The sequence below is a fragment of the Streptomyces yokosukanensis genome, assembly GCF_001514035.1.
GTDB lineage: Bacteria > Actinomycetota > Actinomycetes > Streptomycetales > Streptomycetaceae > Streptomyces > Streptomyces yokosukanensis.
The window spans coordinates 625438-737604 of sequence record NZ_KQ948207.1; the positions used below are offsets into that span (position 1 = coordinate 625438).

Consider the following 112167-nt stretch of genomic DNA (forward strand, 5'->3'; position numbering starts at 1 on the left):
GGAGTTCATCGACCGTCGCGTCGTCCTAGAAGCCAAGCGCCTCCTGGCCCACAGCGACCGGACCGCGGCGCGCATCGCCGTCCACCTCGGCTTCTCCAGCGCGACCCACTTCAGCAAGTACTTCCACCAGCGCACCGGACAGACCCCGATCGCCTTCCGCACCACGGTCCGCGGGTACCCCACGAAGTGAAACCCGGCAGCCATCCGTGACCGCCCCGAAGTGTTCGTCGGCCAGGATGTCGTTGCAGGGGGCGAGGCCGACGTCGCCGTGGTCGGCGTCGAGGGGAGGCCAGCAGACAGAGGTGGTCGCCTTCATTGCGGTACTTTCTCGCGGTACTTCCTCGCCAGCGTGCCGAGGCTCGGTCTCGTCCTGTACGCCTCCCGGCGGCTTGGAAGCTCCAACTCCCCATTCCCGACGGCAGTGGCGCCCCCTGGCGTCAAGGTGACACACACATGAGCTTCGCGCCGTGAGATCGCGGCCGTCAGGGGGCTGCCCAACACCTGACGGCCGTGCCCCGATCCGCTCCGACGACCGCGAGGCCGGGCCAGGTGGTGGGCGGCATCTCGGACAGCTTCCCGTTTCAGGTCTCAGATAGCCTCTGAGCAGGAAAGACATCGAAGTCACGCTGGAGTGCCAACCGCCGCCGCCAAGCGCCGACCGCTACCCCAGGATAGGATCGCCCCTCAGGACGTTCCGGTGCCGGGTGAATGCTGCCGGAACTTTTCCGACATGACCATCGGTCATCCGCCCTCTTCTTCTCATGAATCTTGCTTGTACGAGACAGGCCATGCGCGGTGCGGCTACGGGCTGCATTCGTCCGCGTGCCCGGGCGCCTTCTGGTCCCCAGGTAAAGAACGGGCGTACACACAAGGACGGTAATGATGGTGATCAGTCGTCGTCAGTTCTCTGCTCTCGGCGCCGGAGCAGCGGCGGCCACGCTTTCCGGGGCGCCGGCAGCCCGGGCGGCAACCCGTCGCCGCAAACCCGCCGTACGCAATGTCGTACTTGTACATGGTGCCTACGCGGATGGCTCTTCCTGGGCGAAGGTCATCCCTCTGCTGCAAGCAGCCGGAATGAACGTCATCGCAGTGCAGAACCCCCTCACGTCTCTCGCCGACGACGTCGCCGCCACGAACTTCGCGCTGGCTCGGCAGGACGCGCCCACGGTCCTGGTCGCACACTCCTATGGCGGCACCGTCATCTCCCAGGCCGGGCTCGCACCGAACGTCGCTGCGCTCGTCTACGTCGCCGCCCGTGCTCCGGAAGCCGGCGAAGACTTCGCCGCGCTCTCCGCGAAGTTCCCCACCCCTCCGGTCAATTCCGGAATCATCACCTCACATGGCTTCAAGTTTCTGAGCCAGCAGGCGTTCCTCCAGGACTTCGCGAACGGCGTACCCAGGAAGGAGGCGCTCGAACTGTACGCGGTCCAGGGTCCGCTATCGACACCACGCCCACCACGAGCGTCGCCGCCTGGCATCAGAAGCCGACCTGGTACGCCATCTCGAAGAACGACCGCACCATCAATCCCGAGCTTGAGCGCTTCATGGCCAAGCGGATGAAGGCCACGACCATCGAGGTCGACGCAGGCCACCTGTCGCTCGTCACGCACCCGGAAGCGATCGGCAGGCTCGTCCTGCAAGCCGCGGCTCAGAACTGACACCGGTTATCCGGCGAAGCGGCACCCAACGGCGGCCCATCCTTCAACTGGGCAGCGCTGGAGACCGGAACCCTTGTCACCGCCGCCGCGGTGGTCGGCGCGAGTCCCCCCCCCCCGCGACAAGGCCGTCCCGGAACTGCTGCGGGCTCTGTGCCCCGGGGACGTGCGTCAAGTCTGGAAGATCCGGTCCAGGTGGTAGCGCAGGACGGTCGTGGCGGACTGTGCGTCGCGCTGGCCCACCAGGACGCTGGTGCCGAGTCCCGCGGACATGGCCAGCAGGCCGACCGCCTCCGCGTGGACGTCCACGTCGGCCTGGAGCAGCCCGGTGTCTGCCGCTTGGTGCAGCAGTGCGGTGAGCGTGCTCTCTGCGGCATCGGGATCCGTGATGAAGGGTTGGGCCGCGAGAGCCTCGTCGGTCACCGAGAGCACGGCGTACGAGGTGAAGAGCTGGTGGAAGAGGCGGCTTTCCTCGTCGACGGGCAGGGCCGCCGTCAGCAGTGCCTCGATCACCGCCCGCGGCCCGGGGTCGTCACCGGCGGCGCTGACCCGGGCGGTCACTCGTTCCCCGAACTTGCCGGCCAGATGGCGCAGTCCGAAGAGGAGCAGCTTCTCCTTGGATTCGAAGTAGTACTGCACCAGCCGGAGTGAGACTCCCGCCTCGGCCGCCACGTCGCGCATTCCCACCGCGTGCAGCCCGTGCCGTCCAGCGGCCTGGACGAGGGCCTCGGCGATCTCCGTGCGCCGCTGTGCGTGATCCACGCGCTTGGGCATGGTTCGGCTCTCCGCTCTTCGGCTTGTGTCCCAGATTTTTGATGATACAGCCGTACCACGTTTGTGGTACGTTCGTATCACAAAGACCGACTGCCCCCGGAGGTGGCCGTGCCCGAGTCCACAGCAACCCGTTCTCAGCCCGATGTCGGACGCTTCGTCAGTGACATCTGGCGTGAGCGCTACTTCGCGGCCTGCGACGCGCTCTACGCGCTGGGCGCACCCGCGTCCTGGGAGGGGGACGTGGAGACCTCCTTCGGGACCACCCACGTCTATCGCTACGACCCGGAAGACCCGGCCGCCCGCGAGCGGACCCCCGTCGTCCTCGTACACGGAGCCGGTTCCTGCTCCGCGATGTGGTACCCGAACACCCCTGCCCTCGGCGCCGAACGGCCCGTCTACGCCATCGACACCCCAGGCGACCCGGGCCGCAGCGTGCAGCGCGCACCGATCCACGAGCCCGAGCACGCCGCGCAGTGGCTGGACGAGACGCTCGCCGGTCTCGGGCTCGGCCAAGTGCACCTCCTCGGTTCGTCGTACGGCGGCTGGCTCGCTCTGAACCAGGCGCACCGCGCACCGGAACGCCTCGCCTCGGTCACGCTGCTCGACCCCGGAGGCCTGGAGAAGGTGGGGCTGCGCTTCTTCGTGTGGATCTTCGCCAGCCTGTTCGCCACTTTCGCCCCCAAGTCGCTGCGGCCACGTCTCGCGTCCTGGCTGGAACAACCCGTCCTCGTCGTGCCGGAACTGCGCACCATGATCCGGACCGGGGTCCGCGCCTACCGCATCCGCCGACCGGTGCCGCAGCCTCTCACCGAGGCCGAACTGTGCACCATCAGCACGCCGTTGTACCTGGTGCTCGGCAGGCGCAGCCTCCTGCTGCATCCCGACCGGCAGGTCGAACGCGTGCCCCGGCTGATCCCCGGTGCCAGGGCCGAGATCATCTCCCGGACCGGCCATGGCCCGCAGATCGACCACGCGGAGCTGACCAACAGGCGGATGCTGGACTTCATGGACGCCGCCGACCTCAGCCTGCCGACGCCGCGCCAGTGACCTGAGTCGGAGAGACGGACGCCGATGACGACATCGGCTGGACCCGTTCGCGTGCCCCGAACAGGCCTGGGCAGGGCTCGCACTCGCTCCACCACCGTTCTGGCGGACCGCGCCTACTCGTCTCGCGCCATCAGCAGTCACCTGCCGCGGCGTGGGCTCCGTGTGGTCATTCCGCAGCCAGCCGACCAGGTCGGGCACCGCCTGCGGCGGGGCCGTCGAGGCGGACGCCCGCCTGGTTTCGACGCCGAGGAGTACAAGCAGCGGAACACGGTCGAACGCTGCATCGATCGCCTCGAGCAGTGGCGCGGCCTGGCCGCGCGGTGCGACAAACTCGCCGTCGTCTACCAGGCCGCACTCCACCTCGCGGCCATCCTCATCCGGGCACGACGCTGACCAAGAATCTGAATCTAGTCAGTCCTGCGGTCCGCGGCATTGGCCACCATCTTGCGGAGCACCTTGAGTGCGGCCACGTACTCCTCATCGCTGATGCCCTGATGAATCACGGACCGGAGCTCGGTCACCAGCTCGCGCACCCGCGCTCGGGCAGCCTCGCCGAGATCGGTGAGGTGCAGGTGCTGCTCGGCGTCGAGCCCGAGCCAGCCACGATGGAGCAACTGATCGACAACCCGAGCCATCTCGTGTTCGCCATCGGCCAGCGGTGTCAGCTGGGTTACTACCTCCTCTCGGGTGGGCGATGCCGTGCCGCCGTTCACGTGGTTGAGTACCCAGTACTGCGGCTGTGTGACGTCGATTTTGGCCATGGCATCACGCAGATGTCGGGTGACGACCGTGTGAGCCAAGCCGCTCCAGTAGCCGATGGGCTGAGTAGCCAACATGTCGTCGGTTACCGTCGGGTCTGCCGGCGCCTGGTCCGTAATTCCGCCAGTCAACTGTTCCATGATCACGACGCTATGTTCGCCAGTGCATGCGCACCCACTCGGGGCGCCGTATCACGCCACGGCTCAACCCACTGAACTGGCGGGTCGCCGTCACCGAGGAGACAGGCCCTGAATCGGACAGGACCGTGGAGACGATGCCCTTGGAGAGCCGGCGCATCGCGGTGCCAGCTCGTTCAGTGTCTGCCAGGGCGTCGTGGCGGGGCTGCAGCTTCGGGGCTATGGAGCCGGTGTCACCGGCGAGGAGCTCATGGCGCCGCTGCTTGAGGATGCAGCGAGGGCAGGGACCCGGCCAGTTCGCCGTGGGATCGTCGGCCGGGTACCGGGTGCGGGTTGGCTCAGCCGAGGGCGTTCAGCATCGCTTCCTCGACGTGGTCGGCGGCGTTGCGGTGACCGCGGGCGTTGGGGTGCACGAAGGACAGCTGGTCAGGGGGAGTGATGAAGCCCTCCACCCACTTGCCGGCGTCGCAGACGCTGTGGTTCTGGGAGGAGTCGTAGAGGTCGACGAAACTGGCGGCTTCCTGTGTGCCGGTCGACTTCTCGATGGTCTTGTTGAGGGGTTCCAGGACGTCCTTGCGCAGCCAGTCCAGGTCGCCCTGGGTGATCGAGCCGAACTGCGTCAGGTCGTTGTAGCGGCACTTGGAGGTGTCCTTGGGGACGATGGTGGGGTAGCCGACGGCCAGGATCTTCGCGTGCGGGGCGCGCTCGTGGAGCACGGTGAGCATCCGGTCGTATTCCTTGCTCACCTTGGTCAGCCGGGCCGGGATGCCGGCGGCCAGGGCGTCCTTGCACGGGGTGCCCACGCCGCCGCTTCCCTGGCCCAGCTCCGGGCACTTGAGGAGGATGTCGCCGAAGCCGAGGGTGTTGCCGCCCACGCCGACGGTGATCACGTCGGTGCCGGGGCCCACCGCCTCGGACTGGGGCGGCACCGCGGGGAACGGGTAGTCCGGGTCCTCGGAGATGGGCGGCAGGTGACGGCCGATCGGCTCCTGGGCTTCGTCGGTGACGTTCTCGATGGTGGCGGCGCCACAACTGACGTTGGTCAGGTCGAAGAGCGAGCCGAGGTCGCGGTCGATGACCTGGGGGTAGGACTGGTCGGTGCGCTCGCAGCCATCGCGGGGGACTTCGAAGACGTCGCCGGCGGCCGGGATGACCCCGGCGGTGTAGGAGTCACCCAGTGCGACCCACTGGCGGTCCGCCGCGGCGGCGGGTTGAGCCCCGGCGAACTGCGCGGGGACAAGAGCGCCTGCGGCGAGAGCTGCGGCCGAGCCGAGCAGAGCCAGACGAGTGCGGAAGCGTGCCACGAATCCTCCAGGGATACGGTGTTGGCGTCGCTTTGACCATAAAGAGACCATCACTAAACGAACCAGATCCAATACGGACAGTCACCAGCGGACTGCGGGGTGCGTCTCTGTGGGTGACCGGGGCTCGGCGTGTCGACCGCTCACGCCCTACTGGCGACCGCTCTGATGCGGTATTTGCGCAGCGCTGGGGAGGTTCTTGATCGACTGCAGGATCCCGGTCGGACACACGTCCTCTCGGTGGCTGTCCTGTTCTCGATCATGTATGTCTCGGCGATGAAAGCTGGTGGCCGCCCACCGGAACGGCCTCGCCGCGGGCCCGCTTCACAGAACACGGATGTCGGTCATGCCAGTTGCGAAGGCTGGCGCGTCCCCCGCCTGGCCTGCGGTGGCACGTAGGGCCATGGGTCCTGCACGGCCGTCGCTGACGAGGCGGACTTTCGTGCTCAGGCTGCCGACGGCCACGCACTTGGACGCTCCCGCTCCGGGCTCCGGCGGCGTGCTGGTGGGCGCGGCGGACGGTGGAGTCCACCGGCACAGTCCAGCTGATGTCGCCAGCACCGTCGGCCGCCGCCAGGAGCGCGGCGAGAACCCGCTCCCAAGTGCCGTCCACGGCCCACCGGATCAACCGTCTGTGTCGAAGTTGTGGTCACGACCAGGACCGGTCCGCGCTGGTTGAACGTCCCTGCGGCGATGTTCGCCACCGGGCTGTCCCCGGGCGGACGGCAGCACCATCTGGGCCCACCGCCAGGTCACCACCGAGCCGATGCCCTGCGGATGATCCGCAGCGGGCGCTCGCCCCTCGTCGTCATCGATCTCGCGGACGCGTACTCGTTCCGGCACCGGACAGCCTGGTGAGACGGCGCCTGCCAGGACATGGTGACTTCGGTCGGTCAGCCTGCTACCGGACTCTGCGGGACCTATGCTCGCGTGAACCCGTGGCTCCGCTCCACTTTCGCCACATGCAGCGTGTAACTCTCGTACCACTCGGCTTGCCCACGCTTTTGCGCCGCGCGGTGCTCGGCGTTGCTCCGCCACTCTGTGAGGGCGTCGGCGTCGCGGAAGTACCCGACGGTGATGCCCAGCCCGCCAGGAGACTGCGCATGGTCCATCCCCAGGAACCCAGGGACATCCTTCACCAGGTCCTCCATGCGTGCATTGGTTTCGCTGTAGCCGCTCTGGTCCTGTGTTCGCACCGTGGTGAAGACAGCCACGTAGTAAGGGGGTTCAAATGCCTTGACGGGCGCGACAGGCGCTTCCAAGTGATCGCTCATGGCGCCACCGTAAGGCGGGATGCACCCAGCGATCCAGCGGCTTTCCTGAACGAGAATCATGAGGGATCGGGCTCTTGACCGAAGCCGTCCGATATCTCCCCCCGCAGCTCCGGGGAAACGGCTGCGCGCCCACCGGCTCACAGCAAAGGGCTTCGACATCAACGAGCTGTTTCTTACGCCTTCGCCAGGAGCCCTCGCACCTCGGCGCCTGCCGGCCTGTGCAAAACGGCGAGGTGTGCGTGGTGGATGTTGTTGAACGCCTTCACGACGTACGCCGATTCACCGAGGTACTGCTGGAGCCGCTCGCTGCTCGTGGTCGAGCCGTTCTCCAGGGCCTCGACCCTGCCGTCGCGCCGCGGAGAGTAGTTACTGGTGTTCTTGACCGTCTTGCCCGCGAGAGGCTCGCGCGGCACGGAGTCGAACGCCTTGAACGGTACGGTCACGATCACCCAGTCGCCTGCTGCAGACCCGGCCTCTGCCGGGGTCGCCGCCCGCGCCCGGGGACCGAGTTCCTCGACCAGGTCAGCCAGCGTCTGCGGGCCGCGCGAGTTGCTGAGCACGACGTCGAGTCCGCCATTCACGGCCAGCCTCGCGAGAGTGCTGCCGATCCGCCCACTGCCGATGAGTCCTCATGTGGCCACGCCGGGCCAACCAGTAGCGATCCGCGTGTATTCCGTCGGCGCTTCGCGCCGATCGAGAAGATGCGGCAGTGTCCAGAGGGCCTGGCCCGCTCGGTCAATCAAGATGGCCCTCGAATAGGTGGGCCCCGCTGACCGCCAAGCACGCGGTGGCTTGTCGGCCGGCTACGACAGCTGATGTGACGGATCAATAGGCGTCTGCGTCGGAGGAACCAGCGTGATCGGACCTTGTGACGGCTGCTTTGGCGGCTCGCTCGATCGTCGCGCGCTGGGTTGCCCAAAAGGCCGCGTCGCGCTGTGGAGTCGCATATTGGGCTGTTGTGCCTGTCGACTCGTCGAGTTGCTCACGCAGGATGTCGACGTGTCCAGCGTGTCGGCTGGTCTCGGTGAGCATGTGGACCAGGATGTTGAACAGCCTCACGTTGGGACGTGGCCACCAGGGTACGTAGCCGGGGGAGTCGATGGGGAGGGCGGTGATCGTCGCGTCCGAGTGCTCCCATACGCGACGGTAGCGGTCGATGATCTCCTCACGAGTCTCGTGCTCGGTCGCCCACAGGTCGGCGCCGCGTTCCCCGGCGTCGTCCCACCGGGGGAGAGGTTCGGGGAACGGCCGCTCGAAGACTTCGCCGAAGTACCTGGACTCCCACATCGACAGGTGCTTGACCAGGCCGAGAAGGTTCGTGCCCGTCGAGGTCAGGGGGCGGCGGATGTCGTACTCGCCGAGCCCGTCGAGCTTCCAGAGCAGCGCTTCGCGAATCTCTCGCAGATCGCTGTGCAGGTACTCTTTCGCGAAATCATCGATCATAGGGCACGAGGCTTTCATGCGCTGTCGCCGGCGTCCATGGTTCGGGGCGGGGTGCGGTTGTGGTCCCCACCCGGGAGGTGTCCTCTCCGTGTGCGCGGGCTCGGATCGGCAGGATGGCGCCTGGAGACGCGGCGAAGGCCGTGGGCGCGGTGCGGTCCGGAGACGAGGGCAATTTCTTGGAGGTGTCGACACCGGTTCGCTTCCCGCGAGCGCGCGACGGGGGAGAGGCCAGCAGGTGCAGGCCTCCCGACAACATGCCGATACACACCGGGAAATGGGGAACAGAGCCCCCTGCTATGGTGCGCGCATGTCATCGATCAAGCAGTTCCAGGTCACCTTCGATTGCGCCGAACCGGAGCGCGTTGCTCGCTTTTGGAGTGAGGTGTTGGGGTACGTGGTACCGCCGCCGCCGGAGGGGTTCGCCACGTGGGACGATTACAACCGTTCCCTGGCTCCTGAGCAGAGGGATTCCTGGTTCGTATGCATTGATCCCTCAGGCGTGGGTCCGCGACTGTACTTTCAGCGCGTACCGGAAGGCAAGGTCGTCAAGAATCGGGTGCATCTGGATGTGCGGGTCGGAACCGGGCTCGTGGGTGAAGAGCGCCTGGCCACGCTTGAGGCCGAATGCGCACGACTGATCGCACTCGGGGCGGTGCGCGTGCGCCTACTGCTTGCCGATGAAGACAACGAGTCGTGCATGGTGATGCAGGACGTCGAGGGCAACGAGTTCTGTCTCGACTGAGCATCCTCCGAGACGGTGAGGTGGGGCGCCGTCTCCCTCCGGCCTCTTCCTCTTCGTCGGTCAGCCTCCGTGGTCGCAGCATCTAGGCTTGGCCGGTTCCGAGGGCGTTGCGCAGGAACAGCGTGGCCTGGTCGATGGCTCCGCGGGCGGCTTTGGACTGGCTGAGCGAGTTGAGCATCATGAAGTCGTGGACTGTGCCGTCGTAGCGCACCGTGGTCACCGGGACGCCGGCTGCCCGGAGCTTGGCGGCGTACGCCTCACCCTCGTCGCGCAGCACGTCGGCCTCGTCGACGATCAGCAGGGCGGGCGGCAGGTCGGAGAGTTGCTCGACGGTAGCGCGGTTGGGAGAAGCGGTGATCTCCGCGCGCTGGTTCGGGTCGGTCGTGTAGGCGTCCCAGAACCACTCCATCAGCTTGCGGCTCAGGTAGTAGCCGGTGGCGAACTGGTCGTAGGAACCGGTGTTCATGGCAGCGTCCGTGACCGGGTAGTACATCGACTGCTGTACAAACTTGATGTCACCACGTTCCTTGGCCATGAGGGCGAGTGCGGCCGTCATGTTTCCGCCGACCGATTCCCCGGCCACTGCCATGCGCGTCGCGTCCAGTCCCTTGGACGCTCCCTCGCGGACGATCCACTGCGCGGTGGCGTAGCCCTGCTCGATGGCCACGGGGTAGTGGGCCTCGGGCGACGGCGTGTACTCCACGAAGGCCACTGCCGCACGTGCGCCGATCGCCAATTCGCGCACCAGGCGGTCGTGGGTGCCGGCGTTGCCCAGGACCCAACCACCACCGTGCATGTACAACACGACGGGCAGCGTTCCGGTGAGGCCCTGCGGTTTGACGATGCGTACCCGTACATCGCCCACCGCGGCCGGTACGGTGATCCACTCCTCGTCGGCCGGCAGCTTGTCGACCGGGGCGGCCTGAAGGTCGTCGAGGACCTTGCGCGCTGCGATCGGATCCAGCTCGTACAGGAAAGGGTGCTGGGAGGTTGCGTCGGCGAGGTCCTGTGCCTCTGCCTCAAGAACGATTGAGGCGGTCTGAGCAGCCATGGGAATACTCCCTGGGAAGTCCGAGAAGCGCATGGTGACGAGCGCACGAGACCGAAGAGCGCCGCGGTGCGCTCGGGCTGCGGGGCGGCCGATGGGGCCTGCGCCCTGGTTCTGGCCCCCGATGAGGCTAAAGCCAGCATAGTCACGCATTGTCCGCCACTGCATTCCAAGAAGGCGCCCGCTCCCGTCCCGCCCCCGGGGTGCGCGACTGCCTCACCGAACCTCAGGCCGCCGGGAAGTCCGTGCGATGGTGTCAGCCGGTGCCCGCTGCGGGGGCGAACGGTCCGTCCAGGGCAGCCCATTGCAGGAGCAAGATGGTCTTGCCGTCGGTGATGCGTCCGTCCCGGGTCATGGCGAGGGCCTCGGCGAAGGGCAGTTCAAGGACCTCGATGTCCTCGCCGTCCTCCTCGAGTCCGCCGCCGGCTCCGGGGCGGTCGGCCGGGGTGTAGGGGGCGGCGAAGAAGTGAAGGCGTTCGGTGACGGAGCCGGGGCTCATGTAGGCGTCGAGGACGTGGGTGAGCGGACCGAGGGTGACGCCGAGTTCTTCGGCGCTCTCGCGTCGGACGGCGGTGGGCGGATCGTCCGCTTCGAGCAACCCCGCGGCCGCTTCGATGAGCATGCCGTCGGGATGGTCGTTGACGTAGGCCGGGTAGCGGAACTGGCGGCAGAGCAGGACGCAGCCGTGCGCGGTGTCGTAGGGCAGGACGACGGCACCGTTTCCGCGGTCGTAGGTCTCGCGCGTCAGGGTTTGCCAACGTCCGTCGCGGCGGCGGTAGTCGAAGGTGGTGCGCCGCAGGACGTGCCAGCCCTGGGAGGTCAGCTCGACCTCGCGGATCACGACGTCGGGGTTCCGGTCCAGGTTGCGCCCGGCCTGGTCGAGGCCGGTGCGGCCGCGGTGGTCCGGCGTGTCGATGCCGGGGCGGGGTTTCACGGGGTCTCCTGCGGGGTGCGGCGGGGGATCTCGGTCACGTCGTGGTAGACGGGCAGGCCGCGATGGCGGGCCGTGGCGACGTCCTGGTCGGCTCCGGCGGAGTCGCCGGGCAGGCGCAGTACGGCGTCGCAATGGGCGAGCAGGCGGTCGGCGGCCGGGTAGAGCACCTGGTCGGCGAGGGGGTCGGTGGGGCCGGCGCCGACGGAGCGCAGGACGGGCAGGGCGATCCATTCCCCGATCACGGGGAGGTGGCCTGCGGCGAAGACGGGCCAGGCGGCGGCTTCGAGGTGGGTGAGGTTGGCGGCCATGGCCTGCGGGTCGCCGTCTGTGCCGGAGCGGTAAGGCCCGGCGATCAGGATGAGCATGGGCTTGTCGGTCATGGCGCGCTACGATACATGCAGAAACGTGCAAGAACAGGAGAGAATACGGATGCTGGCTGCTGAACGGCGCGATCACCTGCTCGCCCTGCTCGCGAACGAGGGCAAGATCGTCGCCAAGGACGTCGCCGCCGGACTGGGGATTTCCGAGGACAGTGTGCGGCGTGATCTGCGCGATCTCGCCGCCGAGGGACTGTGCCAGCGGGTCTACGGCGGCGCACTGCCCGTTTCGCCGGCGGTGGTGGACTATGCCGCCCGGCAGGCCGTGACCCCGGACGCCAAGCAGAAGGTCGCCTCGGTGGCCGCCGGGTTGGTGCCGCCGGGCGGCGTGTTGATTCTCGACGGTGGAACCACCGCCCTCGCTGTCGCCCGCGCACTCCCGAAGGATCTCGCCTGCACGGTGATCACCCACAGCCCGACGATCGCGGCAGCCCTGCTCGACCATCCGCAGGCGGAGATCTTCCTGCTCGGGGGCCGCATCTTCAAACACTCGGCGGTTGCCTGCGGTGCTGCCGCGGTCGAGGCCGCGCAGAACGTCTCCGCCGACCTCTGCCTGCTCGGCGTCACCGGCGTACACCCCGAGGCGGGACTGACCACTGGAGACGCCGAGGAAGCGGCGATGAAGCGCGCCCTGGCCGCGCGGGCCGCGGAGACCTACGTCCTCGCCTCCTCCGAGAAGATCGGCACGGCTTCGCGGTTCCGCGTCCTGCCCTGGGCCGAGGTCAGCGGACTGATCACCGATGCCGACCCCCACGACGCGGTCATCGAGCAGCTCAAGGCACTGGGCGTGGAGATCTTGGCAGCCGACTGACAGTCACGAATCGACCCGGGCGGGGGATCGTCGACCGGCCCACCGGCCCACCGGTGCGTCATCGTCCGTGGACAGCGAAGTCAGTCGGACGCGAGGCGCTGACCTGCGCGGACCAACTTCGCTGCCGACGCGGCACCGTGGCGCCGGCCCTGCCCGCTGACCAGGTCGCCGTCTCAAGTGGGTGGCACCGTACGGGACCGTCACCACGGCCGCCTTCGAATCGCGGTCCGCCGGTCGCAGCGACCACATGTAGTGACGCCTCGCCGAATTTGAGCCAACTTGACAGCCGCTACGCCCCGATTGCCGACAGAGAGGTTGTCGTGTTCGCGACGAACTCGTTTACTGCGGACAGCAGTTGAGACTCAAGGAGGCGCACCAGTCTCATGATCAAGCGAATAGCCGTCCTGACGGCACTGATCCCGGCCATGCTGAGCACTACGGTCGGCGTCGCTTCGGCGCACTCCGCGCCGCACGCGACCACGGCGGTTGTCACCCTGACCTACGACGCCGGCGATGCCGGTCAGTGGGCGGGACCGATCGAGCAGGCGGTGAGCAACTGGAACGACGCGGTGCACAACGTGCGCCTGGTGCCGACGAGCACCCCCGGTTCGGCCGACTACGTCTACGAGGCGACCAGCGGCTGGCCGCAGACCACGTTGGGGCCGATCTTCCCCGGTGGCAACGGTGACGTGGAGTTGGGCCAGCAAGCGGTCGACGAGGGCTACGACATGACCCGGATCGCGGCGCACGAAACCGGGCACATCCTCGGTCTGCTCGACCACTACAGCGGCCCGTGCTCGGAACTCATGTCCGGCCACGGCCCCGGCACGTCCTGCACGAACGCCAAGCCGGACGCGGCCGAGGCGGCGCAGGTCGACAAGAACTACGCCTCCGGCACACCGGCTCTGCGTCCGCATCGCCACCAGGTGGTGATCGACGTCTGGTCCGACCGGAGGCTCACCGAGCCGCGCTGAGCTTGTCCTTCAAGGTCGGGGGCTCCTGGAGCGGATCGATGTGGTGGGCCGGATCGCAAACGCGTCCGTGAGGGCCCTGCGGAACGCGTGCGCCGCGGGTGACGGTGGTGTGCGTTCGAGCAGGTGGATTCGCCGCGTGACCACGGGATCGGCCAGTGGTCGGACGGCGAGAGCCTGGGAGCCGAGGAGCGGCAGGACTCCTGTCGGTACGGCGCTGACGCCGATGTTCGCCGCGACCAGTCCGGCCACCGTGGGCACCCCCCGGGCAGTGACGAGAGCGCGGGGGCTGGTGCTTGCCGCGTCGAATCCGAAGTCGGTCAGCGCGCGGACGGTGCTTCCGGGCAGCAGGGCGACAAAAGGGTGCTGCGCCAGTTGCGCCCAGGTGATCTCGTCCAGGGCGGCGAGAGGACTGTCCGGAGGCATGACGGCGACCAGCGTGTCGGTGGCCAGCAGTTCGACGTCGGCGAAGTCGGGAACCAGGTGCGCCTGCCGGGCTTCGCACACCGCCAGATCGACGTGTCCGGCCTTGAGCATGTTCAGGCCTTCGTCGGCCGGTACGTCGTAGACGGTGACCGAACGGCCCGGCCTGCCGCGGGTGAACTCTCTGACAGCGGCCGGCAGCACAGTGGCCGCCACGGAGGGCAGTACGGCGACGGCGACCTCGCCGTTCTCGCCCGCCTGGTATCCGTCCCATTGCCGGTGAGCGCGGTCGGCGGCGGCGAGGACGCTTCGGGCGATCTCCAGGTAGGCGCGGCCGGCGTCCGTCAGTTCAACCGTCCGTGTGGTGCGCGTGAACAGCGTGGCGTTCACCACGCGCTCCACGAGGGCCACGGTCCGTGACACCACCGGCTGGCCGATGTGCAGGTCGCGGGCCGCGCCGCTGAACGAGCGGTTGCGGGCCACGGCGTCGAGGACCGCCATCTGGGACAGGGACACCTCCATGTCGTCAGAGCATAGGTCCATGCAGAATCAATGTCTTCTCGTGGACAAATGGTCCACCTAGCGTGGAGGCGTCGCCCCGCCTGAACGCAGACAAATGGCGGCTGTTTTCAGGAAGTTGATGTCATGGGAGTCAGGATGCTCGCGGCAACCCGGATCGGCTGCGGGGCCGGGTTCGCCGGCGACCGCTTCGCCCCGGCATCCGACCTGCTGGACCGTGGTGAGCTGGACTACCTCGTGCTGGAGTGCCTGGCCGAGCGCACGATCGCCGCGGGCACGCTGCGCCGTCTGACGGACCCACAGGGCGGGTACGACCCGCTCCTCGAACGGCGGTTGACCCCGCTGCTGCCCGCGGTGGCAACACACGGCACACGACTGGTCACCAACCTCGGTGCGGCCAACCCCGCGGCCGCCGGCGAAGTGGCGGCCCGGCCCGCCCGGCGACTCGGCCTTGAGCTGACCATCGCCGTGGTGACCGGAGACGAGGTGACGGCGCCCATGGACCCCGGCCGACCGGCGCAGGGGGACGGACGGCCCTGGCCGAACAAGGCCGTTTGGTCGCCGCCCATGCCTACCTGGGCGCGGACGCCGTCCGCGCCGCGCTGGACACCGGTGCCGACGTGGTGATCACCGGTCGCGTCGCCGACCCCTCGCTGTTCGTCGGCTGCGTGGCCCACCATCGCGGGTGGGACCTGCGGGACGCCGACCTGGCCGCCCGCGGCACGCTGGTCGGCCATCTGCTGGAATGCGCGGGTCAGGTCACCGCAGCTCAGCTGGGCTACGAGATCGGTGATCCGTCGGACTGCGTCACTCCCGATGTGGTCACTCCCGATGTGCGGGCCGACTTCACGGGCGTCGTCATCGAGGACCTGGGCGGCGACCGCGTACGTGCCAGCGGAGCACGGGGACGGACGGCTCCCGATGACCTCAAGGTCAGCGGGGGCTTCCAGGCCGCCTACCGGTGTGAGGCCGAGTTCGACTACTGCGGGTCCGGCGCCCGCGGTCGAGCCGCACTCGTGGCGGCAGTCGTGCGTGAGCGCACTCGGGGAGTCTTCCGCCGCCCGGGGGAGGACCTGCTGGGAGTCGATCCGATGGTGCGGCCGGACGGCACCCTGCTGCCGGGTTCGGGCCGGTGCCGATGTCCATGGTCGCGCACGCGGATGAAGCGGACACGGCTGCCCGGCTCGGCGAGGAGGTCACTGCGCCGTACTCCAACGGTCCCGCCGGAGGAGGCGGCGTCCGGGTGACCACCGAACCGGTTCTCGGCATGGTCTCCAGCACGGTGCACCGCAGCGCCGCCGTCCCCTCGATCGACCTGCTGGGGAGCCGCTGATGCATCCGGCGAGTGCACCCGGCCCGACCCTGCGCGATCTGGCCCACGCGCGCGCCGGTGACAAGGGACGCGGCCTGACTCTGACCATCGTGGCCCGCAACGCGGCCGACCACCCGATGTTGCGCGCCAGGCTCACCGCCGCCCTGGCCCTCCCCGTCCCCACTGAAGCACCCATTGAAATCCCCAACGAACCGACCACTCCCGCCCGGCGATGGGAATCACCATGACCGCACCCGACGTACCCGCGACCACGCAGACGCTGCAGGTCCAGGGCAAGACCCGCACGCTGACCGTCGTAGGCCGGACGGGTCGGCAGTCGCGCCCGATCGTCCTGCTGCTGCACGGCTCCCACCAGACGGCTGCCAAGCTACGTGCCTTCACCGCCCATGCCTTCGAGCGCCTCGCCGCCGACGGCGCAGCCGTGCTCGCCTATCTCGACGGCTACAAGCAGCACTGGAACGACGCCCGCATCTCCAATCGGTTCGCCGCGCGCACCGAGGAATACGACGACGTCGCCTTCGTGCGCGACACCATCGACCTGCTGGTGCGTCGCCACGGCGGTGATCCCTCCCGGGTGTACGTCGTCGGATTCTCCAACGGCGGGCAGATGGCGATCCGCCTCGCCCACGAGATCCCCGACCTGCTGGCCGGCGCCGCGGTGATCTCCGCAACCCAGCCGGCCGAAGAGAACTTCGCCCCCACCAACCCCGTACACCACCCGCTGCCGATCATGCTCGTCCACGGCACCAAGGACCCGCTCGTGCCCTACGGGGGCGGCATGGCCGCCATGTGGGGCTTGCGCCCCCGCGGCCTCGGCCTGTCGGCACCTGAGACCGCCCGCTACTACGCTCAGCGCAACCAGATCAGTGCCGAGCCGGTCACCGAACAGCTGGGCCGTACGAAGGGCGGCGGCACCGGGCGCGGAAAGACCTCAGTGACGGCGCTTCACTACCGCCAGCCCGGGCGCCCGGCCGTCTCCCTCTACACGATCGACGGCGGCGGCCACACCATCCCCGGCACGAAGAGGGCACCCTTCCTCATGGGCCGTACCGACCTGACCTTCGACACGGTCGCCGCAGTCGCCGCCTTCTGCTCCCTGCCCGCCGACGCCGCGCCCCCTGACGCCTTCCGAATCAGTTCGTGATGCGTGCTGCGGCCCGGGTGAGGGTGGTCGCGGTGCGTACGGCGCTGTCGACGGCCTCGTCCGGGGTGAGACCGCACAGATCGGTGAGCGTGAAAAGCGCCTCGGCGCTCACGACCACGGCGAGGTCTCGCTTGAGCTGGGCGAACGCTTGCGGATCCGCTGTCCCCAGAGTGCTTTCGAGCGGCTGGAGCGCATGGTCGATCAGGCCGAAGCGGATGCCGGGGCGTGTGCTCGCGTTCTCGGGCCGGGTGATGGTGGCGGCGATCATCGCCCGGACGGCGCCTTGGCGGACGAGGACACCGCGGAGCAGGAACTCGCAGGCGAAGGAGATGCGTTCGACAGGATCGGTGGACTCGGCGACCGGCGCCAGCGCCTGTGCCGGAGGTGGCCAGACGCCGGAGAGCGCCTCGCTCATCAGCGAGGGGAGATCGGGGAAGTACCGGTAGGCGGTGGCCTCGGAGACCAGGGCCGCGCGGGCGATCCGGGGCATGGTCACCTCTGTTCCGGTGCCGATCAGTTCGCGTGCGGCCGCCACGATCGCCATGCGGGTGCGCTGCTTCTGATTCGTGCGACCGCTTCCGGACTGTGCCGCCGTCATCGTGGGCCTCTCTGTTGTAGGTACCGCCATCATCGTAGCGCCTGACTCTTTTTATGAGAGCGTACTTGCATGAGGAGGGTCGGCCATCTACTCTCCTGAGAGTTCGCTCTCATGAAGGAGTCAGTCATGACACAGGTCTCCGTGGTCGGTCCCGACGATGGCGAGGCGATCCAGCTGGGTCCCGCGCGCATGCGCATCCTGGAGGACGGCACCACGACCGGGCACCGCCTGGGCATCGGCGAGATCACTCTCGCTCCCCACACCGAGGGCCCGCCCCAGCACCGGCACGCCCAACATGACGAGGGCTTCTACGTCGTGTCCGGCACCGTGCACTTCACCGTCGGCGAGACGACGCACGTGGCCCCCGCCGGCACCCTGGCGATGATCCCGCCCGGCGCGCCGCACACCTTCGCCAACCCCGGTGACACACCCGCCGTGATGCTCAACACCTTCACGCCCGACCTGTACGTGCAGTACTTCCGTGACCTGCGGGACATGATCGCCGCCGGTCAGGAGCGGACCCCCGAGTCGACCGTCACGGTGATGAGCCGCTACGCCACCGAGCCCGCGACCGACTACGCGTGACCCATCCCGCCCCGGCCCCCGTCCATGCGGCCGGTGACGAAGGCCGTCGTGGACGGCTCCCGTGGACGCCTGTCACGGACGGTCCTCGTCGCGACAACCAGCTTGAAACACAGACCACTTGAGGAGCAGCAGATGACCAGCACCTACGCTCTCACGCTCGAACAGGGCACCCTCGACGTCACCGTCGAGCAGTCCGGCGACCGGGGGCACACCTTCCTCTTCCTGCACGGAGGCGGCGGCCCGCAGACGGTGCTGCCGTTCGCGGCGCTGCTCGCCGAGCAGCGCCCGGCCAGGGTGTTCACCCCCTTCCACCCCGGCTTCGGCGGTACCGAACGCCCCGACTGGCTGACCGACGTCCAGACTCTTGCCCAGGTCTACGCGCACCTGCTCGACACCCTCGATCTGCGGGACGTCGCCGTCGTGGGCAACTCCATCGGCGGCTGGATCGCGGCCGAACTGGCGGCACTCGGCAGCGACCGGATCAGCAGCGTCACCATCGTCAACGCCGTCGGCATCCGGGTCGACGGCCACCCGATAGCCGAGACCTTCGGTCTGACGCCCATCGAGCTGTCCCGGCTCTCGTTCCACGACCCCGCCAAGTTCCGCTTCGACCCCGGCGCGCTGGACGACGGGCAGCGCGCGGTCCTGGCCGCGAACCGTGCCGCCCTGGAGGTCTACGCGGGTGCGAACGACATGGCCGATCCCACCCTGAGCGAGCGGCTGGCCAAGATCGACCACCCGACTCTCGTCGCATGGGGTGCGAGCGACCAGGTGGTCGATGCCGACTACGGGCGGGCGTACGCGCAGGCGATACCCGGTGCCGAGTTCCGACTGCTGGCGGGCACCGGCCACATGCCGCAGGTGGAGACTCCCGAGCAATTCCTGCCCGTGGTATGGGACTTCGCCGAAGCCCACGCCACCCACCGGCCGCACAACTGACCGCCCCGAGGTCGGTCCACATGCCCGAAACCAGCCGCCGCAGAAGGGCGTTGGTCCTCGCCGTCTGCTGTATGAGCGTGCTCCTGGTCAGCCTCGACACCACGATTCTCAACGTCGCCCTCCCCGCCATCCAGGACGACCTGCACTGCTCGGTACCGGGCCTGCAGTGGACCCTCGACGCCTACACCATCGTGCTGGCCTCGCTGCTGATCCTGGCCGGCTCCACGGCCGACCGCCTCGGGCGCCGGCGCGTCTTCCTGGTCGGTCTCCTGCTGTTCACCGGCGGATCGGCCCTGTGCAGCCTGGCGCCGGCGCTGGGCTGGCTCATCGCCTTCCGCATGGCGCAGGCGCTCGGCGGCTGCATGCTCACACCGGTCGCCATGGCCATCCTCGCCAACTCCTTCCCCGAGCCGCGGGAGCGGGCACGCGCCATCGGCGTGTGGGGCGGTGTGGTCGGCATCAGCATGGCGTGCGGACCGATCCTCGGTGGCGTCCTGGTTCAGACGGCCGGGTGGCGGTCGGTGTTCTGGCTGAACGTGCCGATCGGACTGGCCGCGCTGCTACTGACCGTCGTATTCGTCCCGGAGTCCCGCGCCCCGCGGCCCCGCCGGACCGACCCGGTGGGCCAGCTGCTGGTGATCGCGGCCCTCGGCATGCTGACCTACGCCATCATCGAAGCGCCCGGCCGCGGTTGGACGGCGCCTGTCATCGTGGCCTGCCTCGGCGCCGCGGCAGGCGCCGTCGCCTGGCTCGTACCGTACGAGAACCGACGCGACGAACCGCTCATCGACCCTCGACTCTTCCGCAGCCCGTCCTTCAGCGGCGCCACGCTGATGGCGGTGTGCGCCTTCAGTGCGCTCGGCGGGTTCCTCTTCGCCAACTCCCTGTATCTCCAACAGGTACGGGGACTGAGCGCACTGGAGACGGGCGTGCGCCTGTTGCCGATGGCAGTGCCGTGCCTGGTGTGTCCGCCGCTGGCCGGGCGGATCGTGGGCAGTCGCGGGCCCCGTGTCCCGCTGCTGCTCGCCGGGCTCGGCATCACCGCGGGCGGCGCGCTGGCCGCGGCGGCCACGCACTCCGCGGACCACTGCGACCTGCTCCTCTCCGTGGCGTACGCGTTGTTCGGGCTGGGCTTCGGGTTCGTCAACGCGCCCATCACCGACACGGCCGTCGCGGGCCTGCCGCGCGACCAGGCGGGAGTGGCCGCGGCGATCGCCGCGACCAGCCGTCAGATCGGCGCCGCACTCGGTATCGCGGTGATCGGCGCCGTCATCGCCGCCGGAGCGCGGCAGGCCGCATGGTGGACCATCACCGGCTGCGGGCTGGCCATCCTCGCCATCGGCGCGTTCTCCACACGTCCCCGGCCGAACGCGGACGCCCCGGGTCCACGCCCGTCCCGCAGGCATCACGGGCCCCGGCCCATCGGGCCGGACCGCGCCACGAGCGCCTGAGGCCGTTGCGTCCGTGTCCAAGTCCGAGCGCCGAGCGCGCACGGACGTCGCGGAGTGTGCGATGGCCGCCGCACACGCGCGTGGGTGTCCGTATGGACATATGGACGCCCACCGCGCACTGGTGCTTGCCGCTTGATGACGCGTCAGACCGACGGCTTCCGCACGGAGGTCGGCTTGGTGGCCGGCAGTGCAGTGATCTCTTCGGCGAGGTGTGGGCCGAGTTCGCCCCAGCCGTCCTTGTAGCCGTAGACGCCGGCCAGGGTGCGGGCGTCGTAGTCGCCGTTCATGATCTCGATGTCGGTGGCCGTGATCAGTGCCGGGTGGGCGACGCCGACGGCTGCCGAGACCTTCATCAGCTCCTTGCGCAGGGTGCGCAGGTAGACAGCGGCCCGGGTGGCCTTCGAGGTCGGGTCGAGGCCGCGGGACAGCCACGGGTCCTGCGTGGCGACGCGGGTGGGGCACTTGTCGGTGTGGCACTTCTGCGACTGGATGTAGCCGATCGACAGCATCGCCTGACGGGCCACGTTGATCATGTCGGCACCCAGAGCGAAGGCGACCGCGGCGTTCTCGGGCAGGCCGAGCTTGCCGGAGCCGATGAAGGTCAGCTCGTCGGTCAGCCCCAGCTCCGCGAAGGTGCCGTAGACCCAGGAGAAGCTCATGCGGAACGGCAGCGACACCGAGTCCGTGAACATCAGCGGCGCCGCGCCAGTGCCGCCCTCGCCGCCGTCGATGGTCACGAAGTCGACACCGCGGTCACCACGCGCCATCAGCGTGGCCAGGTCCTGCCAGAAGCCCAGCTCGCCCACCGCGCTCTTGACGGATCCCGGCGATCTCCGGGGTCACCTTCGCGCCCGGCAGCATCCCGCCCAATCCTGGCTTGGCGCCCGGGGAGAGCTTGATCTCTATCGCCTCGACCGGTGCGCCGGCGACCACGTCCTTGAGCTTGTCGAGGTTGAAGCTGTCGTCCTCGTTGCGGCAGCCGAAGTACGCCGTTCCGATCTGCAGGACGAGGTCGGCGCCGTTGCGGTGGTACGGCGTGAGGCCCCCTTCGCCCGTGTTCTGCATCGTGCCCGCCAGCGCCGCCCCTTTGTTGAGCGCCGTGATCGCCGCGCCGGAGAGCGATCCGAAGCTCATCGCGGAGATGTTCACCACGCTCGCCGGTCGGAACGCCTCGGCGCGCCCGCGCGGCCCGCCCAGCACCTTGGCCGAGGGCAGCGCGGCCTGCGGGTCATGTGTGTCGGGCAGCGTGTCGGCGAACGTGCGCTGCTTCACGTACGCATGGCCCTGCACGTGCTCGACGTCGACGTCGGTACCGAACCCGAAGTAGTTGTTCTCCTCCTTCGCCGACGCATAGATCCACGTGCGCTGGTCACGGCTGAACGGGCGCTCCTCCTCGTTGGAGGTCACGATGTACTGCCGCAGCTCCGGCCCGATCGTCTCCAATCAGATACCGGGCGTGCCCGATCACCGGGAAGTTCCGGAGCAGCGCGTGCTACTTCTGTATGAGGTCGCGGGCGCGTGGTGGGGGTCGGCGGTTCGAGGCTTCGTCCCAGGGCGTCCTCGGGGACGCCTGCGTTGTCGGTGGCGGCTGAGAGGCTGGGACGCATGGACAGGGATGAGGAGTTGCTGCGCGGCCGGGTCTACGGACAGGACCACGACCATCCCCGGCCCGGCCCCAGGCCAGGCCGGGCCTACGCGGAACTGGTCGGCGGGCCGCTGGACGGCCTGCTGCTCGACATCACGGACTGGCAGCCGAACGACATCGAGGACGGCGCCGCCCTGTCCACCCAGCTGTCGCGGTGGCCCGACGGTCGCGCACTGTACGACCCCCGCCCGGGCGAGTCGCGCAGACCCGGCCCGGGCGTGGTGTGCCGCTTCTACTACTCCGGCGACACGCCCTGACCAGGGCCCCACCAAGCCCCACCAGGCTCGACCATGGCAGATCAGTGCAGCCGTCCCCCACGGGTCCCGCGAGGTCCGCCGGCCCACCACCCTGTGGGCCTTCGCCTCGATCAAGACCCAGCTCTGTTGCCCACGCTCCTGATCAATGCACCTGGGCGGGTTCGGGGCGCGCGGTGCGTGTGCGGTGGTGGAACGTGAGGAGGCTCAGGAGGGCGGCGGCGGTGAACCAGAGCAGTTCGAGGGCGAGGCAAGCGGGCGTGGGGCGGCTGGAGAAGGCAGCGGCGGTGGCGGCCTGGGTGGCACCGTAGGTCGGGAGCCAGCGGATCAGGGGACTGTCGGCTGCCGAGTTCCACAGGGGGTTCTGCAGGAGTACGTCGATGACACTGATCATCACCATGGCGAACATGCCCTCCACCTCCCGGTGCAGGACGGAACCCAGGACGACCCCGAGCGCCCCGTACGTCATCGCGGCGCAGAACAGTGCGCGGCGAGCTGAAGCGGCTGATTGGGCGACCATGAGCAGCAGATGACGGCTGTGGCATACGTGGCGATCGCGGCGGAGGCAAGGGCGAGGGACGTCGTCTTGGCGGCCACGAGGTGGGAGCGGGGGTATCCGGCCATGGCCAGGCGGCGGTCGAAGCTGTGACCGCGGAACGTGGCGGCGAACGTCATGAACCCGGCGATCAGAGTGACCGCGTTGAGGGCGCCGGTGATCTGGGTGAGTCGGTTGCCGGCCGGTGTCAGATGCTGTCCGGTGGCCCACAGGTGGAGGGGGGCTGCTCGATCCGGGATCGCCGCGAAGGCCAGTGTGACCCAGACGGGAATGTAGACGACGATCAGCAGCATGGCGAAGCGGTTGCGGCCGTGCGCGATCAGGTCGTAACGGACGGCGGTCAGATACAGGGCACGGTGTCGGGTCACGACGCGGCACCTCGATGAGGGCGGAGCACCCCCCGTCCAGGCGCCAGAGTTCGTCGAGGCGTTCGATGTCGTAGGCGATGCGGGAGACCACGAGCACGGAGCGGCCGGCGTCGCGCAGGCCGGCGGCCAGGTCCCAGAAGCGCTGGTAGGTGTCCCAGTCGAAGCCCTGGTAGGGCTCGTCGAGCAGCAGTACCTGCGGGTCGTGCATCAGGGCCAGGGTGAGGTTGAGCTTCTGCCGGGTGCCCCCGCTGAGCACACCGGCATGTTCGTCGGCGTACTCGCACAACCGCAGAGAGCGCGTGATCTCCTCGGCGTGGCCGAGGTCGGGGAGCCGGAACGCGGCCTTGAAGTACAGCAGGTGCTGGCGGACGGTGAGGGCGTCGTTGAGGACGACGTTCTGCGGGCAGTAGCCGAAACCGCCCCGGTGGCGGACGGTGCCGCCGCTCGGGCGTAGTTCGCCGGCCAGGATCTTCAGCAGGGTCGACTTTCCGGCGCCGTTCTCGCCGACGATTCCCGCGAGCGCACCGGGCCGCAGATGCAGGTCGACGCCCCGCAGGACAGTGCGACGGCCGTACGCGTGCCGTAGACCTCGAACCTCCATCTTGCCCCCCTCGCCGCACCGCACCCGCCCGGCGTTCAACGACGGGAGGGTTCGGAGGGACACGGGGAGGACGGCGCCCGGGAGCGCCTGACGGAGGTCGTGGTGGTCGTCCTGGTCTGCGCAGGGGCGGCGGTGCGTCCTCCTCGCCCTAGCGGACTCGGTGGACGTTCCAGAAGGGCAGCTTTTCGAAGACGGCTACGGCGTCGTCACGCCAGTGAGGGCGCCATGTCGCGGCTTCGGCGGAGGTGCTGATGGCGGCCTCCAGTCGGGTGTGAACTCCGTGGCGTACGGCGATGTCGCGGATGCGGTCGATGGTCTGCCGCGTGCAGTCCGGGTCGCCGAGCGCGTCCTGGACCAAGGCGTGGTCGTCGCCGCCAGCAGAGCGCGCACGGTGTAGGTGTGGCGGCCGGCCCGGATGTCACCGCGGGACGGCTTGCCGGTGATGTCCGGTTCCCCGAACAGGTCGAGCCAGTCGTCGCGCATCTGGCCGCCGATGCCGGCCAGCCTGGCGTAACGCCTCAGGGTTGCCTCGCGGGCCGCCACGTCCTCACCGGCGGCCAGCAGGCCCAGGGCCATAGGGGCGAAGACGGCCTGACGGCTGGTCTTGTACTCGCTGACGGCGTCCAGCAGTTCCTCGTCAGGTGCGGGAGCGACATCACGTTCCAGGTCGAGGACCTGCCCGAGAACCGTGTCGGTCGTCATGGCGAACTGCACGTCCAGCATGGCCAGTCGGCGATGGTCGGGGATGTCCGCCCGGAGCAGTACGCGCAGGGCCAGGAACCCGGCGAGATCGCCGGCCATCATGGCAAGGCCCAGCGCGGTCTGCGGGCGTCCGGGGAAGTCGTCGCGGCAGGCGTGGTACGTGGACGGCCCACCGCGCCGCACCGGCGAGTCGTCGATGATGTCGTCGAGGACGAGCGCGTGGGTCTGGAGCAATTCCGCGCTCAGCGCCGCCTCTTCGAGGCCCGGCACCTCGTCCTCGGTCACCAGGCGGGCCGCCTCGTGGACCAGAGCGACGCGCATCCGCTTTCCGCTGCGCAGCGACACCTCGGCCAGCAGTTCCAGGCACCGGGGGCGAAGCGGCTCAGCGGCGGGACATCGAGACTGTCCGCCAGCTCGGCGAAGTACTTCTCGAACGACGCGTCGAACCGCTGCTGGTGCCGGGCGGCACGCTCCAGGACTGTCAGGGCATTGCTGTTCATCTGCGTTCGGACCGGCCTTTCCTCAATGTCGTCACCGACCAGCGTGCCAGCGCGCAAGTCATCCTTTTCCCAGCGAGGGCGCTGCCAGGTCCGTCCCTGCTCCGAACACCACAGGAAGATTCAGGTCCCGGACGTGGCGCGGAGCCGAACAGCGCGCCTTTTTCGCATCAACACGCCCCAGGGTCCGCCTCGCGCGCCGGCTGAACGCATAGGCGCGTGATCACGGCTTCCAGGATGCTTGGCGCCGGATACCGGCTGGCTCTGCTCTCCGTGCAGATCTGCTGTCGGCAACTCTGCTGTCTGTACGAAGGAACGGACCGATTCGTGGACACGTCCTACGGCCGTCAACACATGCCTCAGCCGACGTGCCGCAGCGGACCGGTGCCTGGTCACATCGCCGTCATCCTGGACGGCAACCGCCGCTGGGCCGCGACGACAGGTTGCGACCTTTCCACGGCTTACGCGCGCGGCGGGGCGAAGACCCTTCAGTTCCTCGCGTGATGCCAGGCCGCAGGAATCAAACTCGTCACACTGTACGCGGTGTCCCTGGACAACATGCGCCGCAAGGATGACTCCGTCGCCCACAGCCTTCGTGCTGTGGCTGCCACAGTCGAACAGCTCGCCCATGATGCCGGCTGGCGTGTCCAGTTCATCGGGAGCCTCGAACTTCTCGACGGCCGGCTCCTGCGGCAGCTGCGCAAAGCGGCCGACACCACCGCTGCCGTGGGCGGACCGATCGTCAACATCGCCCTCGCCTACAGCGGGCGGCAGGAGATCATCCAGGCCCTGCGAGAGTTGCTGTCCACGCCGGAAGGGCTGCGTCAGGCACGGACAGGGCTCACCGAGGACATGGTCGCGCGGCATCTGTACACCGGCGGGCTCCCCGACCCGGACCTGATCATCCGCACCTCTGGAGAACAGCGTCTGTCCGGCTTCATGCCCTGGCAGTCCACCTACAGCGAGCTGTACTTCTGCGACACCGGCTGGCCCGGCATCGAGGAGCGGGACTTTCAGCAGGCCCTCGATCAATACGCCTCACGCTCGCGCCGTTACGGCCAGTAGGGCCAGGCGGCCGACACGACAACCGAATCGCCATGGTCCCTCGCCCTACCGGGCACAAGCGAAGACCAGTCCACCGATGGCGGCCCCCGAAAGACTCCCGACGACCGTCTGGGCCGGCGTGTGCGCCCCGACGCGGACTCGGGACCAGCCGATCAGGCCGATCAAAGGCAGGCCCAGGCAAGCCCAGGCCCCCTGGCCGATGGCAAGAACGACCAGGCCTCCGCAGGAGACCGTGGTATGTACCGACCCTTCCACACCGCCGTGACGATCCCCAGGCACCCCAGTGTGACCAGCATCGCCGCCTCCAGAGCCATGAGTTCGGCTGGGGCGCCGAGGCCGTACAGCAGCAGTCCGCCCATGCCGGCCGAGGTCACCACACCTGGTGCGGCGCGGAGACGGTCCGGCCGATGAGACAGGTCCTGGTCCGCCCACCACCCTCGGCTTCTGCCGCAGGCGATGAAACACATCGGACCGGCGGCGGCGAACGCCGCTCCCAGCAGCCCCCCAGAACACACCCGCCAGACGCTCGGCCTGCCACCCTGTCAGAACGGTCACGAGAGCGACGCAGGGAGCCGGCCCCAGAACCGTACTGATTCCCCGTGCCAAGCGCTGCTGCCACGCAGCGCCGCCCTCGCGGTCACGGCAACCCTGCTCGCACCGGCCCAGATGCTCGTCAAGATTCATCATGCGCTGTCCAACGAGGGAACGGTCGGGTCCGTACGCACAGCCAGCGGCCTCACCCACACCAACGTCAGCAAGATCTGCCCAAGACGTGGAAGACGACGAGTACTTGCTCGGCCGCCGCTGAGCTGCGGTGTCAGTGGTGCTGGGTCATGTGGGCGAGGGTCTGGGCGGCGCTGTCGGGGGAGAAGGCGCTGTCGATGCCTTCTGCGGCTCCTTCGGCTGCTGCGACGGAGCGGGGCTGCAGAACGGCTTCGTAGGCGTGGATGGCGTCGTCGATGGCGGGGCTCTTGACGAGGGCGTGGGCGAGGTCGGCACCGTCGAGCATCGCGAGGTTGGCGCCCATGCCGGAGAAGGGGGACATCAGGTGGGCCGCGTCGCCGAGGAGGGTGACGCCGGGGGCGTGGGCCCAGGTGTGGGGGACGGGCAGCGCGTACAGGGGCCGGTTGGTGTAGCCGGTGTCGGTGCGGGAGATGAAGTCGAGCAGGTCGGGGCTCCAGCCTGTGAACTTCTTGAGGAGTGTCTCGCGTACGGCAGTGGTGTCGGTGAGGTCGAGACCGGCGTGCCGGTGCCAGTCCTCGTCGGTGCGCATGCCGACGTAGACGCGGATGTGTCCGCCGCTGTTGCGCTGGGCGACGAAGCCGAGGTTGTTGTCGAGGGCCATCATGGTGCCGCCGCCGGTGAGTTCGGCGAGGCGCGGGTGGCCGGTGTCGGCGTCGTCGAGGCCGGTCTCGACGAAGGTGACGCCGGTGTAGCGGGGAGTCGCATCGGACAGGAGGCGGCGGACCTTGGACCAGGCGCCGTCGGCTCCGACGACGAGGTCGGCGTCGGTGCTGGTGCCGTTGGCGAAGTGCAGGCGGTGGGTGCCGTTGCCGAGGGCTTCGGCGTGGGTGAGTTTGTGTCCCCAGCGCACCGTGTCGGGCTTGAGGGAGTCGAGGAGGAGGTCGCGGAGCTGTGCGCGGTCGATCTCGGGGTTGCCTTCGGCGGCGTCGGCCTCCGGCGGTATCGCGTCGAACAGGACGCGGCCGTCGCGGCTGACCAGTCGCATCTGCTGGCCTTCGGGCCGGGCCCGGGCGAAGAAGGCGTCCCAGAGGCCGGCTTCGCGCAAGGCGTGCTGTCCGGTGTCGGGGTGCATGTCGAGGGTGCCGCCCTGGTTGCGGACGGTACGGGACGCGTCGAGGTCGTAGACGGCCGCAGGGATCCCGTGTTGCTGCAGGATGCGGGCGCAGGTCAGGCCGCCGGGGCCGGCGCCGATGATGGTGATGCGGGGGTTGGGCATGGTTGATCACACCTTTCTGGCAGAGGGGAGTGGCGGACGGGGCCGTGCCGCACGTCCGCCGCTGTCGCCTCTCCAGAAAAGCACACCGATGCAATAAGTGCAACGAGTCAACTTTTGAGTTCGGTCAATCGATGGGGATGGTGAGACCCGGCCACGCGACCAGGCGCAGCCAGGCCGCCGCGAGTGCGGCGTGACCGGCCGGTGTCGGATGTACGCCGTCCGCGGCCCAGTACTCCGGCCCGTCCGTCGCGGCCAGCTCGGCGAACATGCCGTCGGCGGCGAGCAGATGCGCGCCGTACCTGCGGGCGAGGTTGCGCACGGCCTGGATCTTCGGGTCCAGGTCGATGCGCCATTCCCTTCGCTCTTCCTCTCCGATGAGCGCGGCACCGGCCTCGACGACGCCGTGGATCGGCAGAAGGAACGGCTCGATGAGAATCAGCTTCGCGCCCGCCTCGGCGAGGGGCGCGAGCAGGCGGTCGTAACCCGCTGCGAACTCCTCCACGGGGATCACGTACCCCTTCGGGCCCAGTGTGTGCCAGCCCATGTCGTTGACCCCGACGCGGATCGACACCACGTCCGGGCGCGCGTCGAGTACGTCTGTCTGCCAGCGGGCTTCGAGGTCCGTCACCTTGTCGCCCCCATGCGCGGTGTTCAGCCAGGCCACGGGCCGGTCCGGGTGCTGCAGTCCCCACTCGCCCGCGACGCGTAGCGGATAGCCGAAGCCGAGACCGCCCTCACTCTCCAGTCGTTGGCAGTCGGTGATCGAATCACCTGTGAACATCACGGTGCTTCCCGGTCGGACAGCGATCGTCAGGGGTCGCTGCCTTAGATCTCCGGACCGCCGAACCAATGGCCCGCGGCCTGCTCGAACGCCTCACGATCTGGGGTGAGATCGCCTGCCCAGGCGACCACGCCGTCGGGGCGGACAAGCACGGCACCCAATCCGAGGTCGTTTCCCGCCGGACCGGCTGCATACCGCATCCGGCCCTCCCAGCGCATCGCTGAATCGCGGAGGCATCGGCCGGTTCGTCCTCGCCGGCTCGCGCGACCACGCTCTCGTCGCTCTGGGCGATGGCCGAAACGGTACCACCGCGCCTGACTTCCACACCGAGCTTGGATGCCTGCTCGGACAGCACCGCCTCGATGGCTTCGAGGTTTGCCATCATGCCTTCCAGCGCCGGACCGGGTAGCCGGTACGGCAGGGCGGCGATGTCGACCTTGGCCGGATCGAGCATCATGCCGGCGAAGTGGCCGCCGTGACGAGGGGGTGACGGTTCGTCCGCTTCGGGGGGCGCCGGGATCGTCGTGGACGCCCGATGCCGTGAGCAGCTGGTGCAGCATCCCACGGCGGTAGAACGCCTCGACCGTCGCGGAGGACAGGCTCCGCCTCCCGAGCGGCTCCGCCTTGAACGGTGAGTGGGGCCCGGTCCCGCTCGAGTACCAGAACTGAGCAGCCCGCGAGGCCAAGTTCGCAGGCAAGGAACAGACCCACGGGGCCGGCGCCCACGATCACTACGTCGTGCATGAGAGATCCCCTTTCCGAACCCACAACCGGATGAGCACACGGCAGGAACCTCTCGAAACGTGCCAGACCCCACCGACATCGGGCCGACAGTCACCGATATGCCACTGACACCGGTCTGACAGCCTCCGGCATGCCACCGACTCGACAGCTCCGCGTCTTTCAGGTCTCAACCCCAGGGACTGTCTCGTTCGGTTCCTGAGCCGGGCAGACCCCCTGGACCGAATTCGCGGCCCGGGCCGGGTGAGAGCCGTCGCGTCCCGGGAGTGCCCTCCACCAGTAGTTCACCTTGGACCAAGTGGTCACCGCCCGCGACTGGGGCTCCATTCGTAGGCTCCTGGGGCCGTCTCGACGACTTCGCTGGGCCAGGCCAGCCTGACCTGTTCCAGGCGCCCGCGGTGCTCAGCGATCCATTCCTCCTGGGGTCGGATTCCGAGGGCCGCCGTAAGGCGATCCGGATCGTTGACCAGGATCGACAGTCGGCCGTCCTCGTGCATGTGGATATCGAGGTTCGGGCCGCGGTCTCCGCCGATACCGGCTGTCCGGCCTGGTACGAGGTTGGACAGTTCCTGCTCCCAGGAGTCCAGGTCATGCGGGAAGATGGAGAGGTCGAGCCGGGCGTCGACGAAGCTCGCAGAGGCGAGCACGTCGGCACGCAGAATGTCGTGACCGGTCAGCACGCCTGGCCTGGACCGTCCCGTAACGCGCACGATGCAGCGATTCCCATCCTGATCCGCGAGGTGGATCAGGTCCTTCGGGGTGGGTTCCGTCATGAAATCGCTCGCTCTCGTGCGCTGGTGTGGGTGGCATCGTCTCCCATCGCCGGGTGATCGACGCAGCCAGGACCAGGCCGGGAGAATCATTTGTCCCCCGAGCCGCGGCCCCGTACCCGCACGACCGGCGTGCAGCCCATCGCCCCAGGCCCCGGCCGCGGTGCCGTCGCGCCCTCTTGTCGGCTGTCTCGAGTGCGAGCCCGGCGATACGAGGAGACTTCCGCGTCGTTGGACGGGGCCGTCAACTCCTCCACCGGCGCCGCCGGTCCCATGTGTCGCCGCCTGCCCCATCCGTCCCACACCCTATGAGCCCAGAACACATGCCAGAAGCCGACGGAGATTCAGTCCCGCGACGTTCATGCCCTGGACATCCGCGACGACCTGCACGGATGCAGCCCGGTGCGATCCTCGTCCCGGGACCGCCGAGCACGTTCGAAAACACACGGGCGTGTGATCCAGGTCGGTCCGGCGCCGGCTCCGAAAGGGCTTGAGCGATGGCGAGGAACCGATGAACCCGAGCGAAGTCGACCGTACCGAGCAAATCACCGTCGAGCGTGCCGCCGAGACCGACAGCAATGTCGATACCGGAGCCAAGCCGCTGCTCGACGTCCCCCAGACGGCCGCGGCGGGGGTGGCAATGTGGATCTTCGTCGTCGGCCCGCCCCTCTCCCTGATCGCCGTGGTGCCGTTCGTGTGGGGATGGGGACTGTCCGCGCTGGACGTCGGCATGGCGGCGGTTGCCTACCTAGTGTCCGGCTTCGGTCTCACGGTGGGTTATCACCGCCTCTTCACGCACCGCTCGTTCAAGGCACAGCGGGGCCTGCGGATCGCTCTGGCCGTCGCGGGCTCGTTGGGGGTCGAAGGCTCGCCGGTCCAGTGGGTGGCGAACCACCGGCGCCACCACGCCTTCGCCGACCGCGAGGGCGACCCGCACTCGCCCTGGCGTTACGGCACCGACACACGCGCGCTGCTCAAGGGACTTCTCCACGCGCACATCGGGTGGATGCTGAAGCGCGAACTGAGCAACCGGGCCAGGTTCGCACCCGACATCGTCGCCGATCCCGATCTGCGGTGCATCGGTCAACTCTTCGGGCCACTGGCAGCCGTGTCGCTTCTGGCCCCGGCGCTGGTCGGCGGGTTCGTCACCGGCACTTGGACCGGTGCGCTGACCGGGTTCTTCTGGGCCGGTGTGATCCGGATGGCGCTGCTGCACCATGTCACCTGGTCGGTCAACTCGATCTGCCACGTCGCGGGCAGGCGCCCCTTCGCCAGCCGGGACAGGGCCACCAACTTCTGGCCGCTCGCACTGCTGTCCTTCGGCGAGAGCTGGCACAACTCACATCACGCCGATCCCACGGGCGCGCGCCACGGCGTGCTGCCGGGGCAGCTCGACCCGTCGGCCCGCCTCATCTGGGTGTTCGAGAAACTTCGCTGGGTGCACGACGTACGCTGGCCGGACTCGGACCGCCTCAGCGCTCGACTGCTGCCCAAGTCGGGTGCCCCGCAGGGGTCCACGGGCTGACGACACTCGGACGACGCGACGCCACGGGACCGCAGCCTGTTGGACCAGGCAGTCCGTGTGCGCGAGGCGCCTACGATCTGATCGCCCTGCCACCGTCTCACGACTGCGCCTGTCACCATGGCCGGGAAACGGCCACGGCGTGCATCGCGATCGCTGAAGTGGACGACTTCCCGCACACGGACTACCTGTCGACGGTCATGCAATTCCGCAGGCGGCGGCCTTAGCAGTTGCCTCGGCTCGCTCGCGATGCGGAGGGCGAGGGGCAGTACTTTCCATTCGGGTGCGGTTCGCGGATCTTGACGGATCGCGCATGGTCCGGAGCCTGCCGTGAACCCGCCTGTAACCGAATCCGGTTGCCGCATCGTGGTCGGCTGCGCATCCTGCTGGGATGCGCTTCTCCGTCAACATCCCGAACTTCGGTGACTTCGCCGACCCTCGTAACGTCGCGATCGTTGCGACTGCCGCCGAACAGGCAGGCTGGGACGGGCTCTTCGTCTGGGACCACGTGCTGCACCGGCAGCACCAGGGGCGTCCCTTCGGAGACCCTTGGATGCTGCTGACCGCGGCCGCCCTGGCGACCTCCCGGATCCGGCTGGGCACCCTGCTGTCGCCGGTACCCCGCTACCGTCCCCAGCAGCTCGCCCGTCAGGTAGCCACCCTGGACCATCTCAGCGGCGGTCGGGTGATCTTCGCCGCCGGCCTGGGCGGTCCGATCGACGACGAGTACCGCAGCTTCGGCGACGCCACCGAGCCACGCCTCCTCGCCGATCGGCTGGACGAGGGACTGGAGCTGTTGCGGCACTTCTGGTCCGGCGAGCCGGTGAACCACCACGGCCGGCACTACGAGGTCCGCGATGTGACGCTGCTGCCCGCCACCGTGCAGCGGCCTGGTCCGCCGGTGTGGATCGGCGGGTTCTGGCCGCGTCGTGCGCCCATGAGGCGGGCAGCGCGGTGGGACGGCGCGGTGCCGCTCTTCGAGACGGCCCGACATGGGCATGTGCCTGATGTGGCGGACGTGCGGGAACTGGTCGGCTATGTACGTAAGCACCGCACGGCCGGGACCGAGCATCCCTTCGATGTCGTGCTCGGCGGCGCCACGCCCTCGGACGCGGCGAAAGCCAAGGACGTGATCGGTCCGCTGTACGACGCCGGCGCCACTTGGTGGGACGAGCGTCAGGTCCAGACGGGCCCCGACCTGGACCGCCTCACTCCGGTGCTGCGTCGCGTCGCGGCGGGTCCGCCGGTGATCTGATCAGCGGTTCTGGGTTGTGCCGGACAGCTGCCAAGCCGCCGTGGCGCGGTCATCAGCTCGTGGAAACAGCGAGTTGCAGTACGAGGTTCTTGAGTGCCTCGCCCGGCGGGGCCACCGTGTACGCAATTACATTGTGCCCAACTCAGTCTTGCCGCGACAACCTTCGCAGCCACCGGTGCCGCTCCCGCGGCAGCCTCGGCCGACGGCGCCCCGCACAAGAAGCCGACCGTGGTGCTCGTCCACGGCGCCTTCGCGGATGCCTCCAGCTGGAGCGGCGTCATCAAGCGCCTGGAGCGCGACGGCAATCCGGTCATCGCCCCCGCCAACCCGCTGCGCGGGCTGAACAGCGACTCCGCATACCTGGCCGCTCTGCTCAAGACCGTCAAGGGCCCCGTCGTCCTCGTCGGTCACTCCTACGGCGGCGCCGTGATCAGCCAGGCCGCGGACCATGACCCGAACGTCAAGGCGCTCGTCTACATCGCCGCCTTCTCGCCGGCCAAGGGTGAGAGTGCCGCCGAATTGTCCGGCAAGTTCCCGGGCGGCACTCTCGGCTCCACCCTCACCCAGGTGCCCGTCCCGCTCGCGGGCGGCGGAACCGGCACCGACCTGTACATCGATCCGGCCAAGTTCCACAACCAGTTCGCCGCCGACGTGCCGCGCGCCACGGCGGACCTCATGGCTGCCACCCGGCGCCCCATCACCGACTACGCCCTCAACGAGAAGGCCACGAAGGAAGCCTGGAAGACGATCCCCTCCTGGGACCTCATCACCACCCAGGACAAGAACATCCCGGCCGCCGCCCAGCGTTTCATGGCCAAGCGCGCCCACTCCCACAGCATCGAGTTCAAGGCATCCCACGCCGTGAGCGTCTCCCGCCCCGACGTCGTCACCAAGTTGGTGGAAGAGGCGTCCGCCGCGGCCGTGCGCTGAACGTCGACAGTGACCACCCGGCACGGCAGGCGACAGCCGGGCCGACCACATCAAGAGAACCGACCCGAGGGGCAAGAGCATGCCGGTTTGGGAAGTTGTTCACCTGACGGTTGCTGAAGGCGATCAGGGCGAATTCGTATCCGTTGGCCGGTCACATCTGCCGCTCCTCGAAGAGGCCGATGGTTGTCTGGACGTGAAGCTGTCCGGAGCAATTGACGGCTTCTGACCCTCTTGAGTTCGAGGAGAATCGCAATCCGGACATCCTCGACCCCTACCGGTGCGTATGCGCATGGCTATTGCACCAGAGGGGCATCATGTGACCTCCGTGCCCAACAGGCCACAGGGGGAACACAGTTGAATAGCCGAACCACGGCAGTGCGCTGCCTGAAAGCGGCGGCTCTCGCCTGCGCCGCCGCACTCACCGTGCTCACCGTCCAGGCCGCGCCGGCTTCCGCCGACGAGACGATCTGCGGCCATCAGGTCGGTGGCGACATCCTCGCCAAATACCAGTCCATGGGCGGCCAGAGCAGTCCGCTCGGCTGCCCCACCTCCGACGAACTCGCCACCCCGAACGGGCGCGGCCGGTACAACACGTTCGACGGCGGGTCCATCTACTGGACCGGCACCACCGGCGCCCACCCCGTCTGGGGAGCCATCCGCGACAAGTGGGCAGCCCTCGGCTGGGAGACGAGCACCCTCGGCTTCCCTGTCGGCGACGAGCTGACCAACCCCGACGGCCAGGGCCAACGCCAGCAGTTCGAAGGCGGCACCGTCTACTGGTCCGCCACCACGGGCGCTCACCCCGTCTGGGGCAAGATCGGGGAACTCTGGGGCCAGTACGGCTGGGAAAGCGGCGAGTTCGGATACCCGACCAGCGACGAATACGCCGACCCCGACGTCAAGGGCGTGCGGCAGAACTTCTCCGCCCGCCACATCAGCCTGTTCTGGTCCCCTGGTATCGGCCCCGACAAAGGCACCTGCATCGGCGAGTGCGTCGGCTACGAAGGCACCACCGACGTCCCCTGGGTCAAGCAGACCAAGGTGTGGAAGGCCCTCCGCAACGGCGACATCGACGTCCATGTGTACCCCACCGACAAGGGCTTCGACGACGCCGACACCAACTACAACACCCTGTGGGACCAGGCCTGGGCCGCCGTCCCCTACCCCAAGAGCCTGACCGACTCCCAGGGCTCCTCGATGTACAAGCAGCTCTCCTGCCACTCCCGCTACGCCTACCAGTGGCCCGACGGAAGCCATGTCACCGGCGACACCTGGGACCTCGAATCCTGGCGCCCGGACGTCTCCTGGGACTACGCGCTCAACCCGCTCACCGTCGCCTTCCACCAGTGCAACTGGACCTGAACAGCCGCCAGTTGATGGAAATGCGCATTCCAGACGACGGGACACAGTAGGCGGCGGGGAGAAGAGACGGGGGAGGAGGGCACTCCGCTCCGGGCGGCCTCCCGCCGAAGGGGTCATGGACCGCATCCGTGCGAAGCCCGGTCCAGGCGCGGTCCGTCCAGCCGCCAGGGCGGCCTCCGTTGCGCTTCCGAGCTGCGCCAAAGGTGGACTGTCGTGAGATAAGGAATCGACCATGGGTGAGGCCCTCCACAACGTCAAGGCCAACAGGGACCGGATACCACTGTTCGGCCTGCGACTGGGGGCCACCGCGGTGGCGGTCACGCTGCCGGCCGGAGCGGCCGCGCCCGGGGTGGCCACCGCGGCCGGCAGCGTGACCGTGCCGAAGGGCGCTGCCGGGCAGGCACACCCGGAACTGCAGAAAGCCATCCAGGACATCGTCGATTCCGGATTCGCCGGGGTGCAGCTGCGCGTGCACGATGAACGGGGGGAGTGGGTCGGCAGCGCCGGGTTGCGCAAGCTGGGCGAGGCCGCGAAGCCGCCGACGTACGGGCGGTTCTGGATAGGCGGCAGCACCACCAAGACCTTCACCGCGACACTGGTGCTGCAACTGGTGGCCGAGGGGAAGATCGGACTGGACACCCCGGTGGCCGACTACCTGCCCGAGCTGGCGTTGGACCGTCGGATCACGGTCCGGATGCTGCTGCAGCACACCAGCGGGTTGTTCAACTACGCGGGCGGCGAGCGCTACGACGACGGGACGTTCGTGCCGGGGATCCCCGCGGCGGGCAAGGAGTGGGTGGACAACCGGTTCCGCACCTACCAGCCGGAGGAGCTTGTCCGGTTCGCGCTGTCCAAGCCGGCGCGGTTCGAACCGGGCACCGACCAGAGCTACTCAAACACCAACTACACGCTGGCCCTGCTGCTGATCGAGAGGGTCACCGGCCACTCGTACGCCGAGGAGATGCAGCGGCGGATCCTGCGACCGCTCGGACTGCGGGACACCATCGTGCCGGGCAACCGGACGTCGATCCCCGGACCGCACGCCCACGGCTACTACCGCTACCAGGACGCCGGACAGTGGAAGGTCGTCGACGTCTCCCGCCAGAACCTCTCCCTCCTGGCCGGCTCCGGGGACATGACCTCGACCATCCAGGACCTCCACACCTTCATCTCCGCGCTGCTGGGCGGCAAGATCCTGCCGGCCCGGCTCCTGGACGAGATGCGCACGCCCCACGGGAAGCTCGGCTACGGCTTCGGCTTCGGGCTGTGGATCCAGGACGTGGGCCCGGACTGCGGCGGTACCCTCGTGAACCACAACGGCGGCGCCCCGGGCGGCTACGGGGCTCTGACGATCAGCACGCCCGACGGCCGTAGGACCCTGACCGCGTCCATAACCGCCGGGAACGCCGCGATCGACACGGCAAAGGAGTTCGGGAAGGCGACGCAGAGACTCATCAAGGAGGTGTTCTGCGATACGCACGCCCGCGGCGATCGCTGACGACATGACAGACGGCATCACCATCGGCCAAGCCGCGGCATTCGCCGGCGTCACGGTGAAGACCATCCGGCATTATCACCAGCAAGGCCTGATCGACGAACCCCGCCGCGACAGGTCCGGCTACCGACGCTACGGATCGGACGATCTGCTGAGGCTGGTCCAAGTCCGGACGCCGGCCGGCGCAGGCGTACCGCTCGCCGAGATCGCGCCCATACTGGACGCCGATCCGGACCGGTTCGCCGCCGCCCTCCTCGACGTCGAACAGCAACTCACGAGCCGCATCGACGAACTGAACGCACGGCGCGACATGCTGCACCGGCTCGCGAACGGCGACCGGACCCTGCTACCCGACAGAGCCCGCGCGCTCCTGGACCGGATGCCCGGCCTCGGATACACCGCGGACGACGTGACCACGGTAAAAGAGGCCCTGGTGCTGGTCAGGGCCTTGGTACCGGAAGGCCTCGACAACTATCTCGCCCAGATCGAGCGCGGCCTCGACGATCCCCAGTACGTCTCCTTGATCGAACGCTGTTGGCGCGCCGGCGATTGGGAACCCGACGACCCCCGGATCGACGAACTCGCCGCGGCCTTGGCCGACCACTTCCTCGCCGACCCTTCGCTGCTGCCCGTCCTGAACGGACTCCAGGACCGCGACGACGGCGCCGTCCGATACGAGCTGCTCCCCCACCATGGAGAAGACCAGAAGCCGGCCTGGGCCCGACTGGCCGTGTTGATCGAGGCCCGTCTTCGCTCGGCGGGCATCGAAATCACGTCGATCCGGCCCTCTTCATCGGCATCGGCCTGAGCGGCGCGCGAAGACGCGGCTCCACGGCAGAGTGGGTTCATATCGACACAAGGAGCCTTAAGGAGCCTGGATGAGCACCACTCATGCAGTGGGGTTCTGGGATGGCGTCTACGCGGCCCGACCGGCAGCCAGTTGCCCGAAGCCGAATGCCCGCCTCACCGAGACGGTGACGAGCCTGCCGTTCGGTGACGCGTTGGACCTCGGATGCGGCGACGGCGGCGACGCGCTGTGGCTCGCCCGCCTGCGGTGGCACGTCACCACCGTGCGGGCCGCCTTGCACAAGTCTTTTGCGTTCGGCGGATTCGACCTGGTCTGCTCCCACTACCTGCACACCCCCTGTGACCTGGACCGGGCAACCCTCCTGCGCTCGGCCACGCACGCACTGCGCCCGGACGGTCGGCTTCCCCGACGACACCGCACGCCTCGGCTACCTCGACCTGCCGCCGCCCGCATCCACTGACAGGAGAACAGGAGCCCTCTGCCATGCACAAATACGATGTCACAGTGACCACCAGCGCCTCGCCGGAAGTCGTCTGGAAGCTGCTGGTCGACGCCGCAAGCTGGCCGCTGTGGTCCAAGGTGGACAGTCTGGATACGACACGGTCGGTCGGCCTCGACCCCGGCGGCGACGACGGCGTCGGTGCCGTCCGGGCGTTCCGGACGGGACGTATCGTGACCGGCGAGCGGCTGACCGAGAAGGTCGATCGACGCCTGCTGGCCTACGAAGACGCGTTCAACTCGTCGATGCACAACTATCACGCGCACATCGAGCTGAAGCCGACAGCGCGTTCCGGCACCGTCATCCACTGGTACGGCGAGTACGAGACGAGCTGGCTGATGGGTTGGGTCATGCCACGCTACCTCCAGAAGTTCATGCAGGGCATGGCGCAAGGGCTGGCCCGCTACGCCGAGGAGTGTCAGTGATGCCTGCACCGCGGCGTGCGCTCGGCCGGGGCACGAGCACCAGCGACGGGGGCCGGTGAGGATCTCGGGGCCGGAGACGGAGCGAGACCGTCAGGGCTGCAGGATGACCTTGCCGAACTTGCCCGGGCCGGCCAGGCGGGCGTAGGCGTCAGCGAACCGATCGAGCGGGAAGGCCGCGTCGACGGGGACCCGCAACCGCCCCTGAGCGAGCAGGGGCACCACGGACGTCCGTACGGCGGCGGCGAGGTGCACCTTCTCGGCGGCTGAGCGCCCGCGGATGGTCGTGCCGATCAACTGGGCACGCGCGAGCATCAGATCGAACATCCGCAGCGGCGCCGTCGTGCCGGCCTGGACTCCGACGACGAGGATCTTGCCCCGGCTGCGGAGCAGAGCGACCCGCCGCAGGCAGTCCGTGCCGCCGACCAGTTCCACGATCACGTCGTACGGCGCGTGCGCGGCCACCTGACCCGGGGGCACGACGACCACCCGGCCGTCCGGGACAAGTGACCTCACGCGGTCGTGGAGTTCGGTCCGACGCACGCTGGCCACGGGCTGCGCACCGGAGACCGCAGCGACCTGCACCATGGCCGTGCCCACGCCGCCCGCCGCGCCAGTGATCAGCACCCGGTCGCCGACGCCGACCCCGGCCTGGGTGACCAGGGCGTCCCAGGCGGTACTGAACGCCTCCGGGAAACCGGCGGCCTCCTCCCACGGCAGGCCCTCCGGCACGGGCAGGAGCAGATCGGCGGGGACCGTGATCCGCTCGGCGTGGCCGCCGCCGCCCACCAGAGCCATCACCCGGTCCCCTGGCACAACCCCCGTGACACCGGGGCCGACCTGCTCGACCTCGCCTGCAACTTCCAGGCCTGGCACGTCGGCCGGCCATCCCGGTGGCGCCGGGTAGTCCCCTCGTGCCTGCTGCAGGTCAGCGGCGTTGAGTCCAGCGGCCCGCACCCGGACCACCACGGCCCCCGGTGCCACAACCGGCTCCGGACGCCGCCTCAACTGGAAGGTCCCCTGGGAATCGATCACTACGGTTCGCATGATGGGAATGTATGCCTGCCGTCTCGTGTGCCTCGTGTGACGGGGTCCCGTCCCGTCAGCCGGGCCTCAACGACATCGGCCCCCCGGGCCCATGAGCAGCACCTCCCGGCAGGACGGCCAACAGCCCGACTCGCAGTTCGGGATAGCTCTCGGCCAGTTCCGAGGCGGTCTTCAGCGGGGTCTGCCCTGCGCCGACGACCGCGATCGTCCCGCCGGACGCGATCTCGACAACTCCGTGTCGCAACCACGTTGTCTGTTCGGGAGCGGCGACGGTGTGGGCGTGCCGAGCCGCCCGCGGCGGAGCCCTGCGGGGACCAGCGTGCGGAAGTAGCCGGGGGGCACAAAGCGCATGATCCCCGTGACAGCGAGGAACACCGCCGCCAAGGCGACCGCAGCGATAGCGTGCATGGCATGATGATCCGCTCGCCTCATGCCTGGGAGCTTGAACAAAGCGATCGCCGCATCGTCTTCGCCACCGGCACCGAGGCGACGATGTTCGCCGAGTCGCGCCCGTTCCGTGTCTCCCAGCACCGGCTGCCCGCGTGGAAAGCCGTGCTGCCGATCGGCGGCCACGCCGAACTCGCCCAGCCGAGGCGGTACATGACGGCGTCGCCCGGGCTGATCGTTCCGCCCCAGCTGGCCCACGTCTGCGCGGCGACCTCGCCCTACGTCGCCTTGTTCATCGATCCTTGGCTGTTGCCTTCCTGCCCAGGGCCGATACGACTGGACACGAGCGCGGTCCGTCGGCTGCTCGCCGCACTAGGCACTGCCGGTTCCGACGGCCCCGGCACCCACGCGGATCTGGCTGCCGGGTACGCAGAGTTGAGAGCCGTTGCGGGGTGCCCGACCGCGCTCGATCCGAGAGTTGCCCACGCCGTCCACGTGTGTACGCTGCGCGATCCGGACATGCCTCTGGCCTCCGTCGCCGGTGAGGTCGGCCTGTCGGCACCGCGTCTGCGCGCGTTGGTCCGGCAGGACGTGGGGATTGCGCTCGCCCGCTTGCGGCGATGGAGCCGACTTCGTGCCGCGATCGCCTGTCTGCCGACCGGGCCCGCTGCCCTGGCCGCGGCCACGGCGGGCTTCGCCGACCAGGCCCACCTCACCCGGACGGCACGGGACTTCATCGGGCGTACACCGGCTTCCCTGCGACCCGTCAAGGCGTAGACCGGTCGAGGGAGGAACGTTGAGAACCTGTGGGTCCGGGCTTCTCCCTCCAGCGCGAAGGTGGCGATGGGTGGGCGCGACTGCGTGAGGGGCTTCGTGAACTCAGGCCGTGCGTGGGCGCCGTAGCGGGGAGTCGGGGGATAGGCACGAACAGCTCCGGTTGCCCGCTGTGCTCCACTGACGTCCCGGTCTTCCGTGAGGCCCTCGCCACGTGTCGCGGCATCACAGGTTCGTGTCGAAGAACCCGGACACGAGCAACTCCTCCCTCGCCATGACGGCGGAGGTCGGCGCGGTACCGGTGTCCGAGGCGATCTCCTCGGGCGTCAACACCCCGCCGAGCTGCGGCATCAGCACCTCGGCGTCGGTGAGGGAGCCGTGCCGCGTCCCCGGCAGCGTGATGTCGGCGTGCGGACCGGTGCCGTGCGCCAACACCGCGGCGCACGACGGGTCGTCGGTGGCCGTGCACGCGTCCGTGGAGTCGCTGGAGAGGATCAGGAAGGGCTTGCTCAGTCCGTGTTGAGCGACGGGTGAGAGGTTCGTGTCCGTCGGCGCGCCGAAGTTGTACTCGAGTGTCCCGTCCATGTTGATCCCCGCCTTGATCCGCGGGTCCTCGTACATGGTCTCCAGCGTGGTGAACCCGCCGCCCGAGTGGCCGAACATGCCGACCCGGCCGAGGTCGAGTGCCGCCCCGAGTCCGGAGGGCAGCGCTGTGTGCTCGGCGTCGGGGTCCTGGCCGTCGGCGAGCTGCGTCAGCGAGTCGAGCACGAACTTCGTGTCCGCGACCCTGGTGCCACCCACAACCGTCTCGAGGAACTGAGTCTGCGTCCCGTCCGCGACCGCCTGCGCGTACAGCTGGAGCAGCCGGCTCGATGCGACCCGGCCGCCGGGGAACTCGACCGCGGAGGCCTCGTAGGTCGGGTCGATGCTCACCACGACGTATCCCTCGCTCGCCAACTGGTCGACGAGCACCGAGTCCCACGACCGCACATCCCCCAAGCCCGGTGAATACAGCACCACCGGGAACCTGCCGGAGGCCACCGGCGCCCCCATGCGCTCAAAGGTCTTGATGGCCGAGTAGTTGATCGTGGTCCCCTTGGGGACGTTGTAGTTGTAGACGTCGGCCAGGGCGTCGAAGCCCGCGCTGACCCGCGATGTCATCAGCGGCGCCCTTTGGTACTTCGCGGCATGCTGAGCCGGGTAGACGACGCTGACCATGAGCTCGCGGTATGTCTGCGGCGGGTTGTACGGATCAGGGCGCGATGAGTCGGTCAGATGCAGGTTCACGGCCCCGATCTGGTACGGCCCCGCGGGTCGCGGCAGTTGAGGCGTCGCCGCAGACGGCGCGGGCTTCGTGGCCTTCGTCGGCCGCGCGCCACCGGCAGCGGCGCTCGCTCCTGAAGCGGACACCGTCAGCATGACAAGGGATATGGCGGTCAGGCAGGTGACGGCAGCGGTCTTCCGCATCTGAAACTCACCTTCACGTGTCAGGTCTCGATGGTCCACAGCCTCGATTGATCGTGGTCTGCCATACCTCAATCCTCGCGATCACCTCGCCGCGTGAGCCATCCCGCTGCCACGACAATCTCAGGTAGGGCTGGCCCCACCACGCTGATCCCTCATCGGTGATCGCGTCGGCGGGCTCGGTCCACGCCGCCATGCCCTCGCGCCGGGCTGCTTCGGCTCAGCCCGGCGCGTCCATCAGGGCGGTGACATAGGCATCCAGCCGCTCTTCCACGGCTCGCGTCGTCAGCTCCGTCCTGCCTGCCTCCCGCCATGGCTGCGTCACCAACCGCAGTTCCTCCGAGAACGCCAGCCCGTCCCGCACCTGCCAGTAGAGTCGCTCGCTCGCGGTCGCGGCCAGCACCCCACCCGCTTCCTCATAAGCGTCAGCGAACCGCGGACCCCAGACCGGGCCGTGCAGCAGCGCGAGATTGGTCGAGCAGTGCGCCACATCGAGGTCCGCCGGGCCCCAGGAGGTCGCCGCCCAGTCGACGATGCCGGTGATCCGGGCACCTTTCGACCCCGCCGACACCTCGAACAGCACGTTGCCGGGTTGGAAGTCCCGGTGCAGGAACCGCCCTTCATAGGGCGGCACGGGTCCTCGGATCACGTCGATCGCCGCGGCCCAGGCCGTCGCGTCGGCGCCCTTCGGTGTCACGACGGTGTCGGCGGTCGTCCACGTCTCGTACTCCCGGGGCCGCTCGGCGGGGCGCAGCGCGTGGATCGCCGCGAGTTGACGGGCCAGCAGAGGAACCCGCGTCTCCAATCCCTCATCATCGAGGACCGGCCGGCCCGCCATATGGGTCATCAGAAGCGACGGATATTCGCAGTGCGCGGCGGCCGGATCAACCGCGACCAGTCGTGGAGCCGGCACATCGCTCCCCGACAGCAGGGTCAGGGCGCCGGCCTCCCTGTTCAGCCAGTCCTCGGCGTGCTCCATGTTGACGAAGGTCCGAAGCACCAGGTCACGAGTGCCTCCGTCCCGCGTCCCGATGGTCAGCCTCCGCATTTCGGCAGTGATGCCGCCGTGCAGCGCCTCGGTTCTGACGACCCGTTCGCCGACCTCCAGGTGCCGGCTCACCCAAGCCAGGGTCAACGGCCGGACTGCCGCCCCCATGCCGTCGTGGTTGGTCATCGTGCCACCTCATCTCCATGCTCGCGTGAGCGTTCCTGCTGTGCATCAGCCAGGACTGCCAGGGCCGGTTTGCCGCACAGGGCTGTCACAAACGGGGAGGCTGTCTTGTCCTTCTGGGGACAGCCCCTGTTTGGAGGAACATATGAGCACTGAGCACACACATTTGCCCCCAGGCGTTGAGGTGATCACGACCCTGCCGGACGCATCGGCCCGGATCCCGTCCGGCGCCGAGGCCAGGACCATCCGTGTCACCCTGCCGCCCGGTGACCCCGGCGCGCCGCCGCACCGGCACCCCGGGCCGCTCTTCGGCTACGTGACCCAGGGCGAGATCCTCTTCGAGCTGGAGGGGCAGCCGCCGCGGGTGCTCAAGGCCGGTGACGCCCTGTTCGAGCCCGGGGGCGACGTGATCCACTACCAGGGCGCCAACAACCTCCCGGACGCGCAGTCGCAGCTGGTGGTGACGTTGTTCGCGCCGCCGGGTACCCCGGTTCTGACCGTGGTCGGTGTGGAGGAGCTGACCGAACGACGACACCTACGGGTTGCCCAGCCACGATGATCACCCGTGCTCCGGCTCTCTTTCTGCCCTGACTGAGTACCGGATCGCGGCCGACAGCGCGGCTGCTGTGGCGGAGGCACTGACACCGTCCTCACCATCGCGGAACGCAACGCCCGCGCGCAGGTCAAAGCCCAGACCTGCGCGCGCCCGCACTGATCCGAGGCGCGAGAGCCGCTCCCTCCTGCCCCAGTAGCGTAGCTTCGTATGACCGACTCTGAGATCGAGATCACCGCAGACCTGGTCCGCGACCTGTTGCAGGAGCAGCATCCGGACCTTGCAGGGCTGGCCATCCGTGAGGTGGATGGCGGATGGGACAATCAACAGTGGCGTCTTGGAGACGAGTTGGCCGTGCGCATGCCGCGTACGGAGCGTGCTCCGGATCTTCAACGTAAGGAGTGCCGGTGGCTGCCCGTCCTGGCCCCGCGCCTGCCGCTCCCGGTCCCGAACCCCGTGCGGGTCGGTGAACCGTCCGCGTGCTTCCCGAGGCCCTGGACCATCATGACGTGGGTTTCAGGGGAGCCGCTGGACCACGCCTCGATCAGCCGCGTCGACCACGCGGCCGACACTCTGGCAAGCTTCCTCAGAGCCCTCCATGTGGAGGCACCCGCCGAGGCGCCGATCAGTTCGGACCGCGGCGCTCACCCCAAGGAGTGCACGGACGGATTCGAACACTTCTTTAAAGCTGTTGTCCCCGGTGGCATCGCCGACGAGGTCCGGGCCGTCTGGGATGATGCCGTTGCGGCCCCCGAGTGGGAGAGCCCGCCGGTGTGGGTGCACGGTGACCTCCATCCCGCAAATGTCGTCGTCTCGGACGGGACGCTCTCGGGTGTGATCGACTTCGGTGACATGTTCGCCGGTGATCCGGCGTGGGACCTCGCGGCCGCATGGGTGGTCCTGCCCGCGGGCGCCGCCTCACGCTTCTTCGACGTGTACGCGCGTGCGGACGAGGCGACGGTCCGGCGCGCTCGCGGGCTGGCTGCTCTGAAGAGTCTGTTCCTCATGCTCATGGGCCAGAACGGAGACCGGGGTCTTCCTGGCGGCAAGCCGGCATGGGGACCCGCAGGCCGGGCTGCGCTCGACCGGGTCCTGAGAGGCGGTCCCATGTAGGGAACGCCCGTGCTGCTGCCTGGCCCCGTGACAGGAGTCTGGGCCAAGCAGCAGCGGGTTGTCGTGGATCTCACTCGTCAGTATGAGCCGGTGCGGGCGAACATTTCGTGGGGGTCGTCACCGACGTAGGACCAGGCGGTGGCGAACCCGGTCGTGTTCTTGTCGTTGAGCATCGGCGAGAGCATCTCGCGGGTGCCGGTCTTGCGGTTGCAGGTGTAGTGCTTCATGTCGCTGTTGCGCCAGATGTTGCACCCCATGCCCGTCCACTTGTCCGTCGGGACGTTGGCGTCGACCATGGCCCATACGGTGCGGCAGCCGGTGCTGTACCACAGCGACGCGGTGACCGACACGTGCAGGTGGTAGCGCGAGCTGTAGTACGTGTCGGTCTTCTTGTGGACGACGCGTCCGGTGCTCATGCAACCGGAGTAGACGGGATCCTTGCCGTCCCACTTGCGGTCGGCCGCGTCGGCTGGGCCGGTGAAGCCCAAGGTCGTACCCGCAGCCAACGCAAGGGCGGCTGCCCCGATCGACTTGAGTGCACGCACTTCGCTTTCCCTTCATCGATGGGCTGAGACAGCCACTCGACGGTTGATCGGTGCATACCTGTGAGCCGCGCGGCTACCCCCGTGAGTCGCGCGGACTGCAGGTCAGTAGTCCCAGGCCGGGTGGCCGTAACCCCAGATCAGATGGCTGGAGCGGGAGTACTTGAGTCGCTCGACCTGGTCGGAACGGTTTCCTTCGACGGTGTAGACGTAGGTGTCGTCGTAGGACGTCACGATGCCGATGTGGTCCTCGCCGTCGTGACCGTTGAGGTCGAAGAAGATGATGCACCCTTCACGCGGCCCGCCGCCGGCAGCACCGCGACGATAGAACCGGTGGTGGTTCTTGAACCACGTGAGGTGGTCGGGAACGTACTTGTGTTTGCCTCCGATGGCCGCCAGCTGGCCGACTTCGTGGAAGACCCAGCTGACGAAGACGTCGCACCACTCCTGGCCGTCGGCGCCGTACCACCGCCCGTACTTGGTGTGGTTGGTTCCGCTTTCCCGGTATCCGGCCTCCGCCTTGGCGATTCGGGTGACCTTCACCGAGGGAACGTTCGGATCCATCGGCGCGACGGCGTCCAGCACGGCCAGTTCGGCCGGCGACAGCTTCTGGCTGGGGTCGACCCGCTTGGTCACATCAGCGAGTGCGTCTGCCTGATCGAGGGAAGCGGCAGCATGTTCCTGCGGGGTGGTGGGCCCGGTCACAGTCACTCCTTCGTGGTCTGTGCGCGACAGCGAGTGTTCGCTCATACATGACAGGCGGCGAGCGAGACGGCGTGGCACAGAGGGCCGACGTCGCCTGCCGGGACGGTGCCCGGCGCCCGCTGAACACAGCTTCTGGGCCGACTGGTTGTTGCGCAGGCCCCTGTCACGACGTGAAACAAACATCGGCGGGCGCTCGGCGGCGAGGACTCGTCAGGCGCGACAAGGCTGAGCGTAGGGGAGTTCCCGCACGTAGTCCCGCCATTGCGCCCGGGTCAGTTGACCGGCGGTGCTGGCGCAGATTCGGCGGATCGCTGGGTCGAGGCCGAGGGGCGTGAACTCGATGGTGCCGTCCGGTCCCGCTGTGGCCAGAAGGCGCCCGTCCGGGCGGTACGCGGCCGTCTCTATCGCGTCGGTGTGCCCAGCGGTGAGCGCCCTGCCCCAGGGAGCCGGCCGGGCGAGGTCGGTCAGGTCCCACAGCAGGACGTTTTGGTCCTCGCCGGCGGAGGCCAGTGTGCGGCCGTCCGCGCTGAAGCCCACCCAGGTCACCCGGGCGGTGTGACCGGTCAGCGAGCTGCCGATGGCCGAGGCGTGCGCGGGAACGCCGACGTTCCACAGGCGTACGTCGTGGCCGACGCCGGCGGTGGCCAGCAGCCGTCCGTCAGCGCTGAAGGCGCCCCACAAGGTGCCGCCTGTGTCGCCTGTGCGGATGTCCGGCAGTGGCCTGGGGCGGACCGGGTCGCGGATGTCCCACAGGCGGACCTTGTCGTCCTCGCTCGTGCTGGCCAGGGTATGGCCGTCCGGGCTGACGCCCGCCCAGTGGACGAAGCTGATGTGGCCGGTCAGCGGGCTGCCGAGGGCGGCGGGGCGTGCGGGGTCGGTGACGTTCCACAGCCGTAGGCGGTGCTTGGGGCCGCCTGTGACCAGTACATGCCCGTCAGGAGTGAAGGCCAGCACTCCGTCCGTCTGGTCGGTGCCGCCGGTGTGGATCAGGCCGACATGCCGGGGGCGATCCGGGGTGGAGACGTCCCACAGCCAGACGGTGCCGTCGCTGTCGGCGCTCGCCAGCAACCGGCCCCGCGGCTGGAACACCATCCGGACGGCGAGACGCTGACCCGGCAGCTCGCTCAACTGCCTGCCGCCCGCTGGATCGCGGACGTCCCACAGCCGTACGCTTCCGGCGCTCGCGCTTGCCAAAACACGGCCGTCACCGCGATAGGCGATGCCGGTGACGTTGCCCAGATGGCCGGCTAGGACGGCGCGCGGCAGATGCCACAGACGTACGGTGTGGTCGTCGCTCGCGCTGGCCAGCGATTGCCCGTCGGGGCTGAACGCCAGCCAGTTGACGAATCCGGTGTGCCCGATCAGCGGCCGCCCGAGCAGAGCCGGATGCTGGGGGTCGGAGACGTCCCACAGTCGGATGGTGTGGTCCGCGCCGCCGGTGGCGAGTGTGCGGCCGTCCGGTGAGAACGCCACCGCGAGCAGGGTACCGGTGTGACCGGTCAGCGGCTGGCCCAGCGGCTTCGCGTGCGCGGGGCTGGACACGTCCCAGAGCCGTACCTTCTGGTCTTCGCCCACGCTGGCCATGAGCTTGCTGTCCCGGCGGAAAGCGACCGCGTAGACGACGTCCGGGTTCCTCAGCGGCTTCCGCCACGGCTGCGGGCGGGCCGGGTTCGTGACGTTCCAGAGGCGGATCATGTGATCGTGGCCGGGGGCCGCCACCGTACGGCCGTCCGGGCTGAACGCGGCCGAGGCGACGGCATCGCCGGCCCCGATGAGCGGGTGGCCCAGGGCCCTGGCGTGTGCCGGGTCGGAGACGTCCCACAGCCGAACGGTGCGGTCGTGGCTGGCGGTGGCCAAGGTGCGTCCGTCACGGCTGAACGACACGGAGAAGACGAAGTCGCGGTGACCGGTCAGCGGCCTGCCCAGGGCCTTGGGATACGCCGGATCGCGGACGTCCCACAGCCGGGCGGTACGATCCCGGCCGGCGCTGGCCAGGGTGTGACCGTCCGGGGAGAACTGAAGCCAGTACACCCAGTCGCTGTGCCCGGTCAGCGGCCTGCCGAGCGGGACGGGGTGTGCGGGGTCTGCCAGGCTCCACAGCCGGATGGTCCTGTCACCGGCCCCGGTGGCGAGGGTGCGCCCGTCCGGTGAGAACGCCACCGCGTACACCGGCCGGGTGTGGCCGGACAGTACGGAGGACAGCGCCGTGTTCTGCGTGTCCAGCAGGCCCGCGGCGGCTTCACGGTCCGACCGCAGCCGGTGCGCCGCCACATACATCCGCGCCGCCAGCGACGGATCGGTCGCATTCAACTGGCCCGCCTCGGCCACCACCTGCTCGGCCACTGCGCGGTCACGGCCGGCGCGGGCCAGCGAGCGCTGCTGGAAGGCGATGACAGCGACCGTCGCCGCGATCAGAAGGAGGGCGGACGCCGCCGCCAGCAGCGCCCGGATGCGCCGGGCGGTGCGAGCCGCCACCCGCCGCTCCTGTTCGCGGGCGGCGATGCTGGCGTCGAGGAACGCGGCCTCGGACGGCGTGAGGTCCGCGCGACACCCGGTCAGGCACTCCTCGGCCGTGACCAGGCGGGTGCCGCGGTACAAGGCCCCGGTGTCCCGGTCGAGCGCGTGCCAGGCCCGAGCGGCCTCGGTGAGTTGGCGGTGGACCCGAAGCCGTTCGCGGGCACCGTCGATCCAGGACTGCAGTCGCGGCCAGGCGGTGATCAACGCCTCGTGCGCCAGGTGCACCATGTCGCCGTCGAGTGTGACCAGCCGCGTACGAGCAAGTTGTTCCAGCACCGAGGCCGTGTCGGCGGACCGTCCTGTGGCGCTCAGCGCCTGCAGCTCGGCGTGCTCGGCGGGACGGCTGGTGTCCTGAGCCCCTTCACCGGGTGTGATCAGACGCAGCAGGATACGCCGGGCGACCTCGGCCCGTTCCGGCGAGAGGCGGGTGTACAGGTCCTCGGCGGTGCGGGTGAGGGCGCCGTGGACACCCCCTGTGGTCTCGTAGGCGGCCAGCGTGAGAGTGCGGCCTCTGCGGCGGCGCCAGGTCTCCAGCAAAGCGTGGGACATGAGCGGCAGTCCGCCGGGTTCCTCGGCGACGTCCTCGACGATCCTCGCCGTCAACGTGCGCTCCACGATCAGCCCCGCGGCCGCGGCGGGTTTGACGATCGCGTCGCGCAGTTCGGCCGGCCCCATGGGGCCGAGCAGGAAGGTGGTGTCGGTGAGGGCGGCGGCGAGCGGGCGATGGTCGGCGCAGCGGCTGAGGAAGTCCGCCCGTACCGCGATCACCACCCGCAGTCTGCTCTCCGGTTCCACCGCGCTCACCAGCAGGTCGAGAAATGCCGCACGCTCCGCCGGGTCCGAGCACAGGGTGAAGAGTTCCTCGAACTGGTCGACCACGACCACCGTCTCGCCAGGTTCCTGACTTGCCGTCAACGCGCGCGAGTGGGTGGACGCCGGGCGAGGCCCCGGAGTGAGGATTCGTATGGCCGCCAGTCGGCACTGCGATGACTGCTGGTCTTGGAGGGACGGGAGGAGCCCCGCGCGCAGGAGGGAGGACTTGCCGCCGCCGGAGGCGCCCACCACCGCGACCATGCGGCAGACCCGCACCCGTTCGGTCAGGCGGGCCACGAGATGGTCACGCCCGAAGAACAGGTGACGATCACTGGGTTCGAAGCGGGTCAGGCCTCGGTACGGGGCGTTCGCGTCATCTGCATCCCCCGGCTCGGCGGCCACCTCCCGCGCCGCCGCCCGCCAGCGCTGCTCCCATTCCTCGGGATCCGCCCCGCACGCCCCCACATAGGCCAATACCACTTCCAGCGAAGGCAGTTGACCGCCTGCGGCCGCCCTGGACAGGGTCGCGACCGAATAGCCGGTGAGCTGCGCCATGGCCCGGTAGGTCAGGCCCGCGGCCTCCTGGCGAAGCTTGCGCAAGTCGAACGCGAAACGCTGGACCGGCCCGGCCGCCGGATCCAGCGGTCCCTCACGACGCCCCATTCCGCCCCCACGGTCAACGCCGGCAGTGAGGGACAACAGTGGCACCTTCTTCGTCACCGTCGCATACCTGACCAGCTTGTTTCAGCCGATCGTCGCCTACGGCCGACCTGCGGCGACGTTTGTTGCACTCGGCGATGCGGGCGTGCGCAACAACGTGCCGAACCACAAACATGAGGTGGGCAAGCAGCCTGTAGGCCGACGGCGAGTGATGCGGCCCAAGGCCGTGGCCGCGTGCACCGCCCACAACGGCCCGTTGTTGCCTGCGGCGTGCGGACCGGGGGCGGGCGGAACGGCGCCACACAGACGCGCCACGGAGCCGAGGCCAGTGGTCAGAGGTGCAGGACGCGAAACGCGTGAATGGAGTCCATGAATGACGTTGTATCTCCGAACTCCGCGCCATTTCAGGGGTGTTGACCCAAGGCGCGGTGTGCGGGCGGGGCTATTCGGCGGGCTGACCGCGGTGACCGTCACGGCGGCACTGCTTGTCGCCCCGGTCGCGGCATCCGCGACGGCCCAGGTGACGCGGCCGCGGCAGGCCACGAATGCTGCCGTGCGAGGACTCGACGTCAGCGCCTACCAGGAGAGCGTGGACTGGTCGGCGGTCGCCGCCGGCGGAGCCTCCTTCGCCTACGTCAAGGCGACCGAGGGCACCTCCTACATCAGTTCCCGCTTCTCCCAGCAGTACGACGGTGCGGCAGCAGTCGGCCTGATCCGCGGTGCCTATCACTTCGCCAGACCGGACAAGGCCTCCGGCAGCGCCCAAGCCGACTATTTCGTCGACCACGGAGGCGCCTGGCGACCCGACGGCAGGACCCTCCCCGGCGTCCTGGACATCGAAGCCACGCCGGGCCTGCCCACCTGCTACGGGGTCAACCCCGGTGCGACGGTCGGCTGGATCGCCTCATTCGACGACGAGTACCGGCGCCGCACCGGCCGCCACCCGGTGATCAACACCAACACGTCCTGGTGGGCGCAGTGCACCGGCAACTCCACCGCCTTCGCCGCCACCAACCTGATCTGGATCGGCAGCTGGACCGGCACCCCGCACCCCCTGCCCAACGGCTGGTCCACGTACGCCCTCTGGCAGACCTCCGACTCCGGTACCTTTCCCGGTGACCAGGACGTCTTCAACGGCACCCAGCAGGACCTGCGGAACCTCGCCGCCAACGGCACCTACACGCCCCCGCCGCCGCCACCGGCCGCCGCATGGCCGGTCGTCCAGCAGGGCTACAGCGGCCGCCAGGTGACCACCATCCAGTACCTCCTCAAAGCCCATGGCGCGGCACTGTCCGTAGACGGCTCCTTCGGAGCGGCCACGCATGACGCCGTGGTCGCCTTCCAGACCCGCAATCAGCTCACCCCTGACGGCGTCGTCGGCCCGAAGACCTGGCAAGCCCTCATCACCACCGTTGGGCAAGGCGCCCGCGGCCCGGCTGTCAGCGCAGCGCAGGCCGAACTGAAAGCCCATGGTGCCGCCCTGTCCGTAGACGGCTCCTTCGGTGCCGCCACGCATGACGCCGTGGTCGCCTTCCAGACCCGCAATCAGCTCACCCCTGACGGCGTCGTCGGCCCCAACACCTGGCTGGCGCTGGTCAACTGACCTGACACCGGCTTCACCACGCTTGGCAGAGGCACTCCGACGAAGCGGGCGCCGATGCCGACCATCACAGGCCATCCCATCAGCGTGGGCAGGCACATCCATCGAAGGAGGAGCGAACAATGAATCGCATGCGTGTGGCAGCGGTCTCTGCCGTCGCAGCCATTTCCGTCGGACTCCTGGCGACGCCGGCACTCGCCCAGTCGGACACCGGCGCCCACCCCGCCGGCACCCCGTACAACTGCTACTACACCGCAGCCGAACCGCAGCTGTCGATCGGCGACGGCCACGGGCCCAACGCCTCTGACACGACCACGCTCGCCGTGAAAGAAGCCCAGTGTGAGTTGAACAGCGTCATGAACCGCCACGTCACTGTGGACGGCTGGTTCGGCAGCGGCACACGACGCGCGGTCGTCGACTTCCAGCACTACTGCGCCGGCATCACGGACGACGGCATCATCGGCCCGAACACCTGGTCCAAGCTCGACTACTGGTGGGGCAACGGCAAGGACTGCCGCTACTGATCACTCCGGTCCCCTCGGGCCATGACCGGGTGGGGCGGGAGCACTGTCGAGCCTCTGAGCCGGAATGGATCACGAGAGCCCGCCCGGTTCAACCCCGGGCGGGCGCACCAGTCTTGCAGAGTTGATCGGACAACTGCGCGGACAACGGAGCCGGGAGAACGCTGAACTCGTGCCGTGCGGGACGGTGCGCCCGCGCAGGAGTACTAGTCGAAAGCACTCGCTTTTGTGAGAGGTGCGCGATGCCAGCCAATAGTGGCATGACCGGAGCATTACGCAGGAACGGCCGCCTGTGAGGGGCTTACAAGCGGTACGGGCCGCCGAAATCATCGTCGCCCGGCACGACGGGAGCGGTCAGCGTGGTTCGGGATATCTGGTGCGCGCGGACACCGTCCTCACCGCGGCCCACGTGGTGGCCGGGGCACAGCGGATCCACGTCCGCTCCGAGAAGGACGGAGCCGTCCTGTGGGACACGGAGGCCACGGTTGCCTGGTCCGACGAGACGATCGACGTCGCCGTCCTGGCCCTGAGCGCACCTCCGAAGTCCCTCGGGCGGATCAGGGCCGCCGAGTTCGGGGCGGTGAGGGATCGGGACGCGGGCCTGACGTGCAGTGCGCTGGGCTTCCCGCTCTTCAAGAGACGTCAGGACGCGGCGGGCATGTACCGCGACTCCTTCCACGCGCGCGGTGGTATCGCGCTCCTCACAGGCCGCAGGGAGGGCGTCCTGGAATTCCGGGTTCAGCAACCCGAGCAGGATCCGGATCCGCACCGCTCTCCGTGGGAGGGCATGTCCGGCGCGGCGGTGTGGGCGCACGGCCGGATCATCGGTCTGATCACCGCGCACCACAGGCAGGAGGGACTGGGGAGCCTCACGATCAGCCGCGCCGACCGGTGGGCGAAGCAAGTCCTCGGAGAAGCGGGCCCGGCCGCGCTCGACAGGGCCGGGTTGCGTCCTCCGCTGCCGTTCGTGGTCCCGGTGTGGAGGAATCGCAAGGTCTTGATCGGTTCCAGCGTGGTACTCGCCACCGCGGCAGCGACCGCCTGGTGGCTGGCAAGGCCCGAGCCGCTGCACTTGGAGATGGTCGGCACCTGTACGCGAGCCGACCAGACGCTGGTCAACCGGTCCAGCGGCTTCACCCCGGGTGGCCGGTACACGGACGAGGTCATCGCGCCGGACGGCAGCACGCCCCAAAACGTGTCCACCACGGGGACGGTCAACAATGACGGGTCACTGAAGCTGGCCTGGCCCTGTTCCGGCACGGACCAGCGGGGCACCTACCGAGTGAGGGTGACGGACGGAGCCACGGGCCGGCACACCGGTTGGACCACCTTCAACGTCAAATACGTGCCGCCGTACAGATGCCGCTTCCATCAGCGCGACGGGCTCTGGTACGCAGGCATCAGCGACACGCAGGACTCCGTGCGCGGACCGGGCTCGCGCGGGACGGAAGTCGCCGAAGCACAATGCCTGCTCCAGCGCCTCGGGTACGAACTCGGCACCGCGGGTGTCGACGGCCGGTACGGCACGAACACCCAGCGGGCCGTCATCTCCCTCCAGAGCAAGGAAGGTTCGGCGCCCGACGGCATCCTGGGGGCGAGAACCTGGCACTCACTGCGCACGACGGTCCCGCCCGCCGAGCCCGCGACACAATGATCACACCGCTGAAGGCCGCGAACTGGCAGGCGACGCGACTGGGCCAGGGCGAGGCAGGGCTCGGGGCTAGCTGCTCACCCAGGCTTTGGAGTGGAAGCTGAACCGCGCCACGAGAGGGATCCACGGCTGGAAGCGCTTGGCCAGCTGCACGCCCCGGGTGATGTGGAGCAAGTGGGGCGTGCAACGGCCTGCTCTGGTGACCAGGCAGCTGTCGTGCCGCATTGAAGAACCGGCGTTGACGTCAAAGAGGGCTGGTCACCGGGATCGCATCGACAGCAGGATGCCGGCGTCAGGCACGATGAGGAGCTGGCACGATGCTGTTGTGCGAGGACAGGTTGTCGGTGACGACGTCGATGCCGTCGTAGAACGTCGGTGAGGAGCCCGGAGCGGTTCCTGGCAGACCGAGGTGTGCTCGGTGACCGGCGGTGGACGGCCCCCTGTCCGCCCCGCCGGGGCCAGGCTTGGCCTTCTCATCTCAGTGCGCGGAAGGCGAGTTGCGTGCCTCCGGCGGCGAGGCGCTGCCCCTGTTCGGGTCTGTCCGCCGTCCTCACCCCTCTCGCTGTGGACCGAGGCTTGCCGCAGCAGGGCGAAGACATCCGTTGCCAGTACGGTGCTGAGGGCCTCCACGCCGCCGTCCTGTGCGCCACTGGCCGCCCCCACTTCCAGCGGCGGACCATCACACTGAACTGCGTTGCAATGCTGCTCGCAGGCCCCACGTCTGCAGAGTGTAGGGCCGTCCCTTTTCCTCCCCCTCGATCAGCGGTACGTCGAGCAGGCTGAAGCCGGCTTTGGTGGCCACGGCCACACTGGCGGCGTTTTCGGCCTCCAACTCCAGAATCACTTGTTCCACGCCCAGTTGCTCGAAGGCATAGGCAGCCATCACGCGTACTGCCCGCACCGCCAGCCCCTGGCCGCGGTGCGCCGGGCCGACCGCGTAGCCGATCTCTGTGGCCTCGGGGGAGTGCCGCAGCATCACCTCGCCGAGTGGCGCGCGGCCGTCAACCGTAATGGCGAGCAGGATGGTCCCGCCCTCCGCCCGCAACTGCCGGTCCCGGTCCAGCCGTGCGCGAGCTGCTGCTTCATCGAAGGGTGAGACGATCGGCGTCCAGTACGCGATGTCGGGATGGTCGAACAAACCCGGCATCGCGGCCAGATCCGCTTCCGTCCAGTCACGTAGGACGAGACCTTCCCCTGTGAGCTTGATGCGATCGGGAAAGGGCAATGTGCTGCTGCGCATGGTGCGGATCCTCTCTGACCTATAGGACGAGGCAGCATAAGTGTGCAGTCCGTCGGCTCACCAGACTTGCCGGGGCGCGCGGGCCGGCCGCAGTCCGTCGACCATTCCAGCATTCCAGCCCTGCGGGTAGTACTCCAGCTGTAGATCGTGATCTTGCTGCTGGGAGCCGGTGCGGGATCGGGTGCGGCCACGGTTGATCATCGTGAGTTGTGTGGACTGGCGAAGTGACGGTGGCCGCAGGTCACAGCGTAGATCCCGCGCGTTGGCGGGAGGCGGTCGAGGTGGGCATGGGTCGCATCGCGGCCCGGTTCCCGGAGCGCTGCCGGGCCGCAAGGCTCAGTGAGGACGCCGTCGTCGCGACCAAGCCGGAACTGGCCCGGATGATGATCGAACGGTTCCTGGACGCCGGACACCGCGTCGGCCGGGTCACGGAGGACGAGGTCTACGGCGGCAACCCGAAACTGCGGACGGCTCTGGAGAACCACGGCGTCGGTTACGTCGTCGCGGTGGCGCCTGCTCGGCCGAAGTGCCCACCGCCGCAGGCACGTTCCGAATGTCCGGGCGCGGAAGGTGCCGAAGCGGGCCTGGTGGAAGCTCTCGGCCGGACGCGCCGCAAAGGGGGCAGCGGTTCTACGACTGGGCCGGCATCGACCTTGCCGAAGCGGCACGCGGCCGCCACCAGCTGCTGATCCGCCGTAACCGCACCACCGCTGAACTCGCCTACTACCGCTCCCACTCCACCGCGCTGGCACCCTTGCCACTCTGGTCAAGGTCGCAGGTTCCAGATGGCGGGTGGAGGAGACATTCCAAAGCGAGAAAGGGCTGGCCAGTGCCGCCGACAAAACCGGATGGCCGCTACCTGGGGGACATGACCTCGTAGAGGTTATGGGCGTCATCGGTGAAGTACAGGCCGCGAGGGCACAACGGGTGGTCGATCCGGCCGTTGTCGGGCTCGCTGGGATCGTTGCCATAGGGCACTCCGGCGGAGTTGAGCCGGGCGAGGATCTCGTCGAAGGACGACGGGTCCACGTCGAAGGCCAGGTGGTGGCCGACCGGATTCTCGACGGACATGAAGTCCAGCGTCAGGGAGTCGTTGACCCGCACCGGCGCGAAATGCCGGTCTGCGCCTCGATAGTCCAGTCCCATGAGGGAGGCGAAGAAGCGCGCTGCCGCCTCGTTGTCGACGGCTGGAACGATGGTGTGGTTCAGCGTGATGGACATGCTCTGTCTCTCATTTCTCGACTGGCTGGGACAGGACGCCGTGCAGGAAGACGTCGACGAGGTCGCGCACTCCCAATTGCGGCCCCGGATGCCCCGGCTCGCCTCCGGATGGCGGCCTGTCGGCCCCGACGAACAGGAGACCCAGGAAGATCAATGCTGCCTGCTCGGGAGGCAAACGCAGCAACTCTCCCTCAGGTTCGAAGAGTTCGGCGAGTGCCTCCCGAACGGGCTGGGAACCGGCGGCACGAGCAGGCGGGGCCCCTGCGCTGCCCGGACGGCCACTTCGTCCCCGCCCGCCCGTCGCATGAAGGGCCCCGACCACCGCGCCGACCCGGTCCAGATGGGCGTGCAGCGCCGAGGCAGCCTCGGTCAGCCGGTCGGCAAGCGGCTGGTCCATGGACACCAGGGCGAGTTCGTCGAGGGCGTGGGCCGGACTGAGCGCCTCGGTCACGCACGCGTCCAGGAGTTCCTCCTTGTCCGCGAAGACGCGGAAGATGGTGCCCTCCCCGATGCCTGCGGTCCGGGCGACCTGACGTGTCGTCACCGCGCTGCCGTGCTCGATCACGAGGGGAAGCGCGGCTCGAACGATCATCTCCCGGCGGCTGTCGGGGTCCATCGCCGGTGCTCTTCGCCGACTGGGTGCGGTCGTCATGGAGACAAGTATCGGAGTGAGCGTTCACTCCGGTCAAGGAATCGCCGGGGAGTGCACCGGGGGCAACAAGGGTGACCTGGTCGTCGCCTGGACCGACGGAGCGGTCACGTTCTACATCGGCGACGGCAACGGCGGCTTCGGCACCGAACACATACTGCCGATGCCGAACGACCTCTGGAAGCACGCCATGCTAGTCACCGCCGGCGATCGGCCGCTGCACTGGCCATTTACTGGTCGCCGAGGTCCTGCTGGACGTCGTCGATTGGCTGCTGGCATCCCGGCTGCGGTCGGCGGGCCGAGTCCTGGGGCTGCTGGCCGCGCTGCCATGCCATACCTTCAGAGTGGCCGTGGCCGGCCTGCTCCATGGGCGCTCACGCCACACCGAGCGGGTGCTCGACCGTACGCTGGGCCGGCGACAGGCCACCGCCGGTGGGCGCCGGACCGGCGTCCGAGCCGAACCAGACGGGATCAGGCGGCGTCTGGGCCTACAGCCCACCGGGCTACCGCGAGGCGGACCCGCGGGTGCGGCGACACGTCTGCTCCTTCGATTCGCAGGCCTCCGTCGGCGTCTGCGTCATCAGCCACCAGAGCGTCGGTATGCGTGAGGACGCGAGGATCAGCACCTCACTTCACCCGCTCCCGCTCCCACTCCCGAACAGCGGAAGGGGAACGACGCCAGCAGCGTCGTTCCCCTTCCCCGCCCCGGCTTCTTCCGTTGAAACGGAACCGGTGAACCAGACCAGCTCCCTACGGCGCCTCAGGCGTCGTCAGGTAGTTCTTCCGCGTTCTCGGCGATTTCGCGGCCGCACATGCCCTGTTCCTCGTCGCCACGGACCTTGTGCCATTCCTTCTGGACATTGCTCTCACGAAATCCCTCAGAGACGATCCGGCGGAGCACCGTGTGCTCCTTCATTTGCAGGTCTGGGCTGCACCACGCCCCACACGGTGTTCGCGGACCCGGTCCGCCGATCGGGACGGATCAGCCTGGCCAGGAGATCGGATCAGCGCAGTCCGGCGAAGAGGTCGTTCTCGGGTACCGCCGCGCCGGTGGCGTCCTGGACACGTACGAAGGTCTCGATGCCCATCAACTCACCGAACCTCTCCTTGCCCATCTTGAGGAAGAAGATGTTCTCGCCCTGGCTGGCGTGCGCGGCCAGCGCGTCGAACTTCTGACCGCTGAATGCCGTGGTGTCCACCCACGTGGTGATCTCGTCGTCGGGGAGTCCGATCTTGGCCATCGCGGCGGCCTCTGCGGGATCCGGCTCAGGCATGTCCTCATGAAACTCGCGCACGATCTCCCCGAACCGCTGCATCATGGACCGGGGCATCGTCGTCCAATACACCTTCGGTGTCAGCGCGGTCATCTCCAGCGCAGCCATCGTGATGCGGTGGGCCTGGATGTGGTCGGGGTGGCCGTAGAAGCCGTTCTCGTCGTAGGTGACGACCACATCGGGTCGGTAGTGCCGCATGAGTTCCGCGAGTCGGGCGGCGCCTTCCTCCACGGGGGTCTGCCAGAAGGAGTCGGGGGCGTCGTTGCTCGGCCAGCCAGTCATCCCGGAATCGGCATAGTCCAGCATCTCCAGATCGCTGACTTTCAGGACGGCACAGCTCGCCTCGAGTTCTTGACGGCGCATCAAGGCGACGGTCGCCGGATCGTGCCCGGGGTCGCCCGGCTTGACACCACCCGGCCCGTCACCGCAACCGCCGTCGGTACACGTCACGAGAACCGTGCGGATGCCCTCCGCCGCGTACTGCGCGAGGACTCCTCCCGTTCCGGTGGCCTCGTCGTCGGGGTGCGCGTGCACTGCCATGAGTGTCAAGGGCCGGTCAGTCATGAAACAGTCCTCCTGTAGAAATACGTCTTGGTCCGAGTGCGCGGCGGGCGTACCGCGAACCCGGGGCCCGGATCCTGGTGGGGCGGACGACCTCGTGGTCTCCGTGTTCCCCGCCCGTGCGGCGCCGGTCCCTCGGTCGATGTAACGGTGCCGACCGGACCGGCTGTTCCCGGCGCGGCCAACCTCCGACCGCCGAAACCGTCCCATTCCCACCAGAGCAGCACCATGAAGACGTGAACACCGTCGCGGTCCGCAGACTTCACGTCACCGAGTGGAGATCACCAACGGCATCACTTCCGAGATGCGGGCAATCGGGGTGGTGTTCGGCGCTGTGAACAGCCCGTTGCCGAGACCGTCGAGCAGGACCAGGGCGGCGAAGAGGCCGTAGGGGAAGTCGGTGGGCAGGGTGAGGAGCCCAGCGAAGGAGGCGGCCGTCACGACGCATCCGGCGACGGCGAACGGCTGGGCGCCCCATCTGTCCGGCCGGGCTGCGGACACCGGTCCGGCCGCGAGGAAGCCGATGGTGGGCGTTCCGCCGACGAGGCCGGCGAGCACCCAGGGGTTGGTCGGCGATGACCCAGCCACGGCGATCGCGGCCCACGATGTGCGGTCGACGACCAGGCGGCGCAGCGTGCGCACCTGGCGGGGGGCGTTCCAGCCCAGTGCGCCTACCACCTTCCTACGGTGCCCGTAGGTGGCGGCGAAGTGGCCGTTCGACGGGTCGCCGTAGAGGATCCGCATCTCCGCGTCCGGCGGGAAGATTCCGTACGCCTGGATCCTGGTGTCGTGCTGGTCGGTCCAGAAGTAGGGCACCGGAGTGAACGCAGTCGCGTCGCCGAGCAGGTTGCCGGCCGCGGCCATGGCCTGTTCGACCCGCCCGTCCCCGGGACGGCCTACTCGAGTGGCCAGACCCTGGTCTTCCAGCCCCTGCACCAGAGCGGTCATCGACGGTTGGGCGATGCCTTCCAGACTCATGCTCTGCCGCTCCGACAGAACGTGTCTGACCATCCCGGTGGCCAGCTCGTTCAGCGCCGCCGCCACCTCCTGGAGACCCTCTTCGGTTGTCTCGCCCGTACCCTCATGTATATATCATATTTCTATTCTCTATCTATATAGACAATCTATATAGAGGAGGGATATGCGTGTCGTGGACCGTCAGGGGTTCTGGTCACAACCAAGGCGCCACGGTGGCTGGCGCACCGCCCGGAAGCCGCCGGAGAAGCCCACAAGATCACCACAGAGCTGCTGACTCGGTGGAGTGTCGCCGAGGGCGCGGCCGACTCGGTGCTGCTGACGGTCTCCGAACTTGTCATCAACGCCGTGGAACATGTCCAGCCTCCACCGAACATCGGACTGAGCCTCGACCCGGGCACCGTCGATCAGCTCACCGCCGCGCACGGCGACCGTGCGGAACCCGGACGCGCCGTCCACTGGGCCGACGTCACCAGCGTGCCCTGACCCGACCGCGCGGCGGCAGGCTGCGCCGGATGACGGCACCCGGCCGCCGCAGGGAGCGGCAGCCGTCGTCGAGCACGGCGATTCTCATGTCTGCGAGCGCGAAGCGTGATGGCCTTCCCCCAGGGGTGATGGCCAGAGCGAAGCCGACCACGGACTGCACGGGATGCGGGATTGTGCCTTTCATTGGAACGTTGTCGTGTTCGAGGGGCCCCGCATGGCTGGAGCACGGTGGTGCCCGCCCCGCACCAGGCCCGGCGGCCTCCCTGTGGAGCTGAGGTCGTCGGCGGGATACGAAGAGGAAGGCGACCATGGCCTCAGCCACCTCGCCCACCGCCCTGGTGCTCGCACACGGTGCATTCGCGGACGTATCGAGCCGGTCACGTGTGGTGGCTCGTCTCATCGGCGAGGGCGTGAGCGCCGTTGGGCCGCCCAAGCTCGCGTACGTCAAAGGGCTGGTCTTCGTCGAGTCCTTCGGGGTCGATCAGGGCATGTCCACGCTCGGCTCGAACGAGGGCTGTCCGCCCGCCGAACTGGACAGCGCGCAGACGGCGTTCGGCGAGCCGCCGGCCTTTGAGCCGGGCTGGAAGTCGCTCCCGAACCGGTTCGTCGTTGCCGACCATGCCATCAGCCCCGACGCCGATTCCGTCGGACCAGAACCAGAACAGGCGCGAGCCCGAAGGGCCGCCCAGACGGGAGGTCCGAACTGTTGCGATGGGAGTACGTCACTGAGTCACTACTTCGTCCGCACCCGATGTCTCGAAACGAGGAGTCGTGTCCCATGCTCGCCATTCACCTCACCCAGTTCGGGGAGCCGGAGAAGAGCCTGAAGGTTGTGGACGTGCCCGAGCCCCCGGCTCCCACCGCCGGGCAGGCATTGATCCAGGTCGAGTATGCCCCGCTCGACCACCACGACCTCCTCCTGGCTCAGGGCGTCTACCCCGTTCGCCCAGAGCTGCCCACTGCCATCGGCAACGAGGGCGTCGGCACGGTCGTGTCCATGGGGCCCGGCGTCACGGAGGTTCGTCCCGGTGACAGAGTCCTGCTTCCCTTCGGCGTATTTTCCTGGTCCGAGCAGGTCGTGGCCGAGGCCGCGGACCTGGCCGCCCTGGACAAGTCCATCAGCCTCGATCAGGCCGCGATGCTCGGCATCAATCCCGTCACCGCGGGGCTCCTGGTCGCGCGGCGCGACCTGCCGGCAGGTTCCTGGGTGGTGCAGAACGCGGCGAACAGCGGGGTAGGTCGGTCCGTCATCGTCTTCGCCAAGGCGCGCGGGCTGCGCACGATCAACATCGTGCGCCGCGCGGAACTCGTGACCGAACTCGAAGACCTTGGCGCCGACGTCGTGGTCGTCGACTCGGCGGACGTCGGCACGCGCGTACGTGAGGCGATCGGCGCTGACCCGGTGCTCCTCGGTCTCGACGGCGTCAGCGGAACGGCGACCGCGCTGTTGCTGGACGTGCTGACCGACGGCGCCCTGCTGGTGATCTACGGATATCTGAGCGGCCGGCCGTTCACGCCCGACCCTGACGTGCTGAGGACGAAGAACATCACCACGACGGAGTTCTGGATGTACGAGGACGAGTTCCTTCCTCGCCTTCCGGCTCTGAACGCGGAGTCCGCGCGGCTGGTCGCCGAGGGAAGACTCGTCCTGCCCTCCGCGCCCGTCTACAAGGCGGCGGACTTCACCGAGGCACTCGCGTACTTCCGGAAGAACGGCAAGGTCCTCCTGGACTTCAATCCGCATCGCGCGTAGGCACCGCCACACCTGCCGCTGAAACCGGGACCACCCCGAAAGGAAGTGGCCGGAGGCGATCACACAACCGCTGCAGGGCCGCCGAAACCGCCCCGACACACAATCAAGGACGAGCAGCATGACCGTACACAGCACCATCGGCATTCTCGGTGCGGGACAGGTCGGCCGAGCCGTCGCCGACAAGGCCGTCCGTCACGGACATGAGGTACACATCGGCAACAGTCGGGGCCCGGAGACACTCAAGGCGGTCGTGGAGCAGCTGGGGCCGAAAGCCCACGCGGTGACAGCCGAGGAGGCGGCGCAGCCGGACCTGGTCTTCCTCGCGGTGCCGTTCTTCGCCGTACCGGACCTGACCGGCGTCACCGACTGGTCCGGGAAGACCGTCGTCGACACGACGAATCAGTTCGCCGCTGCCAACCCCTGGCGGGGCCGGTACGACGTCGGTGACCTCACGGGCAGTGAATGGATCGCCGAGCGCCTGCCCGGAGCGCGGATCGTGAAGGCGTTCAACACCCTGTTCGCCGAGTTCATCGCCGCGGACCCCCAGCACGAGGAAGGCTGTCAGGTGGTCTTCTACGCAGGCGACGACGCCGACGCGAAGGCGGCTGTGGCCGGCTTGCTGGACGAGTTCGGGTTCGCCGCCCTGGACCTCGGTGGTCTGCGAGAGGGCGGGCGGCTGATGCAGCTCGACGGTCCGCTCAGCGCACGGCACTTCCTGCTTCAGAATGCGAGCTGACGCCCCCGCCCGTCGCACGCGCGCCCAGCGTCGAGGAGGAACGCATGAGCCGTCGTGTCGTCCATACTCGCGGTGGGTCGCCCGCCGACGTCCTGCGGGAGGCCCGAGACTGCGCTACCGGATCCTGCATGTCGCAGCTCGCCCCACCCGCGGCGGCCGCCGCCTACGGCTGCGGATCTCCGCGACCTGGCCCTGGAGACATGAACCGGCCACCGCTTTCCACCGGCTCGCTGTCTTGCCCCGCCCAGCCGGCTGACGGCTACCCGTCCCAGCCATGGATGATGAGAGACGTCTCGTCATCGCAACCGAAACAGCGAGGCCAGCAGACAGCGTCCCGCCAGCCCTTGATGGCCCCGACGGTTCCGCCGGCGGCGCGCAGGTCCAGGACGTGGGGCGGACACGGGTGCAGGTGTTTCCTCGTCCGTGTCGCCCGTACGATGACTGCATGACAGTCCGCCGCGCCCTTGGCACCGGTCCCCAGGCCCCGCAGAGCATCCGCGCGGCGCAGGCCGATCTCCTCGACGCCCTCCCCGGGGTCCGCCTGCCCGACCTTGAGGAGCTGCGAGCGCGTGGAGTACTCAGCGCTCACCCGGCGATGCCTCCGGCGACGCGGCGGACCCTTGGTACCGGCGGCCGCGACGGGATTCCCCTTCGCCTCTCCTGACACGGGCTCAGCGGCAGTGCGCGCTCGTCTGTCAGCAGTTGCCGGTTTGGATTGAGTGCCGGAATTGGTTGGGGCTGCGGCTGCGGCTGCGCGGCGGATCACCTGTCGAGGGACCAGAGTTCGCTGCCTCGGTCCAGCTCGATGATCCCGACAGTCCTGCGGTCCTCCACGGAGTATGTGGCCGAGGATGTCGAGGACGGCTTGTCAGCTCCGTCTCAGGAGCAGGAAGTGGCTATTGTGGCCGTGCCATGCGAAGGAGGCCCAGCATGACGATTCAGCGGATGGACAACGTCCTCATCGTCGTCGACGACCTTGAGGCTGTCATTGCGTTCTTCGTCGAACTCGGCATGGAGCTGGAGGGTAAGGGGCCACTCGAATGGCGTGGGGCGGAGCGTGTCATCGGGCTCGATGACGTCCGGCAGGACATCGCCATGCTGCGGGTTCCGAACGGCCACGGGCGAGTAGAGCTGGCGAAGTTCCACAGGCCGAAGGCCATCACCCCCGAGCCGAAAGACGCGCCGGCGAACACGCTCGGCCTGCGTCGCGTCATGTTTGCCGTCGACGACATCGAGGATGTCGTTGCCCGCCTGCGAGCCCACGGCGCCGAACTCGTCGGCGAGATCGTGCAGTACGAGAACATCTATCGGCTCTGCTATGTCCGCGGCCCCGAAGGCATCGTCGTCGGACTCGCCGAGCAACTCAGTTGAAGGGCGCCGAAGGGGTCGTGCACCCACAGGGAACGGACACCCGGCCGGCCTTGAGGCAGCCGGCCATCCTTTGTCGGCGGATCAGGAAGAATCGCGCAGGTGGGCAGCGGAGTGCCGCTGGATGCGCGGAATGACTTCGACCTGCCGGGCGGTGCACCGTGACAGCGTCACCGTCTCCGCCGCGCCGAGGAGACGACCTCCACGAGGAGACGACCTCCACGAGGAGACCGTCCTGATGCCCGAACTCGGCCTGGGGGCTGGAACGGAGCGGAAGCCACCCACCGCGCCAGCCCCCCACCGGCTCAGACTCGGTCCGCCGCGATCAGCAGGTAGTGGAAGCTGCCCTCCTTGTACGCCGTCAGGAAGGGGTCCTCGACGCCTGTGACCAGCGAGGACTTGGCGCGCAGCTCCCAGTAGGGGATGGTCGCGTCGGTGAGGTCGACGACGTTCATCGGGACCAGACCGTTGGCGGCCATGGCCTTGAAGTAGGCGCTGCGGGGGTGGATGTTGCAGGTGTAGTGCTCGTCGATGCGGCTGACGGCCTTGGAGCGGCCGCCCGTCACATCGTTGTAGCAGCCCGTGATGACGACGTAGCGGCCGCCGAAGGCCAGTTGGCGGGCGTGCTCGGCGAAGAGGTCGAACAGGTCCACGTACATGGTGGATTCGTTGTTCCAGATGCCCTGGAACGCGCCGGTCGGAAGACCGGTGTCCAGCATGTTGCGGAAGTGGTAGCGCACCTTGTCGCCCACACCCCGCTCGCGGGCCTGGCCGTTGGCGAACTCGACCTGAGCCTCGGAGATGGAGACACCGTCGACCTGGCAGCCGAAGCGGGCGTTGGCCATGATGCTGGTGCCGCCGCGGCCGCAGCCGGCGTCCAGCAGACGGTGGCCGGGGGCGATGGGCCCGAGGTGATCGAGCAGGACATCGGCCTGGGCCGACTCCAGGCGGTGCAGTTCGGCGATGATGCGCTCGTCGCGGGTGTCCTCGGGGCCGTCCAGGACGGAGGGGTCGTAGTCGCCGATGCCGTAGTGGTGGTGGTACAGGCCGTCCACGTCGCCCAGGCGCAGGTTGACCGGGTTCTTCTCGGCGTTCCAGTAGTCCGCCACGGACTTCTGGTACGCGGTGCGCAGGACGGGAGCGGGGGTAGTGGTCATGAGAGTGGGGCTCCTAGCAGAGTGCGGAAGTCAGGAAGTGGTGGAGGCGTAGCGCTGGCTGCCGCTGTGCCAGGCGCGGTTGCCGCCCAGCCAGGCCCACACCCCGGTGAGGAAGCGGCGCAGCTGAGGTGAGCCGGTCAGAGCCAGTGCCGCCGCCTCGGTCTCGAAGGTGCGGACGAGCTCGTCGTGGATCGCCGCACTGCGCTCGATCGCCTCGCGCGGCGTGCAGCGCTCCTCTGCGGCGATCACGGCCGGCAGGTTGAACTCCACGCTGTCCGACTTGTGTTCCTTCGCCATCGAGTACAGGTCGTTGACGAGCGTGGCGGCGGTGGACGCCACGGTCACGGCACGGCGGACGCGCGGATCGGCGTACTCCGCGCCGGGCAGTACGTAGCCGCCCACCATGTCCGTCATCGCGACGCACGGCACGAAGCTGTTGATCTGACGGTGCGCCAGGTACTCCCAGACGGCGGGCATCCGGCCCTGGGTGCGCCAGGACCCCTCCTGTCCGTAGCCCACGAACAGGACCGCGACCTCGTGGCGCAGCCGGGCCAGTTGGGACCAGTCCGCGTATCGGGCCATGTGTGCGAAGGCGGAGCGCAGGGCGGTGCGCACCGGGTCGTCCTGCATGGCCTTCTCGACGGCGGGAACGTAGCGGAGTGGAGGGTGGGCGGGGTCGATGGCAGCGTAGGCGACGCCGAGCTGCGCGCCGAGCAGCGCCGGCGCGGACCCCATCGTCTCGTCGTCGCAGTAGTAGTCGTCCGTGGCCCACTCCGCCAGGGCGCACTTGCCGGCAGCCAGCAGCCGGTCCGGGTCGTCGGTGTCCGGGTGCGCCAGCATCATCAGGCGCCCGAAGTCCGCCGCGCGGACACGGTCGAGGCGCCCGGCGTAGAGGCCGATCTCTTCGGCCCACGCCAGCAGGCGGGTGTTGACCTCCTCGGCGAGCGCCGGGTCGTCGCGGAGCGCGGGCGGGCAGTACAGCTCCGGGACCTCGGTTCCCTCGGCGTCCTTGCGCCTGGCCGTGATCCGCGCGGCCGACGTGCCCAGCCCCGTCGGTCCGGTCGGCAGGGCGGTCCTTCGCGCCGGCCCCTCCGGGCGGGCACCGGGGTGCTCGGCGAGCAGCTCGGCCACGATCCGCGCCACGTCGTGACGTGCCGTGGGTGCCGCGATCCGGGACAGCAGTGACACAGACTTCTCCTTACGACGGCGTGCCGAAGACCTCGACGTTCTCCAGGACGCCGAGCGCGTCCGGCACGAGAACGGCCGCCGAGTAGTAGGTGCTGACCAGGTAGGAGATGACCGCCTGCTCGTTGATGCCCATGAACCGGACGTTCAGGCCCGGCTCGTACTCGTCCGGGATCCCGGTCTGCCGCAGGCCGACGACGCCCTGCTCACCCTCGCCCAGCCGCATCGCGAGGATCGCGGAGGTGCCCTGCTCGGAGACCGGGATCTTGCCGCACGGAAGGAGGGGGACGCCGCGCCAGGCCGGTACGGGGTGTCCGCCGACCTCGGCGGTGTCGAACGCGAGACCCCGCTTGTTGCACTCGCGGCCGAACGCGGAGATCGCCCTCGGGTGGGCGAAGAACGCCTTCGTCCCGCGCCGCATGCTGAGCAGCTCGTCCAAGTCGTCCGGGGTGGGCGGGCCGGAATGGGTGGAGATGCGCTGCCCGTAGTCGGCGTTGTGCAGCAGTCCGAAGTCAGGGTTGTTGACCAGCTCGGACTCCTGGCGCTCGCGCAGGGCCTCGATGGTCAGCCGCAGCTGTTGCTCGACCTGGTCCATCGGGTCGTTGTAGAGGTCCGCGACCCGGCTGTGCACTCGGAGGACGGTCTGCGCGACGCTCAGCTCGTACTCGCGGGGCCGGAGTTCGTAGTCGACGAACGTGCCCGGCAGCACCGGCTCGCCCGTGTGACCGGAAGCGAGGGCGATGGCCGCCTCACCCTTCTTGTTCCGCGGCCGTGCCTTCTCCGCCTGGCACTGCCGGACGTGGGCCCGCAGCCCCTCGTTCCGGCCCGCCACTTCCTCGTACGCTTCCCGAGGCAGCGCCAGCACCGTGCACGCCGTCAGCGCGCGAGCCGTGAACTCCCACGTGCCCGGCTGCTCGGCGACCATCTGCCCGCCGAAGAACCCTCCGTCTGCCAGCACGCCGCGACGGGTCTCCTCGCCGTACTGGGCCGGCACGAGCTTCTCGACCTTGCCGTGCGCGATCAGGTAGACGTGGTCGACGGCCCGGCCCTGCCGGGCAATCACCTGGCCGGGTTCGTATGCGCGCTGCTCGCAGCGCTCGGCCAGGGCCCGCAGCACCGCCTCGTCGCCGAAACCGCGCAGCAGCGGCAGCTCGCCCAGTTCCGCGGGGACGACCTTGACCGCGGTGCCCTCCTGGACGAACGTCACCCGGCCGTCGCCTATCGCGTACACCAGCCGCCGGTTGACCCGGTACGCTCCGCCCGCCACCTCCACCCAGGGCAGCATCCGCAGCAGCCACCGTGAGCTGATGCCCTGCATCTGCGGCACGGTCTTGGTGGTGGTCGTCAGGTTCCGCGCGGCGGCGATCCCGAGACTGAGCTGAGCCCGGCCCGCTGAGTGGTCGGGCTGCTCCGGCTGCGACATCCTGGTCCCTTCGTATGGGCGCCTGCATCAAGAAGGAGCCTGTACAGGCCGGTCGGCTCGTGAGGCTCCTGTGGCGCAAGTGAATCAACGTCAGATGATGTTGGTCGAGACGGCCGGAGGAAAATCCGACATGTTTGCGCCACTGGACGAGCGGGGGACGCACCTTCCCACCTGGCTCCCTTGACGGTCAGAGGTGGTCGATACATCCACTATGTCGTGATGGCCGTCTGGGTCCTGCATCCTGGGCGGGCGGATCCGGTGTGGTGCGTGAGCCCTGATGCCCGTGCAGCCTTCGAGCGAGGTGGCCGATAACCTCCACCGGCGAGCGCCGGTCGGAACGGTCGTGCTTGAGGGAGGGCGGCCGCGCGGACCGGCTGGTCAGCGGCTGTTGGCCGGCCGTGGGGGCCCGCTGGCATTGGCCCTCGTCGATGCCGGTTCATGGCTCGGTACCCGGGCAAGCTGAACAGCGCGGGCACGTCCGGGGTGCGGCAGGGGCACCCCCGGCCGTACCCCGGACTCACGCCCGGAGGCGTCTAGGCGGACTTGGCCGTCGCCCGGACGCCGAAGTGGACGTACCGGTTGCCGTCGGCGAGGGCGTAGAACACGACGGGTATCCAGGCGTCCTTCTCGTTGCGGCGGCCGGCGAACACCGTCTTCGCCGGCGTGTGCGAGACCGGGGTCAGGTGCCAGACCAGTGGGTCGAAGGTGCCCGCCAGGCCGTCCGCGCCCTCGTACCTCAGCCGTAGCGTGCCGGGGCCGCCGTCGCCGTCGGTGATGGTCATGAGGAAGCCCTCGCGCTTGTAGCTGCCGAGGAACGGTTCCGTCTGCACGGCCAGGGGTTCGGTGGCCGGGGCGAATCCGGGCATGGTGACCCCGGCGAGTTCGGCGCAGAGCTCGCGGCAGAGAGTCTCGAACACCTTGGGCGCGGCGCCGCCGCCATTGGTCAGCAGGGCGATGGCGAGGCCCTTCTCCGGGATGGCGCGCAGGTAGGCGAGCTGGCCGAAGGTGCTGCCGTCGTGGCCGAAGCCGCGCGCGCCGTCCCACTCGAACAGGCCCCAGCCCAGGCCCCAGTGGGCGCCGAGGAACCACTGGTCGGGCATCTCGACCTCGCGGGTCAGCATCGCGTCGACCACGGCGGCCGGCAGTACCCGGGTGCCGTCCGGCGCGGCACCGCCGTCCATGAAGGCCCGGGCGAACCGGGCCACGTCGGCGGCGGTCGCGCTGATCCCGCCGTACGGGCCCGCCGAGCGCGGCAGCATGTTCCAGAGCGGGGTGGGGACGGGGGTCTCGCCCGGCTCGCCCATGTGCCCCATGGCAGCGCGGAAGCGCAGCACCTCCTCGGGCAGGGTCATGGTGTGCTCCAGCCCGAGCGGGGCGAGGAGCAGCTCCTTGAGCGCTTCGTCCCAGGTCTGGCCGGTGACCACCTCGACGATCCGGCCGAGGACGTTGTAAGCGGTGCTGGAGTACGACATGGTGACGCCGGGCGGGTTGGTCAGGCCGACGGTGCGCACACCCTCGATGTAGCGGGCCAGGCAGTCGTCGCCCCGGCCGGTGTCGTTGACGTAGTCGCCCTCGATGCCGCTGGTGTGGTTGAGCAGCTGGCGCGGAGTGATCGTCCGGGTGGCCCCGGCGTCGGCGACCGCGAAGTCCGGCAGGACGTCCGCGACCGGCGCGTCGAGGTCCAGCTTCCCGGCGTCGGAGAGCAGGACCACCATGGCGGCGGTGTAGCCCTTGCTGACGGAGCCGATCTGGAACACGGAGTCCGTGGTCACCGTGACGCCGGTGCCGGTGTGCAGGACGCCGGCGGCCAGTTCGTGGATCTCGCCGTCGGCGAGCACGGCCAGGGTGGCGCCGGGGATGTGGTGGGCGGCGAGCAGCTCGCCGAGCCGGGCCTGCCAGCGGGCGGTGTCGAACGCCGGGGCGCCGTCGTTCACGCCCAGCGCACGGTTGACCGTACGGGCCACGTCGCGGTCGGTCTCTTCCAGGATCTTGGCCACCTCCTGGTCGACAAGCTTCGATACTTCCCGGCTCAGGTTTTCCGACATGCTGGCTCCCTCGTGGTCACGGTGGAAAGGCGCGGGTGGGTTGGGGGCGGGGCCTGGCGGCTAGCCGGCGCTGCGGTTGCGCCGGCCGACGAGCCCGGTAAGCGAGGCGACCGTCGTACGCGGCGGCTGCCGGAGGTCGCGGTCCGGGTGCAGGACGCTGCGGCACGTGGCCCAGGCGAGTGCGCCGAGGGCGAAGCCGTAGCAGGAGACCAGCCCGTGCCCGTTCTCCTGCGCGAACCACATCGCCAGCCCGAGCACCGGCACGCCGAGCGCGAGCAGCCGGTTCTTGCGGACGGCCTTGCCGCGGCTCGCGCCCTGGTCGTCGGAGCCCTGCTCGGCACCGTGGCCGACGGCCTTGCCGGGGTTCTCGTCGGCTCCGCCGCGCAGCAGCAGGGCCGCGGCCAGCGTCGCGCCCAGGAAGTAGGTGGCGCCGGAGCTGCCGGCGAAGTTGCGGGGGTCGGTGCTGTGGGAGGTCTGGCCCCACAGCTTGTCGATCTGCTCCGGCAGCAGGATGCCCGCGGCGAACAGGCCGAGCGTCAGCGGCGCACCCCAGAACCAGTCGGCGAAGGCCGCGACGGCGGCAAGGGTGGCGATGTTCCAGGCCGCCCCGCCGAAGCCGCCGTTCTGCATGAAGACCGAGGTGACCACGCGCCACCAGCCGGACTTCGACGGGTCTGCGTCGAGCGCGCCCATCGCTCCCGACCAGCAGAGCTGGAGGGCCACCCCGGCGAGCGCGAGCCCGGACAGGCCGACGGCCGCCCAGGGTATCCGCCGCCGTTCCAGCGTGCTCTGGCCGACCAGGGCCAGACCGCCGTTGAACATCAGCACCATCAGTGCCGCCGTGGTCACGTTGAACAACAGGATGTCCATCGTCACCACCCCCCTCCGAGCCGTATGCAATGTTGCCGATCATGACGTTAGTGCGTTCCGGGGAATTTTCAAACAGTGTTTGAAAGCTGGTGAGGCTCGCTAGACTGCGGCCGTGAAGCTGACCGCAGACCGGATCGTCGACGCGGGGATGACGGTGTTCGCGCAGACCGGCTACCACGGCTTCTCCGTGCGCCAGGTCGCGGACCGGCTCGACGTGCACGCCGGCAGCCTCTACTACCACGTGCCCAGCAAGGCCGCGCTGCTCCAGCTGATGGCCGACCGGGTGGTCCGGCAGGCGTACGAGGCCGGAACCGCCGCCCTGGCCGGACTGCCCGCGCAGGCAGGCTGGCCGGCGCGGATCACGGCGCAGGCCGTCGCCCTGCGCCAGAGCATCCGGCAGCACCCCGGTGGGGCGATCATGCTCGCCGGCAGCCCGAAGACCCTCAGCCCCGGCGCGCTCTCGCTGATGGAACGGTTGCTCGCCACCCTCGCCGAGGGCGGCGTGCCCCCGGAGCACTGCGGCACCGCCGCCGACACCGTGCTCAGCCACGTCACCGGCTACGTGCTCCAGGAACAGAGCGATCCACCCGCGGTGCCGGTCACCGCCGAGGACGTCGCCGCCCTCCACCGGAGCTTCCCCCGGACGGTGGCCGCCGCGGCCGCGCAGGGGCCGGACGAGAAGTTCGCCCGCAGCCTGGACCTGCTCTGCGCCGGCATCGGGACGCTGATCCGGCCGCTGTCCGAGGGGCCGCCGTCCGAAGCACCGGACGGGAGGGGCCGGTGATCCGAGTTGGAGATTCGCCGCTGGCAGGCGGCGACCCTGTCGGGAATCTTGTCGGCGGTCTTTGTGCGGATGAAGGGTCGGCGGCGCTGGTCGCCGTCCGGGCGGAGCCGCCCGACCTGCTCCGACAGCGTCCGCCCGTTCTTCTTCAGCGGCGCGGGCAGCCCGACTGTCCCCTCCGCACCCGACTCGAGCTGCTCGACCGTCGGCGCATCAACACACAGTCGCACCAACGACACCCGGCACCATCCGTCGCGCCACATGCGGCTGGAGTTCTAGGCGACCTTGGGGCCGCACCGCATGCCGATGTAGACACAGGCCGTGCCGTCCTCCAGGGTGGAGAAGACCACGGGCATGTAGTCCTCGCTGAACGCCGCGCCCACCCCCGTACCCGCGAAGACGCTCTCCGTCACTGGTACCAGGTCTATTTCCAGCGGCTCGGAGAAGTCCTTCATACCGTCGACGAACTCGTACACCACGTGGCCCGCACCGTCCCGCTCGGTCACGGTGATGACCACGCCCTCGCGCCGGTACGTGCCGACGAAGGGCGTGAAGTCGACCACGGGCGGCTGGGCCGGCGGGGCGAAGGGCTCCGGCATCGTCACCCCGGCCAACTCGGCGAGGAGTTCCCGGTAGAGCGCCGCGTACAGTTCGCGCGCACCGCCGCCGTTGGTGAGCAGCGCGACCGCGACGCCCGCCGTCGGCACCACGCGCAGATAGCCGTACTGCCCGATCGAGGCGCCGTCGTGCCCGTATCCCTGGATGCCGTTCCAGTCGTACAGGGTCCAGCCCAGGCCCCAACCGTCCGCGCTGACGCTCCACTTGTCGGGGGAGTCGACCACGCGCCGCTGCATCAGCTCGACCGTCTCCTCGGAGAGCACGCGTGCGCCGTCCTGCGCCACACCGCCGTTGAGGTGCATCTGCGCGAGCCGTGCGAGGTCCCCGGCCGTGGCGATGACCCTGCCGTAGGGGCCGGCCGAGCGCGGCATCAGGTCCCAGGACGGTGCCGGTTCGGGGTCCTGGCCCGCTTCGCCCAGGTGCCCCATCGCCGCACGGAACCGCAGCGCCTCCTCGGGAAGCGTCATCGTGTGCGTGACGCCGAGCGGGGCGAGGAGTAGGTCCTTCAGGGCCTCGTCCCAGGTCTGGCCCGTCACCACCTCGACGATCCGGCCGAGCACGTTGTACCCGATGCCGCTGTAGGAAATCGCGGTGCCGGGCGGGCAGTCGAGCGCCACGTCCTTCGCGGCGTCGACGTACTTGGCGAGGCAGTCGTCGCCGCGCCCGCTGTCGTAGGTGAAGTCGCAGGTGAGACCACTTGTATGGCTGAGCAACTGGCGCATGGTGATCGCCTTGGTGGCCTTGGTGTCGGCGACCGAGAACTCCGGCAGCACGTCCACGACCGGCGCGTCCAGGTCCAGTCGGCCCGATTCGACGAGCCGCATGATCAGGGTGGCGGTGTAGATCTTGGCGATCGAGCCCATCTGGTAGACCGAGTCGGTCGTCGCCGTCACGCCCGTGCCGCGGTGGAGCACACCACTGGCCAGCTCGTGGACGGTCCCGTCCACGAGGATCGCGAGGGAGGCGGCCGGGACGTGGTGCTTGGCGCGCAGTGCGTCGAGGCGGTTCTGCCAGTGGACGAGGTCCAGCTTCTTGCCGGCCGAGTCCCTGGTTTCCCAGTCGCCCTGTGCTTCGCAGCTCACGTTCTTCGACATGTCAGCCCCCATCTGCCGCGTACGGCGCTCCTTCGATGCGAACACTGTACGCATGACGTAACGCTGTACGCAAGATGCGTACAGCGTGCGCTAACGTGGTGGGGACGATGAACGTGGGACGAGCAGAGACGAGGGCCGCATGCCAGCCGACGAGAAGCCGACCGCCTCGGTGTGGACCCGGCCGCGCCCCCGGCAGCGGGAACACCTGACCCGCGAGCAGATCGTCGCCGAAGCGATCCGCCTGCTGGACGCGGAGGGCGTCGAGGAGCTCAGCATGCGCAAGCTCGGCACCCGCCTGGGCACGGCGGCCACCTCCCTGTACCGGCACGTGGCCAGCAGGGACGAACTGATCGAGCTGGTCGTGGACGACGTCTACGGCGAACCGGACGTACCGACCGCCGTCGACCGGACCCGGTGGCGCGAGGCCGTCACCCGCAGCGCCACCGAACTGCGGGCCATGACCCTGCGCCACCCGTGGATCGCCCCCGAACTGGGCCAGGTCGGCCTCGTCCACATCGGCCCGAACGCCATGCGGATGTCGTCGGCGCTGCTCGCGCAGTTCGAGGCGGCGGGCTTCCCCGCAGACGAGATGGACCGTGCCATGAGCACGCTCATGGCCTACGTCATCGGGATGGCGACCGCCGAGGCCGCGTACCTCTCACTGATCACCCGCAGCGGCAAGACCGAGCAGGAGTGGGTGGCGGGCCTGCGACCGGCCTTCGACGAGGCCACGCGCGAGCACCCGCGGCTGCGGGCGGGAAGCTCCGCCCAGCAGGACGTGCACCCGAAGCGGATCCGCGATGACAACTTCGCGTACGGGCTCGACCGCGTCCTCGATGGCCTGGCGGCCCGGCTCACTCCCTGACGACCAGGCCCGGCAGCTCGGCCTGGTCAACTGCTGGCGGCGTCGTACGAGGTGAGGCACGAGCAGCGGCGCAAGGCCCGTCACGCCGCCCTCGCGTCCCCACCGGCGAGGAACGGACGCAGCAGCGTGAGCAGGGCACGCGGCCGGTGCAGCGGGATGATGTGGCCGCAGTCTTCGATGATGTGTCCGACGAGATCGTCGGCGATCGGGCGGAGCTGGCGTTCCAGCGCGGCACCGACTGGCCGGGCGCCCAGCGCCATCGTCGGTACCGTCAAGCGGGTAGTGGTGAGCGCCTGCTCGATCTGTACCGCGCTCTCGGGCAGTGCCCGGTAGTACGAGAACGCACAGCTCAGCGCCTGACGGCCGGTGTATGCGCGGACGAAGGCGTCTCGGATGGCGGGGCGAACCCCGTCGCCGAGCGTGCCGTTGCGCAGAAACCAGTCGACGTAAGCGGCCTCGTGGCCCTCCAGCACCGTCTCGGCGAGGCCGGGCGCGGCGGAATGGAAGCCGAACCACCAGGGCGGCCCGTCGGCAAGGAAGTCCTCGGCGCCGGGCAGCCTGCCCAGCAGGGACTCCATGACGACCAGGCGCCGAACGAGACGGGGGCGGCGCAGGGAGAGGAGGAAGGCCGGCGCCGTGCCCGCGTCGATGCCCACCACCGCGGCCGAGGACACGCCGAGCGCAGCGAGAAGTGCCGCCGCGTCCTCGGCCAGGGTGCCCGCGTCGTACCCGGAGGCGGCCCGGCTGCTCGCGCCGAATCCGCGCAGGTCCGGTGCGATGACGCGGTAGCGGTCGGACAGATCGGCCATGACGTCCGTCCACAACTCCCAGGTATGCGGGAAGCCATGCAGCAGCAGGACGGCTGGGCCCGATCCCGCGAGGGCGACGTTCAGTTCGACACCGTTGACGGGAATGCATCGCAGCTCGGGCATGGAAGGCTCCAGGCATGTGGTGAGGAATGGTGACAAGGTCACGTTAGGGAACTAGCCTGGTCTGCCCAAGACGGTACTTTCCCTTCAGGTGGTGAGCCCCAGGTGACCACGTCGAGGCCCGGCGGACATGACCAGCGGCCCGGTGAGCGCGGTGACCTGCTGGATCCGCGCTGCCCGACCCGCCAGTTGCTCGACCGCATCGGAACCAAGTGGATGTCGATGGCGGTCAAGGTGCTGGCCGAGGAGGCTCCGGGCGAGCTCCGCTTCGCGGAACTGCGGCGCCGTATCCCGGGGATCTCACAGAAGATGCTGTCCGCCACCCTGCAGAGCCTGGTCCGCGACGGACTGGTCGCGCGCCGCGTGGAATCCACCGTGCCGCCCGCAGTCCACTACCGGCTCACCGAGCTCGGCCTGTCCCTCGAAGGACCGCTCTCCGCCCTGCGGGTCTGGGCCGAGACACACATGCCGGAGATCGGCCGCAACAACCAGCTTGCCGACGAGTCAACCCTCGACCAGGGCGTGCGTCGAGTGAGCTGGTGACACCGACTTGTTGATGACCGTGACGAGGGCGGTCGCCTCGTAGCCGACGTCGGCAGGCTGTACCGCGTGGCCACGGGCCAGTCCCTCTTACGGCGATTGACGCCGCACTCGACCGCATGATGCTTGCGGCAGTCGACCGGTCGAACTGGGCCGCGTCCGGGTACCCCGCGTCGGGCTTGGCGGGCCCCACCGGGCGGACACAGGTGCGGTTCCGAGCGGACACCGGTGGGGTTCCGGGCGTGGCGGCGGCCGACGAGCTGCGGTAGCCGGGGCCGATTCAACCGATCACGGGCACTTCTGGAACCTGGGCTCACCGACGACCAATGAATCGCCGCCGTCGTCGGCCAGGTTGTCAGGCACACCACTGTCCGCGCAGCGGCGAGAGTGACGGTGTCTCCATGAAAGGGTCGGTGTTCGATCCGGCCGTGTCTGGTAATCACTCGGATTCGTAGCGTCAAGGGTTTCACCAACTTTGCTGGCTCATGGGATGGTGCCGTTTCCACTCGCCTTCTGCCATACGTAGCGTGCGACCTGGGCGTGGGTCGCGTACCAGACATCACCGCGGGCACTGATGTGGTCCAGCAGTTCCTCCAGGACCACGATCCGCGAACGGTGCCCGATGATGTGCGGGTGCATCGTGAGCTGGAAGAGGCCGCCTTCCGAATGAGCGGCGTCGAACTCGTCCCGCCACAGGGGAATCAGCTCCCGGGGCGGGGTGTAGGGGCGCACGCCGGAGTGGCGGTCCAGCGCAGCCTCCCAGGTTCTGGAGGCACTCGGCGCCAACAGCCAGTCCGCATTCCGCGCGAACAGCGATGACCCCGACGAGCAGCTGGCGTGGCGACGGCTGACCGCCTGGCACGGTGACCGGCTTGACGAGATCATGGAGGAATACGGCTGGCCAACGGCGGAACTTGTCGGCGAGGAGGCCGCACGCGCGGCGTGGCTGATCGCTCAGCACGCCGACCGGCAGCTCGACGTCCAGCGTCGTGCACTCCAGTTGATGCAGCAGGCGGTGTCGGCCGGGTCGGCCAGCCCGCGCGAGCTGGCCTTTCTGTACGACCGCACGCTGGTCAATGAGGGCCGCAAGCAGGTCTACGGCACTCAGATCGCCGGCGTGAAGGACGGGTCACCGGTTCCGTGGCCCTGTGAAGAGCCCGAGCGCATGGACGAACTCCGTGCGGAAGTCGGCATCGAGCCCTTCGACGAGTACGTCGCCAAGTTCTCCATGGCGTGACGCCCGCTTCCAGTCGCGTCCGGTGGACCACTGCCCAGGCTCACCTGCCGCGGGCAATGATCCGCCGGACAGACCTTAGGCGTTGAGGGACTCCGCGGCCTCACGGATCACGTCGAGGACGAAGTCGGGATGCGAGAGCATGGGAACGTGGCTGCTGTCCACGGGACGGATATTGGCGCCCATGCGCTCGGCGGCGGACCGCTCCAGGTCGGGGTGCACGGTATGGTCGTTGTTGGCGACGATGTACCAGCTTGGCTTCGTCCGCCAGGCGGTGCCGGGAACCTGCTGGTTGAACAGGTCCGCCACCGGCACAGCGCCCGTCGCCAGGACCAGCTTCTGCTCCGCTTCGGGGAGGTCGCCGCAGAAGTGCGGGACACCCGAGGGCTTGAGCCACACGCGGCCGTCAGCGACGTCCACGTGCTCGAAGATGGGCGTGCGGGGGAATTTGTCCTGATGTTCTTGCGACGTCTCGTCCTCGTCCGGGGCGAGTGCGGCGATGTACACCAGAGCGCCGACGCGGTCGTGGGTACCCGCTTTGGTGATCAGGGTCCCACCGTAGGAGTGACCGACTAGCACGATCGGGCCGGGGACGTGGTTGAGCGTGAAGTTGACGCACGCGACGTCACTTTCGAGCGAGTCGAGGCCGTGCTGTGAGGCGAAGACCTCGTGCCCTTCAGCCTGAAGCGTGGGGATGAGCTTGTTGAAGCACGACCCATCCGCCCAGAGTCCGTGGGCGAAGACAATGCTGGGCTTGCCCGCCATGACATTTCCTCCTACGGAGAGATCAAATATGTAGTATTGCGCCATATTGCACGTTCAGTGCCTACTTTTGTGTGATGGCAAGGCGTGTCGCCCCCATGCCAATCGTTGGACCTACGAGGTTGAACGTGTTGTCGTGGTGGTCATGTGTTGATGATCAGGCTCGTTTCGGCGGGCAGCCGTCCATGGGGTCGCTGCGGTACTGGATGTGGCACAGGCCGCGTCGGATACGCTGAATGAGGTGCTCTGGCGTGCTGAAAGCGATTGTGGAGTGTCAGCTGAAGGCCGGCTCGTCGGCGAGGTAGGGCGGGGCGGGCTCGTACTGGATGTACTGGCGCACGGCGCGGGCATGGGCGCGGCCGTGGAGTCGGCCGATGAGCCACAGGGCCATGTCGATCCCGGCTGAGACACCCTGACTGGTGATCAGGTTTCCGTCGACGACGTAGCGGGCGTCGTGGACCACGGTGATGTCACCCCGGGCCTGGAGAGTGTCCTCGAACTGGTAGTGGGTTGCGACGCTTCGGCCGCGGGCCGGGCCTGCCTCGTGCAGCAGCAGGGCTCCGGTGCACACGCTGGTGGTCCATGCAGTGTCGGCGGCGGTGGTGCGAATCCAGTCGATGAGCACAGGGTTGGACACTTCACGGCGCGTGCCGTTGCCGCCCGGGACCAGCAGGATGTCCAGCGGAGGGTGATTGTCCAGGGTGTGGTCCGGCAGGACCCGCATGCCCTTGTTGCAGCGGACGGCGCCGGGGCGTTCGGCGATGAGCAGCACGGTGTCGGCGTGTTCGCGCAGCATCGAAGAGGCGGTGAACACCTCCCACGGTCCGGTGAAGTCCAGCTCCTCCGCTCCGTCGAAGATCAGTATCCCGTAGGTGGTCATATGTACTCCCTGGTGGATCGGAATCGGTCGCGGTAGTCGGACGGTGCGACACTCAGATGCCGGTGAAAGGCGCGGCGCAGCGTCTCCGCGGTGCCAAAGCCGTACCGACGCGCGATGGCCTCGACGGGGTGGGTGCTCTCGGCGAGCGCCCGCTTGGCGGCCTCGATGCGTACGCCCTCGACATACGCCGCGGGCGGGACGCCGAGCTCGGCTGTGAACCTGCGCTGGAGGTGGCGGGGGCTCAGACCGGCGTGCGAAGCGAGATCGTTGATGCCATGCCGGGCTCCGGGATCAGAGTGGATCGCCGCGACCACGGCGCGGATGGGGTCACTTGCGGGCTGCGCGGACCACAACGCCACGCTGAACTGCGACTGGCTGCCAGGGCGGCGCAGAAACAACACCATCTCCTGCGCGGCGGCGTGGGCGACCTCCCGGCCCAAATCGTCCTCCACCAGGGCGAGCGCGAGGTCCATCCCCGCCGTCACCCCGGCCGACGTCCAGACCCGCCCGTCCCTCAGGAAGATCGGATCGCAGTCGACGACCACTTCGGGATGCTCCCGGGTGAGCTGCTCCTCGCGCGCCCAGTGCGTGGTCACCCTCCGCCCGTGAAGCAGTCCGGCGGCGGCCAGTAGGAACACCCCGCTGCACACGGAGGTGACGCGCCGTGCGGTGGCCCCCGCGGTGGCGATCCAACGTGTCAGTGTCGGATCGTGCCGAGCCTGATCGATTCCGTCGCCGCCGGCCACCACCAACGTATCGATCCCAGCAGGGTTCAGATCGGCCACGCCGTAGGGAGCGTGTACCGAGACCCCGCTGCCGGACGGCACCGGGCCCGGCAGCGGTGCCGTGATCTGGCAGGAGTATCCGCCGGTGAGCCGCCCGGCGTACTGGAACACCTCGTGCGGGCCGAAGAGGTCCAGGGGTTGGAAACCCTCGAAGACGACGAAGACGATGCGGCGCTGCTTCACCCCTCCACTCTGTGATCGGACGCCGATGGCGTCAACGACACACACCCCACGCTTCGCGCCATGGCGAGGGTGTGACGGCAGCAGTTGGACGGCAAGGGACGGGCCGGCCCGCCGACACAGCCTTCCTCCGGCACCGGTTGAGACCGGGCCGCGCAGGACGAGGCCCGTGTCGACGGGGGCTCGCGCAGGTGCTTCAGTTGCCCCTTGGGGATCACGACGTAGTGCGCCGTGTGGCCCAGGAGGTACATGGCGTGCCGACGCTGGGGTGTGCAGCGCGCCGCCGTGCTTCGGGCGGCGGTAGGCGAGCCAGGAGCCGACCGCCCGGTCCAAGGCGTCGCCGTCGAGTCGCGGGCCAGCAGTCGGTGCACCGCGGATTCGGACGGGGTCAGTCGGCGCGGCAGCTTGGAAGCCGTGCCTGTTCAACGCCAACCGGAACCTCGGGCCCAGCGCGCGCCCCACACTTCGAGCGCGCCTGCGACGCCTGGCCTGCCCGACCTGACCGACCTGCCGGTCGAACTGGTCGGACGCCGGCGCTTCGACCGTGTGGTCAGAATGCCGAAGCCGTTGCGTGCCTACGACTCAGAGGGCGGCCGGTCGCCCATGCACGGAACGGAGTTCCGCCTGCCGAAGGCGGAGACCTTGCAGGAGGCGGCAGTGGTGACCGTGAACGACAGGCCCCGCTATGGAAAGGTTGAGGTCCCGGTGACCGTGGCGCGCCACCATAGGTGCTCCTCTCCCCGCGAGGGCCAGCTTGCGGGGGAGTCGGCGGGGCTGGCGGTCGGCGGAGCACCTGGTGGCCCTGCGCGCGTTGGCGGTTCTTCAACTGGGCGCGGGGTGCCGGGCAGTGGGATAGTGCTGTGGTAACCGGCGCCCGGTCCTGAGCGTCACGGAGTTTCGAAGGGCGACGATGCGTACCTTGACTTTCGTCATTGGGACGGGGCGTAGCGGCTCGACTGCACTGTCCCGCATCCTCAACGCCCACCCGGACGTATTGAGCCTCAACGAGTTCATGGCTTCTGTGGGCGACGCCGCCTTCCCCGAAGGGAAGTTGACCGGTGAAGACTTCTGGCAGGCGCTCTTCCGGCCCGCACCGCACTTCGAGCGGATGATTCGTAGCGGACTGCCGCTGCCGGAGTTCCTCTACACACGCCGACCCGGGAGATACGCGGCGGAGACCACCGGCATTCCTGCGCTCTCCCTGATGGTGTTGCCTCATCTCACCGACGACCCGGACGGTCTCCTCGACGAGCTCCACACAGCGGTGATCCAGTGGCCCGAGCGCACTGCGGCCGAGCACCACCAGGCGTTGTTCAGCCTGCTCTGCGCGCGGTTCGGACGGACCGCAGTCGTAGAGCGCTCCGGTTACTCCACGGGCTGGGCACCTGGGCTACGGGCCGCTTTCCCGCAAGCGAGGTTCGTGCACATGTTCAGAGACGGACCGGACTGCGCCCTCTCCATGAGCCGTCATCCCGGATACCGCACGATCTCCCTGCTGCGCGAGATCAAGGCACGAGCCGGAGTCGACAGTTTCGCCGATCTGACCGACGAGCATGTGCGTGCGCTGCCTGTGGACCTGTCGCCACTGCTCGACGAGCGCTTCGATCCTTCCCTCGTGCGCGACCGCGACGTCCCCCTGCGGACGTTCGGCACCCTGTGGTCCGAACTCGTCACCGAGGGAGCGGAGTTCCTCAGCCGGCTGCCCGCCGACCAGCGCACCACACTTGCCTACGAGGACCTGCTCGACGATCCTGCCGCAGAGCTGACCCGCCTGGCCGAATTCGTCGGCGTCACCCCCCTCCCGCAGTGGCTGCTCACCGGATCCGCACTTCTCGACCACAGTCGACGCGGCTCCGCCCGGAAGCTGCCGGCCGCTGAACTCGACGAACTGCGGGAGAGCTGCGCCTCGGGCACCCGAATTCTGGAGCGGCGACAGACCCTCAACCGCTGCTGACCGGCTGTGTTGGTTGGCCCGGATGCCGTTTGTCGATGGCTCCGGGCGTCGCGGGTTCGTCTGCGACGAGTCGTCCGATGGCGGGTGCCGGGGTGATGGCCGAGTGCATGAGGCGACGTAGAGGGATCGATCTCGTGACACGTATCCAATGACCGGTCCCTGAGCGGGAATCGGGCGTCTGTCAATGCGACAGCCCAGCAAGCGACGACGGTCGCTTCCGCGGAAGGCAGGCCAGAGACACGGCAACGGGCGGATCGGCCGGCAACAGCTCGCACATCTTCGGGATCGGGCGGGTCGGGGGTGGGGCTCAAGCATTGGGAAGCCTGTGGTCGGCTGCGGGTTTCCCTCCTCGCCCCCTGGTGGCTGAGGAGATGGGGGCTTGTGCGGCACGGCGGTCAGGGCCGTGCCGCACAAGCGGTCAGTGGCCGATGCGTGCCATCTCGCTCTGGGCCGTGCGGTCGGATCCGGTGCGCAGGACCCCGGCGGCGACAGCGGTGGTCACACACATCAGGGTCAGCAGGACGAAGGCGTGGTTGAGGGCGACGAGGTGGGTCAGCCATCCGATGACGGCGGGACCGGCGAGCATGCCGACGTAGCCGAGTCCGGCGACGCGGGAGACGTTGGTGCCGGCGGCTGCGGGGTCGGCGTGCCCTGCCGCGCTGAACAGCTGCGGGACACAGCCGGACAGGCCCAGCCCGAACAGCGCCCAGCCCGCGAACGCGGCCCACATCCACGGGCCCAGAGCCACGAGCGTGATACCGACGGCGGCCGTGGCCGCACCGTAGCGCAGGATCGCCATGGAACCGAAGCGGGCGACGAAGCGGTCGGCCAGCAGCCGGCCGATGGTCATGGCCGCCGCGAAGGTGCCATACGCGAAGGCGGCGGTGCTGGCCGGCGCACCGAGGACGTCCTTCAGGTGCAGAGCGCTCCAGTCGTTGGCCGCGCCCTCGCACAGCATGACCATCAGCGCCAGGACGGCGAGGATCCAGATCCGCCCTGCGGTGCTGCGGCGCGTGACGGCGGGTGACGCTTCCGTCTCCTCCACGGATCCGGTGCTCTCGGCGGCGGGAGTAGCCGGCATCAGGGCACGTGCCGAGGCCAGGGCGATCACGATGCCCACAGCTCCCACGGCGGCCATGCTTGTGACCGTGTTCAGACCGGCGCTCGTGGCACCCGCTCCGACGAGCGAGGCGAGGACGCCGCCGACGGAGAACGTGGCATGGAAGCCCGACATGACGGGCCGACCGTACGCCTTCTCCACGTGCACGGCGTGGGCGTTCATGCTCACGTCCAGGCAGCCGTTGCAGAACCCGAAGACCAGCAGGGAGCCCGCCAGCGTCCACGGATCCCGGGCGAGACCAGGCAGTGCCAGGGCCGCGCCGCACAGCATCCCGCTGGCCGGTACCACGATGCGCGCACCGAGGCGGTCGGTCAGCGGGCCGGCCACCTGCATCCCGACGAAGGCCCCGAGCCCGAGCAGCACCAGCAAGCCGCCCAGCGTGGCGTGGCTGATGCCCACCCGCTCCTCGACGGCAGGGATGTGCACCACCCAGGCGCCCATCAGGGTGCCGCACAGGACGAAATAGACATAGGTCGCCACACGGGCGGCTCGAAGCGAACGTTCCATGCAACTCACCGTAACGAACATCTCTGATGTTCGAAAGTCGCGAGAATGAACAGCTTGCTCGTTCGTTTTCTGGTGGTGTTCAATCGCGGTATGAGCAACGCAGACCGGCACGGACTGATCGCCAAGGCCGTCAGGGACTCGGGCGGCGCCACGGTCCAGGAACTCGCCGAGCTGACCGGCGCCTCGGAGATGACCATCCGGCGCGACCTCGACACCCTGGCCGCCCAGGGCGTCCTCGAACGCGTCCGAGGCGGGGCACGCACCCTGCTGCTCAGGGGCGAGGAGCCCCCGTTCGCGCTACGAGCCCACGAGGCGGTCGATGCCAAACGCCGGATCGCGGCCGAGATCTCCGCACTCATCGCCGACGGCGAGAGCATCCTGCTGGACAGTGGCACCACCTGCCTGGAGATCGCCCGCCTCCTGCGCGATCGGCCCGTCACCGTGATGCCCCTGTCCCTGCAGGCCATCCACCTGCTCGGTGAGGCACCCGGCTCGGCCACACTGGTCGTGCCCGGGGGACAGCCCCGCGCCGCCGAGGGCGCGCTCACCGGCCCCCTCACCCTCGCCTCCCTGGCAGCCCTGCGCTTCGACACCGCCGTCATCGGCTGCTGCGGACTGAGCGCGGCCGACGGCCTGACCGCCTACGACCTCGACGACGCCGCGGTGAAGAAGGCGAGCATCGCCTCCGCCCGCCGCACCATCGTCGCCACGGACGGTGGCAAACTCGGCCGCACCGCCTACGCCTACGTCGGCCCCTCCACCCTCCTGCACACCCTCGTCACCGACACCACCGCACCCGCCGACGAGGTGGCCGCGCTCGAAGGCGCCGGCACCATCGTCAAAACCGCCTGACCGCTCGGCCGTGCGGGGGCACCACACCCGCGCGCAACGGCCGTCCTCGCGGGCAGCCGCCTGCGCACCCTGGGAAGCCGACCGCGCCGGGGCCCGCGTGCTCGCCTCCACCTCCTCGGCACCCGGCTCGCCGCCATCGGAGTCCTGGGCGGGGAAACGCCGCCCGCCGTCGTTGCCCAGGCCCTGGGCTACACCTTCCAGCGGGCCGAGGACCACATGGTGCGAGGCTTCCGTCACTGTCGACGGCACGGCTTCGACGCTGCCGGCGCGATCGGATTCGTTCTCCCTGGGTACCGTACGAACGTGCCCACTTCCGCGGAGCTGCGCCGGATGCGCCGGATTCAACGCTGGATGGGGATCATCCTGCCGATGGTGGTCCGGCGTGTGATCAACGGCCGTGAACCGCAGCCAGGTTGGCTGCCTCGCCGTTGGCTGACCGTGGTGTCGGGTGACATCGACCTCGACGCGGGCATCGGCGCGGTCTGGCTGGTGTGGCGCCCTAAGGCCGCGAAAGCCGAGACGCACGACGCGCTCATGGAACTCTGCGGTGAGGAGTGGCAGTACATGGGCGGTGGCAGCAGTTCAGATGGCGACCTGCCGGTGGGAAGGCCATCAGCGGGCCAGCCCGGGCAGGTCGGCATGATCGAGCTCAGCGGCGGCGCAGGCGCTCTGAGCCGTGCCTACCGCCTGGGGCATCCGCATCCCCGTCCGCACTCCATCGGGACGGCACCCTGGGTCGGATCCGACAAGCTCCAGGTAGCGGCGGAGGTGGACCATCTCCTGCTCGGCGAGCGACGGGTCGAGGTGCCCGCGCACGGCAGCCTCATCCTCGTCTGGAAGTCCCCGTCCACAGGCCGTGGGGGAGTGCGACCGGTCATCGTGGCCGTGGGGCGCGACGGCTCGGAACTCTCCAGGCTCGGCCCTCACGACAGCATGGACAGCTATACCTGGGCGCAGTTGAGCGGCCAGTAGGAGCCGAAAGCTGCGGACTGTCAACACGAGCAGCGCCAGAACCCCGTACGTCCTGCCGGAGGTGCTGTGCATCGGCATCCACCACCCCGACTTCCGTCACCCGCCCCCACAGTTCATGTGTCTCGGTGTCCAGCACGCAGCCCACGTCGGGCTGCAGGGCGCGAACGACAGCGGCCCGCTTCGGCGCCGGCTGAGCGGCTCACCAACTCCCGGGTGAGGCCCGAGGATGAGCGGTTTCGAACCAAGCGGGTTGGTGTCTCAGAGATCGCTGGGCGCTCTGTCCGAGGAGGAGGAAGAGGTGCTCGGTCGCCGCGTGATCAGCCTGGAGCAGTGCCTGGAGGCGCTGGCCGAGGAGACGGCGCCCGGTGTGGCAGTGGTGTCGCAAAGGAAGCCGGTGGGCCGCGCCGGGCGGTGCCTCGGCGGGACGACGCGGCCGGGGCTGACGTGTTGTCGGTCGGACATCAGGCGTTGATGGCCGCTGCCGTGGCGGCGGGAGGCGACGGGCTGGCCTGCCCGGCGGGCACCGGTGGGCTGGGTGCCGCTGGCGCCGTCTGACATCGTCGCTGCGGCGGACGATGTCGAGGGCGAGTCCATGCTGGGTGGTCCTGTCGGTGAGCAGGTGCCGCTTGTGCCCGTTCATCTTCTTCCTGGCGTCGAAACCCCGCGAGACATGGGTGACGGTGGCGTTCGCCTTCATCGACTGAGAGCCGACAACCCCCGCGCTCGGCTCCGGGCTGCGGCCCTCATCCCGGCGGACGGCCTCGCGCAGACGTACATGGGTCAAAGAGGGCCGCATGCCGGTCTACGGCACTCAGATCGCCGGCGTGAATGACACAGACCCTCACATCCGCGCGCGAGTCGTCCCGTCATCGGTGCGGCACGGGTACGCCTGCGGAGCGGAGTTTGGTCTCGGTGAGCGCGGTCAGCCGGGCCGCGACCGGTGCCTGGTCCTCGCGGTGGTTGTTGATCAGCTTGTACTGGGCCGAAGCCCTGCCCCATGCCTGGAGGCTGGCGTGATCACCCAGCAGGGCGGGGTTGGCGAGGTAGTGGTCGGCCATGGCGGTCGCGAGTTCTTCGATCCTCGGGTCGTCCGGTTCCCAGGTCTCGGCCTCCCAGCCGCGCTTGGTCAGGTCGATGTACTCGGGGTCGTCGAGGCCGTGTTCGAGCTGGTTCAGGAAGCCGTCGAAGCCTTCCGGCACCAGGGCCCGTGCCAGTACCAGGGCCTCGCGTTGCGCGGCCACGTATTCGGGGCTGAAGCCGAGGCCGGGCATCCGGTCCAGGACCGCGCAGGCACGGTCGGGCAGCAGGGCCCGGTCGCCGTCGGCGAGCCGGTGCAGCGTGTCGCGGCGGGCGACCAGCTCATCGATGCGTTCGGTGAGCTGCCGCTCGACGTCGGCGAGCGCGGCGCCGAACTGTGCGGCCTCGGCGTCGAGCATGGGCCCGATCTCGGCCAGCGGCACGCCCGCGGCGGCCAACGTCCGTACCTGCACCAACTGCAGAAGCTCGTCTGACCCGTACCGCCGATAGCCGGAGCTGTCACGTTCCGGCTCCGCGACCAGGCCGAGCTTGTGGTAGTGCCGCACCGTCTTCACCGTGACGCCGACGAAGGCCGCCGCCTGCCCGATCGTGACTCCGTTCCTCATCGGCCCATCCTGCCGCAGAGCACCTCGTCGACGAAACGCTGTTGGGCGGTCTGGAAGGCCGATGCTATCGACAGGTCGGCGTCGTCCACCCAGGTCAGCCCGGCGGTCAGGGTCTTGCTGCCGTCGGAGGTGCTGTACATCAGCGCCGCCGAGCCCATGGTGGCGCCGTTGTGGTGGAAGACGGTGCCGCACTTCGTTTCCTGCGCGAACACTCCCAGGCCGTAGCCGACGGTCGCCTCCGGCGTGCGCATATCGGCCAGCAGCTCGGCCGGCAGCAGCTTGCCGCCCATCAATGCGGAGAAGTACGTGTGCAGGTCCCGAGTGGTCGAGATCATGTCACCACCGGCTCCGACCCAGGACGGGTTCTGACGGGTGACATCGACCGTCCGCTCATGTCCAGCGTCCTCGTAGCGGTAGTAGCCGTGGTTGTGCGGCTCGGGGATCTCCGGCGAGGCGCCCGGCGCCACGGTGCCGGTCATCCCCAGCGGCCCCAGCACCAGCCGCTGCAACTCCTCGGCGAACGAACGGCCGGTGACCTTCTCGACCACCAACCGGGCCAGAACGTAGTTGGTGTTCGCGTAGCTCCAGCCCGTGCCCGGCGCGAACCGCGCCGGCCTGGACAACGACAGCCGTACCAGTTCTTCGGGCAGGTAGGTCTTGAACCGGTTGTCCACCCACTTCTTGCCCTGCCAGGGCACCCCCAGCACGATCGTCCCGTCCTCGTAGAGTTCGCCGGTGTGGTTGAAGATCCCGCTGGTGTGCTGCAGCAGCATCCGCACAGTGACCCGCCGGTCGAGACCGAACTCGGGCAAGTAGTCGTCGGCGGGGGTGTCCAGGCCGATCCTTCCCTCGGCCACCAGCAAGAGCACCGAGGTGGCGACGAAATTCTTGGTGCTGCTGCCGATGCGGAAGTGCCCGTTCGTCAGCGGCTTGGTGCTCTGACCCAGCTCGCACACACCGGCGCTGCCGACCCACTCGCCCTGCTCGTCGTTCACCCGGAGCTGTACCCCGACGAAACCGGACTCGACCACTTCCTCGAGCGTCCGCTGCAGCTCCGGACGGTCCTGCCCCCGGCCGGAAAGGTTCGTAGACATGTTGCTCCTTCACATCGGTTGTGCCCGGAGCGGCGTCGTGCCGCTGCGACGAGCCTCCACCCTGCCCCGAGGTCAACCTCAACTGTGATCCAACCCACAGTCCCTACCGGTCGGCACGGATGCCGGAAAGAACGCCCACTCCGGATCCTGGCTGCCCGCCTCGCGCGGGCTTCTCCGCTCGCCATACGCTCGACCAGCGGAGAGCGTCGTCGCGGACCGAACGCGGGGGCGCCCTGCGGCAGTCGGCGACGCGAACATCTCCGGCGCTCTCGTCGCCTACCCAAAACGCCTAGGAGTTGGAGAAGGCTGAGCCCGCCGCCCAGGACGAAGGCTCGCGGGCGCTCGCCGTCCAGCGGCCCCACTAGCCCAGTGATGCGGTCGCCGCGTGCAGGTCCTTCAGGGCGGTCAGTACATGGGGGGCGAGTACGTCGGTGTCGTCGAGGTCGCCTTCTGAGGTGTTCGTCGCGCACCAACTGGTCATGCCGGGCGTTCCCGCGGCCGGAGCCTGATGCCCTGCCTTGGCGCGCCGCTTGGCCGCGGCTTGCTGCACCGCCTTGGCCCGGACCTTTGCGGGCAGGTCCTCGAACTTGACGGGTGCGCCGAAGCACGCCTGGCCGCCGTCCTTGTCGACCGACCCGCACTGTTCCTTGGCCGCAGGCGCCGCACGCATCGGGCTGCGGGTGACGGGCGCCCCGAGCGGGCGGGTGATCTTCCCCGTGATCACCTGATCCGTCTGGTCCGGGTTCGGAGCCGTGGAGTCCGGGTCCGGCAGTGTGAGGTCAATGGCGTGGTCCCCACCGGTATCGCCGGATCCGTTCCCGGTGAACGTCACGGACACCGCCTGCGATGCGCCGCCGTCGTTGGCGGTGCGCACGTTGAGTGTGTGGTCGTTCGCGGTGGGCGCCGCCGGAGCGGTGGGCGCGGCCGGAGCGGTGGGCGCGGCCGCGCGCAGTCCGGTGTCGATGGTCACCGATGTCTTGCCCGCGGCATCGATACGCTTCCACGCGGCGGCGTCGAGCTGCCACTCCACCCACTTCGCCGTGTGCCCGGCAGGGAGACCGACGGTGAACTCGCCCGGTTTGCCGTTGCTCTTGACGCCGGTCGGCTGAGCGGGCTTGGCCGCGGCGGGGGAGTCGATGGTGAACGCGGCCCACGGCGACCAGTCGGTCTCGTACAGACGAGCACGCCGTACTCGTTGTCGTTGGTCAGTTTGACCCGGCTCTTCGGCTTGCCATTGGCGTCGGTGGTCCACACCTCGAAGGTGAGATTGCTCGTGTCGCCGTCGGGGTCGGTGACCGTGTTACGCGGGGACGGTCATCTCAGCCGACTGTATGGACGGCGGTCGGCAGTTTGGTCGGCTCGACGTCGATTCCCAGGACAGGGGTGTTGCGGCAGGTGTAGTCCGTGGCGGGCCTGCCGAAGCCGCTTTCCAGCTTTCCGCCGAGCTGTGACAGGCACTCGCCGAGGGCCTCCTGCCCGTAGGCGTTGGGGTGCAGTGCCTCTTGCTGATCGCCTTGGGAGAGCCAGAGAAGATCCGAGGACAAGAGGTACGGGATCCAGCGGACCCACTCCGCGTACTGAACGGGCAGTGGATCGGCCAGCGTGTCGCTCGCGCTTGCCTGGTCAGCCCGGTTGCTGCACAGTTCGTGGCCCTCGAACGCAGGACCGAGGTCGAAGAACCTGGCGCCCACGGTCGCGGCGGCGTTTCTGAGTTCTCGCGTCAGGCCTCCCACGAGCGTCTGGCGGGCCCAGTCGGTGTCCGCGTCGTAGAAGGGGCAGCCGCCGTCGGAGTAGCGCGGGCCGCTCTCCTTGTAGCGGTAGTCCGTGCTGCGGGGGAGCGGGGCGGGGTAGGACTGCACCACCAGGTTGTAGTCCTTGGGCTGGTAACCGGCCGTCTGCATGGTCTGCTGGACGGCACGCAGAGCGGTGACGACCTGCTGCCGGACGGTCACGAGGTCCTTGTCCACATCCGGCCAGACACCCCTGCAGCCCGCGAGCCGCAATACGTACCGCTTGACGCAGGACCGGACGATGTCGCTGAACTTGAGATCGTTTCCGCCGATCGACACGACGATCATCTTGACCTGGTACCTCTTCGCGATGTCCGCGAGCTGGTTGGTCTGTGCGTCTTCACCTTTGTCGGCGTACGGGTGGGTGATTTCGTTCGTGGTGGCCCCGGAGCAGGCGAGATTGAAACGGCGCCATGGTGGGACTCGGGGGTAGCCGTCGGTGTCGGTCATGTTGATCGGGGCGACGTCCGAGCGGTCGCACTTGGTGCCGCCGGGGGCGTAGGAGGTGGGGCCGTAGACCGTGTCGAGGTCGTGGTCGCACTCGTCCTCGCTCTTGGAGCAGTTGTCGGCGGCGCGGTCTGTGCCCCACGCCGAGCCGTGCGCCCCGGTGTCGGCGTTGCCTGCCCACCGTCCCGCCTCGCCGGAGATGTAGCTGTCGCCCAGCGACACGATGGCCGGGTTCTTCGGCGGTACGCACGCGGCCCGGCGGGCCTTCAGGATTGCGTCGATGGGGTCGCAGCGGAACTCGTGTCCGTCAGGGGCGGCACTGGTCCAGAAGCCGACGGGGTAGTGGTCGGAGGCGTCCAGGTAGGTGAGACGGAATCCGGTGTACTGGTTGTCGGTCACCCCATTGGAGATCATGTAATCGAACTCGTCCTTCGGGCTTTTCACCGGATACGTGAAGAGTCCCGATCGCACGATCTGCAGGTCCGGGTTGTCCGCGAGAAGTGGGTCGAGTGAGTCGGGCGTGCGGTTGAAGTCGCCCATGGCTGCCCAGTGGCTGCCCGCATCAGCTGAAATCTTGCTGATCAGGTTGGGCACGTCGTTGCGCTGACTGGCGCGGCTCGGTCTGTTCTGCGCGTGGAGGGTATAGAACCAGGTCCCGTCCGCGAGCAGGATGCCGAGGGCGGGCTTGGCCGCGTTGTTCACCGGGCCGCCGGGCACGACCGGCTGAGGGGGGATGACCTGGACCGCTCGCACCGCGTCGGTCGGTTGATTGACGACGATGGCCAGGGACCGGTTCCTGCGCGTCGGTGTCTTGACCCTGTAGATGATGCAGGGGCTCGACTGCGGTTCGCCCGGTGGCCGGCAGTTCACCCACCGATAGCGCTCGACGGTGAAGCCGTGCGCCAGCGTCGTCAGCCGATGTACATACGCACCGTCCGCCAGTTCTGCATCCGGAGGCACTGCGTCAGGGACTTCCTGAAGAGCCAGGACGTCGACCTGTTTGGCCGCCGAGTAGACGCCCTGCTGCCAGCGGTCCGGAGCGCCTTGCATGTTGAACGTTCCGGCCCGGTGCCGGTCTGCCTGGGCTTGGGCAGTACCCGGGAACACCACCGCCTGCAGCAGGCTTGTCACCGTGATGAGGACCAGCAAAACGGGCAGGAGAAGTCGTCGGGTTTGCACCGGTGCGCGAAAGGCCGTCATTGCCTTTGTGCCCTCTCCGGGAGCCCTGCGCTCCCGCTGTGATCGAACCTGAGGCGGCTGTGGAGCACCGCACCGGAAGCAGCGAGAAATTGAGGCATGAAGCTCAAGGAGCACGCTGCAGTCACGCGAACCGCCAACTGTCCAAAGGCCTGTAACGGAGCGTCACCGGATTGCAACAGTAGATCAGAGCGGAATGAACTGGTCGATGACACGGGAATTTGGGAACGATTCTGCTAGGCAAGGGAGCCTGGTCGGGTGATCCCGGGCGGGTGGATGGATGGATGGGTGAATGGGTGGACGGGTGCATGAGGGCGGGCCTTTTGTGCAACACGAGGGCTGTTGACACCAACTCGTAAAATTGCAGGCCTTGTTGATGCAGCGGTACGCGGTTTTGTCCTTCGCGTTCAGCTCGGTGCCGTCGGCATGTGATTACCTCCCGCTCCGGATCGGGAACGCAGTCGATCGTCCGGAGAGGATACGGAGGTACCCGTCGGTCATCCCCGATGCTTCGCATGGGCCGGACTTGGTCATCATGTCCGTCAGGCCGCCAAGGGGGCTGCCGGCGCTCTGGCCGCCACCGCTGCCGAGGGAGCCGAGCAGCGTGCCGAGGACGCTGCCGGCCCCGCCGGAGACGGAGGTACCGCTGCCGCTTCCCGAGCCTTCGTAAAACCCGTTGGCGGGCCACGGCGACCACTGCTAATTTGTCGGAGGCCGTGCAAGAGAATGAGGAGGTGGTACCCGTGAACACAGTATCGACATGGGTGCTCCCCTCCGGGGTCACGGTCGGGCGATAGGTCGTCCGGGAGCGCCGTTCACGAGCACTCCCGAAAGGCACGACCATGCGATTCACTTCCGAACAGCGCCTCGACGACGGCGTCCTCGAGCGCGAATTCACCCTCGGCGAGATTCCCGGCACCCTGTGGACGCCTGAATCCGCCGCACCGGTCCCGCTGATCCTGATGGCCCACAACAACGGCCTGCCCAAGGGGGAATCCCGGCTGGTGGCCCGGGCCCGGCACACCGCGGCGTACGGCTACGCGGTGGCCGCCATCGACGCCCCGGGGTGCGGCGACCGGCCCCGTTCCGCCGCCGACGACCAGGCCCGCGCCGACCTCCGCCGGGCGATGCAGGCCGGCGAGCCGGTCGACGAGATCTTCGAGTCCTTCATCGGCCCGCTGGTCGAAAAGACGGTCCCGGAATGGCAGACCACCCTGGACGCCCTCCTTACGCTGCCCGAGATCGGCGGCCCGGTCGGGTACTCGGGGTGGACCGCCGTCGGCATTCGGCTGGCGGTGACCGAGCCGCGCATCGCGGCTGCCGGCTTCTTCGCCGGGGGTTACGTGCCCCTCGCCCAGCGCGAGGAGGCCCGGCAGATCACCATTCCGCTGCTGTTCCTGCTGCAGTGGGACGACGAGGGGAACCCCCGGCAGCGCGCCCTGGACCTGTTCGAGGCCTTCGGCACCAAGGAGAAGACACTGCACGCAAATATGGGCGGGCACGTCGGCACCCCGTGGTTCGAGGTGGACGACGGGAACCGGTTCTTCGGCCGGCACCTGAAGTGAGGCGGGGCCGGTAGGCCGGCCGCGGACGGTAGGCGGAGTCGGCCAGGATCACGTCCATGGAGGACGGGTCCCGGCCCTCCTCCATGGCGCTGGCCGGTGGACGTACGACTGCCCTGATCGCGCCGGTACCGGCCGTCGGGGATGTGTGCCACCGCGTCACACTTCCCTTCGTCCGTACGCTGAGAGGCCCCGGGGTCGCCCCCGGGGCCTCTCGGTGTGGGTGCGGGTGTTCCTCCCCGAGCCCCACCATGGTCACGGTCTCACACGGCGCCTAGCTCCAGGGAAAGGCTGCGTTCTGGTTGAGTGAGCCCACTGCCAGGCCGCCTGCGCAGGCGATCAGCCAGTCCGCCGCGGTCCACCGCGTGACCAAGTGGCGTACCGCGGCGCCTGCCTGTGCGGGAAGGACGCAGCCGGTCAGGACGATCGCCACGAGGTCCGTATGTGTGAGGTCCTGGTTGCGCGTCAGCGCGTATCCGGTCGCGGTGGCCATGGTGGCGAGGATCAGATTCCTCAGATCGACGCTGCCCAGTGAGGGGAGGCCGGCCCCACGCGCGTTGCGGACGGTGTAGACGACCAGTGCGGCGGCCTGGGCGACGATGGCCAAGAGTGCGACGAGCATGAGCGGTTCCTTTCAGAACTTGCAGGCCTTCTGGATCGCCGGGATGCCGAGCAGGGCCTTGATGGCCGCACGCTGCGGGGAGCTGAGCTTGCGGCGCTTGGCGTACGTCTGGATGAGCTTCGCGGTCTTCTTGACGCCGATCCGCTTCACCAGCCGCACCGCGGTGAGGACGCGCGCGGAGGATCCCACCGGGGTGAACATGGCGATGAATCCGGCAACCGTGGTGGCGCACCACAGGATCTTCTTGGTGGTGGACCACCAGGAGGGGTCGATGACGATGGGGAAGGCGCTGTCGGCGTCGAAGTCGACGTGCTGGACCAGCTTGTTGCCCACGACTTTGTAGCTGGTGGGGATGTCCTTGCCGTTGGCGTCCTTGGCCCAGGGGGCGGCGAAGAACCCGGCTGGCTCCTTCTGCGGCGCCTTGTCGGCGACGTCGTCGCCCTCGGAGTACAAGGACACCGACCCGTCGTCGTGGGTGACGGCCTTCATCCCCGCGGGGAGGGTGAAGCCGGTCTCGTAGTCGCGCGGCGCGGAGCTGTCCTTGAGGATGTTGAGTGTGCGCGAGCCGCCGTCGGTGGTGGGCTGCACCACGGTGTCGACCGGTCCGGGGGAGGTGTAGACGACGTTGCCGCCCACCTGGGTGCCCTCGGTGGTGGCCTGGGGGATGGTGAGCGTGGCGGGCATCTGGGCGTTCTTGATGTCGATGCCGTTGTTCTTGCCGTCCCAGGGAACCGCGACGGTGTTCTCCTCGGTGGTGGCGATCGAGGCGTACTTGGTGTCGGAGGCGGTGGCGGCCGTGATGTCCGCGGCGTCGGAGTGGAGATTGGCGAGCCCGAGGGCGTGTTCGGCGGCGGTGGGCTTCCAGGAGGTGTCCACGGTGAAGCGGACGGGGTCGGACCAGCCGTTGGCGTAGTGGGTGCCGTCGTAGGTGGTGGTGCGGAAGCTGTAGGTCCTGCCCGAGACCAGCTTGTCGGCGGGGACCTTCACGCTGGAGGTGCTGTTGGCCGGTACCGGAGCGGCGTTGAAGGTTGCGACGACCTTGTTCGTGGAGGTGTCGGTGATCTCGTAGGTTCCGGTGATCTGGTCCTCGCCGTTGGTGTCCACCGTGGAGAACCGGAGGGTCGGCGTGGTCGAGTTCACCTTGAAGATGCCGCCCTGGGACAGGAACGGTGTGCCGGCCTGGAGGTTCGTGCCGTTGTAGGGGCGGTAGTTGTAGGTGACTTCGAGGGTGGGGACCTGGGCCTGGTCGGGGGCCTCGGAGGAGTAGAACCGCTTCCATGCGTAGGTGTCGGACTCGTCCGCCGCCTTCAGCGCGATGGATCCTTCTTCGGCCTTCTCGGACGACCAGGTCTGTGCGAGCTTGGTGACGTCCGCGCTCGCCCATCCGGCGTTGGAGCACGAGGCGGACTTGGTCTCGGTGGAGGTGGCGATCTTCTCCTTCATCACCGGCTGCCTGGTCCAACGGGTGTTCTTGTCCGCGGGGTCCGCGGCCCACACCTCCCAGCCGCGCTTCTCGCACGACCAGGAGTGGTAGTTCCACATCTTCAGCGTCGCCTTGGACACCAAGGAGTCGGCGAAGTTCGCGGTGCGGAATGTCAGGAACGAGCGGGCGGTGCGCTTGGTGGAGCCTGAATGGTCGCCGGGCCAGCCGAGCTTGAGGTCGGTGTTCGAAGACTGGTCGGTGGTGTCACCGCCCTGCACGAAGGTGTCGAACAGGGTGTCCAGGGTGTCGGTGGCCGGGTCGATCGTCACCGGGTAGTGCGTCGCGGGATCGCTCAGCCACTTCGCGTCCGGGGTGAGGGTCAGCTCGACGGTGTTGCCGTGCTGGGCGACCTTCATCTCGATGGGCCTGGTGTTGGTGCGCTCCAGCGACTTCTTGTCCACCTTCGCGTCCCACATCACCGGCGCGGGCATCACTGCCCGCTCTTCGCCCTGGGCGTCGGTGAAGGACACGGACCCGTCGGTGTTCTGCCGGGCCGTCACCCCGTCGGGCACCGTCATGGGCAGCACCATCGGTGCCCCGTCCTCGGGCGCCTTGTTCAGCCGCAGGAACTGCTCGAACCCCGTCCGGGTGGCTTCCACGATCAAGTCGCCGCCGGGCACGGCGTCCTTGTAGGTGGCGACATTCCCGTCCAGGGCCGGGGCGGGCAGCCCGCCCTTCCACTGCACCGCCATCCGGTCTTTGCCGGTGCCGAGGGTGACGAGGTCGCGTGCCTGGGACGCCGGGGCCTTGGCCGCACCCTCGATCGACCGGGGCAGGGCGCCCCCCTTCCCGGCCAGCTGCAGCTGCTTGGGGTGCGCCTCGGCCGTGACCCCGCCGTCCTTCGCGGCCCTGAGGTCGACGTCGATGTCCACCCACCTTCCGTCACGGATCATGCGGATCGGGCCGGCGGCCATCTCCCGGGTGAGGGTGGCGTCGGGGTTGGCGTAGACGGTGTCGGTCTCGGTGCGCAGTTGCAGTACCTCGACCCTGCGGTCCTGTACTGCTGCGGCCGCCTGCGCGGCCTCGACGCTCTCGGCTTCCCTGATCGGATTGGCCTTGAACGTCGCCAGTTCCTTCCCCAGGCCCGACAACGCCTGCTCGAACTCGGCGGCTTCGCTGTCTTCGGTCGAGGGCTTGGCGATGGCGTGCGGTGTAGACGCCAGGACTGCGCCTACGGTCAGCACTGCTATGCCCGCGGTTCGGGCACGCCAGTTGTACTTCACGTGGTGACTCCAGGTTCAGGCATGGCGATCCGGCATCCCTGGTCAGGGAATGGAGGATCGCCGCGGCAACCTGCGCGCTGTGTGCAGCGCGAGGCGACCGCCTTCAAAGCAATGGTCTTGACCGGAACTTTACCTCACTTGACCAATGCTTGAGTAAATGGAGTGGGCGGAAGGTGGTGAAGGTGATGAATAGGACTTATCGCACTTGCGCTGTGCTGTCGGTCAACTCGGCCAACTCGCCCACGACGGCCGGGAGATGGGTGACGCAGTGTCGCGGTGTCGCGCTACGGGGGTCGGCACCCTTGCCACCACCGGCCCGCCTCCGCGCACCGGCATGCCCGCGATCCGCATCCACGGGCCGCGCCGCACCGCTCCCAGGTGCAGCAGCTCGGCGGTCAGCCGGACAGCGTGGTGGATGGCCTGCGTGCGCCGGAAGCTCTCCTCCGAGGACGCCTTTCGACAGCGGAGTCGGCCGAGTGCGTCACGGAAGGCGATGAGGAGGTCTTCCACGCGGGTGCTTGTGGGTGTCGGGTCGTTCTGAGAGGCAGTTCTTGTGGCGGCAGGCTGGGGTGGCTGGCTGTGGGCGCGGGGGCGTGAGCGCGGACGAGGACGACGAGGTGGGGAGCATTCACGGCCCGTCACCGCTGCTGGGCGGACTCGACAACGGTGACACCGCGTCCCTGCGCAACGACCGTGGCCGCATCATCGACGCCGGTCTCGTGTGCCGCGACCACGGCGGACGGCCCCAGCACTGAAGCCCGCTGACTTCCCGTAGATGACCGAGCCGGTCCCGGCGTGCCTCACCGAGCGCCGGGGCCGACTGGTCACAGTGCGGGTGCCTGAGGGAGCCTGCCACGAGCCGGTGATCTTTCCGTTGTTTCGGCCGCGAGGGTGGGAGCCTGGCTTCTACGGTCGATGCACCGGAACCAGCGGCGCAAGGAGGTGGGGGATGCGGGGCAGGAGGGCGTGGTTCGAGGCGCTTCGGGTGCTTCGGGAGCGTGAGCGGGACGCTGAGCAGGGCTGGGTGCTCTCCGGCGACCTGCTGCCGGACCATCAGCTGTCGGTCCAGGCCGCCGCGGGGGAGGGGCTGGCGGAGCTGGCCGATCGTGAGGTGCGGGCGGAGTTGTCCGCGTGGGAGCGGCGGCCGGTGCTGTGGGCGGCGCGTCTGTCGCCGTCCGGGCATGACGTGTTGACCTACATGGACGCCGGCCCTGCTCCGGCGACGCAGCACCAGGATCCGGCCGAGGGCGAGAGGCTCGTCGAGCTGCGCCCCGTGGAGATGGATGCCTTGCGTGTGTTCGTGAGGGTCGGGGCACAGTTGCGTGTGCCGCCGGCGGACGGTCTGGCGGATCGGGTGTGTACAGCGCACTTTGACAGGGCCGGCAACCGCTGGTCGCTTTGCTTGGACGCGGAACAGATCCAGTCGGTGGCCTATGCGCTTTATCTGCGCTCGATGGGCGGTTCCATCACGGAGGCGAACCGGTTCGCTCGCGAGTACGGGGTCGCCTTCCGGATGGACGTCGCCTCGGGAGGCCCGCGGCCGTTCCGCCTGCGTAGGCCCAGCCGCCCCTAGACGAGTGAGTCCGATGTCTTTGGGCGTATGTGATCAGATCATCTTGATCTCGGGGTCGACAGTCTGGTTGTGACAGAACGGATGAGTGCGGGTGAACACTCCTGTCGGGGCGCGGCGGCTTGCCGTCCAGGCTGAGCTGGTTCTGCCGTGCAGAGAGGCAGTACTGACGACGCTTGCCGGAGGGGTATCTGCATGCTGACGAGTGCGACCAGAGCCCACATCTTCTACTGGCCACCGCTGCCCTCGCTACTGCATCGTGACGGTGTGAGACCGCACGCCGAACGGAGGCGCAATGACCGAAGAGGCTCCAATCCGGGTAGGACTCCGCGTCGAGGATGTGACCGAAGCGGCCACGTTCTACCAGGGGCTCGGTTTCGAGCAGACCGGATCGATATCCAATCCCGACGGCCGGACGGTCATGGCGATCCTCAGACGCGGTGACCTCCAACTGCTCGTCGATGCCCTGGTCGGCATGCCGTTTCCCGACAGCGACCGTGACCGCATGACGAGAACCAGCCCTCGGGGCCTCGGTGTGGTCATCGGCATCGAGGTGACCGACGTCGACGCGACAGCGGACTACTGCCGCTTGTCCGGATGCCAGGTCACCACCGCGCCGGCCGACGCACCGTGGGGCGAACGGTACGCTGAATGCCTCGATCCGTACGACTACGCATGGAAGTTCTTCCAACCGCTCCCGGACCCGCCGCCGGACAGCCTGAGCGCCGCTCGCCACAGCTGGTTCGCCTGAACCGCACCTGAACCAGCCGTCCCCCCGGCCACATAACAGGGATGCGAGGGTGACGGCCGTCTGATAGGACTCGGCCGTCTTTTCGAGCGCCAGCAGGCCCAGGGACGGAGAGATGGCGCTGGGCTCGCCACACGGGTCGATGGCTTGCAGTCCATGGACGAGCGTACGACCGGCGACGGTGTCCCCACCTCTGCGGTATGGGGGCGGTCATCGACTCCTACCACGTGCGGGCGGCTCGGCGGGGCCCAATGGCAGCCCCAGCCCGGTCGACCGGGCACGGCCGGGCAGCAAGCACCGCATCCTCACCGACGGCCAGGGCATCCCATCCCGCTCGCGGTGTCGCAGACCGGCGGCAACCGCAACGACGTCCCCCAGTTGCTGCCGCCGCTGGACAAGGTCGCGGCCGTGGCCGGCGTCGTCGGCCGGCCCAGACGCCGGCCCGACATGCTGTTCGGCGTCTCTGTCAGGACCTCTAAGCGCAGTGTCTCCGGTGCTCCGGCCGGGCCGACGTCGATGGTGCTCGCCGGCCTTCACTGACCACCGTCATTTCCCGGCAGGCGGTCCACGCCCAAGCGGATGCTGTGGGCGGGCCGGAGGACTCGGCCCGCCCACCACGGGATCAGGCCGCCAGCGCTTCCCGGAGTGTTGAAGGCTTGAGCCCGAAGGTGTCACGGACATCGCTGTCGTCGACGAGGAACGGACGCTCGGACATGTAGCTCATCTCGGCGAACTCCCGCCACAGCGGATCGGTGAAGGACAGCAGCGCCATGTCCCGTTCGGTGAGCGGCTCCAACCGCGGTTCGGGCGCTCCATGGAGTTCGGCGAGGTCGGTCGCAGCCTGGCGCAGGGTCGTGGTGATGACCGGGGCGTGCCAGGCCCGTCCCCAGGCCCGCTCGTCGCCGCTGACCGCCACCAGTGCCGCTGCGACGTCCTCGGTGTAGGAAAACGAATGCGCCGCATCGGGGTTGCCATGGACGAGAGCCAGTTCACCCTCACGGATCCGAGGCGCGACCAGCAGCGTGAACGCTGAGACTGCGCCTGGGCCCAGGTATTGGCCGGCTCGCACTTCGGTGACCCGCAGCCGCCCTTCGTCGTGGGCGTCCTTGGCCTGCCGCCACAGCTCGGCCCTCACCCGGCCCTTTCGGGTGTGCGGAGCCATCGGGGTGCGCTCGGTGACCGGCCCGGTGGTCCGCTGATAGCCGTAGTGGTTGCCGAGCATCACGTAGTCGGCCCCGGCCCGCTCGGTCGCGGCGAGGATCGAAGCGAACAGCGGCGGCATGGTCTCTGGCCAGGTGTGGTAGGCGGTCATGGCGGCGTTGAAGACCGTGGTCGCTCCGGCCAGTATCTCAGCCAGCTCGTCAGTGCGGCCCGCGTCCAGGGCGATCTGTTCGATGCCGGGGTGGTCCGGGCCACTGCCACTGCGGGTGATGAGGCGGACCCGCTTGCCGCTCTCGGCCAGTTGCCTGGCGGTCGCGACCCCGGTCGCGCCCGCCCCGATGACGACTGATTCAGCCATGACGTTGTCTCCGTTGTCCCTCAGAAATGGAACGTTTCCCCGAAGAGGAATCGTGGTTCGCGGGGGCCCGACCGCTCGCCCAACTCTGCCGCGCGGACACAGGGTAGGGTCAGTGGCCTGAAAGCCATGAGGTCCAAGGATCCAGCCATGCATCGTGTCGCCGTCCTGGCCGTCCCTGCGGTCAAGCCGTTCGACCTGTCCATGCCGTCGACGCTGCTCGGCGCAGCCGAACTCGAGGGACGCCCCGGCTATGAGGTGACGGTGTGCACCGCCACGCCCGGTACAGTCGCGGCCTCCGGTGGCATCGACGTGGTGATCCGGCACGGTCTTCAGGCGGTCGCGACGGCGGACACGGTGATCGTCCCCTCAACCGCCAGCCGGCACGACGCCGAGCCGGCCGCACTGGACGCCTTGCGGGAGGCCGTCGCCGCGGGCAAGCGCGTAGCCTCGATCTGCAGTGGCGCCTTCGTCCTCGCCCAGGCCGGGCTCCTCGACGGCCGTGCTGCCACCACCCACTGGGCCCTGGCCGAGGAACTGCAGCGCGCCTTCCCTTCGGTGCGCGTGGACGCAGACCGGCTGTTCGCCGAGGACGGACCGATCGTCACCGGTGCGGGCTCGGCCGCCGGGATCGACCTGTGCCTGCACCTGATCAGCTCCGACTACGGCGCGACCGTGGCCAACGCGGCGGCCCGTACCGCTGTCGTCACCCCAGTGCGGCACGGCGGGCAGGCGCAGTTCGTGCAGACCCCGCTGCCGGCCAAGACCGACTCCTCATTGGACGCGGCCCGCATCTGGGCACTGCAGCATTTGGACCAGCCGATCTCCCTGCACGACCTGGCGGGTCAGGCCAGGGTCAGTGTGCGGACCCTGACCCGCCGCTTCACAGCCGAGACTGGTGTGACCCCGTTCCAATGGCTGCTCCAGCAGCGGCTGCTGAGGGCCCGCGAGCTGCTGGAGACCACCGATCTCACCGTCGACCACGTGGCCCGCCGCAGCGGCCTCGGCTCCGGTGAGTCGCTCCGCCAGCACCTGAGCCGCCAGATCGGCATGACCCCGGCCGCCTACCGAGGCGCCTTCACTCACCGCCGGAGTGTGAAGACTGGTCAGTGACTGCGTGTCTGGTCTCAAACGATCTGGCCCCGGCCCAAACCTTCGACCTTGAGCGACCAGGTCAGTTGAGACGTGAGCATGCCGAGGATCTCGATTGTTCAGCTCCTGGGTGACTGGGTGCCGCACGCTGTGTCAGCTGACCCGGTGCGGTCCCATGGCCCGACGGCACGGTTGACGACAGCCCTGGGCGGGAACTTTACCGCTACCTCACCACCTGTCAGGGCGATCCCGAAGCGATCGGAGCCATCACTGTGCGCGGCAGAGCAGTGCGATCCGGTGCGACCAGGTTGCCGTGGGTGGCCGCCCTGGCCGTTGTTGCGGTCGCGGGATGTGCGTCACCGAAGGTGTGCAACGGGCCGAATGAGCCCGCTCCGGATGTGCTGTTGGATGTCGCACCGTGGGCGGCTTCACATCAACAGGCCACCGTGCGGGCCTGCGTCAACGATCGGTGCCGGGCGATATCGGGTGCGTCTCCCTCCGCGCACTCCCTCTTTCTGCCGACACCGGCAGGGCCGGACGCCGGACGTACCGTCACGGTGACCGTCACGGCGGTCGAGAGCGACAAGCAGGTGCTCCGGGTGAGCAGACGCGTCCGGCCAGTGCAGCAGACGGAGGATGGGCCGTGCGGCAGGGTCACGTGGTGGCAGACCCCCATGACACTGACGGCTGCCGGAGAACTTCAGGTGCGCTCACGATGATGTGATCAGGACACGGCGGCCTCTGGCGTTCGGCGAACAAGATCATCTGGCACGAACTGGCGAATCCGTCCCGATCACTTGAGACAGAGACCAGATCGGCGGAGACGGGACAGGAGTCCTGTCGCAGTGAAGGCTGATGGCTCACCAGGTTGTCTCGCCGAAGGCTGACGCATGGGGCTAGATTTCCGGTGACGTCGACCAGGGCGTCGGTGAGGTCACCGTCGTCATCGCGGAACCACAGAAGGACGACATCGGCGACGCCGTCGTACTCGTGGTCGATCAGGTTCTGGCCGATGATCTCCTCGATGGCCTCTCGGAGGCCCAGGTCAACGTTGTCGTGGCCGATCTCCTGTACAACCTGGCCGGGCTGGACGCCCAGCCGGGCCGCAGGGTTGGTCCGCTCTTCCGTGGTCATCCCTGCCTCCGACATCACTGGACGCGTCCGCGTTCGCCCGAGCCGCCGGACAGGCCGGATGCCCTCGGCGGCCGGGCCTGGCCTGCCCCCAGCCGGTGGCCGCGCGCGAACAACGAGGGAGCGGAGTTGATGGCAGGGAAGCGGAAGACGAACCCAGCGGGCTCGCGGCGCTAGCCGCAGCGACGCAACCTCACTCCTATGGGCCTGAAGGCGGCAGCCAAGGAACCCCGTCTTCAATCGCGTCGGCCCCGCAACCCCAACGCCGTCATCGCACAGCTGGCCGAGCTGACCCGCCAGCACTGGCAAGGCACGACGCACGACGACTTCCACATGTACGCCGGCGAACTCCCCATCGTGGTCATCGGCATGACAATGCTCCACGCGTCGATGGGGGCCACCGCGCGCCGTTCGGGTCGGCAAGGACATATGTGGGGCGCGGCGATCTCACCGATGCCGAATGGGCCTGACTGGAGCGGCACTTGCCGTGGACCGGTGGTGTGACCTGCCCGCACGCTTCGGGTGGCTTCCCGGCACGCCGCCGGTGCAAGGCACCCCACCGTCCGCCCCCCTTGAAGATCATGAACATGCTATCTTCCTTGAGGTCAAGATCATCTGACTTGGCTTCAGATTGCTCATTCAGGAGAAACTGTGTCTTTCGCAGTACGGGGGAAGCGCACCATGGCACTGACCGGCCTCGCGGTCGCAGCGGCCATCGGTGGCGCGACGCTGGCCACGCCGGCCTACGCCGACGACGTCTACGGCCACTGCACCACGGACGGTGTCCGCATCCGCTCCAACCCGAGCACGTCGGGCGCGGTACTCGGCCTCTGCTACACCGGCGAGCGCTTGGCGCACCGCGACGTGTCCGGTGACGGTCAGTGGGACCTGGTCTACGACGTCGACAGCGGCGTCAGCGGATGGATGTCCCACGGCTACTTCAGCTGGTGACATGTCCCGCTGAGGTACCGATGAAGATCTAGAGAGACGGCCGCCCGCCCGTGTGGCAGAGCGGCCTCGTCGAGCCGGGATGCGGCTCGATACCGGAGGGTCCGGCACGCTCGGCAGCGTGCCGGACCCTCGCGGTCACGGCGCCGCCTACAGTCCGCCCACCCGGGCGGGGAACCGCTCCAGGGTGGCGTTGACGGTCTCTGGGCTGTCCGGGTCGGCGAAGTCGACCGGCTTTCGATAGCTGGTACTGGTCCCCGCAGGACGGGAATTGCGTGATTTTGGCGGCGAAGATCCGGCGCGGAGTCGGCCGAAGCGGTCGCCGCCGCGCAGGCCGCCGTCGACGTTCCTGAGGGGATCGGCATACGTGGTGCAGCGATGTCCGTGGCGCTGGGGGCATCTTCAGGGTTCCTCGGGGAAGGTGTCGCCGTACATCGGCAGGCCACTCACGGACTGCCCCCGGGAGACTTCCTCTTCGATCACGTCCCAGTGCTCCACCAGGACGCCGTCTTCGATGCGGAGGAAGTCGACGGCGATCCATGGGGCGGGCTGCCCGTGGCCCGTGAATCGCCCACGCACCATGACCATGTCCCGTTCCGCCATGATCAGCTCCCACTCGTGCTTCAGCTCCGCCGGGAGGCTTTTGACCAGGTTGAACAGGCCGTCCCGGCCGGGAGCGATATGGGCGCTGTGCTGGATGTAGTCGGGGGACCAGAAGCGTTCTGCGGCGGTGTAGTCCCGCTGGTTGAACAGGGTGTCGAAGGCCTCGCGGACGATGGCCTTGTTCCTGTCTTCGGTGGTGCTCATGGGTTGGTCACCTGCTGTTCGATGTGGGGAGGGAAGGTGCGGATGCTGGGGCGTCGGCGGGCGGCGGGGCGGGCGCGGACCCGCCGTGGCGGACCTTGTCCGGCGGCGTGGCGGTCACCACTGCGGGTTCGCGAAATCCAGCACGAGGCGTCCGCGGACGCCACCGGTGGCCAGACGCTGGTGTGCCTCGGCGGCGCGCGAGGCCGGCAGCAGCTCGCCGACGCGGAGGGTCAGCTCGCCGTTCTCCGCCTGCGGGCGATCCGGTGGAGCAGGGCGGTGTCGGTGGCGGCGCTGTAGGAGGAGATCGGGTGGATGGCGATGCCGCGTTCGGTCGGGCCCGTCCAGCCCTTGAGGCTGACCAGTGCTCCGCCGTCGGCGACCGCCCCGAGCGCCTGCGCGTTGAGGGCGGCGCAGTCGATCAGTGCGGGTGCTCCGCCGGACAGTGCACCGCGGATGTCGGATGTGGCGTTCCGGCGCCGTAGCACGACCTGGTCGGCGCCCAGGGCCCGTACCGTCTTCTGGTCCGCTTCGGATGCGTAGGCCAGCACGGTCAGGCCGTCCGCCTTCGCCGTCTCGACCGTGTAGCCGCCGACCGCTCCCGCAGCTCCTGCGACGACGAGCGTCGTGCCGGGGGCCAGAGCGAGCGCGTCGAGGGACGGCCGCGCGGTGATCGCGTTGAGCGGTAGCGTGGCGGCCTGGGGGAAGGTGGCCTTGCGGGAGCCGGCACCACCGATGCTTGGTGGACGAGTAGCTGCTCGGTGTAGGTGCTGCCGTGCGGGCCGAACGGCATGACGTAGGCGATCGCGTGGTCTCCCACGGTCAGCCGCCCGTCGGTGCCCGGTCCGAGCTCGTCCACCACGCCGGCCACGTCCATGCCGGGCACGTGGGGGACAGGGCGCGCTGTGAGTTGGTCGGTTCGTCCTCCCGTGCGGATCGCGGGTCCTGTTCGCTTCGAGTTGTGCACGGTCCTCTGCCGGTCTTTCGTGCCGTCAGAACCGCTTCATGCCTGCGGTTGCGCCTGGAGCTGGGTAGTCATGAACGTGTTGAGCTCGGTGACGTAGGCGTGCTCGTTCGGTCCGGCGTTGTCCCGGTAGACGCGAGCCTGCTCGACGACGATCTCCTCGCTGTCGGTGTCCAGTGCCTCGATGGTCTGGGCGATGAACGCCTCGACCGGCATGGCCCGCTGGTCGCCTTCGGCGCCGACCAGGCCGGTGGCCACCCACGGCGGCACGATCTCCTGGACACGGACAGAGCTGCCGCGCAAGGCGAAGCGCTGAGACAGGGCGTAGGAGTGCAGCGCGGCCTTGGTGGCTGAGTAGACGGCGTACGGCGCGAGCGGCGTGAAGGCCAGCGTGGAACTGTTGTAGACGACGGTGGCGTTCGGCCGGCGCTTGAGGTGGTCGATGAATGCCGAGGTGGTGCGGATGGTGCCGAGTAGATTCGTGGTGACCTCGGCGGTCAGCACGTCCTCGTCCAGTGGCGCGGCCGCGTCGTCGGCCAGCATGATGCCGGCGTTGTTGACCAGGACGTTCAGGTCCGGGTGCTCGTCCAGGACCTGCTTGGACGCCCGGGCGATGCTGGCGGGGTCGGCGATGTCGAGCTCGACCGTGTCCATGCCGGGGTTGGCGGCGGCGACTTGGTCCAGGACGTCGCGTCGGCGGCCGGCGATGATGACCGTGTTGCCGAGGTGGTGCAGGGCCTCGGCCAGGCCGCGGCCGATGCCGCTGCCGCCGCCGGTGACCAGAATGGTGTTTCCGGTGAGCTTCATGAGGTACTCCTCGGGGTCTCAGACCGCGGCCAGGGCCGGGTAGTCGGTGTATCCGCGGGCGCCGGAGGCGTAGACGGTGGTCCAGTCGATGTCGGTGAGCGGGGCTCCGGTGGCGAGCCGGGCGGGCAGGTCGGGGTTGGCGATGAACGGGCGGCCGAAGGCGACCACGTCGGCGAGCCCTGATGCGACCAGGCGGGCGGCCCGCTCGGCGTCCAGCTCGACGTTGGCGATGAGCGTGCCGTCGAACAGCGGCCGGAAGTGGGCGAACATGCCGTCGCCGCCCAGTCCGTCGAGCGGGGTCGCGGTCAGGTCGTGCGTGGCGCCCATCACCAGCAGGTGTGACAGGCCGTTCAGGCGGGAGATGACGTACTCGGCGGCCGGCAGGGTCTCGTCGTTGGCCTCGAACGGGCCGGTCTCGTGCATCGGGCCGATCTTGACGCCGGTCCGTTGCGGGCCGACAGCCGAAGCCACCGCATCGGCGATCTCCAGGGTCAGCCGGGCCCGGTTCTCGATGGAGCCGCCGTAGGCGTCGGTGCGCTGGTTGGTGGCCTTGTTGAGGAACTGGGCAGGCAGATAAAGGAAGTTGGCGAGGATCTGGACGCCGTCGAACCCGGCGGCGATGGCGTTGCGCGCGGCGGTGGCGTAGTCGGCGATGGTCTGACGGATCTCGGCCGTGGTCATCGCGCGAGGCGTGACCGTGGGCTTGCGGCCGGTCGGGGTGACGCTGCGCTGCTGAGGGTCGACCGCGGAGGCCGACAGCGGGAGTGCTCCCTCGCGCAGGTCGGGGTGGGAGATGGCCCCGGTGTGCCAGAGCTGGGCGATCATCCGGCCATCGGCTGTGTGCACGGCCTCGGTCACCTGCCGCCAGCCGCGGATCTGCTCGGGGCTCCACAGTCCGGGCGTGTCGGCCCAGCCGAAGCCGTCCGGGCTGATCGCGGTCGCCTCGCCGACGATGAGGCCGGCAGAGGCTCGCTGGGCGTAGTACTCGGCCTGCAGCGCAGTCGGCACATGACCGGGGTTGTCGGCGCGCATGCGGGTCAGCGGTGCCATCGCGATGCGGTTGGGCAGCTCCAGGTCGCCCATCCGGACCGGTGTGAACAGTGGTGCGACGTTCATTGTGTGCTCCTCTCACCCACTCACAATGTCGTTCGACATCGTCTTATGCCCGATCTGTCGACATGTCAATGTCGATCGACATCGTGTACGGTGAATGAGCCAGAGAGAGGGAGGTGCAGGGCATGGGTGTGTCGCGGCAGAAGGCGGCGCAGAACCACGACGCGATCGTGGCCGCCGCGGAAACGCTCTTCCGTCAGCGTGGAGCGGAGGCGGTCGGCCTGGTGGAGCTGATGGCGGCCGCCGGGATGACCCGAGGCGGCTTCTACAACCACTTCGCTTCCAAGGGAGCGCTGGTGGACGCGGTGGTTGCCAAGGCCATGACCGATGGGCTGGCCAATTTCACCGCGGCCCTGGACGCGTCCGGCGAACGCGGGGTCGACCCGGTCGACAGCCAGATCGACTGGTACCTGTCATCCGAGCACCGCGCCGACATCGACCACGGCTGCCCCAACGCGGGCTTCCTCGGCGACGCCCCCCGCCTCGACGACGACGCCCGCGCCCGCTACACCACCGGACTGACCGCCAACCTGCACCGCTTCAGTCAGGCCATCCAGGACGTCACGGGACTGGACGAGAAAGAAGCCTGGTCGCGCACGCTCGCCCTCTTCAGCCAGATGGCCGGCGCACTCCTGCTGTCCCGCGCAGTCGCCTCCACCGACCCGGAACTGTCCGACCAGCTACTCGCCGCTGCCCGCCAGGACCTCCACACCCGCGCCCACCACGGCTGAGACCCCGCCCTCACTCGCAGGTGACCTACCCGCCGGTCCGCCGGCGTCCTCCGGCGCAGACAACGGAAGCCTCGTGGAACGCCCGGCACCGAGGAAGGCGTCGACCGGATGCTGCCCGCCGACATCGCCCACAGCCTGCGGGCGAGGGCGCGAGTCGTGGTATCTGCCCCACATCATCGCCAGCCTGGAGGGACGGCGCTGGAGGCGGAACAGCCGGCCCCTGCGCTCGACCTGATGGCTGCGCTCAACGATTCGCTGCAGCGGGAGAAGGCGGCCCGAGGTGAGGGCGCGGGGCCGGCCCCGTAGCGCCGAGCTAGAGGAGACCCGCCGCGGCACGCCTTGCTGGCCCGGGCGGTGCCCGTTGCCCGTGGGCGGGCGCTCAGGGGCATGCGTTCGTGAACCGCACGTGGGGCCGCACTGCTCGCCCGGTCACCACCACTGCAGGATACTGGCCGGAATGCAAGAAATGTTTGATTATGTGCGTGCTCGGCTGTCATCCGCGGTGAGGGGGCGGCTGTCCTGTGCCATCGAACCTTGGTGATCGTGAAGTTGTGCCACCGAAGGTCGCGCAGCCAGACGTGCACGCGCCGAGGCGCGACGCTCGGCGCGTCGTTGACCTGGGATGATGCCCCCATGGAAACTGGATTCCCTTGGGGATCGACGCCGACCGTCGATCTCCGCCTGTGGCGCTCCGACGCGATCGTGCTGTTCGACTGGCTGATGAACACCGACCTGAACACCGTGCCCATCACGCACCCGGCCCAGAAGCAGGCGCTCACAGACCTGTTTGCACGCCTGGAAGAGATGGACGTCGCCGAGTCCACCAAGGAAGAGATCGCCGCCGCCCAGGGCGAGGTTGCCAAGGACATGGGCTGGTAGATCGCTGGCAGCGATGAAACGTGGATGGCATGCGCTCAAGGATCGGGGGACAGGACAGCGGCTGGCCGCTGTGTCCGGGTGATGGTGAGCGGCCGGGAGGGCGGCGGGGTAGAGCAGGCTGTGCCCGTATTGGGTTCGTGCGCGGTCGGTGATGGCTTCGATTGCCAGGGGCTTGTCGTCGGACCTGATCGTCCACCGCAACAACCAGCAGGGAAGCGCCCCCCAGCAGGACGGCCGCAGGGTTAAGACGGGGATCTCGTAGAACACCACGAAGACCTATGAGTCGAAGTTCGGCGTCGTGTGGCAGGTAGCGTCACTGCACCTCGGTGCGGTCCGCATAGAGGATCGCGTTCATGATCTCGTGCAGGTCATGCCCGAGCTGAGGCCCGGCTCCTTCGGGAGGTACTCCCACTGGATGCCGGTGCGCAGCACGTACAGGATCCCGCACAGCACATTCCGGTCCGGCAACGCCTTACGGCCCGGGTGTCGGAAGCGCCGTTCGCGCTGCGGCAGCAGCGGCTCCAGGCGATCCCACAGCTCATCCGACACGATCCATGGCGATGTCCCCACACCGAGCCGAACGCTCAACTCCCACCCCGGACACGGCAACCAGGGGCGATCCACCTCATTTGTCAGCCGCTGTAAGAGGCAGATGACGGGAAGGACAACAAATCAGCTGCCAGCCGAAAAGTCACGGCAGTTGACCGATCGCTACGGCTGCTAGTCACGGTTCCGCAGGGCACTGACGCCGTTGACATCGGCGAAATGTTGATAGGCATGAGCCTGGCCGCGCGCATCGCGAAGCCCCCGGGTAGCCGCTGCTTCGATCCGATGCGCTTCGGGATTGAGCGGCATCCGTCGTCGCTCTCGGCGGACAAGCACGATCATGGGGACCGCTAGAAGTGACACCACACCCGCCAGCGCCGCAACCATGTACCCCATCGTCCCCCCCCGCAATCGCCTCAGACCGTCGTCGTGAGCGGCGGACCGCCTTCGCTCATCGAAGACTGCCCGACCAACCGTACTTACCCAGTTGCCCGACGTGAACGGCATGTTCCGGCACCAAGACACGGCTGAACGCTGCCGACTACCGGCAGGGCTGCGCCGGGCGTCGACCGGTTGTGGATCGTGGACGGCACCCTGATCCCGGTCCGTGACCGAATACCTCGCCGCCTGCCCCCAGCGCGGAGTCGCCGCCGGCGACTCCCACGGCACCGAAGGCCGCATCCGAGCCGCCCGCTTCCCGGCCCGGAAGTCTTTGGAGGATGGAGGACTTCGACTTCGACCACCAGTGCGGTCCCTGAAGCGAGAAGCGATTGCTCAGCTGGGAAGCCTCGACTTCATCGCCGGGGAGGAGAACGTGATCTTCCTCGGGCCGCCCGGAACAGGCAAGACCCACCTCGCCACCGGCCTCGCGATTAGGGCCTGCCGTGCCGGCCACCGCGTCGCCTTCGTCAGTGACCGACCGCCTCCTCCACCACGCCGAAGTGATCAGCCCCAAGGGAGGCAGCTACCGTCTCCGCGACCGCGACCGCGACCTCGACCGCGACTTGGTCCGCACCCGGCCCGGCAGGGGAGAGTCGCCCTGCCGGCCACCTGGATGTCTGTCGCAGCGTCCTCGGTTTCATCCGTCGGACGCAACGCCGATGCGGGCCAGTACCGCGGAAGTGCCGTCCTCTGTGGCGATGCGGCGCGCGAGTTCGACCGCGCGCTGCCGGTGGGCGGGATCGGCCATGCAGGCTGTGATCGCCTCGGCGAGGGCTTCGGCGGTGAGCTCGTGGAACGGCAGCGGCCGCGGGGCGACTCCGAACCGGTGCAACCGGGCCGCCCAGAACGGCTGGTCGGCCATGACAGGTACCGGCACGGCGGGCACCCCGGCGCGCAGTCCGGCCGCTGTGGTGCCCGCCCCGGCGTGGTGGACGACGGCGGCCGTGCGAGGGAACAGCCAGTCGTGCGGGAGGTCACCGATCGCCAGAACGTCATCGCTGGCCGCGCTCAGGCCGGCCCACCCCGCCTGCACCACCGCGCGCACCCCCGCCCGAGCCACTGCCGCTGCCACCAGCTCGCCCAAGCGTTCCCCCTGGCCCGGTGCCATGCTGCCGAACCCGATGAACACCGGGGGCGGACCGGCCTGGAGGAAGTCGACCAGCTCGGCCGGAGGCCGCCAACCTCGCGGCCGGACAGGCCACCAGTAACCCGTCACCTCGACGTCGGACGGCCAGTCCGCCGGGCGCGGTACCACCGAGGGACTGAAGCCGTGGAAGACCGGCCGGATCTTTCCTGCCTGCACCGGTCCCACGACGGCGGGTAGCCCGAGCCGGGTGCGCAGCCGCGTCAGGACCCCTTCCTGGAGGGTCCCGGCCTGCGCCAGCAGCGCCCGGCCCGCAGCGAGGTTGCCGTCCGGCCCCAGGTCGTCGGCGCCCGGCACGCCGGGCAGCGGGAATTCCCTCGTGGCGAAGGCTGGTGCGAGGTAGGTACCGATGACGGGGACGGCGAACGCCTCACCGGCCGCTTGGCTGAGTGATGCGGGGCCGAACGCGGTGAGCACCAGGTCGGTGCCGTCCGCCACGGCCGCCAGCACCCCATCTGCCAGCCGGTCCAAGAACGCCGAGGTCACCGTCCGCGCCTCCTTCGGTGACGCCGCCAGAGCGCGGTCTCGGATCAACTCCCGCGGATCCCCCGGCAGAAGCCGGTGGTTGAGGCCGCACCCGGCGACGAGGCCAGCGAAGGGCAGGTGCGCGGCCACGGCGACCTGGTGCCCGGCGTCCAGCAGACGCTGCCCCAGGCCCGTGTACGGTGCGACGTCCCCGCGCGAACCGGCGGTGACGATCAGAATCCGCATGTGATGATCCTCCTCGGCGAATGCCGCCCCGGACGCGCCGGAGGGCGGCGGTCGCCGTGGACGCTAACGGCTCCCGCGCGGTGGAGGTTCAACCAGCTGTGACGCACGGCATACATGGAGAGGGCACGGTGGGCATCGGTGAGCTGGCCGCACGCACGGGGCTGCCGGTGAAGACCATCCGCTATTACTCCGACATCGGGCTGCTGCCCGAGAGCGGACGCAGCCGAGGCGGCCACCGCAGGTACGCCGCGGACGCGCTGCCCCGGCTCCGACTGATCCAGCGCCTCCGCGCGCTCGACACCCCAATCGCCGCGATCGCCACCGTGATGACGGGGGAGCACTCCCTGGCCGACGTCGTCACCCGCGAACTGGACACCGTCCAGGCGCACATGCGTGAGCTGACGTGGCGCCAGGGGATACTCCGGAGCCTGGACGACTGCCCCGAGCTGGAACGACTTCGCCGCCTCACGCTGCTCGCCGAGGTGGGCAAGCTCGACGAGGCCCACGACCGCCTGGTCCGTTACTGGCACTGGGCGCTCCCGACCAGCTTGCCGCACCGCTTGACCCGGGCCGTCATCGAAGGCGCGGTGCCCGTACCACCAACCACCCCGACCAGCACGACCGTCCTCGCTTACGCCGAACTCCACGCGCTGACCAGCGGAAACGACCGGCGTCGCCAACCGCAGAGCCACCAGGTCGGCGACGTCGCGTCGTTCTACTCCGGGATCATGGACGCTTGTACGCTGGCCGCCGAGGCCCTGGCCTCCGGCTGCCCGGCCCGACGCGCCGAGGCACTCGACCACTTCGTACGCACCTACGCCCGCATCAGCGGCCACGACGACACCCCGGCGTTCCGTGCACACCTCAGCATCCGGTTCCGCCACGCAGCGCACCCCGGCTCGTTCCCGCTGCGCTACTGGCGACACGCC

General features: G+C 68.9%; 108 protein-coding genes and 12 pseudogenes (1 of these 120 only partly in view). 55 read left to right on the forward strand and 65 right to left on the reverse strand.

Features of this window, described 5'->3' with window-relative positions:
• Both AQI95_RS05940 and AQI95_RS05945 read left to right on the forward strand, forming a co-directional pair.
• Positions 1-190 carry the end of a helix-turn-helix transcriptional regulator gene (locus AQI95_RS05940; protein ID WP_067118363.1) on the forward strand. 707 nt of this gene lie to the left of the window's left edge, so the window shows 190 of its 897 coding nt (coding positions 708-897); the start codon falls outside the window, past its left edge; the stop codon is at positions 188-190.
• A 689-nt stretch (positions 191-879) separates the two neighbouring features.
• The gene (locus tag AQI95_RS05945) at positions 880-1560 is read left to right on the forward strand and encodes an esterase/lipase family protein (protein ID WP_208614078.1); all 681 of its coding nucleotides are present in this window, start codon (positions 880-882) and stop codon (positions 1558-1560) included.
• A gap of 266 nt (positions 1561-1826) precedes the next feature.
• On the opposite strand, the gene AQI95_RS05950 is transcribed toward AQI95_RS05945, so the two are convergent.
• On the reverse strand, positions 1827-2429 hold the full coding sequence (locus AQI95_RS05950) for a TetR/AcrR family transcriptional regulator (RefSeq protein ID WP_067118366.1): 603 nt from the start codon (positions 2427-2429) through the stop codon (positions 1827-1829).
• Between the two features lie 108 nt (positions 2430-2537).
• Between AQI95_RS05950 and AQI95_RS05955 the strand changes: the two genes are divergently transcribed.
• A complete protein-coding gene (locus AQI95_RS05955; protein ID WP_107121564.1) occupies positions 2538-3476 on the forward strand; it encodes an alpha/beta fold hydrolase in 939 nt (312 codons plus the stop codon).
• A gap of 45 nt (positions 3477-3521) precedes the next feature.
• Positions 3522-3869 (forward strand): annotated as a pseudogene (locus tag AQI95_RS05960) (transposase); the annotation flags it as partial.
• A 14-nt stretch (positions 3870-3883) separates the two neighbouring features.
• Here the strand turns inward: AQI95_RS05960 and AQI95_RS05965 are convergent.
• The 6 genes and pseudogenes from AQI95_RS05965 to AQI95_RS05985 form a co-directional block, all read right to left on the reverse strand.
• The gene (locus tag AQI95_RS05965) at positions 3884-4375 is read right to left on the reverse strand and encodes a MarR family winged helix-turn-helix transcriptional regulator (RefSeq protein WP_067118836.1); all 492 of its coding nucleotides are present in this window, start codon (positions 4373-4375) and stop codon (positions 3884-3886) included.
• Positions 4376-4710: 335 nt separating this feature from the next.
• Positions 4711-5676: an SGNH/GDSL hydrolase family protein gene (locus AQI95_RS05970; protein ID WP_067118372.1), complete on the reverse strand. Its 966-nt coding sequence runs from the start codon at positions 5674-5676 to the stop codon at positions 4711-4713.
• A 327-nt stretch (positions 5677-6003) separates the two neighbouring features.
• Positions 6004-6319: pseudogene (locus AQI95_RS50305) on the reverse strand (transposase family protein); the annotation flags it as partial.
• Between the two features lie 274 nt (positions 6320-6593).
• Complete coding sequence (locus AQI95_RS05975) at positions 6594-6947, reverse strand: antibiotic biosynthesis monooxygenase family protein (RefSeq protein ID WP_067118839.1); 354 nt, start codon at positions 6945-6947, stop codon at positions 6594-6596.
• 173 nt (positions 6948-7120) lie between these two features.
• Positions 7121-7570, reverse strand: a complete 450-nt coding sequence (locus AQI95_RS05980) for an NADPH-dependent F420 reductase (RefSeq protein ID WP_279616996.1) — start codon at positions 7568-7570, stop codon at positions 7121-7123.
• Between the two features lie 202 nt (positions 7571-7772).
• Entirely contained in the window at positions 7773-8390 is a 618-nt protein-coding gene (locus AQI95_RS05985; RefSeq protein ID WP_067118375.1) for a DinB family protein, read from the reverse strand.
• A 307-nt stretch (positions 8391-8697) separates the two neighbouring features.
• Here AQI95_RS05985 and AQI95_RS05990 point away from each other — a divergent pair, with 307 nt between their 5' ends.
• Entirely contained in the window at positions 8698-9132 is a 435-nt protein-coding gene (locus AQI95_RS05990; protein ID WP_067118378.1) for a VOC family protein, read from the forward strand.
• Positions 9133-9214: 82 nt separating this feature from the next.
• On the opposite strand, the gene AQI95_RS05995 is transcribed toward AQI95_RS05990, so the two are convergent.
• The 3 genes from AQI95_RS05995 to AQI95_RS06005 form a co-directional block, all read right to left on the reverse strand.
• The gene (locus AQI95_RS05995; protein WP_067118382.1) at positions 9215-10183 is read right to left on the reverse strand and encodes an alpha/beta hydrolase; all 969 of its coding nucleotides are present in this window, start codon (positions 10181-10183) and stop codon (positions 9215-9217) included.
• A gap of 253 nt (positions 10184-10436) precedes the next feature.
• Positions 10437-11114: an NUDIX domain-containing protein gene (locus AQI95_RS06000; RefSeq protein WP_067118385.1), complete on the reverse strand. Its 678-nt coding sequence runs from the start codon at positions 11112-11114 to the stop codon at positions 10437-10439.
• On the reverse strand, positions 11111-11494 hold the full coding sequence (locus tag AQI95_RS06005) for a DUF4406 domain-containing protein (RefSeq protein ID WP_067118388.1): 384 nt from the start codon (positions 11492-11494) through the stop codon (positions 11111-11113). The genes AQI95_RS06000 and AQI95_RS06005 overlap by 4 nt, the downstream gene beginning before the upstream one ends.
• 49 nt (positions 11495-11543) lie before the next feature.
• Here AQI95_RS06005 and AQI95_RS06010 point away from each other — a divergent pair, with 49 nt between their 5' ends.
• Both AQI95_RS06010 and AQI95_RS06015 read left to right on the forward strand, forming a co-directional pair.
• Positions 11544-12302 (forward strand): DeoR/GlpR family DNA-binding transcription regulator, encoded by a 759-nt coding sequence (locus AQI95_RS06010; RefSeq protein WP_067118391.1) that lies wholly within the window; start codon positions 11544-11546, stop codon positions 12300-12302.
• A 383-nt stretch (positions 12303-12685) separates the two neighbouring features.
• Positions 12686-13276: a snapalysin family zinc-dependent metalloprotease gene (locus AQI95_RS06015; RefSeq protein ID WP_067118394.1), complete on the forward strand. Its 591-nt coding sequence runs from the start codon at positions 12686-12688 to the stop codon at positions 13274-13276.
• 9 nt (positions 13277-13285) lie between these two features.
• Here the strand turns inward: AQI95_RS06015 and AQI95_RS06020 are convergent, their stop codons facing one another.
• Positions 13286-14218 carry a LysR family transcriptional regulator gene (locus AQI95_RS06020; RefSeq protein ID WP_067118397.1) on the reverse strand — a complete coding sequence of 311 codons (933 nt, stop codon included), beginning with the start codon at positions 14216-14218 and terminating at the stop codon, positions 13286-13288.
• 123 nt (positions 14219-14341) lie between these two features.
• On the opposite strand from AQI95_RS06020, the gene AQI95_RS49785 reads away from it, so the two are divergent.
• The 4 genes from AQI95_RS49785 to AQI95_RS06030 all read left to right on the forward strand — a co-directional run bounded on the left by AQI95_RS49785 (position 14342) and on the right by AQI95_RS06030 (position 16692).
• Entirely contained in the window at positions 14342-14842 is a 501-nt protein-coding gene (locus AQI95_RS49785; RefSeq protein WP_208614079.1) for an acyclic terpene utilization AtuA family protein, read from the forward strand.
• Positions 14770-15462 carry an acyclic terpene utilization AtuA family protein gene (locus AQI95_RS49790; protein ID WP_208614080.1) on the forward strand — a complete coding sequence of 231 codons (693 nt, stop codon included), beginning with the start codon at positions 14770-14772 and terminating at the stop codon, positions 15460-15462. The genes AQI95_RS49785 and AQI95_RS49790 overlap by 73 nt, the downstream gene beginning before the upstream one ends.
• A gap of 85 nt (positions 15463-15547) precedes the next feature.
• Entirely contained in the window at positions 15548-15775 is a 228-nt protein-coding gene (locus tag AQI95_RS47190) for an AtuA-related protein (protein ID WP_159056461.1), read from the forward strand.
• A complete protein-coding gene (locus tag AQI95_RS06030; RefSeq protein WP_067118843.1) occupies positions 15772-16692 on the forward strand; it encodes a CE1 family esterase in 921 nt (306 codons plus the stop codon). Before AQI95_RS47190 ends, AQI95_RS06030 begins: the two co-directional genes overlap by 4 nt.
• Here the strand turns inward: AQI95_RS06030 and AQI95_RS06035 are convergent.
• The gene (locus tag AQI95_RS06035; RefSeq protein ID WP_244188647.1) at positions 16682-17236 is read right to left on the reverse strand and encodes a TetR/AcrR family transcriptional regulator; all 555 of its coding nucleotides are present in this window, start codon (positions 17234-17236) and stop codon (positions 16682-16684) included. The two genes, AQI95_RS06030 and AQI95_RS06035, sit on opposite strands and share 11 nt — an antisense overlap.
• A 180-nt stretch (positions 17237-17416) precedes the next feature.
• On the opposite strand from AQI95_RS06035, the gene AQI95_RS06040 reads away from it, so the two are divergent.
• The 3 genes from AQI95_RS06040 to AQI95_RS06050 all read left to right on the forward strand — a co-directional run bounded on the left by AQI95_RS06040 (position 17417) and on the right by AQI95_RS06050 (position 20265).
• The gene (locus AQI95_RS06040; protein ID WP_067118403.1) at positions 17417-17875 is read left to right on the forward strand and encodes a cupin domain-containing protein; all 459 of its coding nucleotides are present in this window, start codon (positions 17417-17419) and stop codon (positions 17873-17875) included.
• 132 nt (positions 17876-18007) lie between these two features.
• Positions 18008-18814 carry an alpha/beta fold hydrolase gene (locus AQI95_RS06045; protein ID WP_067118406.1) on the forward strand — a complete coding sequence of 269 codons (807 nt, stop codon included), beginning with the start codon at positions 18008-18010 and terminating at the stop codon, positions 18812-18814.
• A gap of 20 nt (positions 18815-18834) precedes the next feature.
• On the forward strand, positions 18835-20265 hold the full coding sequence (locus AQI95_RS06050) for an MFS transporter (RefSeq protein ID WP_079071072.1): 1431 nt from the start codon (positions 18835-18837) through the stop codon (positions 20263-20265).
• Positions 20266-20408: 143 nt separating this feature from the next.
• Here AQI95_RS06050 and AQI95_RS06055 read toward each other — a convergent pair.
• Positions 20409-21751: pseudogene (locus tag AQI95_RS06055) on the reverse strand (glutamate synthase-related protein).
• 119 nt (positions 21752-21870) lie between these two features.
• On the opposite strand from AQI95_RS06055, the gene AQI95_RS06060 reads away from it, so the two are divergent.
• Positions 21871-22167, forward strand: coding sequence for a hypothetical protein (locus AQI95_RS06060; protein ID WP_067118412.1), 297 nt, complete (start codon positions 21871-21873; stop codon positions 22165-22167).
• Positions 22168-22309: 142 nt separating this feature from the next.
• On the opposite strand, the pseudogene AQI95_RS48760 reads toward AQI95_RS06060, so the two are convergent.
• The 4 genes and pseudogenes from AQI95_RS48760 to AQI95_RS50095 form a co-directional block, all read right to left on the reverse strand.
• Positions 22310-23088 (reverse strand): annotated as a pseudogene (locus AQI95_RS48760) (ABC transporter permease).
• Positions 23089-23116: 28 nt separating this feature from the next.
• A pseudogene (locus AQI95_RS44505) lies at positions 23117-23689 on the reverse strand (ATP-binding cassette domain-containing protein); the annotation flags it as partial.
• Positions 23690-23884: 195 nt separating this feature from the next.
• Positions 23885-24712: a polyprenyl synthetase family protein gene (locus AQI95_RS06080; protein WP_341849456.1), complete on the reverse strand. Its 828-nt coding sequence runs from the start codon at positions 24710-24712 to the stop codon at positions 23885-23887.
• A complete protein-coding gene (locus tag AQI95_RS50095) occupies positions 24673-24948 on the reverse strand; it encodes a hypothetical protein (protein WP_341849457.1) in 276 nt (91 codons plus the stop codon). Before AQI95_RS50095 ends, AQI95_RS06080 begins: the two co-directional genes overlap by 40 nt.
• Positions 24949-25215: 267 nt before the next feature.
• On the opposite strand from AQI95_RS50095, the gene AQI95_RS47195 reads away from it, so the two are divergent.
• Positions 25216-25392: a hypothetical protein gene (locus tag AQI95_RS47195; RefSeq protein WP_159056462.1), complete on the forward strand. Its 177-nt coding sequence runs from the start codon at positions 25216-25218 to the stop codon at positions 25390-25392.
• A 12-nt stretch (positions 25393-25404) separates the two neighbouring features.
• Positions 25405-25953: pseudogene (gene uppS / locus AQI95_RS06085) on the forward strand (polyprenyl diphosphate synthase); the annotation flags it as partial.
• Positions 25954-25998: 45 nt separating this feature from the next.
• Here uppS and AQI95_RS50310 read toward each other — a convergent pair.
• From AQI95_RS50310 to AQI95_RS06105, 6 genes are all read right to left on the reverse strand, one after another.
• Positions 25999-26640: a phosphatase PAP2 family protein gene (locus tag AQI95_RS50310; protein ID WP_107121552.1), complete on the reverse strand. Its 642-nt coding sequence runs from the start codon at positions 26638-26640 to the stop codon at positions 25999-26001.
• A gap of 130 nt (positions 26641-26770) precedes the next feature.
• Positions 26771-27913: an FAD-dependent oxidoreductase gene (locus tag AQI95_RS06095; protein WP_067118426.1), complete on the reverse strand. Its 1143-nt coding sequence runs from the start codon at positions 27911-27913 to the stop codon at positions 26771-26773.
• 124 nt (positions 27914-28037) lie between these two features.
• Positions 28038-28694 carry a GDSL-type esterase/lipase family protein gene (locus AQI95_RS06100; protein ID WP_244188648.1) on the reverse strand — a complete coding sequence of 219 codons (657 nt, stop codon included), beginning with the start codon at positions 28692-28694 and terminating at the stop codon, positions 28038-28040.
• 44 nt (positions 28695-28738) lie between these two features.
• Positions 28739-29254, reverse strand: coding sequence for an aromatic-ring hydroxylase C-terminal domain-containing protein (locus tag AQI95_RS48765; RefSeq protein WP_425264860.1), 516 nt, complete (start codon positions 29252-29254; stop codon positions 28739-28741).
• Positions 29148-29438, reverse strand: coding sequence for an FAD-dependent oxidoreductase (locus AQI95_RS48770; protein WP_167361927.1), 291 nt, complete (start codon positions 29436-29438; stop codon positions 29148-29150). Before AQI95_RS48770 ends, AQI95_RS48765 begins: the two co-directional genes overlap by 107 nt.
• A 299-nt stretch (positions 29439-29737) precedes the next feature.
• Positions 29738-30208, reverse strand: a complete 471-nt coding sequence (locus AQI95_RS06105) for a DUF5959 family protein (protein WP_067118429.1) — start codon at positions 30206-30208, stop codon at positions 29738-29740.
• A gap of 508 nt (positions 30209-30716) precedes the next feature.
• Here AQI95_RS06105 and AQI95_RS06110 point away from each other — a divergent pair.
• From AQI95_RS06110 to AQI95_RS50315, 8 genes and pseudogenes are all read left to right on the forward strand, one after another.
• Positions 30717-31730 (forward strand): acyl-CoA desaturase, encoded by a 1014-nt coding sequence (locus AQI95_RS06110; RefSeq protein ID WP_067118431.1) that lies wholly within the window; start codon positions 30717-30719, stop codon positions 31728-31730.
• 388 nt (positions 31731-32118) lie between these two features.
• Positions 32119-32982, forward strand: a complete 864-nt coding sequence (locus AQI95_RS06115; protein ID WP_067118434.1) for an LLM class flavin-dependent oxidoreductase — start codon at positions 32119-32121, stop codon at positions 32980-32982.
• Positions 32983-33075: 93 nt separating this feature from the next.
• Positions 33076-33912 (forward strand): alpha/beta fold hydrolase, encoded by an 837-nt coding sequence (locus AQI95_RS06120; protein ID WP_067118437.1) that lies wholly within the window; start codon positions 33076-33078, stop codon positions 33910-33912.
• 79 nt (positions 33913-33991) lie between these two features.
• Positions 33992-34138, forward strand: coding sequence for a hypothetical protein (locus AQI95_RS47205; protein WP_159056465.1), 147 nt, complete (start codon positions 33992-33994; stop codon positions 34136-34138).
• 128 nt (positions 34139-34266) lie between these two features.
• Positions 34267-35274, forward strand: a complete 1008-nt coding sequence (locus AQI95_RS46350) for a DUF2599 domain-containing protein (RefSeq protein ID WP_159056466.1) — start codon at positions 34267-34269, stop codon at positions 35272-35274.
• Between the two features lie 370 nt (positions 35275-35644).
• Positions 35645-36772: a serine hydrolase domain-containing protein gene (locus AQI95_RS06130; protein ID WP_425264864.1), complete on the forward strand. Its 1128-nt coding sequence runs from the start codon at positions 35645-35647 to the stop codon at positions 36770-36772.
• 4 nt (positions 36773-36776) lie between these two features.
• Positions 36777-37577, forward strand: coding sequence for a MerR family transcriptional regulator (locus tag AQI95_RS06135; RefSeq protein WP_067118442.1), 801 nt, complete (start codon positions 36777-36779; stop codon positions 37575-37577).
• Positions 37578-37647: 70 nt separating this feature from the next.
• A pseudogene (locus tag AQI95_RS50315) lies at positions 37648-38501 on the forward strand (SRPBCC family protein).
• A gap of 90 nt (positions 38502-38591) precedes the next feature.
• Here AQI95_RS50315 and AQI95_RS06150 read toward each other — a convergent pair.
• Complete coding sequence (locus tag AQI95_RS06150; protein WP_067118451.1) at positions 38592-39545, reverse strand: alcohol dehydrogenase catalytic domain-containing protein; 954 nt, start codon at positions 39543-39545, stop codon at positions 38592-38594.
• Between the two features lie 411 nt (positions 39546-39956).
• Here AQI95_RS06150 and AQI95_RS06155 point away from each other — a divergent pair, with 411 nt between their 5' ends.
• Positions 39957-40709 (forward strand): helix-turn-helix domain-containing protein, encoded by a 753-nt coding sequence (locus AQI95_RS06155; RefSeq protein ID WP_244188651.1) that lies wholly within the window; start codon positions 39957-39959, stop codon positions 40707-40709.
• Positions 40710-40931: 222 nt separating this feature from the next.
• Here the strand turns inward: AQI95_RS06155 and AQI95_RS06160 are convergent, their stop codons facing one another.
• Positions 40932-42173, reverse strand: coding sequence for an alpha/beta hydrolase family protein (locus AQI95_RS06160; protein WP_067118454.1), 1242 nt, complete (start codon positions 42171-42173; stop codon positions 40932-40934).
• 217 nt (positions 42174-42390) lie between these two features.
• Positions 42391-43344, reverse strand: coding sequence for a phosphotransferase family protein (locus AQI95_RS06165; RefSeq protein WP_067118457.1), 954 nt, complete (start codon positions 43342-43344; stop codon positions 42391-42393).
• A gap of 181 nt (positions 43345-43525) precedes the next feature.
• On the opposite strand from AQI95_RS06165, the gene AQI95_RS06170 reads away from it, so the two are divergent.
• Together AQI95_RS06170 and AQI95_RS06175 are read left to right on the forward strand one after the other, a co-directional pair.
• Positions 43526-43900 (forward strand): cupin domain-containing protein, encoded by a 375-nt coding sequence (locus AQI95_RS06170; protein ID WP_341849458.1) that lies wholly within the window; start codon positions 43526-43528, stop codon positions 43898-43900.
• A 204-nt stretch (positions 43901-44104) separates the two neighbouring features.
• Positions 44105-45007 carry an aminoglycoside phosphotransferase family protein gene (locus AQI95_RS06175; protein ID WP_067118463.1) on the forward strand — a complete coding sequence of 301 codons (903 nt, stop codon included), beginning with the start codon at positions 44105-44107 and terminating at the stop codon, positions 45005-45007.
• Between the two features lie 77 nt (positions 45008-45084).
• Here the strand turns inward: AQI95_RS06175 and AQI95_RS06180 are convergent, their stop codons facing one another.
• The 3 genes from AQI95_RS06180 to AQI95_RS06190 form a co-directional block, all read right to left on the reverse strand.
• The gene (locus AQI95_RS06180; RefSeq protein ID WP_159056467.1) at positions 45085-45552 is read right to left on the reverse strand and encodes a DUF2690 domain-containing protein; all 468 of its coding nucleotides are present in this window, start codon (positions 45550-45552) and stop codon (positions 45085-45087) included.
• Between the two features lie 102 nt (positions 45553-45654).
• Positions 45655-46254, reverse strand: a complete 600-nt coding sequence (locus AQI95_RS06185; protein WP_067118469.1) for a CHAP domain-containing protein — start codon at positions 46252-46254, stop codon at positions 45655-45657.
• A 210-nt stretch (positions 46255-46464) separates the two neighbouring features.
• Complete coding sequence (locus tag AQI95_RS06190; protein WP_067118472.1) at positions 46465-50247, reverse strand: nSTAND1 domain-containing NTPase; 3783 nt, start codon at positions 50245-50247, stop codon at positions 46465-46467.
• Between the two features lie 550 nt (positions 50248-50797).
• Here AQI95_RS06190 and AQI95_RS06195 point away from each other — a divergent pair.
• The 3 genes from AQI95_RS06195 to AQI95_RS06205 all read left to right on the forward strand — a co-directional run bounded on the left by AQI95_RS06195 (position 50798) and on the right by AQI95_RS06205 (position 54019).
• Complete coding sequence (locus tag AQI95_RS06195; protein WP_244188652.1) at positions 50798-51847, forward strand: GH25 family lysozyme; 1050 nt, start codon at positions 50798-50800, stop codon at positions 51845-51847.
• A 128-nt stretch (positions 51848-51975) separates the two neighbouring features.
• Positions 51976-52368, forward strand: a complete 393-nt coding sequence (locus AQI95_RS06200; protein ID WP_107121554.1) for a peptidoglycan-binding domain-containing protein — start codon at positions 51976-51978, stop codon at positions 52366-52368.
• A gap of 289 nt (positions 52369-52657) precedes the next feature.
• The gene (locus AQI95_RS06205) at positions 52658-54019 is read left to right on the forward strand and encodes a peptidoglycan-binding protein (RefSeq protein WP_079071078.1); all 1362 of its coding nucleotides are present in this window, start codon (positions 52658-52660) and stop codon (positions 54017-54019) included.
• A gap of 676 nt (positions 54020-54695) precedes the next feature.
• Here AQI95_RS06205 and AQI95_RS06210 read toward each other — a convergent pair.
• Together AQI95_RS06210 and AQI95_RS47210 are read right to left on the reverse strand one after the other, a co-directional pair.
• A complete protein-coding gene (locus tag AQI95_RS06210; RefSeq protein WP_067118484.1) occupies positions 54696-55256 on the reverse strand; it encodes a GNAT family N-acetyltransferase in 561 nt (186 codons plus the stop codon).
• A gap of 57 nt (positions 55257-55313) precedes the next feature.
• Entirely contained in the window at positions 55314-55457 is a 144-nt protein-coding gene (locus AQI95_RS47210; RefSeq protein WP_159056468.1) for a hypothetical protein, read from the reverse strand.
• A 77-nt stretch (positions 55458-55534) separates the two neighbouring features.
• On the opposite strand from AQI95_RS47210, the pseudogene AQI95_RS06215 reads away from it, so the two are divergent.
• Positions 55535-56087: pseudogene (locus AQI95_RS06215) on the forward strand (transposase); the annotation flags it as partial.
• 24 nt (positions 56088-56111) lie between these two features.
• Here AQI95_RS06215 and AQI95_RS06220 read toward each other — a convergent pair.
• The 5 genes from AQI95_RS06220 to AQI95_RS50100 form a co-directional block, all read right to left on the reverse strand.
• Complete coding sequence (locus AQI95_RS06220; RefSeq protein WP_067118486.1) at positions 56112-56477, reverse strand: VOC family protein; 366 nt, start codon at positions 56475-56477, stop codon at positions 56112-56114.
• 10 nt (positions 56478-56487) lie between these two features.
• Entirely contained in the window at positions 56488-57093 is a 606-nt protein-coding gene (locus AQI95_RS06225) for a TetR/AcrR family transcriptional regulator (RefSeq protein WP_107121555.1), read from the reverse strand.
• Positions 57094-57886: 793 nt separating this feature from the next.
• The gene (locus AQI95_RS47215; protein WP_159056469.1) at positions 57887-58027 is read right to left on the reverse strand and encodes a hypothetical protein; all 141 of its coding nucleotides are present in this window, start codon (positions 58025-58027) and stop codon (positions 57887-57889) included.
• A 103-nt stretch (positions 58028-58130) separates the two neighbouring features.
• Complete coding sequence (locus tag AQI95_RS06230; RefSeq protein WP_067118492.1) at positions 58131-58964, reverse strand: PIG-L family deacetylase; 834 nt, start codon at positions 58962-58964, stop codon at positions 58131-58133.
• 264 nt (positions 58965-59228) lie between these two features.
• Complete coding sequence (locus tag AQI95_RS50100) at positions 59229-59939, reverse strand: oxidoreductase C-terminal domain-containing protein (RefSeq protein WP_208614081.1); 711 nt, start codon at positions 59937-59939, stop codon at positions 59229-59231.
• Positions 59940-60284: 345 nt separating this feature from the next.
• On the opposite strand from AQI95_RS50100, the gene AQI95_RS48790 reads away from it, so the two are divergent.
• Positions 60285-60422 (forward strand): hypothetical protein, encoded by a 138-nt coding sequence (locus AQI95_RS48790; RefSeq protein ID WP_244188653.1) that lies wholly within the window; start codon positions 60285-60287, stop codon positions 60420-60422.
• A 377-nt stretch (positions 60423-60799) separates the two neighbouring features.
• Here AQI95_RS48790 and AQI95_RS47220 read toward each other — a convergent pair whose 3' ends face one another.
• A complete protein-coding gene (locus tag AQI95_RS47220; RefSeq protein ID WP_159056470.1) occupies positions 60800-61042 on the reverse strand; it encodes a hypothetical protein in 243 nt (80 codons plus the stop codon).
• A 158-nt stretch (positions 61043-61200) separates the two neighbouring features.
• Here AQI95_RS47220 and AQI95_RS06240 point away from each other — a divergent pair, with 158 nt between their 5' ends.
• The 3 genes from AQI95_RS06240 (at position 61201) to AQI95_RS06255 (ending at position 64282) form a co-directional block, all read left to right on the forward strand.
• On the forward strand, positions 61201-62175 hold the full coding sequence (locus tag AQI95_RS06240) for a zinc-dependent alcohol dehydrogenase family protein (RefSeq protein WP_067118497.1): 975 nt from the start codon (positions 61201-61203) through the stop codon (positions 62173-62175).
• A gap of 118 nt (positions 62176-62293) precedes the next feature.
• The gene (locus tag AQI95_RS06245; protein ID WP_067118500.1) at positions 62294-62911 is read left to right on the forward strand and encodes an NADPH-dependent F420 reductase; all 618 of its coding nucleotides are present in this window, start codon (positions 62294-62296) and stop codon (positions 62909-62911) included.
• A gap of 930 nt (positions 62912-63841) precedes the next feature.
• Complete coding sequence (locus AQI95_RS06255) at positions 63842-64282, forward strand: VOC family protein (protein ID WP_067118506.1); 441 nt, start codon at positions 63842-63844, stop codon at positions 64280-64282.
• A gap of 302 nt (positions 64283-64584) precedes the next feature.
• Here AQI95_RS06255 and AQI95_RS06260 read toward each other — a convergent pair whose 3' ends face one another.
• From AQI95_RS06260 to AQI95_RS06280, 5 genes are all read right to left on the reverse strand, one after another.
• Positions 64585-65436 (reverse strand): geranyl diphosphate 2-C-methyltransferase, encoded by an 852-nt coding sequence (locus tag AQI95_RS06260; RefSeq protein ID WP_067118509.1) that lies wholly within the window; start codon positions 65434-65436, stop codon positions 64585-64587.
• 30 nt (positions 65437-65466) lie between these two features.
• Positions 65467-66624: a family 2 encapsulin nanocompartment cargo protein terpene cyclase gene (locus AQI95_RS06265; protein WP_067118512.1), complete on the reverse strand. Its 1158-nt coding sequence runs from the start codon at positions 66622-66624 to the stop codon at positions 65467-65469.
• A 10-nt stretch (positions 66625-66634) separates the two neighbouring features.
• Entirely contained in the window at positions 66635-68044 is a 1410-nt protein-coding gene (locus tag AQI95_RS06270; protein WP_067118515.1) for a family 2B encapsulin nanocompartment shell protein, read from the reverse strand.
• 533 nt (positions 68045-68577) lie between these two features.
• Complete coding sequence (locus AQI95_RS06275) at positions 68578-70089, reverse strand: serine hydrolase domain-containing protein (RefSeq protein ID WP_079071082.1); 1512 nt, start codon at positions 70087-70089, stop codon at positions 68578-68580.
• A 60-nt stretch (positions 70090-70149) separates the two neighbouring features.
• The gene (locus tag AQI95_RS06280; protein ID WP_067118858.1) at positions 70150-70959 is read right to left on the reverse strand and encodes a hypothetical protein; all 810 of its coding nucleotides are present in this window, start codon (positions 70957-70959) and stop codon (positions 70150-70152) included.
• A gap of 112 nt (positions 70960-71071) precedes the next feature.
• On the opposite strand from AQI95_RS06280, the gene AQI95_RS06285 reads away from it, so the two are divergent.
• Entirely contained in the window at positions 71072-71743 is a 672-nt protein-coding gene (locus tag AQI95_RS06285; protein WP_067118520.1) for a TetR/AcrR family transcriptional regulator, read from the forward strand.
• A gap of 272 nt (positions 71744-72015) precedes the next feature.
• On the opposite strand, the gene AQI95_RS06290 is transcribed toward AQI95_RS06285, so the two are convergent.
• Positions 72016-73452, reverse strand: coding sequence for a serine hydrolase domain-containing protein (locus AQI95_RS06290; protein WP_067118523.1), 1437 nt, complete (start codon positions 73450-73452; stop codon positions 72016-72018).
• A 139-nt stretch (positions 73453-73591) separates the two neighbouring features.
• On the opposite strand from AQI95_RS06290, the gene AQI95_RS06295 reads away from it, so the two are divergent.
• Positions 73592-74317, forward strand: a complete 726-nt coding sequence (locus AQI95_RS06295; RefSeq protein WP_067118525.1) for a TetR/AcrR family transcriptional regulator — start codon at positions 73592-73594, stop codon at positions 74315-74317.
• 80 nt (positions 74318-74397) lie between these two features.
• On the opposite strand, the gene AQI95_RS06300 is transcribed toward AQI95_RS06295, so the two are convergent.
• The gene (locus AQI95_RS06300; RefSeq protein ID WP_067118529.1) at positions 74398-75249 is read right to left on the reverse strand and encodes an alpha/beta fold hydrolase; all 852 of its coding nucleotides are present in this window, start codon (positions 75247-75249) and stop codon (positions 74398-74400) included.
• A gap of 102 nt (positions 75250-75351) precedes the next feature.
• Between AQI95_RS06300 and AQI95_RS06305 the strand changes: the two genes are divergently transcribed.
• Complete coding sequence (locus AQI95_RS06305; protein ID WP_067118532.1) at positions 75352-75789, forward strand: winged helix-turn-helix transcriptional regulator; 438 nt, start codon at positions 75352-75354, stop codon at positions 75787-75789.
• Between the two features lie 480 nt (positions 75790-76269).
• Here AQI95_RS06305 and AQI95_RS06310 read toward each other — a convergent pair whose 3' ends face one another.
• Positions 76270-76572, reverse strand: coding sequence for a polysaccharide deacetylase family protein (locus tag AQI95_RS06310; protein ID WP_208614082.1), 303 nt, complete (start codon positions 76570-76572; stop codon positions 76270-76272).
• Here AQI95_RS06310 and AQI95_RS06315 point away from each other — a divergent pair.
• Positions 76553-77023, forward strand: coding sequence for a DUF6624 domain-containing protein (locus AQI95_RS06315; protein WP_067118538.1), 471 nt, complete (start codon positions 76553-76555; stop codon positions 77021-77023). The two genes, AQI95_RS06310 and AQI95_RS06315, sit on opposite strands and share 20 nt — an antisense overlap.
• A gap of 75 nt (positions 77024-77098) precedes the next feature.
• On the opposite strand, the gene AQI95_RS06320 is transcribed toward AQI95_RS06315, so the two are convergent.
• From AQI95_RS06320 to AQI95_RS06330, 3 genes are all read right to left on the reverse strand, one after another.
• Positions 77099-77785, reverse strand: a complete 687-nt coding sequence (locus AQI95_RS06320) for an alpha/beta hydrolase (RefSeq protein WP_067118541.1) — start codon at positions 77783-77785, stop codon at positions 77099-77101.
• Between the two features lie 271 nt (positions 77786-78056).
• Positions 78057-78662 carry a DJ-1/PfpI family protein gene (locus AQI95_RS06325; protein WP_067118544.1) on the reverse strand — a complete coding sequence of 202 codons (606 nt, stop codon included), beginning with the start codon at positions 78660-78662 and terminating at the stop codon, positions 78057-78059.
• Positions 78659-79630 carry a GlxA family transcriptional regulator gene (locus AQI95_RS06330; protein ID WP_067118547.1) on the reverse strand — a complete coding sequence of 324 codons (972 nt, stop codon included), beginning with the start codon at positions 79628-79630 and terminating at the stop codon, positions 78659-78661. Before AQI95_RS06330 ends, AQI95_RS06325 begins: the two co-directional genes overlap by 4 nt.
• 907 nt (positions 79631-80537) lie before the next feature.
• Here AQI95_RS06330 and AQI95_RS06335 point away from each other — a divergent pair.
• A complete protein-coding gene (locus AQI95_RS06335) occupies positions 80538-81581 on the forward strand; it encodes a sulfotransferase family protein (RefSeq protein WP_067118550.1) in 1044 nt (347 codons plus the stop codon).
• Positions 81582-81999: 418 nt separating this feature from the next.
• On the opposite strand, the gene AQI95_RS06340 is transcribed toward AQI95_RS06335, so the two are convergent.
• A complete protein-coding gene (locus AQI95_RS06340; protein WP_244188654.1) occupies positions 82000-83208 on the reverse strand; it encodes an MFS transporter in 1209 nt (402 codons plus the stop codon).
• 90 nt (positions 83209-83298) lie between these two features.
• Here AQI95_RS06340 and AQI95_RS06345 point away from each other — a divergent pair, with 90 nt between their 5' ends.
• Both AQI95_RS06345 and AQI95_RS06350 read left to right on the forward strand, forming a co-directional pair.
• Entirely contained in the window at positions 83299-84060 is a 762-nt protein-coding gene (locus AQI95_RS06345; protein ID WP_067118860.1) for a DeoR/GlpR family DNA-binding transcription regulator, read from the forward strand.
• 303 nt (positions 84061-84363) lie between these two features.
• On the forward strand, positions 84364-85032 hold the full coding sequence (locus AQI95_RS06350; RefSeq protein WP_244188655.1) for a hypothetical protein: 669 nt from the start codon (positions 84364-84366) through the stop codon (positions 85030-85032).
• Positions 85033-85898: 866 nt separating this feature from the next.
• Here AQI95_RS06350 and AQI95_RS06360 read toward each other — a convergent pair.
• The 4 genes from AQI95_RS06360 to AQI95_RS44550 form a co-directional block, all read right to left on the reverse strand.
• The gene (locus tag AQI95_RS06360; protein WP_067118557.1) at positions 85899-86675 is read right to left on the reverse strand and encodes a MerR family transcriptional regulator; all 777 of its coding nucleotides are present in this window, start codon (positions 86673-86675) and stop codon (positions 85899-85901) included.
• Positions 86672-87769: a serine hydrolase domain-containing protein gene (locus tag AQI95_RS06365; RefSeq protein WP_067118560.1), complete on the reverse strand. Its 1098-nt coding sequence runs from the start codon at positions 87767-87769 to the stop codon at positions 86672-86674. Before AQI95_RS06365 ends, AQI95_RS06360 begins: the two co-directional genes overlap by 4 nt.
• A gap of 361 nt (positions 87770-88130) precedes the next feature.
• Entirely contained in the window at positions 88131-89021 is an 891-nt protein-coding gene (locus tag AQI95_RS48815) for a hypothetical protein (protein ID WP_067118564.1), read from the reverse strand.
• A 67-nt stretch (positions 89022-89088) separates the two neighbouring features.
• Positions 89089-91056 (reverse strand): GDSL-type esterase/lipase family protein, encoded by a 1968-nt coding sequence (locus AQI95_RS44550; protein ID WP_159056471.1) that lies wholly within the window; start codon positions 91054-91056, stop codon positions 89089-89091.
• Between the two features lie 989 nt (positions 91057-92045).
• On the opposite strand from AQI95_RS44550, the gene AQI95_RS06385 reads away from it, so the two are divergent.
• Entirely contained in the window at positions 92046-92768 is a 723-nt protein-coding gene (locus AQI95_RS06385) for a dienelactone hydrolase family protein (RefSeq protein ID WP_067118569.1), read from the forward strand.
• Positions 92769-93039: 271 nt separating this feature from the next.
• On the opposite strand, the gene AQI95_RS06390 is transcribed toward AQI95_RS06385, so the two are convergent.
• Together AQI95_RS06390 and AQI95_RS06395 are read right to left on the reverse strand one after the other, a co-directional pair.
• A complete protein-coding gene (locus tag AQI95_RS06390) occupies positions 93040-93387 on the reverse strand; it encodes a hypothetical protein (protein WP_067118572.1) in 348 nt (115 codons plus the stop codon).
• 12 nt (positions 93388-93399) lie between these two features.
• Entirely contained in the window at positions 93400-96093 is a 2694-nt protein-coding gene (locus tag AQI95_RS06395; RefSeq protein ID WP_067118575.1) for a DNRLRE domain-containing protein, read from the reverse strand.
• Positions 96094-96686: 593 nt separating this feature from the next.
• Here AQI95_RS06395 and AQI95_RS47225 point away from each other — a divergent pair.
• The 4 genes and pseudogenes from AQI95_RS47225 to AQI95_RS48820 form a co-directional block, all read left to right on the forward strand.
• Entirely contained in the window at positions 96687-96848 is a 162-nt protein-coding gene (locus AQI95_RS47225) for a hypothetical protein (RefSeq protein WP_159056472.1), read from the forward strand.
• A gap of 194 nt (positions 96849-97042) precedes the next feature.
• The gene (locus AQI95_RS46380; protein ID WP_067118579.1) at positions 97043-97666 is read left to right on the forward strand and encodes a DUF6417 family protein; all 624 of its coding nucleotides are present in this window, start codon (positions 97043-97045) and stop codon (positions 97664-97666) included.
• Positions 97667-97958: 292 nt separating this feature from the next.
• Complete coding sequence (locus AQI95_RS06405; protein ID WP_067118582.1) at positions 97959-98414, forward strand: VOC family protein; 456 nt, start codon at positions 97959-97961, stop codon at positions 98412-98414.
• Positions 98415-98634: 220 nt separating this feature from the next.
• A pseudogene (locus AQI95_RS48820) lies at positions 98635-98867 on the forward strand (IS5/IS1182 family transposase); the annotation flags it as partial.
• Positions 98868-99033: 166 nt separating this feature from the next.
• On the opposite strand, the gene AQI95_RS06415 reads toward AQI95_RS48820, so the two are convergent.
• On the reverse strand, positions 99034-99930 hold the full coding sequence (locus AQI95_RS06415; protein WP_067118585.1) for an NAD-dependent epimerase/dehydratase family protein: 897 nt from the start codon (positions 99928-99930) through the stop codon (positions 99034-99036).
• 147 nt (positions 99931-100077) lie between these two features.
• On the opposite strand from AQI95_RS06415, the gene AQI95_RS06420 reads away from it, so the two are divergent.
• A complete protein-coding gene (locus AQI95_RS06420; protein ID WP_067118586.1) occupies positions 100078-101040 on the forward strand; it encodes a GlxA family transcriptional regulator in 963 nt (320 codons plus the stop codon).
• An 876-nt stretch (positions 101041-101916) separates the two neighbouring features.
• Here AQI95_RS06420 and AQI95_RS48825 read toward each other — a convergent pair.
• Positions 101917-102153: pseudogene (locus tag AQI95_RS48825) on the reverse strand (DUF3052 family protein); the annotation flags it as partial.
• 198 nt (positions 102154-102351) lie between these two features.
• Between AQI95_RS48825 and AQI95_RS47230 the strand changes: the two are divergent.
• On the forward strand, positions 102352-102654 hold the full coding sequence (locus AQI95_RS47230) for a hypothetical protein (RefSeq protein ID WP_159056473.1): 303 nt from the start codon (positions 102352-102354) through the stop codon (positions 102652-102654).
• A gap of 147 nt (positions 102655-102801) precedes the next feature.
• A complete protein-coding gene (locus AQI95_RS06430; RefSeq protein WP_159056474.1) occupies positions 102802-103101 on the forward strand; it encodes an SH3 domain-containing protein in 300 nt (99 codons plus the stop codon).
• 399 nt (positions 103102-103500) lie between these two features.
• Here AQI95_RS06430 and AQI95_RS06435 read toward each other — a convergent pair whose 3' ends face one another.
• The 5 genes from AQI95_RS06435 to AQI95_RS06450 form a co-directional block, all read right to left on the reverse strand.
• Positions 103501-103905, reverse strand: a complete 405-nt coding sequence (locus AQI95_RS06435; protein WP_067118592.1) for a nuclear transport factor 2 family protein — start codon at positions 103903-103905, stop codon at positions 103501-103503.
• 230 nt (positions 103906-104135) lie between these two features.
• Complete coding sequence (locus AQI95_RS06440) at positions 104136-104453, reverse strand: hypothetical protein (protein ID WP_067118595.1); 318 nt, start codon at positions 104451-104453, stop codon at positions 104136-104138.
• A 2-nt stretch (positions 104454-104455) separates the two neighbouring features.
• Positions 104456-104869, reverse strand: coding sequence for an alcohol dehydrogenase catalytic domain-containing protein (locus tag AQI95_RS50320; RefSeq protein ID WP_425264862.1), 414 nt, complete (start codon positions 104867-104869; stop codon positions 104456-104458).
• A gap of 36 nt (positions 104870-104905) precedes the next feature.
• Positions 104906-105673, reverse strand: a complete 768-nt coding sequence (locus AQI95_RS06445) for an SDR family oxidoreductase (protein ID WP_067118598.1) — start codon at positions 105671-105673, stop codon at positions 104906-104908.
• Positions 105674-105691: 18 nt separating this feature from the next.
• The gene (locus AQI95_RS06450) at positions 105692-106789 is read right to left on the reverse strand and encodes an alkene reductase (RefSeq protein WP_067118601.1); all 1098 of its coding nucleotides are present in this window, start codon (positions 106787-106789) and stop codon (positions 105692-105694) included.
• Positions 106790-106911: 122 nt separating this feature from the next.
• Between AQI95_RS06450 and AQI95_RS06455 the strand changes: the two genes are divergently transcribed.
• The gene (locus AQI95_RS06455; RefSeq protein WP_067118604.1) at positions 106912-107517 is read left to right on the forward strand and encodes a TetR/AcrR family transcriptional regulator; all 606 of its coding nucleotides are present in this window, start codon (positions 106912-106914) and stop codon (positions 107515-107517) included.
• Between the two features lie 633 nt (positions 107518-108150).
• Positions 108151-108396 (forward strand): hypothetical protein, encoded by a 246-nt coding sequence (locus AQI95_RS06465; RefSeq protein ID WP_067118611.1) that lies wholly within the window; start codon positions 108151-108153, stop codon positions 108394-108396.
• 357 nt (positions 108397-108753) lie between these two features.
• Here AQI95_RS06465 and AQI95_RS06470 read toward each other — a convergent pair.
• Positions 108754-109005: pseudogene (locus tag AQI95_RS06470) on the reverse strand (transposase); the annotation flags it as partial.
• A 111-nt stretch (positions 109006-109116) separates the two neighbouring features.
• Entirely contained in the window at positions 109117-109329 is a 213-nt protein-coding gene (locus AQI95_RS47235) for a hypothetical protein (RefSeq protein ID WP_159056475.1), read from the reverse strand.
• Positions 109330-109549: 220 nt separating this feature from the next.
• Here AQI95_RS47235 and AQI95_RS44565 point away from each other — a divergent pair.
• A pseudogene (locus AQI95_RS44565) lies at positions 109550-109843 on the forward strand (ATP-binding protein); the annotation flags it as partial.
• Between the two features lie 177 nt (positions 109844-110020).
• Here the strand turns inward: AQI95_RS44565 and AQI95_RS06475 are convergent.
• The gene (locus AQI95_RS06475; protein WP_067118614.1) at positions 110021-111238 is read right to left on the reverse strand and encodes a glycosyltransferase; all 1218 of its coding nucleotides are present in this window, start codon (positions 111236-111238) and stop codon (positions 110021-110023) included.
• Between the two features lie 98 nt (positions 111239-111336).
• Between AQI95_RS06475 and AQI95_RS06480 the strand changes: the two genes are divergently transcribed.
• The coding region (locus AQI95_RS06480; RefSeq protein WP_067118868.1) for a helix-turn-helix domain-containing protein at positions 111337-112167 on the forward strand (831 nt) is incomplete at its 3' end.

Bases quoted from the DNA above. Each gene is read 5' to 3' on its own strand.
- AQI95_RS05945 (WP_208614078.1), top strand. From the start codon at position 880: ATGATGGTGATCAGTCGTCGTCAGTTCTCTGCTCTCGGCGCCGGAGCA.
- AQI95_RS05950 (WP_067118366.1), bottom strand. From the start codon at position 2,429: ATGCCCAAGCGCGTGGATCACGCACAGCGGCGCACGGAGATCGCCGAG.
- AQI95_RS05965 (WP_067118836.1), bottom strand. From the start codon at position 4,375: ATGGAACAGTTGACTGGCGGAATTACGGACCAGGCGCCGGCAGACCCG.
- AQI95_RS05975 (WP_067118839.1), bottom strand. From the start codon at position 6,947: ATGAGCGATCACTTGGAAGCGCCTGTCGCGCCCGTCAAGGCATTTGAA.
- AQI95_RS05985 (WP_067118375.1), bottom strand. From the start codon at position 8,390: ATGATCGATGATTTCGCGAAAGAGTACCTGCACAGCGATCTGCGAGAG.
- AQI95_RS05990 (WP_067118378.1), top strand. From the start codon at position 8,698: ATGTCATCGATCAAGCAGTTCCAGGTCACCTTCGATTGCGCCGAACCG.
- AQI95_RS05995 (WP_067118382.1), bottom strand. From the start codon at position 10,183: ATGGCTGCTCAGACCGCCTCAATCGTTCTTGAGGCAGAGGCACAGGAC.
- AQI95_RS06005 (WP_067118388.1), bottom strand. From the start codon at position 11,494: ATGACCGACAAGCCCATGCTCATCCTGATCGCCGGGCCTTACCGCTCC.
- AQI95_RS06010 (WP_067118391.1), top strand. From the start codon at position 11,544: ATGCTGGCTGCTGAACGGCGCGATCACCTGCTCGCCCTGCTCGCGAAC.
- AQI95_RS06015 (WP_067118394.1), top strand. From the start codon at position 12,686: ATGATCAAGCGAATAGCCGTCCTGACGGCACTGATCCCGGCCATGCTG.
- AQI95_RS06020 (WP_067118397.1), bottom strand. From the start codon at position 14,218: ATGGAGGTGTCCCTGTCCCAGATGGCGGTCCTCGACGCCGTGGCCCGC.
- AQI95_RS49785 (WP_208614079.1), top strand. From the start codon at position 14,342: ATGGGAGTCAGGATGCTCGCGGCAACCCGGATCGGCTGCGGGGCCGGG.
- AQI95_RS47190 (WP_159056461.1), top strand. From the start codon at position 15,548: ATGCATCCGGCGAGTGCACCCGGCCCGACCCTGCGCGATCTGGCCCAC.
- AQI95_RS06030 (WP_067118843.1), top strand. From the start codon at position 15,772: ATGACCGCACCCGACGTACCCGCGACCACGCAGACGCTGCAGGTCCAG.
- AQI95_RS06035 (WP_244188647.1), bottom strand. From the start codon at position 17,236: ATGGCGATCGTGGCGGCCGCACGCGAACTGATCGGCACCGGAACAGAG.
- AQI95_RS06040 (WP_067118403.1), top strand. From the start codon at position 17,417: ATGACACAGGTCTCCGTGGTCGGTCCCGACGATGGCGAGGCGATCCAG.
- AQI95_RS06045 (WP_067118406.1), top strand. From the start codon at position 18,008: ATGACCAGCACCTACGCTCTCACGCTCGAACAGGGCACCCTCGACGTC.
- AQI95_RS06050 (WP_079071072.1), top strand. From the start codon at position 18,835: ATGCCCGAAACCAGCCGCCGCAGAAGGGCGTTGGTCCTCGCCGTCTGC.
- AQI95_RS06060 (WP_067118412.1), top strand. From the start codon at position 21,871: ATGGACAGGGATGAGGAGTTGCTGCGCGGCCGGGTCTACGGACAGGAC.
- AQI95_RS06080 (WP_341849456.1), bottom strand. From the start codon at position 24,712: ATGCGCGTCGCTCTGGTCCACGAGGCGGCCCGCCTGGTGACCGAGGAC.
- AQI95_RS50310 (WP_107121552.1), bottom strand. From the start codon at position 26,640: ATGATGAATCTTGACGAGCATCTGGGCCGGTGCGAGCAGGGTTGCCGT.
- AQI95_RS06095 (WP_067118426.1), bottom strand. From the start codon at position 27,913: ATGCCCAACCCCCGCATCACCATCATCGGCGCCGGCCCCGGCGGCCTG.
- AQI95_RS06100 (WP_244188648.1), bottom strand. From the start codon at position 28,694: ATGTTCACAGGTGATTCGATCACCGACTGCCAACGACTGGAGAGTGAG.
- AQI95_RS48765 (WP_425264860.1), bottom strand. From the start codon at position 29,254: ATGCTGCACCAGCTGCTCACGGCATCGGGCGTCCACGACGATCCCGGC.
- AQI95_RS48770 (WP_167361927.1), bottom strand. From the start codon at position 29,438: ATGCACGACGTAGTGATCGTGGGCGCCGGCCCCGTGGGTCTGTTCCTT.
- AQI95_RS06105 (WP_067118429.1), bottom strand. From the start codon at position 30,208: ATGACGGAACCCACCCCGAAGGACCTGATCCACCTCGCGGATCAGGAT.
- AQI95_RS06110 (WP_067118431.1), top strand. From the start codon at position 30,717: ATGAACCCGAGCGAAGTCGACCGTACCGAGCAAATCACCGTCGAGCGT.
- AQI95_RS06115 (WP_067118434.1), top strand. From the start codon at position 32,119: ATGCGCTTCTCCGTCAACATCCCGAACTTCGGTGACTTCGCCGACCCT.
- AQI95_RS47205 (WP_159056465.1), top strand. From the start codon at position 33,992: ATGCCGGTTTGGGAAGTTGTTCACCTGACGGTTGCTGAAGGCGATCAG.
- AQI95_RS06135 (WP_067118442.1), top strand. From the start codon at position 36,777: ATGACAGACGGCATCACCATCGGCCAAGCCGCGGCATTCGCCGGCGTC.
- AQI95_RS06150 (WP_067118451.1), bottom strand. From the start codon at position 39,545: ATGCGAACCGTAGTGATCGATTCCCAGGGGACCTTCCAGTTGAGGCGG.
- AQI95_RS06155 (WP_244188651.1), top strand. From the start codon at position 39,957: ATGATGATCCGCTCGCCTCATGCCTGGGAGCTTGAACAAAGCGATCGC.
- AQI95_RS06160 (WP_067118454.1), bottom strand. From the start codon at position 42,173: ATGCGGAAGACCGCTGCCGTCACCTGCCTGACCGCCATATCCCTTGTC.
- AQI95_RS06165 (WP_067118457.1), bottom strand. From the start codon at position 43,344: ATGACCAACCACGACGGCATGGGGGCGGCAGTCCGGCCGTTGACCCTG.
- AQI95_RS06175 (WP_067118463.1), top strand. From the start codon at position 44,105: ATGACCGACTCTGAGATCGAGATCACCGCAGACCTGGTCCGCGACCTG.
- AQI95_RS06190 (WP_067118472.1), bottom strand. From the start codon at position 50,247: ATGGGGCGTCGTGAGGGACCGCTGGATCCGGCGGCCGGGCCGGTCCAG.
- AQI95_RS06200 (WP_107121554.1), top strand. From the start codon at position 51,976: ATGCGTGTGGCAGCGGTCTCTGCCGTCGCAGCCATTTCCGTCGGACTC.
- AQI95_RS06210 (WP_067118484.1), bottom strand. From the start codon at position 55,256: ATGCGCAGCAGCACATTGCCCTTTCCCGATCGCATCAAGCTCACAGGG.
- AQI95_RS47210 (WP_159056468.1), bottom strand. From the start codon at position 55,457: ATGATCAACCGTGGCCGCACCCGATCCCGCACCGGCTCCCAGCAGCAA.
- AQI95_RS06220 (WP_067118486.1), bottom strand. From the start codon at position 56,477: ATGTCCATCACGCTGAACCACACCATCGTTCCAGCCGTCGACAACGAG.
- AQI95_RS06225 (WP_107121555.1), bottom strand. From the start codon at position 57,093: ATGGACCCCGACAGCCGCCGGGAGATGATCGTTCGAGCCGCGCTTCCC.
- AQI95_RS06230 (WP_067118492.1), bottom strand. From the start codon at position 58,964: ATGACTGACCGGCCCTTGACACTCATGGCAGTGCACGCGCACCCCGAC.
- AQI95_RS50100 (WP_208614081.1), bottom strand. From the start codon at position 59,939: ATGAGTCTGGAAGGCATCGCCCAACCGTCGATGACCGCTCTGGTGCAG.
- AQI95_RS47220 (WP_159056470.1), bottom strand. From the start codon at position 61,042: ATGGTCGGCAACGACGAACCGGTTCGGGAGCGACTTCCAGCCCGGCTC.
- AQI95_RS06240 (WP_067118497.1), top strand. From the start codon at position 61,201: ATGCTCGCCATTCACCTCACCCAGTTCGGGGAGCCGGAGAAGAGCCTG.
- AQI95_RS06245 (WP_067118500.1), top strand. From the start codon at position 62,294: ATGACCGTACACAGCACCATCGGCATTCTCGGTGCGGGACAGGTCGGC.
- AQI95_RS06255 (WP_067118506.1), top strand. From the start codon at position 63,842: ATGACGATTCAGCGGATGGACAACGTCCTCATCGTCGTCGACGACCTT.
- AQI95_RS06260 (WP_067118509.1), bottom strand. From the start codon at position 65,436: ATGACCACTACCCCCGCTCCCGTCCTGCGCACCGCGTACCAGAAGTCC.
- AQI95_RS06270 (WP_067118515.1), bottom strand. From the start codon at position 68,044: ATGTCGCAGCCGGAGCAGCCCGACCACTCAGCGGGCCGGGCTCAGCTC.
- AQI95_RS06275 (WP_079071082.1), bottom strand. From the start codon at position 70,089: ATGTCGGAAAACCTGAGCCGGGAAGTATCGAAGCTTGTCGACCAGGAG.
- AQI95_RS06280 (WP_067118858.1), bottom strand. From the start codon at position 70,959: ATGGACATCCTGTTGTTCAACGTGACCACGGCGGCACTGATGGTGCTG.
- AQI95_RS06290 (WP_067118523.1), bottom strand. From the start codon at position 73,452: ATGTCGAAGAACGTGAGCTGCGAAGCACAGGGCGACTGGGAAACCAGG.
- AQI95_RS06295 (WP_067118525.1), top strand. From the start codon at position 73,592: ATGCCAGCCGACGAGAAGCCGACCGCCTCGGTGTGGACCCGGCCGCGC.
- AQI95_RS06300 (WP_067118529.1), bottom strand. From the start codon at position 75,249: ATGCCCGAGCTGCGATGCATTCCCGTCAACGGTGTCGAACTGAACGTC.
- AQI95_RS06320 (WP_067118541.1), bottom strand. From the start codon at position 77,785: ATGGCGGGCAAGCCCAGCATTGTCTTCGCCCACGGACTCTGGGCGGAT.
- AQI95_RS06325 (WP_067118544.1), bottom strand. From the start codon at position 78,662: ATGACCACCTACGGGATACTGATCTTCGACGGAGCGGAGGAGCTGGAC.
- AQI95_RS06335 (WP_067118550.1), top strand. From the start codon at position 80,538: ATGCGTACCTTGACTTTCGTCATTGGGACGGGGCGTAGCGGCTCGACT.
- AQI95_RS06340 (WP_244188654.1), bottom strand. From the start codon at position 83,208: ATGGAACGTTCGCTTCGAGCCGCCCGTGTGGCGACCTATGTCTATTTC.
- AQI95_RS06345 (WP_067118860.1), top strand. From the start codon at position 83,299: ATGAGCAACGCAGACCGGCACGGACTGATCGCCAAGGCCGTCAGGGAC.
- AQI95_RS06360 (WP_067118557.1), bottom strand. From the start codon at position 86,675: ATGAGGAACGGAGTCACGATCGGGCAGGCGGCGGCCTTCGTCGGCGTC.
- AQI95_RS06365 (WP_067118560.1), bottom strand. From the start codon at position 87,769: ATGTCTACGAACCTTTCCGGCCGGGGGCAGGACCGTCCGGAGCTGCAG.
- AQI95_RS44550 (WP_159056471.1), bottom strand. From the start codon at position 91,056: ATGCAAGGCGCTCCGGACCGCTGGCAGCAGGGCGTCTACTCGGCGGCC.
- AQI95_RS06385 (WP_067118569.1), top strand. From the start codon at position 92,046: ATGCGATTCACTTCCGAACAGCGCCTCGACGACGGCGTCCTCGAGCGC.
- AQI95_RS06390 (WP_067118572.1), bottom strand. From the start codon at position 93,387: ATGCTCGTCGCACTCTTGGCCATCGTCGCCCAGGCCGCCGCACTGGTC.
- AQI95_RS46380 (WP_067118579.1), top strand. From the start codon at position 97,043: ATGCGGGGCAGGAGGGCGTGGTTCGAGGCGCTTCGGGTGCTTCGGGAG.
- AQI95_RS06405 (WP_067118582.1), top strand. From the start codon at position 97,959: ATGACCGAAGAGGCTCCAATCCGGGTAGGACTCCGCGTCGAGGATGTG.
- AQI95_RS06415 (WP_067118585.1), bottom strand. From the start codon at position 99,930: ATGGCTGAATCAGTCGTCATCGGGGCGGGCGCGACCGGGGTCGCGACC.
- AQI95_RS06420 (WP_067118586.1), top strand. From the start codon at position 100,078: ATGCATCGTGTCGCCGTCCTGGCCGTCCCTGCGGTCAAGCCGTTCGAC.
- AQI95_RS47230 (WP_159056473.1), top strand. From the start codon at position 102,352: ATGGGCCTGAAGGCGGCAGCCAAGGAACCCCGTCTTCAATCGCGTCGG.
- AQI95_RS06435 (WP_067118592.1), bottom strand. From the start codon at position 103,905: ATGAGCACCACCGAAGACAGGAACAAGGCCATCGTCCGCGAGGCCTTC.
- AQI95_RS06445 (WP_067118598.1), bottom strand. From the start codon at position 105,673: ATGAAGCTCACCGGAAACACCATTCTGGTCACCGGCGGCGGCAGCGGC.
- AQI95_RS06450 (WP_067118601.1), bottom strand. From the start codon at position 106,789: ATGAACGTCGCACCACTGTTCACACCGGTCCGGATGGGCGACCTGGAG.
- AQI95_RS06455 (WP_067118604.1), top strand. From the start codon at position 106,912: ATGGGTGTGTCGCGGCAGAAGGCGGCGCAGAACCACGACGCGATCGTG.
- AQI95_RS06465 (WP_067118611.1), top strand. From the start codon at position 108,151: ATGGAAACTGGATTCCCTTGGGGATCGACGCCGACCGTCGATCTCCGC.
- AQI95_RS47235 (WP_159056475.1), bottom strand. From the start codon at position 109,329: ATGGTTGCGGCGCTGGCGGGTGTGGTGTCACTTCTAGCGGTCCCCATG.
- AQI95_RS06475 (WP_067118614.1), bottom strand. From the start codon at position 111,238: ATGCGGATTCTGATCGTCACCGCCGGTTCGCGCGGGGACGTCGCACCG.